Below are 112583 nucleotides of genomic sequence, written 5' to 3' on the forward strand. Positions count from 1 at the left end.
ATCTCCTTCATCGCCACGGTCGCGAACTACGAATACGCCTTCTACTGGCACCTGTTCCTGGACGGGTCCATCGAGTTCCTCGTCAAGGCCACCGGTATCCTCTCCACCGCCGGGCAGCAACCCGGTGAGAAGAGCCCCTACGGTCAGTCCCTGAACAACGACGGACTCTACGCACCGATCCACCAGCACATGTTCAACGTCCGCATGGACTTCGAACTGGACGGGGTCAAGAACGCCGTCTACGAAGTGGACATGGAATACCCCGAGCACAACCCCACCCACACCGCGTTCAAAGCCGTGGACCGTTTGCTCGAAACCGAACAGAAAGCCATCCGGAAAACCGATTCCGCCAAGCACCGCTTCTGGAAGATCGCCAACCACGAGAAAACCAACATCGTCAACGAACCGGTCGCGTACCGGCTGATCCCCACCAACGGCATCCAACTGGCCGCCGGAGACGAGTCCTACGTCTCCAAACGCGCCCAGTTCGCCCGGAACAACCTCTGGGTCACCGCCTACGACCGGACCGAACGCTTCGCCGCGGGCGAATACCCGAACCAAGCCACCGGCGCCGACGACGGACTGCACATCTGGACCCAAAAAGACCGGAACATCGTGGACCAGGACCTCGTGGTCTGGTACACCTTCGGCATGCACCACGTCGTCCGCCTCGAAGACTGGCCCGTGATGCCCCGCCAAAACATCGGCTTCATGCTCGAACCCCACGGCTTCTTCAACCAAAACCCCACCCTGAACCTCCCCTCAGGAACCACCCAAACCACCACCAACGACACCTGCTGCCACACCGGCGAATGACAGCCAATCCGCCAGCTCTAAGCAGTAACTGACTGAACACCGTTTGAACGAGGTCCCGGGGACGCCGCACGGCCCAGCCGCTACGGCTTTCCCCGGGACCTCGGCCTTTCAGCACCGAATTTCAGCGTGCGGGACCTTGAGGACAGTCCGTCCCTATCCCACAACCTTGCCGCGTACTTGGACGTTCCGGGCGGCGCGGTGTATCTCGAACGCGCCGGCGGGGGGCCGGCATCCCAAAAACCGACATCGTTGTCAAAGGAAGATTGTCATGAGCGAAAACCGTATGGATGGAGCCGACCACCTGAAAAGGTCAATCAACTGGAAACAGGGTATGGCTATTGCCTTGGGTGTGCCCTTGTTGATTTTGCCATCATTGGGTTACATGCCGTTGTATCTGTCTGCTGCAGCAATCCTTATCTGGGGGCTGTCTGTCCTCCAAGGTTTTATCCAAAACGCCGCGTACGCCGAAATGGCCACGACTTTCCCAAAGGCCTCGGGCTTACCTGGCTTCGCGCAACACGTATTTCGTTCCGAAAACTACAAAGGCAAGTATGACAAAGGCAAGTTGATTGGTGGCTTCACCGCTTGGAGCTACTGGTTTGGCTGGAGTCCGATCATGGCGATCTTCGCCATCCTGGTAGGAAATTACCTTCACGGGCTTTTCCCGATCCTGGGCGAAACCTTCACCGAATATCAGCTCGCATTGATCTCAGGTGTGGTCATGTTCGCGGGATTGTTTGTGGTGAACTGGTTCGGCCTGAAGGACGGCGCCATCCTGGGCTATATCCTGGCGGCTATTTCGCTGATTCCCCTGCTCATCCTGGCTGTGGCTCCTTTTGCGACCGGTCACGTTGACATGGCCAACATCACCGGCAACTGGTGGCCGGCGGACTGGTCCTGGGACGTGCACCATATCCTGATGCTCTTCGGCATCTTTGGGATTGCGCAGTGGAGTGCCTGCGCCTGGGAAACGGCAGCCATCTACGGCCCTGAATACAAGAACCCGTCCAAGGATGTTCCCAAGGCTCTGCTGGCCTGCGGCATCATCTGCCTGGTTTTGTATCTCTTGCTGCAGTCCGCCGTGATCGGCGTACTGGGCGTTGACGGTGTGATTGCCGAGCGAGTATCGCCCCTGATCCCGGTGGCCAATGCCGTCTTCGGCCAGGCCGGAACCATGATCACCATCATCATGCTGATCGCCGCAATGATTCTGATCATCCAAACCGCTTTCCTGGGTTCTTCCCGTGCCATGCACTCCATGTCCGCGGAAGGCAACCTTCCCAAGGTGCTGGGCCAAACGAACCGCCGCGGAACTCCGTGGGTTGCCATGTTGGTCATTGCGGTCTTCAACGTGGTGCTGATTTCCATGGGAAATGCGGCGGCAATCCTGGCCGCCTCGGCTATTGGCTACACGCTGGCCCACGGAATCAGTCTCTTCGCTTATGTTAAATCCAAGAATGATCCGCAATTCAGTGGATTGACAAGGCCTTTCAAAGCGCCCAAGGGATGGAAGAACGTAGCCCTGACTTTCGGATTGTTCAATGTGCCTCTTTGCCTGATCGGCGTCGTCTATCTGAACAGCCTTGAAGTCGGTTGGGCCTCCACCTGGGTGGGCTTCATCGTGCTGGCGTTGTATTTGCCCATCTGGTTGTTCACCCAGCACGAATTGAAGCGCCAGAACAACAAAGCCACGGCTGTCAGCCTTACTGAAAATGATGCAGAAAGTGACGCTGCGGCACTGGTTTCAATCTCCAACGATTGAGGCTGAGGGGTGGGCGGTCGGCATTTAGCCTGGCTACCGGCCGCCCCTTCCGCCAGCAATATTTCCACAGCAGTTCCTACCCCCATTCCTGACCCCAGTAGCGAGAGAGTGATCCACGTGTTCAACATCCCCGCCATAACCTGGACCCTCACCGTGGTACTGCTCCTGAGCGGAACCTGGCACCTCCTGCAGGCCCTCCGCCCCGGCCGCCGCACCACGGACCGCATCAACCAAGGCCTCCACGCACTCATGCACACCCTCATGGCCGCCATGCTCTGGAACGCCGCCCCCGGAACCACCCTGATCCAAATCCTCCTCCTGGCCGGCGCCACCTTCTGGTTCATCATCCAAGCCGTCGCCCGCCCCCACTACAAAACCTTCTGCGCCGGCACCAACGGCCGCCTCAAATGCACCTACCACGCCCTCACCATGGCCGCCGCAGCCCTCATGATCACCATGATGACCACCCCCACCACCACAAACCCCACCCCAACCACCACCGGCGCAGCCCACACCCACAACCACCACACCACCACCGCCGCCACGGGAACAGCCTTCGACAACACCCCCACCCTGGCCATCACCCTCACCATCATCTTCGGCACAGCCGCAGCACTCTTCCTCCTCCAACTCCTCCGCCGCCGCAAACCCACCACCAACCACCACACCACCAACCACCACACCACCAACCGCACCGAACACGGACTCGAAGCCACAGGCGCAACCATCATGGCCCTCATGTTCGCCACCATGACCGCCTAAAACCCCACCCCAACCCAAGAAAGAGTTACACCATGCACATCGGATTAATCGGTCTCGGAAAAATGGGATTCAACATGCGCCAACGGCTGCGCAACGGCGGGGTGGAGGTCACCGGCTACGACGCGAACCCGAAGGTCGCGGATGTGGCATCGGTGGACGAACTCCTTTCGGAGGTGCCGTCGCCCCGGATCATCTGGGTGATGGTTCCCGCCGGCGCAGTGACCGAAGCCGTTATTGCTGAGCTGGGCGAGAAACTCGCGCCCGGCGATTTGGTGATTGACGGCGGCAACTCCCGTTTCACAGAGGACCAGAAACACAGTGAGCTGCTGGCAGCCCGCGGCATTCGCTTTGCGGACTGCGGCGTATCCGGAGGGGTCTGGGGCTTGGAGAACGGCTACGGCCTGATGGTCGGTGGGGACGCGGAGGACATCGAGCGCGCCCTTCCGTTGTTTGACGCGCTGAGGCCGGGCGGTGAACGTGCGGACAGCTTTGTCCACGTCGGTGGAATCGGCGCAGGCCACTACTCCAAGATGGTCCACAACGGCATCGAGTACGGCCTGATGCAGGCATACGCGGAGGGTTACCAGCTCCTCGAGTCGAAGGCCATCATCACCGACCTGCCCGGAACCTTCCGCGCATGGCAAAAGGGCACAGTAGTGCGGTCCTGGCTCCTCGATCTGCTGGTCAAGGCCCTGGAAGAAGACCCGGGCCTGCGCAACATCGGTGACTACGTAGAAGATTCCGGCGAAGGCAGGTGGACTGTGGAGGAGGCCATTGCCAACGCCATACCCGCTCCTGTCATCACAGCGGCGCTCTTTGCCCGCTTCGCGTCACGTGAGGACAGCTCCCCGGCCATGAAGATGGTTTCCGCGCTGCGCCACCAGTTTGGCGGCCACGCCACGAGGCCGGCGGCCTAGCGTTCGCCAACAACAACCCATGCTTTGGTGTAGTTGATCAGCCGCGGGCTGCCTGCACTCCTGAAAACAGAAGAAGCGGGACGACATCGTCGCCCCGCTTCTTTCCGTGCCCCGATCCGGGGAGCTACGACTGCCGCAACCCGTGGCTGTGGGCCAGCGCGATCGCTTCGGTGCGTGATCCGACGTCGAGCTTTTTGAAGAGGTTCCGCACGTGGAACTTGACCGTGTTCTCGCTGATGCCCATGGACGAGGCGATGGTGCGGTTGCGGTGCCCGGAGGAGAGGTGCTGGAGCACTTCCAGCTCCCGGGCGGCAAGGTTCCATCCGGCGACATCCCCCGCCGGGCGCGCAGGCAGGTCCAGCGGAAGGGAAACGAACACGTCCGCACCCCAGCCCGACATGACGTCCATGCGCAACTGTCCGGTGAGGGCTTGGACCCGGCGGTCCAAACGGCTGATGTTCGGGTCCTCGGTTGTGAGCGCCCCGCCGCCGTCGTCGCGGACGTTGATCAGCAGGTTCTCGCCGTCGCAATCCCAGTGCGTGCGGATCCTGGTGACATCGGGCTGTTCCATCATGACCAAAACGAGGCCGCGGACGATGGCCCGTGCCGCGTGCGCAACTTCGCCCGGGAGGGCCCTGCCGTTCAGCGGCGGCTCGATGAACTGGACCTCGATGCCGCTGAAGCTGGTGAGCGGCCGCAGGTCTTCGCGCAGGCGTTCAAAGGCTTTAGCCACCGGTTCCTTCACCAAATCCGTGGTGCGGTCGCTGTGGGTGCGAAGTCCCACCAGTGCCCTGGCGGCGAGGTCGGTGACGGTTGTGCGGGCGGTGGCGGCGTCCAGGGAGGACGAACGCAAGGCGGCCAGGAGGGTTTCCAGGGTGGTGGAATGCAGGTCGGTCAATTCGGCGGTTACGCGGATGCGTTCGGCTGAGGCCGCCCGCGATTCCAGCAAGTACGACGGCGGCGCATCCGCCACCTTCTCCTGGATCCGCTTGGCGGTGATGTCCCACAGGTAGCCCACCAAGTCCAGGTAGGCGTTGTCCGGACCGGTGGAAAGGGGGTCCGTGATCACCAGCAGCGCGTTGCTGGGGGCGTGCTTGAGGGCCAGGGCATGCCGGGGCTCGCCGGCGAGTTCGGCCTCGCCGAACCAGGGGCCGTCGTCCGGAAGGGCAGCGCGGAGCGTGTCCAGTTCAGCGATGGAGACGTGGGAAGTGATGTTTTCCGCGCCGGCTTTTTTCTGCGGACGGCCAGTGCAGTCTTCGGTGAAGATGACCAGCGCGCTGCTTCCCACTGCGGGGAGCGTGGCTTCGCGCAGGCGTTCAGCGATCTGGGACAAGGGGGCATCGGCCAGGGCTGCCACGGAACGCAGCAGCGGCCAAGGAAGGTCTGAAGGGGACATGGCAAATTCCTTGCTGGGCTCATTGGTGGCTGCGCGACAGTGCGAAACCTACCGGGGCGAAAAAGCACCCTGTCCAAAAGTGTAGTCAAAAACTGTCAGAAAACAGTGTTACTCCTACCCTTTTATTTCGGGAATATGGGTACCAACCACAAAGCATGAATGCGGCCGCTCTGGCCGACGACCACATCAAAGGGGATTAATCGTGAATCCAACAGCAAGCACGGTGCTGACTTTCAGTAACGCAGATCCTGAAACCGCAACGCTCGACTGGACGTCCGAGGACCAGCGCGCCGTTGACACGGCCCGCGTGTTGGCTGCTGACGCCGTGGAGAAGGTCGGCAACGGCCACCCTGGTACGGCGATGAGCCTGGCTCCGGCGGCGTACCTGCTGTTCCAGAAGCTGATGCGCCACGACCCGCGGGATCCGGACTGGATCGGCCGTGACCGGTTCATTCTCTCCCCGGGCCACTCTTCCCTGACCCTGTACATCCAGCTGTTCCTCTCCGGCTACGGCCTGGAACAGAAGGACCTTGAGGCCCTCCGCACCTGGGGCTCGCTGACCCCGGGCCACCCCGAGTACAAGCACACCGCCGGTGTGGAAATCACCACCGGCCCGCTGGGCCAGGGCCTGGCGTCCTCGGTAGGTTTCGCCTACTCCCAGCGCCGCCAACGCGGCCTGTTCGACGCCGATGCTCCCGCCGGCGAGTCGCCGTTCGACCACACCATCTGGGTCATCGCTTCCGACGGCGACATCCAGGAAGGCGTGACCTCCGAGGCGTCCTCGCTTGCCGGGCACCAGGAACTGGGCAACCTCGTAGTGGTCTACGACGAGAACCACATCTCCATTGAAGATGACACCGACATCGCTTTCACCGAGAACGTCCTCAAGCGCTACGAAGCCTACGGCTGGCACACCCAGCGCGTGGACTGGACCAAGACCGGCAACTACGTCGAAGACCTCCAGGAACTGTACTCCGCACTGCTCGCGGCCAAGGCAGAGACGACCAAGCCGTCCATCATCTCGCTGCGCACCATCATCGGCTACCCGGCACCGAAGAAGCAGAACACCGGCAAGATCCACGGCTCTGCACTGGGTGCCGAGGAAGTCGCAGCACTGAAGACCGTGCTCGGTTTCGATCCGGCCAAGTCCTTCGACGTTGACGAAGAAGTCCTGGCACATGCCCGCAAGGTTGTTGAGCGGGGCACGGTTGCCCGCGAGCAGTGGGACGCGGCTTTCAGCGCTTGGCAGGATGCCAACCCCGAGGGCGCGGCCTTGCTCGAACGCATCGAGGCCAAGAAGCTTCCGGCCGGACTTGCCGATCTTTTGCCCGTATTCGAAGCGGGCAAGGAAGTATCCACCCGCGCCGCCTCCGGCAAGGTCCTGAACGCCATCGGTCCGGTCCTTCCCGAGCTCTGGGGCGGTTCGGCCGACCTCGCGGAGTCGAACAACACCACCATCGAAGGCTCGCCGTCGTTCATCCCGGCCTCCCGTTCCACCGACACGTGGAAGGGCAACCCGTACGGACGTGTTCTGCACTTCGGTATCCGTGAGCACGCCGCGGCCTCGATCGTGAACGGTATCTCCCTGCATGGACGCACCCGTGCGTTCTCCGGAACGTTCCTGATCTTCTCCGATTACCAGAAGCCGGCCATCCGCCTCGGCGCCCTCATGGGTGTCCCGTCCATCTACGTGTGGTCGCACGACTCCATCGGCCTGGGCGAAGATGGACCCACCCACCAGCCCGTGGAGCAGCTTTCCACCCTGCGTGCCATCCCGGGCCTGGACGTTGTCCGTCCCGGCGATGCGAACGAGGTAGGTATCGCCTGGAAGACCATTCTGGAGAACCACACGAACCCGGCCGGCATTGTCCTGACCCGCCAGAACGTTCCCACGTTCGCCCGCGGCGCAGGCGCAGCATCCGGTGACACCTTCGCTTCCACCGCCGGTGTGGCCAAGGGCGGATATGTCCTGGCCGAAGCCTCCAAGGACGGCCAGACCGTTGACGCGCAGGTCATCCTGATCGCCACCGGCTCCGAGGTCCAGCTCGCCGTGCAGGCCCGCGAAGCCCTCCAGGCCGAAGGTATCGCAGCCCGTGTTGTGTCCATGCCCTGCGTTGAGTGGTTCAACAAGCAGGACGAGGCTTACCGCGAGTCCGTCATCCCGGCCGCCGTGAAGGCCCGCGTTTCCGTTGAAGCCGGACTGGCCCTGGGCTGGCGCGAATTCGTTGGCGACGCAGGCCGCTCCATCTCCCTGGAACACTTCGGCGCCTCGGCCGACTACAAGCGGCTCTTCAACGAATTCGGCATCACCGCCGAAGCCGTAGCCGCCGCGGCCAAGGACTCCCTGGCCGCAGCCAACAACTAACACCCCTGCAGGGGCGGCGGCGCCGCGCTTGTACGCAAGGCGTCCCGCGGCGCCTCCGTCCCTGCCCCGACTTTCGAAGGATGAACACAAGCCATGACCACAACTCCCACCGCGCAGCTTTCCGCCGCAGGCGTTTCCATCTGGTTGGATGACCTTTCCCGCGAACGGCTGTCCAGCGGCAGCCTGCAGAAGCTCATCGACGAAAAGAACGTTGTTGGTGTCACCACGAACCCGTCCATCTTCCAGGCCGCGATCACCTCCGGCAAGGACTACGAGGCAAAGATCGCCGAGCTCGCGGCGAAGGGCGCCAGCGTTGAAGAGACGATCTTCGAGATCACCACCGCGGATGTGGCCGACGCCTGCGATCTCTTCGCTCCGATCGCCGCTGCCACCGACGGCGTTGATGGCCGTGTGTCCATCGAGGTGGACCCCCGCCTGGCGTGGGACACCGAAGGCACCATCGCCGAGGCCAAGCGCCTCTACAAGAAGGTGGACAAGGAGAACGTCCACATCAAGATCCCCGCAACCTTGGAAGGGCTGGCCGCCATTACGGCCACCCTGGCTGAGGGCATCAGCGTCAACGTGACCCTCATCTTCTCCCTGGAACGCTACCGCGCCGTCATCAATGCTTTCCAGACCGGCCTGAAGCTGGCCAGGGACAACGGCCACGACCTCTCCAAGATCCACTCCGTGGCGTCCTTCTTCGTCTCCCGCGTGGATACCGAGATCGACAAGCGACTGACTGCCATGGGCACCGCCGACGCCCTGGCGCTCAAAGGAAAGGCGGGAGTCGCCAACGCCCGTTTGGCCTACCAGGTCTACGAGGAACTGTTCTCCACGGAGCGCTGGTCCGTCCTGGCTGCGGCAGGGGCACGCCCTCAGCGCCCCCTGTGGGCCTCCACTGGCGTCAAGGATCCGGCCTACCCGGACACGCTCTATGTGACCGAGCTTGCCGCTGCCGGAGTGGTCAACACCATGCCGGAAAATACGCTTGACGCCACGTTCGACCACGGCGTTGTCACCGGTGACACGATTTCGGGGACCTACGACGAAGCCAACCAGGTCCTCAATGCGCTCAAGAGCCAGGGCATCTCCTACGCCTTGGTGGTTTCCATCCTTGAGTCCGAGGGCCTGAACAAGTTCGTGGCCAGTTGGAAAGAACTGCTGGCCGACGTCGAAGGCGCCCTCGCCGCTGCCCGGAAAGCTGCCTGAGTCTTCCTCCCCGGCGCCCCTGCACAGTGCACCTCTCGCGAACAGCACTGTGTACCGGCACCATCGCGTGGAGACCCCCTTGCCGGGGTCTCCACGCCCTTTACTGCAAGCTCTGACCGTTTACCGAAAGGCAGACACCATGTCCGCTTCATCCTTGAAATGCTGTATCAACCCCAGCATCCTCTCGGCCGACTTCGCCAACCTCGAGGTCGAATTGGCCCGCATCAGCAACGCCGATGCCGTGCACGTGGATGTCATGGACAACCACTTCGTGCCGAACCTGACCATCGGCCTGCCTGTGGTGGAACGGTTGCAGAAGGTCAGCCCCGTGCCGCTCGATGCCCACCTGATGATCGCCGACGCCGACCGTTGGGCTCCGCAGTTCGCCGACGCCGGGCTGGCTTCCGTGACTTTCCATGTTGAGGCGGCGATGGCTCCCATCAAACTCGCCAGGGAACTCCGCGCCAGGGGCTCGAAAGCAGGCATGGCATTGCGTCCGGCCACCCCGGTGGAACCGTACCTGGACATGCTGCCGGAACTGGACATGCTGTTGCTGATGACAGTGGAACCGGGTTTCGGCGGCCAGGCCTTCCTGGACGTCGTCCTCCCCAAGATCCGGCGCGCCCGTGAGGCCGTGGAGGGCTCCGGCGTGAACGTTGCCATCCAGGTGGACGGCGGAATCACCGAGGAAACCATCATTCGCGCCGCGGAAGCCGGGGCCAACGTCTTCGTGGCCGGCTCAGCCGTGTACGGCAAGCCGTCGCCTGCGGACGCGATTGAGTCCCTGCGGGCCAACGGGCAGCTGGCCTTCGCCTCGAAATCAACCACCCCTGAACTCCAGAAAGCCTGAAGGACCACTGATGCGCGTTCACATCGCAACCGACCACGCCGGGCTGGAGCTTAGCTCGCACCTCATCAGCGAGCTTGCTGCCAGCGGTTATGAAATGGTGGACCACGGTCCCACCTCCTATGACCCGGAAGACGACTACCCGTCCTTCTGCATCGAGGCCGCGACCGCCGTCGTCAATGACCAGGCCGCAGGCGTGGACGCCTTGGGGATCGTGCTGGGAGGTTCCGGCAACGGAGAGCAAATCGCCGCGAACAAGGTCAAAGGCGTGCGCGCGGCGCTGGCCTGGAACCTGGACACGGCAGTGCTGGCCCGGCAACACAACGACGCGAACGTGGTGGCTGTCGGGGGTCGCCAGCACACGGTGGAGGAGGCAACGGAGCTGATCAGGGCATTCCTGGCCGAGCCGTTCACCAACGCCGAACGCCATGAACGCCGGATCGGCAAAATCGCCGCTTTCGAAACCACCGGCGTCGTCGCCGACTAACTTTGGGCTTCGAGCAAGCCCAGCATAGGAGTCACCATGCCCATTGCAACCCCAGAGATTTACTCCGAGATGATCGATCGTGCGAAGGCTGGCGGTTTCGCTTTCCCCGCGGTCAATGTGACGTCGTCGCAGACTCTGAATGCTGCGATCCGCGGTTTCGCCGAGGCCGAGTCCGATGGCATTATCCAGGTTTCCACCGGTGGGGCAGCCTACTGGTCCGGCGCTTCGGTCAAGGACATGGTGGCCGGTTCGCTCGGGTTCGCCGCGTTCGCCCGTGAAGTTGCCAAGAACTACAACGTCAACATCGCCCTGCACACGGACCACTGCCCGCAGGACAAGCTCGCGGATTTCGTTTTGCCGTTGCTGGCTGCTTCCGAGGAAGCGGTCAAGGCCGGCAAGGATCCGATCTTCAACTCGCACATGTGGGATGGTTCGCACGAGACCCTGTCGGAGAACCTGCGGATCGGCCGTGAACTGCTGGAGCGTGCCGCTGCTGCGAAGATCATCCTCGAGGTTGAAATCGGCACTGTTGGTGGCGAGGAAGACGGTGTGGAGAACGAGATCAACGAGAAGCTTTACACCACCACCGAGGATGCCCTGGCCACGATCGAGGCGCTGGGTGCGGGTGAGCACGGCCGCTACCTGACGGCGCTGACGTTCGGCAACGTGCATGGTGTGTACAAGCCGGGCAACGTGAAGCTCCGCCCGGAACTGCTTAAGCAGATCCAGGCCGAGGTTGGCGCGAAGATCGGCAAGGAAAACCCGTTTGATCTGGTCTTCCATGGTGGTTCGGGTTCCACGGAGCAGGAGATCGCGGACGCTGTTTCCTATGGTGTGATCAAGATGAACATCGACACCGACACGCAGTACGCGTTCACGCGTCCGGTGGCCGGTCACATGCTGGCCAACTACGACGGTGTCCTGAAGATCGACGGCGAGATGGGCAACAAGAAGACCTACGATCCCCGCGTCTGGGGCGCTTCGGCCGAGGCCGGCATGGCCGCGCGCATCGTCGAAGCAGCCCAGCAGCTCGGATCGGTCGGCAAGACCGCGTAACGTCCCATGGGCCGGCCCGCGCGCTAAGTAGTATGTGATGGACCTGAGAACCGGGAAGGAGCACCCATGAAGACGAGTGCTTCTTTCCGGTTGCTCCGCACAGCCGTCATCGCTTCCCTTATTTTCGGCTTGGCTGCCGGCGGCCACCTGGCTGGCGGCGGAGCGCTTCCTGACCCTGCAATTCTCTTGGGACTTTGCGCTTTGACGGTGCTGCCCGTCGCGATCCTCACCAAGTTCCGATTGTCCTTCCCCGCCCTGGCAGGCCTTCTCGGCGCCGGACAGGCGTGGTTGCACTGGGCTTTTCATTCCCTTTCCGCAGCTCCCGCTGGAGCGGCCCCGGTCTCCGGCCACGGCCACCATGCCGCTGGCCCGATGCTGGCCGCCTTTGGGTCGGGAAACCATGTCCAGGCTCCTGCCGATGACTGGCAGATGTTCGCAGCCCACGCACTCGCCACAATTGTTACCGCGGTGGTTCTTGCCCGCGGCGAACGGGCCCTATGGGCGTTGACGGCCTGGCTCAGGCCGTTGATGAAGCTGCCCGAGCCGTGCGTGATCGTCCCGGCCCGCGTGCCTGGGCCGTGCACGCCCCCGATCGTTCTTCCCCGGGACCAGTTGGCCCGGCGGATACCAGCGCGGCGAGGTCCGCCGGCGATGATGGCCGCCGTCTGACCCTGCATCCCACTCAACTGAGGGAGCACCTCACAGGAACAGGATCAGGCGGCACAGCACCGCCGGCCCGGGCCACTGCCCGGCCGGGCTCCCATCACTCGTTCTGTGAAAGGCATCCCTGCCATGAAGACCTCATTTCGCCGTACCCTGAAAACCCTCTCGGTTGCCACCCTGGCTGCCGGAATCCTCGCAGCGGGAGCAGCAGCTGCGTCAGCCCACGTTCATGTGGATCCAGAAGACACCGCCGCCGGTGGTTACACCCACCTGACGTTCAGCGTCCCCAACGAGTCGGCCACGGCAAAGACCAACAAGCTTGAAGTAGCTTTGCCCACTGACACCCCTTTTAACTCCGTGTCCGTGAAGCCCGTGGAAGGCTGGACCGCGCAGGTTGTCACCGCCGATTTGCCCAAGCCCGTCACGGTCAATGGAGCCACGGTGACCAAGGCGCCCGGCTCAGTGGTGTGGACCGCGGACGCCGCGCACCAGATCGGCCAAAACGAATACCAAACCTTCTCGATCTCCGTGGGTGTCCTGCCTGACGCCGGTACCACCATCACCCTCCCCGCGACGCAGAGCTACACGGACGGCACGGTGGTGGCATGGGACCAGAAAGCGGTGGACGGACAGGCTGAGCCGGAGCACCCGGCGCCCTCCTTCGTGACCACGGCAAAGGACGCCGAGGCAGCGGATCACCATGCGGCAACTACTGCTTCAGCGACGCCGGCCCCGGCTTCAGCCACGTCGTCTGCCTCTTCTGACGGAGGTTCGACGGCGGGTTGGTTCGGTCTCGCTGCCGGCTTGGTGGGACTTGCCGCAGGTGTGACTGCCCTGGCTCGCACGCGCCCCGCGAAGCGCGACTAACCCTGCCCCCCGCGCACGCGCTCAAGTCGCGCCGCGCCGTCGTCGGGCCCCCGCGCGCGTGCCCGCCCTTCCCGACTGAGTGGCAGATGAGGCCCTTTGGAGCGCCCAAAACAGCCTTTGCTGCGACCTGGTTGGATCCACAATCTTCCCGAAGGACCATCCCATGACTCTCTTGACCAAGCCCCCGGCCGGGGCACCCGACTCACTCGACCCATCGCCCGCAGCATCGCCGGATCCCCGGGCAACACCGGACCGCGGCTGGTTCCGGGCCTTCCTGCTGCGGATCCATTTCTACGCCGGCATCCTCGCCGGCCCGTTCCTGCTGATCGCCGCCGTCAGCGGGGGCCTGTATGCCATGGCGCCTCAACTGGAACAGGCCATGTATGCCAAGGAACTGCGCGTTCCGGCCGTGGCTGATCCGTTGCCATTGTCGGTGCAGGTCAAGGCCGCGATGGACCAGGCCGGGGGTGCCGTGCCAGTGACGGTGCGGCCTGCTCCCGGACCTGAAGACACCACCAGGGTCCTGTTTGCTGACCCGAGCCTGGGCGAATCGACGTACCGGACACTATTCGTTGACCCCGGAACGGCCCAGATCCGCGGAGATCTCCCCACCTACGGCAGCAGCGGCTCATTGCCTGTCCGGACGTGGATTTCCAACCTGCACCGGTCGCTGAACATGGGCGAAGCAGGGCGTGTGTACAGCGAACTCGCGGCGTCGTGGCTATGGGTCATCTCGCTGGGTGGACTGCTGCTGTGGATCGACCGGATCCGGCGAAAGCGCAGCACCGCCACAGCCGCCGCCAAGCCGCGCCCTGCTGCGGGCCGGGCCCGCACCGTTTGGCTACACGGCACCACCGGCACAGTGATGTTGGTGGCCTTCTTGTTCCTCTCCGCCACGGGCCTGACGTGGTCGGCAAACGCCGGAGCCAACGTCGGCATGCTGCGCACCGCTCTGGACTGGACCACGCCGAGCCTGAAGACCACGCTGACTGGACAGGATGCCGCCCCGGCAGGCGACCATTCGGGCCACGGGGCTCCGGCCGGCACCACCCCGGCGGCCGGCACCGCCCAAGCCGCCGATCCCAAGCAAGCCGCCGCAACAGTGACTCCCTTCGACCCGTCCCTTTTCGACACAGTGACCGGCGCCGCCCGTGCCGACATCGTCACCGCACCCATCGTCGACATCAAGCCGTCCACCAAACCGGGCACCGCATGGTCGGTCACCGAGGCGGGGCGGGAGTGGCCCGCGACAGCCAACGCCGTGGCCGTGGATCCCTCGACTGGCCACATCACGAACCGCCTTGATTTCGATGATTTCAACCTTGCGGCGAAGCTCACCCGCTGGGGAATTGCCGCCCACATGGGGCTGCTCTTTGGCCTGCCGAACCAGTTGGTGCTCTTGGGGGTGGCCCTCGGCCTGGCTGCCATGGTGGTGTGGGGCTACGTGATGTGGTGGAAGCGCCGCCCCACCCGCGGCAGCGCGTGGGCGGTTGGCCGTCCGGCGCCGCGCGGTGCGTTCCTGCGCGGTCACTGGGCTGGTGTCCTGGCGGCGATCGCCATCATGGTGGCCGTCGGCTTCTTCCTGCCCCTGCTGGGCTGGAGCCTGTTGGTGTTCGTGGCCCTGGACGCAATGGTCGGGGAAGCCAAACGACGACGCCGGGCTACCCGCCCAAACGGATAGTGCAAAACAGTCCCGATTGAGGGTTTTAGCATCGCGGATAAGCCAACAAGATGGATATAAGCCGCGGACCTCATCCACCGAGCCGCCGGAACTCCACAGAACCGCCGGGACTGCACCGGCGGGAACAGCAGAAAGGCAGATCCCTATGGCCACAACATTCCAGCCCAAGGAACTCTTCGAGACAGACCTGGAGAAATCCCTCCTGGGTCAGCCCTTCGCTGAGGTGCTGGGTGACGACATCGCCGTGCGCATGGCCGTCCCCTTCGCCAGCGACGATTCGCGCATCCTTTCCGGCGTCTGGGAAGCCGCGCCGGGTCTCTCCCGCTGGGAATTCCTGGAGCGCGGTGAAGTGATCCACGTCCTCGAAGGCCGCATGGTAGTCACCGAAGACGGCAAGGATCCGGTCACCGTAGAAGCCGGAAACGCAGCCTTCTTCCCCATTGGCTGGCAGGGAACCTGGGACATCAAGGAACGCATCCGGAAGTTCTTTGTGATCTTCAATTCCTGAGCATCTTCACTTCGCAACCCTCACACTACGAACGACGGCGGCTGCCCCCGCCGTCGTTCGTGCGTGGTGAGGTTTGCTGGCCTGTCAAAGGAAAAATCGTGCAACTACGCCCCCACCCCGCTTCCTTCGGAATCGACCACTGGCAGAAAGTCTCGGACTGGACGCAGCTCGCCCCCAAGGATGCTGTCACCATCGTCCGGGCCGACGGCACGTCAATCACCGGGTCCATCGATGTGCTCGCCGATGATTGCAGCGTGTTCTGGATCATCCAAGACGAGGGACGCGGCCGGAAGATGATCTGCTGGAACGAAGGCTACTCAGTGGTGGCCATGGATCCCCGCGGCTGACGGCAGCTCACCATTGAACGTGGACGTCGAACTCCTCCGGGGGCCGGCCGGTTGATCGCGCCGCCGCTTCACGGACGGCCTGCGGTGCTTCGCCAAGGCTGGATGCCTGGACCACGAGGTCCGGAAATTGGGTAATTTGCAGCTCGAACCATCTGTCGGCGGCCCTCGTTACCAAGGCTGTCAAGGCAATGACCGGATGGGGCGCGCTGGCTGGGGCGGTCCCGCGACGGTAACCGTCAAGTGTGGGCGCCACAACCGACCTCCAAGACACTGGAGAGTGAGGGCCAACTTCTTGACATACTTGAGGATACAGAAATTGGCATGAGCCATGTCAATATGCCCGGCCCTAATTCTGCCTGACACACGATTCCACCTGACACATGATTCCGCCTGAGCCGGATTCCCGGGTCAGGCCCCGACGTCCGCGGTGACGCGCTCGCCATTGAAGTACTCGAGCTGCCAGCCGTCCGCGGCATCGAAGTGGGCCAGGTTGAGGACGGCGTTCTGGACACTGTCCAAGGTACGGCCGATCGCGCGGTTGAGTGTCAATCGAATCAATGTGCCGTGCGCAACCACCAGGACGCGCTTCCCGGCGAACTCCTCCGCAAGGCCCTCGAGTGCTGCGAGCCCGCGGCTGGCGGCGTCGTCATCGCTTTCGGCACCGCGGAAACCGCCCGGGATACGCAGCGCTTCCAACTCGGGACCGGCCTGAAGCCCCTCGGCGGGCCCGAAGCTGCGTTCGGTGAGCTCGGGAACCAGCCGGGAAACCGTGAGGCCCAACCCGTCCGCGATGATCTCCGCGGTCTCGGCGGCACGGCCCAGCGGCGAGGACACCACTGCGTCCCACTGGTGGTCGGACAGGAAGGCGACCGCGTCGCGAGCCTGGCCGCGGCCGACGTCGTTCAAGGGGATATCTGTGGCCCCTTGCAACCGGCGCTCCGCGTTCCAGTCGGTCTGGCCATGGCGGACGAGGGCGAAAGTTGTGAGGGTCATGCCTTCCATTCTGCCTTGAGCGTCCACAGCTCCGCAGTTCCCTACGTCACGTGAGGAAGCGTTCGACGCCGGTGGCCCGCCGTCGGGCGTTTATCGTTGCCGCGGTTCGTCCACGAGCCCCCGGACGGCATCCGGCTGTTCGACGGCGGCGAAGTGGCCGCACCGCGGGATGGTCACGGTGCGAACATGTGCGCCGAGAGTGGCCAGCCGCTCAAGGTCGGACACGGGCGTGAAGACGTCGTGGTCCCCGCGGATGGCCAGCACCGGGCAGCTGATGTTTTGAAACTGGTTGACGTCGTAAAGCGCTGCGGCTCGGGCAGCCGCACGGAAGCTGGCGGGCCGGGCGTCCTGCGCGAGCCTGTGGATCACGCTCGCCGGTATGGCTGCCGGGTCCGCGAACAGGGGTGACAGCAGCAGGCACATCAGCGGCGTGGTCCCCACCCGGCGGATCAGCGTCATTCCGGCGTGTCCGAAAACTGCCGTGGAACGCATGAGCAGCAGCATGCCCGCAAAGTAGGGGAGCCGGAGCCGCCATGGCTGCCGGATCGCGGCGGAAACGCCAAAGGTAGTCGCCGAAATCGTGGTGACACTGACGGTCTGCTTGGGCCAGGCGGCCGCCACGTGCAAAGCGATGAACCCGCCCATGGAGTGACCTACCATGTTCCACTCGCGGTAACCCAGGGCGGTCAAAACCTCGACGACGGCGCTCGCCATGGCCTCGACACTCGCGTTCCGCAGCCGGGCACCTTGCGTGGAGTCGCCCCAGCCCGGCAGGTCGAGCAGCAGCCGGTCGTTCCCTGGCCCGTCCGCTATCAATGGCAGGAATGTGGTCCACGATCCAGCGGCTCCGTGAAGGTAGACATGCGCCTTTCCGGACTCCGCTCCCATGCCGTCCCGGACCCGTACGGTGCAAGGACCAAGTTCCGTTGGAACGGTAATGCGCCTTAGCGCCGTCACACCTGAGGGTGCTGTTCGCTGCTGTACTTCCGTTGACACCCGCTGCTCCTAACCTCTGGCAGTGATTCGGAGCAGCGGGCGTGACGGATCGGCCGGGCTGCTCAGTCCTTTTCGTAGACCGTGCGGCCTCCCACCACCGTTCGCAGGACCTTGGTTTCCAGGAGCACTCCCGGGTTATCAGTGGCCAGCACGTCGGTGTCCAACACAACGAAATCGGCGTAGAGGCCCGCGGCCAGCCGCCCGATCTCATGCTCAGCGCCGCAGGTCCAGGCTGAATCGCGGGTGGCGTGTTCGATCGAATCAGCGAGGGGCAGTGCGAAGTCCGGCACGTTGGTTCCAGCGGACGCGTCCAAGGCAGAGGCGCGCGTGGTGGCCACATACATGTTGGGCAACGGCGCGTGCGGCGACGTGGGGGAGTCGGTGCCAAAGGCCAGGCAGGCGCCGGCCTCCCGGATCCACGGCCAAGGGAAGCCCCGCTCCACCCGGTCGTCGTCCAGCTTGGCGCGCCAGTTCTCGCTGATGGCGGGGTCGGCGTGGACCGGCTGCATGCTCGCGGTGATACCAAGCGCGGCGAGGCGATCGACGTCGGCCCTGTCCACCAACTCAAGGTGCTCGATCCGGTGACGACGTTCGCGGGGCCCGTTCTTGGCTACGGCGTGTTCCACTGCGCCTATGGCGATCCGCACCGACTCGTCCCCGATGGCGTGCATTGCCACCTTGAGGCCGGCGGCATCGGCGGCGGCCACCACCGGTGCGAGCTCGTCAAGGCTCCAGATCGGTTCGGCATTCGATCCGTCTGCGTACGGCGTCCCCAGCACGGCCGTGCAGCCATCGATGGTGCCGTCAATGATCACCTTGATGCCCACCACCCGCAGGAACGGCGTTTCATGCTCGACGGCGAGCGCGGCCGCCCGCTGGACCTGGGCGATGTTCTCCTCTGCAGAGCCAGTGTTGTTGACGCGCCAATAGGCGATGAGCCTGCTGGTCAGGGTGCCGTCCTTGTCGGCCCGTTTGAAGGCTTCAAGGTCGGTCTCGTTGAAGCCCATGTCGCAGGCGGTGGTCACGCCGGTCTCCCGGTAGGCCTGCTGGACTGCGGCGATGCTCGCAGCGTGCTCGCTGCCGCTCACATGCGAGTCGAGGAAGGGGAGGACCATGTCGTAGAACGCATTCTCGTCGATGTACCCGGTGGCCTGCCCGTCTGCGTCGCGTTTGATGGTCCCGCCGTGCGGGTTCGGGGTGTTGTCCGTGATCCCGAGTTCAGCCAAGGCGGCCGTATTCACCCAGACGGAGTGGAAGTCGTAGGCGAAGGCATAAACGGGCATGCCGGGCACCACAGCGTCCAGCATGGAGGCCTCCGGCACCCCGCCGGGGATGGCTCCGTGCAGCCAGCCGGTGGCCAGGATCCGGTCAGCGTCCGGGCGCTCGGTGTACCGTTCCTTGATCCGCTGCTGAATTTCTTCCACGGACTTGGCGCCCCACAGGCTGACTTGTCCCAGGGCTTCGCCGGTGCCCACCACATGGGCGTGGCCGTCGACGAATCCGGGGACTACCAAACGGCCCTCCAGGTCCGTGACCTCTGCATCCGGGCGCAGGCGCGAGGCTGTGCCGGCGTCGCCCACGTAAAGAAGGCGATCATCCTGGACAAGCATGGCCTCGGCCCAGCGGCGGGTGTCCGAGGTGAAGATGCGGGCATTGGTGTAGAGCTGGGTGGTCACGCGGCGTTTTCCTTGCTTGCTGTTTCGATGGTGTTTGCGTCGTCCAAGGTGTCGTCCGGGGCGTCGTCCAGGGTGCGGCTGACATCGAGGAATAATTGGTTCTGGAGTGCGTGCAGTTCATCGCTTTCCGGTTTCGGCCACGTGGACAGCTTCACGATCACGGTATCGGTGGACGGATCCAGCCACAGGTACTGCCCGTAGATTCCTATGCCCGTCACATTGCCGCGCTCGTTTCCCGTGCACCACCACTGCCTGGTGTAGGAGCCGCTCGGGTGGAGGGCGGTGAACGAGGAATCCATCATGGCCTTCTGGTCACCGCCCGCGAGGATGCTGCGGACCCACCCCTCGGACACCACCCTGCCGCCTGGACCTTTGCCGCCGTCGAGCACTAACCGGCCTACCCGGGCGAGGTCGCGGGCGGTGCAGGAGACCCCGCCGTTCGCGAAACCGAAACCGGCGGAGTCCAAGGTGATGGTGGCGTCCTGGTCGGCGTCGAGTTTGGACCACAGGTATTTCGAGAGGGCCTCGGAGTAGCGCAGCCCGGTGACGCGTTCGATGACCCAGGCGAGGACGTCCGTGTTGGCCGAACAGTATTGGAACTGGCCCACAGTGCCGTTGCCGGTGAGCGCGGCCAGGAACTCGTAGGTGTCCTGGGGGTCGCCGTCGTGGCGGGTGCGCCAGCCGGAGGAGCGGTCATGGGTCTGCACCTCGGACGACGGATCGACGTAGTCCTCGCTGTAGTCGATGTGGATGGCCATGTCGAGCACGTGCTGGACGGTGGGGCCGTCATACACCGATCCGGCGAGTTCGGGTATGTAGTGGACCACGCGGGCAGCTGGATCCACTTCCCCGGAATCGGTGAGGGCTCCGATGACCAAACCGCACATCGATTTGGAGACACTCATGACCAGGTGAAGGTCATCGGGTGCGAAGCCGGGACGGTAGTACTCGGCAATGACCTGGTTGCGGTGCAGGACCAGGAAGGCGTCGGTGTAGCTCTCCTCGAGGCGCTCCACCAGGTCCTGGACCTCCAGGGCGCCCAGGCGATCAGTAGCCACAGCCGGTGCGGCCGGGTAGCGGCGGGTGACTGCCGCCGTCGGGATCAATTCGGCGAGGTGGGCGAAGGACCACCTGTTGTGCGGCCCTTCCTGCCAGGTGTCCAGGCAGGGCTCCCCGGCGGGAGCGCCGGGGTAGCGGGCGGGGTGGGCGCCTGTGGCGGGGGAGGTCATGCGCGGGCTCCTTCGATTGCGGGGGATTTGGTGGGGCGTTGGCTTGCGGGGATGCGGGTCATGGCGATGTACACGCCGGAGGTGACCGCCATGGATACCGGCACGGAGAGGTCCAGTGAGCCCATGGCCGCGGCGATGGGGCCGGTCCAGGCCTCGTTGCTGAGGAAGAGCGACGCGACGGCGGCACCCAGGACCACTGCGAGCAGGCCGGGAATGTGCCAGCCGCCGTTGTACCAGAAGGGGCTGCCGGGCCGTTCGTTGAAGAGGTCCTCTCCCCTGTAGCGGTTTCGTCGGAGGATGACGTCCGTTGCGAAGATCGCCATGGTGGGGCCGGAGATGAGGACCAGCATTTGCAGCATCAGGTTGACGGCGTCCAGCAGGCTGGTGGACATCACAAGGTAGATGGTGAGCGCGGTGCCGATAGCACCGACTACTACAGCTGACGGGATGCGGCGGATGGGGACGCCGACCGACTGGAACGCCATGCTGGCCGTGTAAGTGGTCATGCCGTTCAGGGAAATCGTGTTGATGATGACGCCCACCACGAAGATGGGGCCCAACCAGGCCGGGAGCAGGGCGAGGAGGGCTGATTCGATGCCAAGATCCATGGCCGCGGCGTCAATGCCGGTGGCCAGGAGCGCGCCCACAACGGTGAAGAAGATGCAGGGCAAGGCGCCGCCGAAGGCTGTGGCGGCGATGATGTGGGACGGCTTGGTGGACTGCGGGAGGTAGCGGGCCAGGTCCGGGCTGTTGGTGTAGGACAGGGGAGTGGAGGCGAGGATGGCGAATCCGATGGTCATGGCAGACCACAGCGGTGCACCCTCCAGGGGCGCCGGAGCAGTGTAGCCCCACTGCACGTGGGGAAGGATGAAGGCGGTCACCAGCAGGAAGACGGCCAACAGCACCGAGGCCACCATGGGGTAGCTGCGCAGGATCAGGCTGTGGCCGAAGACTGCCACCAGGACGGTGATTGCGGCGACCACGATCGTGACGAGGACGGGGCCAAGGACGGGATCGGTGAATCCAAGCTGTGCCAGGAGTTCGGCGCCCATGAAGGATGACGCCAGCCAGTTGAGGGCCAGGAAGACGGCTGAGATGAACCATCCAAAGAAGGCGACAACAACCCTGTTGCCGCGGATTCCGTAGATGGCGCGGGTGATGACCGAGCCTGACGTTCCTGCTGCCGGTCCGCTGGTGGCGACGATGCCGGTGAGGATCCAGGGAAGGCTTCCGGCGATGATGACCAGGATGGCCTGCCAGAGTTCCATGCCAAGCAGGATCAGGGAGGCGCCAACCGTGAAGTTCAGGACGCTGACGTTGGGGGCTGCCCAGACCGGAAAGAGGTCGCGGGCGCGTCCGTGCCGTTCGGAGTCTTCGATGAGCTCGATTCCGCGGGTTTCGGGGTGGGCCAGGGGTTCTGGATAGCTGACTGCATCAGTCAAAGGGGGCTGGGACAACGCTGTTCCTCTCGGGCAAGATCCGGGCGCACGACGCTGGGGAACCGGATCATGGGCACTATTGGTCATGCGACCAACGTGCTATTGGTCACTAATCCAATAGACTGAACGGCATGGTGTCAAGCCCCACATCCCAACGCGTTCGAAAATTACCTGACGAGCGCCGTGCCGAGATCCTGTCCGAGGCCGCTTCCATTGCCCTGAGCGAAGGGCTTGAGCGGATCACGCTCCGCGCTGTCGCCGACCGCTTGGGAGTGCGGCCAGGCTTGATCAGCCACTACTACCCCGCGGCCGAAGACTTGGTCATCGCAGCCTTCGTCCGCGCCGTATCGGAGGAACGCGAAGAACTGTTTCCCGACGACGGCACCCCCCTGGCGCGCATGGCTCACCTGATCTCCCGCATCGAGGGGAGGGGCGCCTTCGAACTCACGCGGCTCTGGCTCAATGCCCGCCACCTCTGCCGGTTCACGCCGGCTTTGGCCGAGGCTCTGCTGGCACAGGAATACCTGGACCGGACCCGACTCACTGCCTTGATCGAGGACGGCGTGGCGTCAGGGGACTTCGTAGTGGATGACCCTTTCGCGGCCTGCATCCGGATCTGGGTGGCGATCGACGGTGTGGGCTCCTACGTCAACAACATGGGCTCGTTCGACTATGAGCCCTTCACGCGTTTTGTCACGGACATTTCCGAATGGTCGCTCGGAGTTCCCGACGGGAGGCTGCGGGCGGCTGTGGACCACCAGCGCATGGCCTGAGCCCCGCCGGCTGGCCACGCGTTTCTGTTGCAGCGAAATAGTAAGTATCCTGATAACTGATCTGGTGACACCGGATGATGTTGTTTGGGCTGGGGGTTGCCCAGGCCGCAGTTGGCTGAAGCAGACGGCCGACGCGAAAGTTTGATCGACGGCATTGCTTGGTAACGGCGGACATCGGTTGGGTCCGAAGCATCCAGACGGGCCCGAAGGACGTGACAATTCGTGGGCAACAATGAAGAGGCCGTGGACTTCCACGGCCCCCACTCCATCAGCAGCACGCTTGATGACCGCTACCAACTGGGTCCGGTCTTGGGCAGGGGAGCCATGTCCACTGTGTACAGGGCGACGGACCTGCTGCTCGGCCGCAAGGTAGCCATCAAGATCTTCCTCCCCGGCTCGGGTGATGACTCCTTCAGGGAACGCCAACAAACTGAAATGCGACTCCTCGCCGCGTTTGACCACCCGGGACTCGTCGCGGCGTTTGACGCGGGAGTCGACACCCGGAACGACGAAGAGCGCGCGTACCTGGTCATGGAACTAGCCGAGGGCCGGGACCTGCGCGCCGTGCTGTCCGACGGGCCACTCACCATTCCCGAAACAGCCCGCATTGGGATCCGGATCGCCGGGGCCCTGTCACAAGTTCACGAACACGGCGTCATCCACCGCGACATCAAACCGGCCAACATCCTGGTATCCGACGACTCGGAGCTGGCCGAATCCGTGAAGCTGGCGGACTTTGGCGTCGCACTGGTCATGAGTGAGAACCGACTCACTGCCACGGGGTTCACTGTGGGCACTGCCCAGTACCTCAGCCCGGAGCAGGCGCAGGGACTGCACCTGACTCCGGCCAGTGACATCTATTCTCTGGGGCTCGTGCTCCTCGAATGCCTGACCGGGAAGGCAGAGTACCCGGGAACACCCATCGAGACGGCTTCCGCGCGCCTGCATCGCGGGCCGGAAATTCCGCATGAGCTGCCCGCACCGTTGCGGCGGCTCCTTGAGGCGATGACCCACATGGATCCTGGGAAGCGTCCACAAGCCCAGGACGTCGAACAAATGCTGGCCGAAGAGCGGATCCAGTCGGGACGAAGGACCGCCTTGCTGCCTCCCGTGCCTTCCCGGTCACCGCTCCGTACAGCCACCCGGCGGCAGGCCGCCGTCGCGGGTCTTCGGACCCTCAGCAAACGACGTCCCAAGACCGTCCGTGGCGTCGCAGCAGCGGCCGTGACTGTTCCGCTGGCACTGGTGATTCTGGCTCAGGGCCTCACCCTGTCCGGCACCACCGCGGAGCCGGTCCAGCCCGCCGACACCGGAGTGTCCCAAGCCGAGCCGCAGCCGAGCACGCCCGTTGCTCCGGCTGCTCCCGTTCGAACACTGCCGGCCGAGGCCGTGGCGGAAGTCCCGCCGGCAGAAGCCGTCAACCTTCCGGAGCCCGTGCAGGCGCCCGTGGAGACGCCAGTGCCCGCGCCGGCCCCTGTTGTGGTCCAGGCCCCTGCTTTGGTCCCGGGCAATGCCATCGCAGAGACCAAGAGCGGTGGAAACAGCGGCAAGAAGCCAGATAAGGCCGACAAGGCCAAGGGGCACGGCGGTGGCAAGTAGTCCAAGCCTCGGTGACAAACGCACGACGGCGGGACGTCGCCGTCGTGGGTCAGTGCAGTTTCGGATTACCGGAGGGCCAGCCGGGTCTGGGTTTGGGCTGCGCCGGCATCGGCCTTGAGCCGGCGTAGGAGCAGATCGAGCGCCTTGGTGCTGGGCACAACGACGCGAAGGATGTAGTCGTACGGGCCGGTCACGTGCACCGCGTCCCTTACGGCGTATTCGGTTCCGGCCCATTTCAGGAAGGCAGTGGAATCCGTGTCCGGGGTGAGACGAACGTCGATGAATGCTTCCAGTCCCGCTCCGGGATCAGGCGCTTCGCTGGACAGTATTGCCCGGTAGCCCACAATGACGCCACTCGTCTCGAGGCGTCGGACCCGGGCTGAAGCAGCGTTGGTACTCAACCCAATCCGCCGGCCAAGGTCGCTGAACGTGATCCGCGCTTCGCTCTGGAGAATACCGACAATTCTTTCGTCAATGGGGTCCATGCTGCGATCCTAGCCGTCCGGCCGCGATAATTGTTGTTGCGTCCCGCTCGCGGCTGCACCATGCGTACATGGACTTCATTACAGCACTGGGCGGCGGAATGCTTGCGGGCATCGGCTTGGCGGCACCCCTTGGAGCGATCGGCGTGCTGTTGGTGCGCGAAGGGCTGACGAACGGATTCAAGGAGGCAGCCCCGGCCGCTGCCGCCGTCGCGTTGATCGATGCGAGCTACTGCGCCCTGGCCGTAATGGCTGGTGGATTGGTGGCTCCGACCATCACCTCATGGGGTAACGTCCCAGCCATCACAGGAGGTTTCGTCCTTATCGCCTTGGGTTTCCATGGCATGTATCGAACCAGCACCTCGGTCTCCGCCGGGGAAGGAGCCTCCGCGCCGTCGAAGTGGCGCCGGTTTGGGCTCTTCGCGGGGCTTACCGCGGTCAACCCCGCCACACTTGTGTACTTCGCAGCACTGACGCTGGGGCTCGGGAGTGTCCTCTCGTCGCCTGCTGGGCCGGTGACGTTCATCGCGGGAGTTGCGTTTGCATCGCTGACCTGGCAGCTGGGACTTGTATTTACTGGTTCGTTTTTCCGGGGACATGTCACAGTCAAAGCTCAGCGCTTGCTCTCGATGGCCGGAAACGCCGTCATCGTTGCCCTCGGCTTGGCCGCGATCATCTCAGTTTCGTTCGGTTCCCAGCGGTGAAATTGGTGGTGCTCAGCGGCCCGGAACACACCCTGGTGCCGTGCCACGGCACTTGTAGGATCCACCTGCTTTCAGGTCAATCCCGGCGAACAACTGCGGGAGCGTCACCAGGTAGAAGCCCTTGCCCTTGAGCTGGGTGATGAGCTCATCCTGGCCATCCACTGTGGTGGCATGGACATCGTGTTGAAGGATGATGGAGCCGGGCTTGACCAGGCCCATGATCCGGGGAATGAATACCGACTTGTTCCGGGACTGCCAATCCAGGGAATCAACATCCCACGTGATCAGGGGCAGCCCCACGGACGCGGCAACAGTCTTGTTGCTCGCACCGTACGGCGGCCGCAGATAGGCAGGCACAATCCCTGTTGCCTTTTCGATGGCAGCCTGGGTTCCCTGGACCTCCTGGCCTATCCCGGCAGGCGAAAGCTTGGTCAGGTAGGGGTGGGTCATGGTGTGGTTGGCGATGGGGTGCCCGGCTGCAGCGACAGACCGGGCAACGGCCGGGTTCGCTTTGACGTATCCGCCCTGCTGGAAAAACGTGGCAAACACCCTGTGCTTTTCCAGGATCCCCAGCAGCCGGGAAGTTTGGGCGTTCGGCCCGTCGTCGTAAGTCAGTGCGGCACAGGCTACGAGGTCGCAGTTGACGTGTTCTGCTCCTCCGGGGGCGGGTGCCGGAGGGGCGAACGCAGCCTTGGCCATGACTGCCTGCCGAAGCGCCTGACCCGAAGGCGAGATGATTTCATGGGTTGCTTCCGGGCTGAGTACAACCGTGGCGGGATCAGCCAGCGCGGCGCCCGTGCCTGGAACGTGGCGGAAAGTGATGCTGAGATCCCCTGCGGGGGTCAGTGCGACGGCGGAGAGCAGCTCGGCGTCCGGGATTGGTCCGGCAACGGTGCTGGGATCCGGGGTGCCGGGGACCGGTACCTCCCGGAGCAATTCCCGCAGGGAGTCGATCTCGGCAGGGTTGATCAATGAGGCGCTGGCCGAGACAACACCGGTGCTGAGGTCCTCGTACGTGATCTCATCCGTGAGCCCGGTCAGGACGCCCCCGGCCATTGTTGTCTGGACGAACCTGGAGCCAACCACGTTTCCGGCGGCCAGGACAATTTCGTGGGTGATCGATACCCCGTTGCTCAGCAGCACGGAAGGGGTAGCCGGCAGCGCCGCGGGCTCATGGTGCCCTCCCGCCCTTGCATCGAAAATGCTGATCAAACGGGCATCGAGCTTGTTGTTGAAAGCCTCTGCTCCGCTGATGTATTGCCACGTCGCTGCCGTGGGGGATGACCCTTCCGTGCGTGTTGTCATGTCCACCAGCGAGCGGGATCCCAAGGCAATCTTCGGTGGAGCCGTGGCAAGGATGGCGTTGACCGGCGGCCGGGGCGTCACCGGTTCCACCGGTTCCGGAACGCAAGACGCCACAGCGAAACCCGCCACAAGCGTCAGCGAAGCCGCGAGCGGCAGGCGCGAAGACTTGGACGGCTTCACGTGTCCCCCCAACAAAAATGCGAAAGGGTCATGCCTCGAATCATGGCAGCCACAGCACTCAGCCGGTTGGCGACACCCCGCAGCGTGCCGTCGTCGTCCGTGCCGCGTGTTGGCATTTAATGGCAATGTTGCTGGCAATTACTGTCATTAAATGTCAGCTCGCGGGGCCTACAGACCTGCCGGGAAGCTGACCGCGACCGTTGTTCCGCCGCCGGACGTTTCCTTGAGGGTGAGCTCGCCGCCGTGAGCTTTGGCGATGCTGCTGCAGGTTGCCAGACCGAGTCCGGAACCCGGACCGTCGCCTTCCCGCCGCAGGCGCACCAAGGGTTCCAGGCACTTGGCGCGGTCTTCGGGGTTGATGCCCTTGCCGTTGTCCGCGACGTAGACGGTTGAACCGTGATAGTTGGAAATGCCGCTGACACGGACGCGGAGGGAGCGTTCCGGGCTGCGATAGTTCATGGCGTTGGACACGAGATTCTGCAGCAGGGTACGGAGTTGCCCGCGATCCGCGTGGACCGTCAGGTCCTGCACCTCCACGATGTCGTGGTCCTCAATGCCGAGGTCCCGGGCCACTTCTTCGGCCACATCACGCAGGGACAAGGGTGCCGGCTGGATGCCGCCACCCACGCGGGAGTAGCTCAGGACATCTTCCAGCATTCCGAGCATCCGGCGGCCGCTGGAGCCGATCCGGTCAAGGTATTGGGCGGCCGTACTGTTCGGCTCCACGTCGGGATCGTCTTCCACGAGCTCCACATAGCCCAGGATGGTGGTCAGCGGGATGCGGAGATCGTGGCTGACCCGGCCGGCGAATCCGGCAAGCTTGGCGTTGCTGTCCTTGAGCTCGGCGTAGGTGCGGTCCAGCTGAACTGTCCGGTGCTGCAATTCCAGCAACTCCACCACCTGCTTGGCCAGTACTTCCAGCATGCTGACCTGTTCCGGGCGCAGCTCCTTGGTGTTGTCCGAGAAGACGCACAAGGTTCCGGGAACGAAACCCGATTCCGTCTGCAACGGGACCGAAGCGTAGAAGCGGACGTTGCCGATTTCCCCTGTGACGAAGGGGTTGTCCGCGAAACGTGGGTCCAGGGACGCATCTGCCACGACGGTCCGCTCGCGGGAGAGGAACACCTTGGCGCACATGGAATCCTCGCGCGAGCACACACCGGGTTCCACGCCCCAGGCGCCGATCTGGTGCTGGTATTCGGCGCTGACGATGTTGACCACGCCAAAGGGGGCGCCGCAAAGCTCAGTGGCCAGCCGCACCAGGTTCTGCAAGGCGCTCATGACTGAAGCGTTGGGCAGGAGGGTGGAATCCGCTCCCGGGTCCAGGCCGTACTCCAGCAATTCCTGATCCCGGCTAACGTCGTCGGTGAAGGACAGCTGCCCCCGAACTTCCGTCATTGAAAACATTCCCCCAAGCGTCTTTAGGATTCCCTGCCGATCCTACCGGGAGGTTGGCAGGGTGGCTTGTCATCGGGATTTGGGTGGCTGTGAGCCGTATCCGAGCCAGTGCCTTCTCAGTACACTGGGACGCATGACCGAGCAGGGACCGGCCTCGGCTGCGGCTTCCGAAGACATCGATCTGTCCGTGCGCACTCCCGCCCAGCGATCCCGCACGTTCACGGGAATCCTGGTGAATACCGCACTCGCCAACATCACCACCAGCTACCTATGGTTCGCCCTGACCTTCTGGGTGTACTTGGAGACCCGGAACGTCATTGCCACGGGTGTCATCGGTGGTGCGTACATGCTCTTGATCGCCCTTTCCAGCATCAGCTTCGGGACCTTCGTGGACCGCTACCGCAAGCTGGCCGTGATGCGTTTCGCCGCCGGCTTTACGTTGGTGATGTTCATCCTGGCGGGGGTCATGTTCCTGCTGACACCGGTGGACGCGTTGCTGGACCTGGGCCAGCCGTGGTTCTGGATCTTCACAGTGATCATCCTGGTGGGAGCGGTGGTGGAGAACATGCGCAACATCGCCCTGGCCACCACCGTAACCATCCTCATTGAGCCGGACCGGCGCGCCAACGCCAACGGGCTGGTGGGCATGGTGCAGGGACTCATGTTCATCGTTACTTCCGTGCTGTCCGGATTGTCCGTGGGTTTATTGGGCATGGGCTGGACAATTGCGGTGGCTTTGGTGCTCACTATGCTGGCATTCGCCCACCTGCTCACGCTGCGCCTGCCCGAGGAAGTGCGGGCCGCCGCCACTGATGCGCATGGAGGGTTCGACTTGCGCGGCTCACTCGCTGCGGTGCTTGCCATTTCCGGGCTCTTCGCGCTGATCCTGTTCTCTACGTTCAACAACTTCATCGGTGGCGTCTACATGGCGTTGATGGATCCTTACGGCCTGGAGATGTTCTCCGTGGAGCTCTGGGGGATTTACACCGCAGTGGGCGCCACCGGAATCATTGTGGGCGGGGCGCTGATCGGCAAGTTCGGGCTCGGGGCCAACCCGCTGAGGACCATGCTGATCGCGGTGGCACTGATGGGTGTCCTCGGTGCTGTGTTCACCGTAAGGGAGTGGGCATGGTTATATATCGCCGGCATCTGGCTGTACTTGGCCTTGGTGCCTGTGGTGGAAGCGGCGGAGCAGACAGTGATCCAGCGGGTGGTCCCCTTGGAACGGCAGGGCCGGGTGTTCGGATTCGCCATGGCCTTTGAGTCCGCGGCGGCACCCATCACCGCCTTCCTCATTGCACCGCTCGCGCAGTTCTGGATCATTCCCTACGCCCGGTCCACGGAGGGCGCCGCACAATTGGCGCCACTCCTGGGAGAAGGAACTTCCAGGGGCATCGCGCTGGTGTTCCTCATTGCCGGAATCACTATGATCGCGGCGGCGCTGCTGGCCTTCCTGACTCCCGTCTACCGCCGGGTCTCGGCATCGTACGCGCAGACGGCAGCAGAAGAGCCGGAAAGCGACAACGCATCGGACGCCGCCTCCGGGCGTGGGAGGTAGACCGTGGACGCTGCAGGAAAAGCGCCGCAGAGCCGCTTGGACACCGAGTCCGAGGCACTCGTCGCGGCGTCGGCAGCCGCCGTTGTCGCGGGACTGGCTGCGCTGCTGATCTTCATCGGCCGCAACCCGCCGTTATGGGGAGGTGTCTCCATCGGCCTCGTGTCCACGGTTTCAGTGCTGGTCTTGGGGCTGGCCTCGGGATACACGGGCTATTGGCGTTCACGCAATCTTCCCGGGCAGCAGTGGCGGGCTCAGCTTCCATCCTGGAAGTTCATCGTGGACGCATCAACGGTGGCGCTCGTCCACGCCCTGATCGCTGCTATAGCGGCCATAGCAACGTTCGTGCTGCTGCAGCGAAGTTTCCAAGGCCTCACCCTGGACGCCTTCGCCGCCACCGTGGCAATGGCTGTGTCCTCCGCGCTTGCGGTGTACTGGATCTACCTTTCCGTGTCAGACATAAGAACCCACAAGTTGTCGGCGCTGCTGGTGCTGTTCATGGCCACAAGCATGGTGGCGAGCATGGCGACGGCCCAGGACCCGCAATGGTGGGAGTACCACTTCAGCCAACTCGGAACGTTGGGTGGAGCGTCAAGCAGCCTGTTTAATTTGTCGTTGATGGTCGCGGGCGTCTTCATCACCACTTTCGCCCTGTACCTCAACCGCGACCTCCGGTCGCTCATTGAGCGCGGCGTGCTTGTCAACCAGTGGAGCGCTGGTCTTTGCTCGGGCGCCTTCGTGGCCATGGGATTGTTGCTCGCAGGGGTAGGCGCAGTTCCAGTGGATGTCAGTTTCCTGCTCCACACACTGTGCGCTTCCGGAATGGCACTGATCTTTATCGGGCTGCTGGTTGCGTCGCCCCTTGTCCTTCGTGGTCTGCCGCGCCGCTTCTTTTGGTTGTGCGGGGGCTTCCTGGCCGCCCTCATCGTGTCGCTGGTCCTCTATTTCCCGGTGGGCTATTTCAACCTCACGGCTTTTGAGCTGGTCGCCTTTGTCATCATCTACGGTTGGATCGCCGTCTTCATCCGCCTGCTCGACGCCCTGGCCACCCCCACGCAACCCGTGCCGGCCGCTGCCGCCTAGCCTTCTTCGAGTGAGAACTGCACCACCCCCTACCCCCGTGGACGGGCCTGTGGAATCATCGGCAAATGGACCAATATCTGTGGGTTTTGAAGGATGACCAGCTTGATCTGATTCGCGAATTGGAGCCCGCGCGCATCGCGCTGCTCGATGAGGACGGCCTGCTTTCGTTGCACAAACGAGTCCGGCGCGCCCGCAATAAATACACCACCAACTATCGACGCAAGGCGGCCGGCGAAGTATCCGAAGCCGGTGGGCGGGGGACTGCCGCCAGCAAGTCAGACAAGGCGCGGGCCCGGGCGTACGTGTTTGAGGAAGCCCTTTCGATCGTCAGCACAGAACTAGCCCGGGTGGCCCATGACGCCGCCGAAGCCCTCAAGGATGAGCGCCTGGAACGGGCACGCGCCGGGAAGTCTGCCGGCCCGGAATCCTCCGGATCGGCAAACACCTCCATTGCCGGTGCGGGCCGGGTCTTGTCGCACCAGAAGACCACCGGCGGCATCAAACGCGACGCCTCCAGCAGTTGGCAAGGCGCGCAGCGCCAGGCCAAAAAGGACGGGCGCTGAACAGCCCGGCACAGGCGACAAACGCACGACGGCGACCTCCCGCCGTCGTGCGTTTCTTTGGTTCGCTGGTGGTTGCCGCTTGCTCGTCTATGCTCGGTTCATGACTAAGGGGCTGAGCCGGAAGCGGCCGGGCGTGGTGACGTTTGCAGTTGTGCTGATGTACATCGGAGGCATCGCACAGATAGGCCTCGGGATCCTGACCATTTTCCTGAGGTACACGCCCGAAGCCCAATCCGGGGGGATAGCGCTGCCCATCACGTTGTTGGGCGCGGGGATGATCCTGTTCGGTCTCTTGGTGATCGGCCTTGCCTCGGGAGTGGCGCGAGGAAGCGACGCCGCCCGCCGCGGAACCACGGCCGTGATGCTGCTCAGCCTGGCATTCGCGGTGGTGGACCTTATTGTCGCCGCGGACGGAGACTGGTCCGGCGTGATAGTTCAATCAATCGCCGCCGCAGCGGTGCTTGTACCGTTGTGGACCGGCCCCGGTCGGCGCTATTTCGCAGCCCGCTGACGCAACGCCTCCTCTGCGTCGCGGTGGGCCACGCGGCGGTGGACAAAGCGGACAATCTCGATCAGGGCGATGCATGCGAGGGACGTTGCCAGGACCAGGAGTGCCGTGGGCAGGGTGGGATCGGTGAATTGCAGGAAATCGCGCACAATCGGCACTGAATAGACCACCACCAGGCCCACCATCATTGCCCCGATAACCAACCCTTTGAACCGTGTCACAGGTCGGGAAAGCACCACCAGGATCCAGATGCCCACAATGGCCAGGATCAGTGTTGACCCGGTCCTGATCTCGGCCTCCGGGATGCTCATGTTCGCGGCAAGACGGGCATAGGCGGCCAGGCCCAAGGTCACGGACACCCCCGCCGGCACTGCGAAGGTGAGGGAGCGCCGCAGGAAGCCGGGGATATAGCGCTGCGCGTTGGGCAGCAAGGCCAGGAAGAACGCCGGTATGCCGATGGTCAGACCGTCCGTCACCGAGAGTTGCCGGGGGAGGAACGGGAACGGGAGCAGCAGGATGCCGAACGTGATCGCGAGGAAAGTTGCGTAGGCGGTCTTCGTGAGGAACAGCATGGAGACGCGTTCGATATTGGCGATCACCTGCCGGCCCTCGGCCACGACGCTCGGCAAATGTGAGAACTTTCCATCAAGGAGGACCAGGCGCGCCACGGCTTTTGTGGCCGCCGCGCCCGAGTTCATGGCCACGCCGATATCGGCTTCCTTGATGGCCAGGGCATCGTTGACCCCGTCGCCGGTCATGGCTACCGTGTGGCCGGCGGACTTCAGCGCCACCACGATCCGCTTCTTCTGGTCCGGTGTGACGCGACCAAAAACCACGTTGCTGTTGATGGCCTCCAGGAGTTCCTGGTTCCCCTCCGGCAGCTCGCGCGCGTCGAACCCGTGCGGTGCGTCCAGGCCCACCTCCCTCGCGATAGCGGCCACCGTCTGGGGATTGTCACCGGAGATGATCCGGACATCGACTCCCTGCGCGGCGAAGTAGGAAAGCGTCTCGGCGGCGTCCGGCCGGATGTTCTCCTTGAAGGTCAGGAGCACTACAGGGACGGCGTCCGCAGGCACGGTTTCATCCGTTGTCGGGGTTCCGTGCGCAAGGACCAAGGTACGGCGGCCGGTAGTGGCCAGGTCTGCCGCCTGGGCAGCCAGTTGCCGGAGCAGGGGGTCCTCGGAGTGGCGTGCCGGGAACACCATTTCCGGCCCACCGAGAATCCACATATCGTCCTCGAACACCACGGCACTCCACTTGCGGGCCGATGAGAACGGGACGCGGTCCGCGGGGTGCCCGGCGGGCGGCTCGGTGAATTGTCCGGAGAGACTGCGCGCCGTAGCGTTGGCGTCCTTCTGCACTCCGTACCAGGCAAGGACAGACTCCCAACCGGAGCGGGGCGTCAGGGGGTGGGCGGCATCGAACACGATGTCGCCCTGGGTCAGCGTGCCGGTCTTGTCGAGGCAAATGATGTCCACCCTGGCAAGGCCTTCCACGGCAGGCAGTTCCTGGACCAGCACCTGTTGGCGTGCCAGCTTCACCGCCCCCACAGCGAAGGTAATGCTGGTCATGAGCACCAGCCCCAGGGGAACCATGGCCACCACCGCGGCGATGGTGGCGGTAGCGGCGTCACGCCATGCCCCACTGGCCGAAGCTTCAGCCCATCCGCCTTGCGCCAGCATTTGGGCGTTCAAAACCAACAACGCCACCGGCCCTACGAACCAGGTCACCCATTTCAGGACCCGGTCGATCGAGGAACGGAGCTCCGATGCCACCAACGAAAACCGCTTGGCTTCGGCCGCGAGCGAGTTCGCGAAAGAATCAGCGCCCACCCGGTCCACCACTGCAGTGCCTTCTCCTGCCACCACTACAGAGCCGGACAGGACGCGATCGCCGTCGGACTTCTCAACAGCATCGGATTCGCCCGTGAGCATCGATTCGTCGATTTGGAGCCCCCGCGAACCGGCCACAATGGCATCCGCCGGGACCTGATCACCCGCCCTCAGGACCAGGGTATCGTCAAGGACAACGTCATCCAGGGAAATTTCCGCCTCGGAGCCGTCCCTGAGCACCCGGGCATGGGGCGCGTTCAACAAAGCCAACCGGTCCAGGGCCCGCTTGGCCCGGTACTCCTGGACGCTGCCGATGACGGCGTTCGCCACGGCACTGAATCCGAAGAGCGCATCCTGCCAGCGCCCAATAGCGAAAAGAACAATGAAGCAGGCAAGGATGATGCCGTTGAACAAGGTGAGGACATTGGCCCGCACAATGCTCCACACGCTCCGGCTGGTGTCCTGGACAAAGGCGTTGGTCTGTCCTGACGCGATCCTCTCGGCAACGTCGGAAGAGCTCAAACCCCCAAGCCGTGTGTCGACGTCGCTGTGCGTTGGTTGCACTGCCTTATCCATGACTCAGTGCCCCCTGATGCCGAACCGTTGCTACGCCGTGAAGGCCAAGTCTTCCACTTTCACCCGGAACCGCAACGCTTCACCACGGGACAGCCGCAACGCCTCATCCACGGCGCTCGCAGCCATCCGTTCAAGTTCATTGCCCAGCGACCCGGCAACATGCGGGGTCAGCAGCACGTTCGGGTGGGTGTAGAACCTGGACTCGGCGGGCAGCACCCACGGCGTGGTGACGTCCAGGATCGCGTAAAGATCGCCTCGTTCAACCCGGTTGAGGAGCGCCTCCTGGTCCACCAGTTCGCCGCGGGACGTATTGATGAACGTGGCGCCAGGCCGCATCCGGCGGATCTGTCCGGCATCAATGAGGTTCTTCGTTGAGGGCAACGACGGCGCGTGGAGGCTGACGACGTCGCTGCTCGCCACAAGCTCGTCCAGGGTCACCAGCCCGACGCCAAGGGCCGCAGCCTCGGCGGGGGACAGGTAGGGGTCCGACACAACAACGTCCAGGTCATAGGGAGCAAGCAGGCGAATGACATGCCGGCCGATCTTTGACGCGCCGATGATGCCCACACGCTTGCGGTAGTTTCCCATGTCCGGGAAAAGCTGTTCAGCCAGGACGTCGGTCCGGGTCGTGTGCAGTGCGCGCGCGATTTGGAGGACGCGCTTGTTGGCCAGGACGATCATGGCCACCGTGTACTCCGCCACCGGTATGGCGTTCGCGTCGGCGGCCGAGCTGATCTGGATCCCGCGTTCCCAGCAGGCGTCGCCGATGTGGTGTTTCACGCTGCCGGCAGCGTGCAGGACGTAGCGCAGGTTCGGTGCCGCGTCGAGGACAGCGTCGTCGATGACAGGGCAGCCCCAGCCGGTGATGAGGATGTCCGCTTTCTGCAACAGGGCACGTCCATCAGGCGACTCGAAGTCCTGGATGGGCTCCCGGCCCAGCAACGTCAATGCGGGTTCCAAAGGGTCCAGGCTTCGCGGGGGGAAGACGGCGCGGGCGGTGTGGGCCGGCATGGCCAGGGCGACGTTCAATTTGTCAGTGGTCACTTGACGCTCCCTGCTGTTAGGCCGGATTTCCAGAACCTCTGCAGCATGATGAACGCCAGCAGCAGCGGAATGATTGAGAGCAGGGATCCTGTGATGACCATGGGCGTGAATTCGGGTTGGGGGATGGAGTAGCCCTGCCAGATGGAGATGCCGACGCTGACGGGCAGGAGTTGCTGGTCTTGGAGCATCACCAAGGGGAGCATGAAGTTGTTCCAGACGCCTACGAACTGGAACAGGGCGATGGTGACGTAGCCGGGCATCATCATGGGCAGGCCCAGGGAGAAGAAGGACCGGATGGGCCCTGCCCCGTCCACGCGGGCAGCTTCGAGGGTTTCAGCGGGCACGTAGGCGGCCGAGTAGACCCTCGCCAGATATACGCCGAAGGGGTTGCAGAGTACCGGGATGAGGATGGCCCACATGGTGTTGGTGATGCCGAAGACGGAGGCCAGGAGGTACATCGGCAACACCGTGGCCGTGTTGGGAATCAGCACACCCACCAGCACGAAGCCGAAGAACGAGTCCTTGCCGCGGAACTGGAACTTGTCGAACGCGTATCCGGCCATGACGGAGATGAGCCCGCCGAAGATAGCGCCGAACGCGGCATAGAACATGGAGTTGGCCATCCAGCGGAAGAACACTCCGCCGTCCTGGGTCACCACGGCAACCACGTTGTCCAGGAAGGCCGGCTGGCCGAAGGCGTAGGCCCCGGTGGAGTAGAGGTCCGCCGCGTTCTTGGTGGAGGCGAAGAACAGCCACAGCACGGGGAGGACCATGTAGGCGGATCCCAGGATCAGCAGCCCATTCACAGTGAAGGCGCTGGCGAAGCCGCCGCTGCGCACCGTGCGGCGCCGCTTGGAGGGTTCGTCCGGAAGCGGAGTCCTCGGACGGGACATCGTTGAGGTGCTCATGCTTTGTTCATCCTTGAGCTGAAGCGGGTGACGGCCCAGGACAGTACGGCCGCCATGAGCGCGATGATGATGGAGGCGGCAGCGGCCTGGTTGAGGTTGTGGCGGTTGAATGCGGCGTCGTAGGCCCACATGTTGGGCACCCAGGTGCTGGTGACGGATGCGGTCGCCTTGGAAATGATGGACGGTTCGGTGAACAGCTGGAGTGTGCCGATCACCGTGAAGAGCATGATGACGCTCAACGCCGGGAGGATCAGCGGCAGCTTGATGCTGAACGCCGCCCGGATTTCGCCAGCGCCGTCAACGCGCGCCGCTTCCAGCACTTCCCGCGATACGGCTTGCAGGGCCGTGAACAGGATGATCACGTTGTAGCCGGTCCACTCCCACACCGCGATGTTCACAATGGACGGCAGGATCAGGTGGTTGTCCAGGAAGTTCAGCGAAATGCCGCCGGTTTCCAGGACTGACACTATCGGGCTGACTCCAGGCGTGTAGAGGTAGGCCCAGATCAGGGCCGCGATCACGCCGGGCACTGCATGGGGGAGGAAGACCAGGAGTTGGAACAGTTTCCGTGCTCGGGCTACGGCGGCGTCCAAGAGGAGCGCGAACGCCAGGGCACCGCCCACCATGCACGGGATGTAGAGCAGGCAGTACATGGCGAGCCGTCCGATACCGCCTACGAAGCTCTCCGACTGCAGGACCTGGAAGTAGTTCTCCAAGCCAACGAACGAGGTCTTGGCCTCGCCGAATCCCAACCCGGATTTCTGCTGGGCGAAGAAGCTCAGCACGATCGAGTAGGCAACGGGGGCCACCATCGCGAGGGTGAAGACGGCGAAGAAGGGGGTCAGGAACAGTGCGGCGGTGCGCCCGCCGGTTCCGGACATGGCCTGGGTTTTGCGGGCCTTTGACGGGCGGGCCGCTTTAGTGGGGGCGGCTTTGCGGGGTATCTGGGTGACCATGATTAATCTCCTCGCTGGCGGGGCGGCTTCGATGACACGAAACCGCCCCGCCGTGCGGGCCTACTCCTTGACGGAGAGACCGTTCTGCTTGAGTCCGGCCACTGTCGCTGTCTGGGCGGTGTCCACTGCTTCGAGGACCTTGCCGCCGGTGGTCAGCTTGGCGTAGGCGTCTTTGAGCGCGGTGTTGGTGATGTCCCAGTTGGGTCCCCAGTGCCAGCCCGGGGTGATGGAGGAGTAGGCCTTATCGAAGACCGAGTAGATGTCGTTGCCGAAGTAGCTGGCGTCGAACGCTTTCTGCGCCACCGGCGTCAGGCCCGGGAACGCGAGGAAGGCGGAACCGGTGTTGCCGCGCGCCTTGATGGCTTCCTGGTTGGTGGCAAGGAATTCGATGAACTTGGCGGCCGCGGCCGGGTTCTTGCTGCTCTTGGTGATGTTGAAGCTGGAGCCGCCGTAGAACGCGTCCGCAGGAGTACCCCAGTTGGGAACCTCCGCGGCGATCCACTGGCCCTTCTGGCCGCTGGCTTCCGTACGCTTCTGGATGCCGGTTGCGCTCCAGTTCGCGCCAAGGACACCCACGACGGCGCCACTCGCCAGATCGGCGGACCATTCGTCACTGAAGGACTGCTGGACCTTGACGATCTTTTGGTCGATCAGCTTCTGCCAGTAGCTGGCCACCTTCTGCGTGGCTTCATCGTTCACGCCCACCTTCCAGCTGTCGCCTTCGGTGCCGAACCACTTGGCGCCGGCCTGCCAGGACAAGGCTGCGGTGAGGGCGGCTTCGTTGGGGTTGAAGCTGGCGAGGTGGGCTTCCGGAGCAACAGCCTTGAGCTTCTTGCCGGCTTCTTCGAATTCGTCCCAGGTCTTGGGAACCCCGACGCCGGCCTTGTCCAGCATGTCTTTGCGGTACCACATGATCATGGGGGCGGCATCGTAGGGGAGGGCGTAGGTCTTGTCGCCGAACTGAACCAGGGCCTTGGTCTCATCGGTGAGTTTGTCCACGGTTTCGGCCTTGTTGATGAGCCCGTCGAGGGGCTGGACCTGGCCATTGCTGACGAACTGGGGGAGCTGCGGGTATTCGATGGTGGCAACGTCCGGGCCGTTGCCCGCAGTGATGGCCGTGGAGAGTTTGGCATAACCGCCGGCGCCGCCGTTGGGAATGGTCTCGAAGGTGACTTTGATCTTGCTCTGGCTGGCATTGAAAGCCGCAGCAACTTTGTCCATCCCGGCCATGGATGACCAGAAGGTGACCGTACCGCTGGGGTCTTCGGTGGGTGTCGGGGCGGGGTTGGCGGCCGGGGAGCTGCCACAGCCGGTGATGAGGGCAGTGCTGGCCATGAGGCTGACTGCTCCAAGCAGAAGCTGGCGACGCTTCATTCTGTTCTCCTTTGAAGTTCACGATGCGAAGTCGTGGTGTGCTCTGGGGGCACCTTTGGACTACGCACCATGAAATCCACAAAAGTGAACATCATCAACAAAGTGAACAGAAGTAAACAGCCGCTGAGTGCGCCGAGATGACATTTAATGCCAATGGTGCGGCCAAACATTGGCATTAAATGCCACCTCGGCGGGCCCTACACCTGTGTCGAGTCCCTGACCACCAGCGCCGGAGACAAGTTGACCCGCTGAAGCGCGGCGGTGCTTCCGCGCCTGCCCCCGATCCTGTTCAGGCACATGACCAAGGCTTGATGGCCGACGTCGTATTTCGGCGGTGCCACAGCCGTAAGGGGCACTGCGCCCAGGGCGGCGATTTCGTCGTCGTAAGAGATGATCGCGAAGTCCTCCGGTACGCGGATCTGCCGCTCCTGGCAGGCGCTAGCGAACTGGAGGGCGTCCTCGTCGGTGTGGACGATCGCGGCTGTTACCTGCGATTCCTTGCACCACTCCAGCGTCCCGTCCACCAGAACGCGATGGGCCTGCGGATCGTTCTGCGCGCGGGACATGGTGCGGACCATTGAGTCGTCCCGGGCGTGGCCGGCGCGTTGCATTGCCACGTGGAAACCATCCATCAGTTGCGACGCCGTGGGGCTGTTCTCCCGCAGGCACAGGGCAATCTTCCGGTGGCCCAGGGCCAGCAGGTGGTTGACGGCGATCTCCGAACCGCGGACGTGGTCGCTCCGCACTGACTCGAGCCTGCCGTGGTCGAGGGCGTCGTCGATGGACCGCTCCACCACCACCACCGGAACCTCCGCTTGGGCCAGCAGCTCCAGCGTCTCGGTGCCGGCCAGTGACTGCTCGCTCGGTGTCACGAGGATTCCGTCAACCCCATGGTCGTAAAGCCGGCGCAATTGCCGCCGCTCCTCCGGGCCTGAGTAGTTGGAGACGCCCAGAACCAGCCGCACGCCAGCCTCCTGCGCTGCGGCTTCGGCCCCGCGGATCACTCCGGGAAAGTAGTACGACGCCGACGGTACGATCATGCCGATCGTCGCCAACGGGCGCTTCCCGCCGGGACGCCACGACGTTGACTGCTGTGCATGGGGACTGGCCGCCACCCGGCCTGGCATGGACACCGCGCCACCGTGCACCCGTTCCACCAAGCCCTGCTCGGCGAGTATCGCAAGATCACGCCTGACGGTCATCCCGGAGATCCCCAACTTGGCGGCAAAGTCGCTGGCGTTGAGGGAACCATGGAGGGCGAGTTCCCTCAGGATGAGCTGTTGACGATCTTCGGACAGCATGCGGTCTCCGCCTATCAAGTTCACTTGTGTTCAGTTTGTTCATTATGAACCAGAACAGGGCGGACACGGTCAGTATGTCCTAGGTGCCGATCTTCACCACCGAGACGTCGACGGCGGCGGCCCGGGGAAGGAGGTAGCTCCGGACTGCGTCGGCTACTTCGCGGCACGCCGCGGGTGCCGGGCGGGACGTGCCCACCCCGATCCGGACTTTGACTGCCAAGGTATCCCCGTCGTCTACGCCAACCAGAGGGATCGGGTCACCGGTGACGGCGGACAAGGCGGCGCCGGCGATGGACTGCCACATCGGTTGGGCCGGAAATACGGAGGTCACTCCGTCCACGGCAAGGACGACTCCGAGCAGCTCTTCGGCCAATGCGCCCGGCTGAAGGACGCCTGGCTCCAAGGACTCTGTCATGGCTGCTCCTCAGTGATGGACGGGGATATGGGCCGGGGTGGCTCCAGAACGTCAGTGACTGTGATGTTGATGGCTTCAATGGTCATTTCAGTCTGAACCGCCAGGGTCTTCGCCAGTTCCTGTCGCAGGGTGGCGGCGCGTTCTTCCAGGGAGTGCCCGTAGACCACTGCCAATTCCACCTCCACGGTCACCCCGGCCATAGGCGTGGTGATGTCGCCGAGCAATCGGCATTTACCGGCTGCAGTACCCGGCAGGGAATCGGCGACGGAGCGGATCAGGGCGGAGACGGCGCCTTCTGTTTCCCACAGTGTGTCGTGGGGGTTGTTGGACAGCAGGGGGATGCTCCGGCCCGGCCGTAGCTCGAGGCGCAGATTGTCCAGGATGGTCTGCATCCAGTCGTCGTTCCCGGAGCCGGCCTCTGCCACGTCCGATTGGAGCAAGTCATTGCCCAACTCGGAGAGCCTGCGCAGGGAAGCAAGGCCCGCCTGGCATTCAGGGCAGGCTTGGAGGTGGCCGGGATCATCGAACTGCCCGGTGTCCAGGTAGGCGCTGAGTTCGGCCAGGCTGTGCCCGCAGTCCAGGGTGTCGCTGGGTCTGGTCATCGCCATTCCTCCATTGTGCGTGCAAGGGTGATCCTTGCCCGGGCCAGCCGCCCGCGGACGCTGGCCGGGCTGATATTCAACGTCAGTGCGATCTCCTCGTAGCTTTGGTCACCGAATTCCTTGAGCACCCAACAGCGGCGTTGTTCCTCCGGGAGTCCGGCCAGCGCTGCTTTGAGTGCATCCATGCGCGAGGTGTTGAGGGCCTGACCCTCGGGGTCTTTCGATCGCGGGACGGGGTTGTGGTCCGCGGCGTTCTCCACAGCCTCGAGGTCCGCATGGTTGCGGCGCCTACGGAGGTGGTCGATGCTCCGGGTGCCGACAATCCGGAGCAACCAGCCCTTGACCGCTGCAGGGTCACGGAGGGTGTCCAGTTGCTTCCATGCCTGCACCAGGGTTTCCTGGAGGACGTCGTCGGCGTCCACCAACGAGCCTGTGAGCCGACGGGCCGTGGCCCGCATCAGCGGGCCATGGCGCCGGGCGAGCGCTTCGAAGGCCGCGGTATCGCCATCGGCGGCCCGGCCGGCCAGCAGGGCATCCGGCACAAGGTCGAGTTGATGGGGTGCCCGGGGCGAACCAGTCACGTTTCCTGCCTTCCAGGTGCCCTGTTCAGGACCGCCTTGCCACTCTTAGCGGGCACGCCGCGATCCGGACATCCGGGTTCGGGTGCCGCTGGTGATTCGGACCAGTACGGGCAGTGGATGGCCCAACCAGGCGTCGATTTCCTGGATGAGTTTGTCGGCGGTGGCCGTGAGTTCCCGGGGCGAGGCGCCTTTGCGGGCCTCTATGCGAAGCCGGAGGGCGGTTCCGCGCCGGGATTCCCATGCTGAGACCGAGGTTGCCAGTACCTCGCTGTTTCCGCTCAGGGCCTCCTGGAGCGCGGCCGCGATCAGTCCGACATCCACCACGGTTTGTCCGCGGTTTCCGTCGGCTTCCTGTGCCAGGCGCGGCGTGCGGCCTCCGCCTTGGGACGCCATCCACGCCACACACAGTCCGGCGGCCAGCAGCAATGCGGCGATTCCGGCCACTGCCCACCAACTCCGGACCGGGTCAGGCAGGGGCGCGGTGCCCAGGAGGTTCCGGGCCCGATCTGCCAGGGAGGTACCCGTGGCTGCCCAGGTCGCCGCCGCCCCGGGCATTGTTCCGGCAGCGGCAACGGCGGCTCCGGCGCCCAGGAAGGCGATGCCCAGGATGGTGAGCAGGACACGGTTGAGTGCCCGGTTGGTCCTTCTCATTGCCCCACCACTCCTTGGTTCGTTACCCGGACGCTGGACGTCAACCGGCGGTTGGGCGCATAGGCGGCCAGTTCGCCGTCGACCGCTGTTGTGATTGTTTCAAGCTCAAGCGGAACGCCCGACGTCGGACGGACGTGGACGCGTACGGACCGTCCGCCGACAGTGGTGGTCACCTGCCCGGGGGCCAGGTTCGCGGCCAGCCGGGAGGTGCTGGACACCGCCGCGGCAATGACGTCGTCGTCAACGACGACTGCGCTGCGGTCACTCGCCAAGGCGCGACGTGAGCGGCGCCCGGCGCCCACGCCCGAACCGAGCAGCAGCAGGCCCACTATCCCGAGGCCTATGCCGGCGGCAGTCAATCCGGCCGGAACTGTGGTGGCGGGAAGGTCCTTGAGCCAGCCAAGCATCTGGGCGGGACCGGCCAACAGTGGCTTGTCCTTGAGCAGCCAGAGGGTTGACTCCAGGGCCAGCCACAGGAATACGACCGTCAGGACAGCCGCTGCCACGGTGGCCGGAAGAGCCCGTGAGGAGTGGGTTTCCCTGCGGATAAGACGCTTGGTTGTCCGGTCCTCTTTCACGCCACCCTCCTCTGCTGTAACTGATCCTGCTTGGCTCCGGTGAGCCTGATGTCCACCCGTCCCAGCTCCATGCCGGTGAGTTTCAAGCCTTGCTCCACGATTTCCGTTCGCGCGGCCTGTGCCCGCTCGAAGACCGTGCCGGTGACCTGCCTGGGTCCCAGGAGCGGCGGGATGGCCAACTGAACGGAAACCCGTACCCCCAGCTTGCCGGAGTCGTCGTCCAACTCGGCCGCTACGTTGACGGCGGGGACCTTGAAGGCCTGCGCGGTGATGGTTTCCACGGTCCTCCGCAGCGCTGTCCGGGTGATCCGGGTATGCCCGGACCGGGGCACGGTTGTGCGGGTCTCGGTTCCGGGGGTCATGGTTGCGGGGTTCATGAGGAGGAGCGCTTGCCCCGCAGGGCATCCAGCACCCCGCCCAGGTCAAGCTTGCCTTCTGACGTCCTGCCCAACACCGCCCCGATTCCCATGAACAGGGCGGTGAGCAGAAGACCCCAGAATCCGAAGGCCAACGCCATTACGGCCAGCACGGCTCCTGCGGCCATGCCGGTGACTGTGGGGCTCATGCCACCCTCGGCTCACGCCCGGCGTCGTCATTGTTGTCGTCCTCGGACGGAACGTGGATGTCCGTGATGGTGATGTTGACCTCGGTGACTTCCATTCCCACCAGGTCTTCGATTGCCGTGTAGACGGCATCCCGGGCGTTGTCCGCGACTTCCTGGAGCGGGTGCGGGTACTCCACCACCAAGGTGACATCCACGGCAACCTGGGTTTGGCCGACCTCTACGCTGACGCCCTGCGTCAGGTCCTTTTGGCCCACCTTTTCGCGAAGATTTCCCAAGGCGCGGGCCGCGCCGCCGCCCAGTGCGTGGACTCCGGCGATTTCCTGGATGGCGATGCCGGCAATCTTGGCCACGACGCCGTCGGCCACTGTGGTGGCTCCGCGGCCATCCTTGCCCTTGTCCTGTGCGGGAGCCGGGGAGGTGGCGGCCGAGGTGTTCTTTGCGGGGACGTCTGCGGGGGTGTGGGTCTGGATCGTCATGGCAATCACTCCTGTCCGTTGGGTGCGGCGCTCTCTTTTGCGCCGTCATGAATAGGACGTGCCCGGGAGCGAATTCCTCACGGTCCAATTTATGTGAGCTGCATCACGATGGTGGTCGGTTTGGCTTGAGCTACATTCACCTCGGATCCGGTTGGTTCCTATGTCCGGGGCTCCAGAAGGAGCTCTCGGTAATCAGGCAGGTCGATGCCATTGATGGTCCGGAGTGTCTTTCGCATCATTAGCGACTTGCCGGGAAGGTGCGGCAGTGCGCGGAACATTTGCTGCTGCAGCCAGATCGTAAAATGGCTTTGCGGTATGAGGTGTTTGGCGTTGTCTGCACCCATCTTTTGCGTTGCCGTTACGTAGTCCCTCATCCTGGTCTCGTACCGGGCGAACGCTGTGGCGTGGTTGCCGTCTGCTCGGGTCAGTTCTCCTGCGAGGATGTAAGCGCCGACTATGGCCAAGGTCGTGCCTTGTCCTGAGGTTGGTGAGGGGCAGAACGCAGCGTCACCGAGGAGCGCAATCCTGCCAGCTGACCAGGTGGGCATGTGTACCTGGCTGCAGGAGTCAAAGTAGAAGTCATCCGCGCCATCCATCTGGTCAAGGAGCCACGGTACTTCCCATGCCATGTGGCCAGTTTGCTTGCGAAGGAGCGCCTTCTGCGATGCGACGTCGCGGTGGTCGTAGTCGGAACGGTCACCGCGAATGCTAATTGCCGCCATCGCTTCGTGGTTGTTCCTAATGCTACGGATCCCGGCTGAACAGTTTGGCTCGACGTAGCCGAGCATCCAACTGTCCAGCTTGAGGTGGTTCGGCACGGTGAACAGTCCGGTCAGGAAGCCAAGATCATGCACGTATCGCTGCTCTGGACCAAAGACAAGCGACCGCACACCGGAGTGCAGCCCATCGGCTCCAATCACGATGTCGAATGAGTCCCTTCGCCCGCTTGAAAATAGGACCACGGCCTTGTCTTGTGTCTGCTCGATGCTCACGATTTGATCGTCAAAAAGGTAATCGGCCCGGTCCTTCGTGGCCTCGTACAGGACAGAGGCGAGGTCACCGCGGAGGATTTCGATCTCGGCGATCGGGCCATCGCCGTCGAACATGTCGGCCCGGAGCTGTGCGCGTTCCTTGTTGTCCTTATCCACCAAGGACATCCCCTGGGTCTGCGTGCGTGATGCCCGCACTTGGGTGTCGAGGTCGATTCTGCGCAAGACCTCTTTTCCGGGGCCGCGAATATCAACGGCCTGCCCACCAGGGCGTAACTGCGGCGCCTTTTCAACAACGGTCACGGCGTATCCGTAGCTGAGAAGGCAGTGTGCCAGCACCGGCCCGGCGATGCTTGCCCCTGAAATCAACACGTGCGTGGTCACTCTGATCTCCCATCTGAACAATGGACTTGGAGGCGCCCCGGCGGGAGGTCACTTGGGAAGCGTGGCTCGCGGACTATATGCGGTCCCTTCGGCACACGTTGCTTCGCCACAGGGACGGCGCGGGCGTGTTTGCAGGAACCTACGTAAACCATCCGGCGATGGCGCGGTCCTCGGAATTGATCCTGAGGACGAGGCAGGACGCGGGCTTCGCGTTGCACGATGCCGCGAGCGGCGTTTCCGCGCTGACTCATTACGTCTTAAGTTTCTGCATCGAAGAACAATCCCGTGTGGGCGCCGACTACTCCGATGACAACCCGTATCAATCGGGGCGCATCGTTGAGAGGATCGACGCGCAGCGTTACCCGCTCACAGCGCAACTTATGCGGGAAACTGCGAACAGCACGCAAGAACTCGAATTCGAGGACGGTATGCGCGTAATCCTCAACGGCATCCGCGCCGCCTACCAAACCTCGTAAGCAGTGAGTGACCGTAAACAAAAGCCACCGTGCACACGGAGTATGCACGGCGGCCGGCTGGAGGTTGGGTGCAGGGCTTTCAGGAATAGGTGCCCCAGGTAGATCCAATCGTCTGCTGATGATTTGTCGGTGGCAATCCGATTTAGGCAGTGGGCAATCGGCACATCCTCAAAGGGGGGGGCGACAGGTGAGGAACGGAGTGGTTCTCCCACGCTGCAATAACGCCGTGGCGGCTTCCCGGCTTTTCCATGTCAGCCCAGATGTCACGCCCGGCCTCTGGTCCGCGCACGTTCCCGAAGTCCCCGGCTCCGGGCCAAACTTTCCAGGCACTGTTCAACCCCGCCTCTAGTGTGGGGATCTAAGGTGTGAGTGGGTTCTGATTACTTGGTGCGCCTAGAGGAATATTCGCGGCCGTCTTGTTCTACAGGCAGTTCTTGGCCGATGCTCCCAAGCTTGTACTCTTATCCAAGCTGACAGCCGTCAGGACAGCCCTCGAACCTCTTTGGGAAACAAATGAACAAGAACGCTCTGCGCGCTTTCGCCGCGTCCGGTCTCCTGGTTATGGGACTTACTGCGTGTGGCGGCGGAAGTAGTTCCACTGAGACGGTGACTGCTCCGGGCAGCGAGACAGCGACGCCTACCAAAGTAGTCTTCAAGTCATACACAAAAGCAGAGCTTGGTCAGATCGTGGACGAGGTTCGGGACTCCAATGACGTACGCCTTCTGGTGATGCCGGACGATCGTCTTCAGGACACACTCAAGCAAGTGAATGAGGTTATAACCAACAGCACCGTGGAGCCGGCCGCGTGCGCAGAATTCGCAGTGGGAGGCGGCGCCCTGCTGGAAGAAGGAGCAACGATGAGCATCGGCGCGTCGGCCAGTTCGACTGCGCAATCATTGGTCTTGCTGACCTTGGTCTCCGGGGTGCCCGAGGACAAAGTAAAAGCGTTGATGGATGGCAAATCCACCAATGTGGCTTCTTGTGAAACCATGCAGGCAACGATCATGGGACAGAGCGTCGAAGCAAGCACGAAGAGCGTGCCGACTTCTGCCAAGACCGAAGGGGCACTGGCGTATAAGACATCAGCTATTGCTCCGGGAGGCGGTTCGCAGGATCAGCTGATCCTAACTGCCGCTAAAGGCGGCGTAGTCCTGATAAGCCAGTCATCTGGTACGACAGTCCAGGACTCTGATCTTCCCAAACTTGAGTCCATGCTGGACCAAGCCGCTGCGCTCATCAAGTAACGATCAAACGCTGAGATTAAGGAAGAAGTGGGACATCTGAACAAGCCGGTGTTCGTTGCCCTAGTCGCGGCAGTTGCCACGCTCATTGTGGCCTCAGCGTCTTGGCTCACGCTGCTGGTCATGCGCGGAGAAGCACCAAATCCGCTAGTGGTGGGAGCCCTGTCACTTGTGGGGCCACTGGTTGGCGTCTTTGCGGGTTCCAAGTTTTGGGACGATCGGGAGACAATGCGTCAGCGCATTGCCCAGAACGGCAAAAACATTCAGGTAAATTCCGTGGACTAGTGTTTCTGTGGCAGGGGCCGGTTCCGTCCCTGCCACAGTCGCCCGGTGAGGGATCGCGGATTCCAGCGGTCATTGCAACAGGAGATTTTCGATCAGTTCGATCGATTTCTTGAACTCTAGTCTTTTGCGTGGTCGGTCGTTGAGTTCCTGGGCGACCCAGTCGATCTTCGATTTTGGGGAACATATGCTTCGGATGTGCAGAGCGGGAATGTCAATCTTATTTGGGCCCACTCCGCCCTGGGATCACAGCTTTATCGGAGACCACGCGGAGTGCCCTTGGAACATCACCGGACACGGGTACTGATGCGGTCGTTCCCACAACCGTTGGGGGAAACGATGAATAATCACGCTCGCCCTGTTGTTGGCGCCTTCCTGCTCTGCGTAGGGTGGCTGTCCGCTTCTGGCTGCGCGCAGCCGGGTGAGTCAGCTTGTGCGGCACCGTCGCCAGTCCTTACCGGCGCATCTAGACCCGCTACCGAATCTGCACCTCCCCCGACAGCTTCGCCGAGCCCTTCACCTTCTGACACTTGCTTGGATCACACACAAATATCTAGATGACACTCACCTGAATAGCGGCGATAAATGACGGTGTTCTCAGAGCGCTACTTGGCGCATGCCGCAGTCCGCCAGGTTATCGGCTTGCGGGACACCAGGTGCTGCGTCTCGGAGTACGGTCGGTAGATGCGAACAGTACTCATTGATCCGCGGGATCAGACCACACAGGTCGATGATCCGACCTACAGGGTGTACTTCTGGGCTGACGATGGCGGAGCTAAAGAAGAGTGGGAGCTTTCAGGAGCAGACCTTCACGAGGTACTCAAATGGATACCCTCCCAAGCCAAAGGCCGATCGTACAGCCTCTGGGCAACTACGCGATCCCCGGGCGACGTTTGTCTTATCCGCCTGCAAGGTATCGATCTGGACGCGGACGCCGGATCTTGGCCCTCCTGGGCTCAACAAACGTACGGCTAGCGCACGCTGACCCATCCTGTAACGGGCGCTGGACTTCGGCTGCTCAAGAGAGCTATGGGTTCCAGTTGGGTTCGGTATCGGTTGTTCCGTGCAGGGCTTTCAGGAAAAGGTACCCCAGATATATCCAATCGTCTGCTGAGGCTTTGTCGTCGGCAATGCGATTCAGGCAGTGGGCGATCGGCACATCCTCAAAGGCTGGCGACAAGTGAGGAGCGGAGTGGTCCTCCCACGCAGCAACAACGCCGCGGCGGCTTCCCGACTTTTCCATACCAGCCCAGATGTCCGGCCCGGCCTCTGGACCGTGCACGTTCCCGAAATCCCCGGCTCGGGGCCAAGACTTCCAGGCACTGTTCAAAGCCGCCTCTAGTGCGATCCTTTCGCTGGGCAGTCGTACCACGCCGTAGGCCAGGACACCTAGCGCCAAGCCTTCAGCTATCTGTCTGGTCTGTTGACGCTTTGCCACGGGTCCCACACCAGCGACATGCCCCTCTGCCTGCCCCGCCACTTCGGGCAGAGCCACAGTCGGCTCCAGTTGCGGGCGCACCGGCACCCTCCAGCTGGCCGGCTGAGGGAACAGCGGTCTTGTCCACTCCACGTCGCGTTCCGGAGACTCGGCTGTCGAAGTCCCATTCTCGGGCCACGTTCTACTGCCACCCAACTTGCGTTGGATGGCCCTGAGAATCCTTATCGTTTCGTCATCTTGATAGCCGGTGACGATGGACCAGTCCAGCCCAGCACCAACAGTGCTACTAACGAAAACAATCTCTGTGGCCAGCAGGGCCCTGCGCCAATCAGCCTTCGTCAAGGACCGGCCGGCGTGGATGAACGCAGCAATTCGCTCGCCTTCAGCAAACAAATCATCAACGCCGCCAAAGCCCATAGCCAAGGCCATGGCCTCCGTGGGCGCCGCCGGCCCAGCCCATTCCATGAGTCCTCGACGGAGGACCTCACGCTCATCCTCATCGAGGTCGAACTGAACCCGATCATGCGCTTTCACAGCTCACCCTCCATCACCTCGACATACAGGAGCCACAGTAAACCCGCAACAAGTCCCGGCGCGCGTCAGCGGCTGCCCAGAGCCCTCAACCCACAAGGAGACGTCCGGTAAAGGATCCCTTACCGGACGCCTTCGCTTAGCTCACCAGCTTGTGGCCAGTAGCTCGCAGAACGTCCCCTAACCAGACGAGAGCGTAAGAAATGGCTCGTTCGGGATCTGCCGCGACCCTTCTGATGTTGTCCAGGGATTCTGTGATCTGACCAATGGTGAGTTCGGTCGGCTGGTCATAGACGTCGTAGATCGCATCAGGTGGGATCGACCAGAAATAGTCCACACCCACGTCTATGGTCGAGCCATGGCGTTCCTCGACGTGTCGCATCAGGACATCGAACACCTCCCGCAATTCCTGGGTTGTGAAGCTCGTTGGATGGTCGGTCATTGAGGTCCTTCGTTCATCCACAAATCTTCGGCGAGCTGTGGGTCTTTAGATCGAACAAGCATGACACCAATCGTCCTGGACCATGATGTGAGCTCGTATGGCCCGGTGAAGGATCCTTCACCGGGCGGGGACTTCACGGAAATTCCAAGCCACAGGAATACCTCCAACAGGCGGGTTCTCCAGCACTGAGTCCCCGGTTCTGACCAGGCACATCATGCGATGACCAAATAGAGCCGCGTAAGTTGCCTGCCGCGCGAAGATCTCTAGCAGGCGATGGGCTGTAGGCGCATCCTTTTCCTTGAAGGTTTCATACCCGTCGATCACGAGAACTAGCCCCGTGTCCGTTGGGGTCCAGCCATAGGTTTGAACGGCTACGTCTCTGAGGCAATCATCGAGAGCAGCCAGGTTCGAGCCGTCCGCCCAGATAGCTATACGACCTATAGCTGCTTCCCCCTCGGCGGAAGTACCGACCCATTTCCGGTGCTCGTGTATTTCTATTGCATCTTTTCCCACGCCCGTCAGCCTATGCGGGCCGCGGTGGCAGCTGCCGCTACAGGGGGTGCCCGTGAGCAATGTCTCGAAAACCTAAAGGTTCTGGGCGTTCAAAGGATCGGGCCCGCATTGGGCGGAGCTCCATGACTCTGCTATTTCTGAGGATGTCGTTCAGGCGAGTCAGCTTCCCGCAGGAAACAAGTAGACCAAGTTTGATCAGGTTCGCGCATTAACGGAGGTCGCATAGCGTGTGCTGGCGGCCCCAAACAGGCGGTATAGCTCTGACGTGGCGAGGACTCATCGCGGGAGTAAGGCTAGCATGCTGTATAGGGGCGGGCTGCACGAGATGCCAGGCCTGCCATAGGAAGGCGCAATGACAGCGTTCTTTGAGTTCGGAAGGTGGGAGCGTGGTGGATGAGGCCCGTTCAAGGGAGCGGTTGCCTTCCGTGCCGAAACAGATGGCTAAGGATTTTCGCTCCTGGCATGTTTGGAATAGCGATAAGGCGGTGTACCGGGAGATCTATACCCGGACCGTATCTGGCTTGATAATCGCCGTTGTTGCCTATTTCTTTGTGGCACTTGGCACGTCGATGAATCTTGATCCGATCGGCTATTTTGCGTGGGCGGTGTCTGGAGTTTCGGCCCTATTTATTTCCTTTGGCACCTATCGGTTCGTCCGTTCCTCGATCTCGCGAATACAGCAAAAGATAAATGGGGCTAGCGAAATGGAGATTTTGGCTCTCTCCCGGAGGATGCGTAGGGAAGCCGTAGGCATCCGAGTTGCGCTGGCGATGGGCTTAATCACCTACGTCGCAGGAGTCTTCTTGTTGTCGCGTTAAGGGCTTAGGGCAACGAGGTCTTTCGGGCGCTCAATCCGAGTTGGTGGCCTGGGCGCTCGGTGGGGAATACATCGGAGAGCTCCACGAGTCGACCTGACCCAATCCCGATTGCCAGTATTGGTTATCAATGCTCAGGCACCTGTACTTGCAGGCTTGTTGATCCCTACTTCAAGGAGCCCGGCGGTGATGGGCCGTGACTCACGAATGCACGGCACTGGCCGGTGCAAGCTCAGTTGACATACTTGCTAGATGATCGATTGGCCTAACGCTCTCACTGGATTCTGCTTCGGTGTCGTAACAACCCTCATGTTCTGGATCCCGGACCGGATTCGAGCCACACGCCAACGCCACGCAGAACTGTGGGAGTCGTGGAAAGTGGCCATGAAGGAGATCGAGCTGCTGACGTGGAAGCCGGAGACTCGCAACAGGGATATCTACATCGCACGTACCCGGTACCCCATCGATCTGTGGCGAACTCTTCTCAAGGAACGGGAGGGGTTTCATCTTCTTGAACAATTGGAGATGGCGTACTCAACTGTGGAGCACTTCGCTGAGAAGCGGTCCACCAAACCTCCGACGGCAAGTTATCTGGAGTTCGAGCAGGCAGAGACTTTCTGGAACGACTCCCGCATAGCCTTCGCCAATTACTCCCGAGGGGCCCAATCCAAGGGATACTCAGAACTCGTCCAGCGGGAACAGCGCAGACAGTTCAGGCGCGATTTCCTCCGCAACCCCATACGCGCTGTTCGGGAGTCCCGTTCCAGAGCCAAGCAGCTAAAGACTTTCGCCGCCGAGTACCGGTCAGCTGGCATTAGCTGATGGATTCCAGGAGCCATTAAACCCTGAATGAACTTAGGGACGCCGCGGCAGCATCCAATGGGTCTTCGACAAAATCCTCCTGCCGGCACTGCGAAGCCGACCGGTAACCAAGTAGGTTGCGGTCCGCAACTATTTTGGTTGCAGCGGGGCCGGGCGGCCCACCATAAACTCAAACGGCCGAACATGCTAAGAACCGCGGGAACGATGGCCGTTGATCGTGGTGTGCCTGTCTATTGTCGTAGGCCCGTGCCACACTTCCTGTCAGGAAAACCTGACAGGAATGCAAGGCGCGTGGGCTGGACATCTAGCGACATCTTTGAATGGAAGGGCATGATGCAAAACCATATTGAGGACTTGGCCCTGGCGTGGGCCGAGCGGGACCCGCTCGAAAGCTGGATGCTCGCTGCCCCTGACGCGCGACCGATCTCGCAAGAAACGCTGCGCGAAGTCGTGAGTGACTACCTCAGCTCACACGAACCCTTCCCGGACGGTACGCGCGTCGAAGTGCGTCGCGGCGACGACGAGGGCTGGGAGCCGGCCACCATCATCGATCGGCCGGGCACCGACGAATGGACCGTCGAGTACGACGACGGCACACAAGCGTGGCGAGATCACTCCGAGCTACGCCCGAACCCCTAACAGTGGATTCCGCAATTCGAGCCGACCAGGGCTCATGGCTATTCCTCCAAGAGTCCCTGATCGCGGAGTAGTTGGGCTGGCATTTCGTATTCGTGCCGGATCAGGTGCCGGACGAACTTGCCAAGGCCCGTGGCTTCCGCTTCGGTGACGTCGTCATAGTCCTCCGGGTGGGCTCCTTCGTTGCCGAGTTGGTTGAGGTGATCAGCCCAGTCCCACAGTGAGCGATGAAGGTCTCCGTCGTTTTTCATGTGTTTCAGTGCTGACTTGAGGTGTCGTTCATTCTGGGCTTTCTCGCTGCCCTTGTCTTTAACAAATAAGTGAAGTGCAGAGCGGAACATGACTGCCGCTGCGCGGTATGCCCCTACCGTCAACGACCGCATTCCCTCGTCATAGGCGGAAGCAACTCCCTCATTGACTTGAGTGTCGAGAATGCCAGCACCGGGCACAGGCCACCACATTAGTCCTTGACCCAGGTTGTCCGTGACTACGACCGTGCCTTTTTTGCAACCGTGGCATGTTAGGACGGCGACCCTGCAGTCGGCATAAGCCATTTGGGACGTGCGAGCCACGGAGAGGTCCACGCTGGTCGTTACCTCGAAGTTGGAGACCCTTCCGCACCATGGACAAGGGCCTGTCGGGTCGGCACGCGTAGGAAGAGTATCGGGGTTCGCTCGTTTTTCGGCCATGGACAGATTCTTCCAGAGCGATAGAGATTCATGAGTTCGTGCCTGGGCAGCAACGCTCAGGCGCGGGGATCGCATTACGGACGCCGCGCTCATCGCCATTGATCCGGAGACAGTACCGCCGTGGATGACCATCTCGGGATACAGGGAATGTCTTAGAAAAGTAAAGGTTTACGAGTCTCCGATGGTCGCCGTGACGCAATGCCGATTCGGACCGGAAATCTCTGATTCCAAATGTCTCGCTAACTCATCTCATCGCGCTGTGTCTCAGAAGAACCGCGCATAGGTGTTTATGAGCAGAACGGTCGGATGAGGCTACTTGGGAACATAAGGGTCAGCACAGCTGCCCAGGAGGCGCAGTTGTCGCTGGATGCGCTCTTGTCAGTTGGTCTGCAGAAGGACGTCTTCGCGGATGTCACATCCGCTAGCCGGGCCGCAGTGGAGCGGCTTGAGCAGCTAATGCTCACTGAACTGATGGATCGACTACTGAACCATCTGTATCACCGCGCCGATTGCCAAAGCCAAAAAGAAGATGATGACAAGTCCGAACACGATCACTTGCGCAATCCAAGGGGGCTGCCCACCGCCTCCGCCAGGTACGTTCTTATATCGGTGGTGAAATGGCTTATCGACAAAGATCTTGGGGCCAGCGTTCACCGGTGACCGCCCTCTGGGCGAACGCGGAGGCCGAGCGTGGGGAGCATCCATGAGCGGGTCCTGGCCTGTGAGATATTTTAGCTTTTCACGGGCTTTGGTCATCCCAGGATTTAATCGATACGCCGTCCGATAGGCGCTGATAGCTTCCGGTAATTTATTGAGTCGCTCTGCTGCGAGCCCAATGTAAAAGAATGTCAGGGGATCGTCTCTTTTCAGCACCGATGCGTGCTTGAAATAGTTAAGAGATTCACTGAAGCGCTTGAAGCGCAGTTGTATAACCCCGAGAAGAAACCAGACATCAGGGTCCTGAGGGCTAGTTCCAGCAGCATTGCTCAAAGCGTATAGAGCCGCATTCGGATCGGCATCCATCATTTGTCGTATTCTGTCCTTGTTCACCTTGTCCATAATTCAAGCCCTTTCAGATGGACGCCAGGACTTCTAATGGTCTCCTCCGTCTCCGTAGTCACCATCAATCGGTCCAGAAGAGTCGAATGCGCCGTCGCCATCGGAATCAAAGGCGCCAGGCTCATCCGGATCAGGGCCATACCCCTGGCCATCAGGCGGTCCAGAAGAGTCGGGGGTGCCGTCGCCATCGGAATCAAAGGCGCCAGGCTCATCCGGATCTTGGCCATACCCTGGGCCATCGGCCATCGACATCTCTACGTCCAAGGCCGCCTCTGCTTGAGCTAAATCGTGGCTTGCATCGAGAAATTCCTGAACACTATTTTGGCTGGCTTCAAGAGCTGTACTTACATCGGCGATGGCTTGATCAATCTGACTAGCGTAATGGCTAAGATTGTCCTCTTTGGAGTCATAGTATGAATCAATTGCCACATGGGCGCCTGCTAGGGAGGCGGCTGCGACGGCACCCGCTCCGATTGCAGCGGCCATAGGAGAACCCAAAGCAGCGACGACAGCCCCTCCCGCTAGTCCGATTGGTGGCGCGTTCTGCTGTGCAACAGTCGATGCCGCTTGCGTGATGGCCTGGGCGGAAGCAAGTGCGGCCGTAACGGCGGTCAGAACGGCGCTTGCCGCGCCTACCGCTTCAGGGCCGGCCTGTAATAACTGGCTGAGTCCGGAAAGTGCTTCCTGTACTTTGGCCGATGTAGCCGCCACGGCCTGACTAGCCTGCGTATAGTCTCGGCGTTCTCGGCTGTAGGCGTTGTGTGCGGTGGGGTAGTCCGACATCCTGTTGCTCCTCGTCGAAGTCCGGTCTCACAAGGAGCGGCTTCTTTGTCCTAGAACAAGGTGTACACCCTGTTTAGGAAACAAGAAATAGGCTTTTCCAGGGAAGATTCTTGTGGAGGTTGAACACCTTATTGGCATTGTTGTAGATGTTCATGATTGTCTGCTGGAGCGGATTATCCACATCGCAACCAACCCCGGGGAGCTGGTCGTCGATATTTTCGGCGGTAGCGGGACGACGGCGACGACCGCGCACAAGATGCGCCGACGCTGGATCCTGGCGGAGCGAAATACGCAGAACGTGTTGGACTTCATCGCGCCCCGCCTTGATCGCGTGATCTCCGGTTCTGATGCTGGCGGAATCACTTTAGAGATGTCGCGGCAGGGCGGCGGCAGCTACGAGGTAGTCCATGTCTCGCCGCGCTCGGCACACTCACCGCACCGCCCGGGTGCGGTGCAAAGAAGCTCGCCACTCGCGCCGGAGACCACTACGCAGCAGTGGACGAATGGGATGCCTGGCAAGCCACGCTCACCGAGGAAGCCCAACCCGTCCCGCAAAGAATCCTTGACGCGCGGACTGCCTTCTACACACCCACAGTCGCGGCGACCGTGCGGCAGATCGACCAGGGAATACCCACTGCCTGCCAGCAGATCTCCTACGCAGTGGACTACGCCGAACACGGAGTCATAGACCCCTTCCTGCACACCGAATCCCGATCCAGCGCACACACCCAACTCCTCATCATCGACGAAGCCGACCGCCTCAAAGCCACAGGCCTGGAACAAGTGCGGGACTACTACGACCGCCACACCATGGGAGTAATCCTCATCGGCATGCCCGGAATCGAAAAACGGCTTGCCCGTTACCCCCAGCTCTACAGCCGAATCGGGTTCGCCCACGAATTCCGGCCACTGACCACCGACGAGCTCACGGCAGTACTCTCGCAACGGATCCCTTCAGGCCCCCAAAACCCGGATGAAAACCTCGGATACACGGCAGCAGTCGCGACAATCGCCAGAATAACGGGCGGCAATTTCCGACTCGTCGACAGGCTCCTAACCCAAGTACACCGCATCCAAACACTCAACCATGTCGACGCGCTAACCCCCGAGGTCGTCGACGCAGCCAGAGAAACACTCCTGATCGGCCACTAAGCTCGACAAGTTCGAAGCCAAATAGCGCTGCGGTTCACAATCGAGGGATTCCGCCCGGGATGGGGTCTCGTTAAGACGTCTTGCCGTGAACTGTCTCAGCAATGGCGGGGGAGGGGGTTTCCGAGCGGGGCACGCAAGGGGATCCTTTGCCGGACAGCGTCGCGCATGGTTTTCGGGCGTCCTTCTTCGGAGTCGCTCCGAAGTATGGCGGGTCAAGAATCGGTGAGGGCTTGGGAGTGGGCTGATTCGTTCTGGTGGTGTTAGCTGCACGGTCTTGTCTTGCTTTTGAGGGCTGCCCAAGGGGCCTGCGCGGGGGCTCGTCGGGTGTGGGCTTGGTGGGTGTGTGGCTGTGTTCTTGGAACGAAACCTGCGGAATGTGTCATGGTTTCGCAAATGATATTGGTTGTTTCTGTGTGTTGACTGGCAATTTTTTGGCAAAACCCTTAGTGGGGGATATTCTTCACTTCGCTAGTCGTTATTGGGGGTTTCGAGACTGCGTCTACTTCCCTCTGTCGAGTGTCTGTTACTCCAGAAGGAGTCCCTTTAGTGCGTACGTCCTCTGCCCTGCTTCGCCGTGCCTGCGTGCCGGTGCTGAGCCTTGGCTTGTTGACTCTGGGTTTGTTCGTGCCGGTCGCCCACGCGGACACGGAAACCCCTGCGGCCCCGGTTGAAGGAGCGAAGTCTGAGTCTTCGGCTGTGGCTGAGGCTGCCGACACGTCGAAGGATGTTGTGGTCGAGGCCGCTACGACGCCGACGGCGTTGACGGTGGCGCATCCTGATGGCACGTTGACGACGACGATGAGCACGGATCCTGTGCGTATGCAGACCAGCACGGGGTGGGCTGACATTTCGACTGATCTGGTGCGGGCCACGGTGGATGGTGTCAGCGTTCTTAAGCCTGAGAACGTGCCGGTGGATATTACCGTTGGCACGGGCGGTACAGACAAGATCGCCAGCCTGGATGACAAGAACGGCCACTCGTTGACGCAGTCCTGGCCTTTCGGGACGTTGCCGGAACCGGTGGTGGAAGGTAACTCTGCTACGTTCCGGCAGGTCTTGCCGGGTGTGGATTTGATCCAGCTCGTGCACAAGACCGGTATCTCGCAGGTGTTGAAAATCGAAACAGCGGAGGCCGCGAAGGACCCGCGAGTGGCGGAGATGCGGATCTTCCTGGACTCGCAGAACACCGTGGTAGAGCAGAACGCGGACGGGGATCTCACCGCGAAGGGCACCGATTCGGGTGAAGTGGAAATGCGGAACACCGGCGGTCTGTGGTGGGATTCTTCCGCGCAGGGCGCCACGGCCACGGACCCCGGTGGCCAGGGCATCGCCAGGCCGTTCAGCCTGAGCCTCGGGACCGAGTCCGGCAAGCAGTCCCAGATTTTCGGCATGGACGAGATCCTCGATACCGCCGCCCTGAAGTTCCCGGTCTATGTGGATCCGGATTGGACGGCGTCGAGGGCGAACTACGTTTTCGTTGACTCTGCTTACCCGGAGACGTCGTACTGGAACGGGAACCTCACCAACGGACAAGGCCACGTCGGCTATTTGCCGAGCTACTGGGCACCCGATGGCGTGAGCCACCTGGCACGCACGTACTTCCAGTTCAACACCTCCTACCTGGTGGGCCGTGACATTCTCGCTGCCCGGTTGAACACCGTGGAAACGTGGTCTTCTTCCTGCACGCCGGCGAATGTCGCGTCCTGGATCACTGGTGACATCGGCGCCGCGACGCGTTGGAATGTGCAGCCGGGCCTGATCATGCGCACCGACATGGGGGCTGTGGCCAAGGGCTACAACGCTTCGTGCCCGGCCGGGACCGTCGGCTTTGACCTCATGGCCGCGAAGTCCATCCTGCTGAACAGGACCGTGTGGAACGTCATGCTGGCGGCCGGGAATGAGTCTGACCCGCTGGGCTGGAAGAAATTCGAAAACAGCGCCACGCTCACCGTCACCCACAACCTCCCGCCGAACACCCCCGTGATCGGCACCATTACCGGCGGTAAATACGCCTACCCACAAGGCGCGCCTGCGTACTACGTCACGCGCAACCCCAAGCCCATTTTCCGTGTCTCGGACAGCGACCCGGACGGTGCCGTTGGCGGTCCGATCCAGGTTTACATGGAGGTTTACACCTCAACCGGTGCCCTTGTGCGGGGCAGCAGCGGGATTTCCGGTGCAGCTGCAGGGGATCAATTTGACTGGCAGATCGACGTCACTCTCCCTGACGGCAAGTACTACCTCCAATCCCAGTCCAAGGACCTGTGGGGTGCGTATTCGGGGACGATGCGGTTCAACTTCGTCGTTGATTCGACGCCCCCGGCGGCCCCGACCATTACTGAAATTGGCACTACACAAAACCCGGTGAAGCTTACGGTCCCGGATCCGGACGAACCAGACGAATATAGGCATGATGACGGCGTGATTGGTTCAACGATCTACAGCTTCCGTCTGGCTCTGCCAGCTGGTTCGGAGCCGGTCGAAGGTTTCGTTTTCTCCATTACCTCCGGAGCGGCCGAATCTTCCTACCCGCAAAGCATCCGTTGCGGTGATTCACGGATCCAGGCCTACGTGGCGGTGTGCCCGGCTGGTGGGATGAGCGCCGATATATCGATTGCCGCGTTGGATGACACCACCTCGTTGACGGTCTGGGCTTTCGATTCAGCCGGCAACGTGACCGTGCCTCTGCACAATGCAGCAGCCAGCCACATCACCTTCAGCGTCGGTAAGGGCTCTGTCACCCCGAGCACGTTCATGCCGTTGACGTTCAAAGGCAGCCAGGGAGTCCAGTGGGCACCGGTCGGGTCAAGTGGTGCGACTAACAGCTGCACGTCAACACCGAACGGGAACACCGTGTCCACTCCGGAGATGCTCAAGTTCACGAACACCACCTCGTGGGCTGAAACAACCGGCCCGGCTGTTGACCCGGCCAAGAGCTTCAGCGTTTCGGGCTGGTTCTGCCCCACCACATCAACCACCTCCATCCAGGACCTGATCGTGCAATGGGCAGGAACCAACCCTGCAGGGGCGTTGCGGATTAACGAGGTGAAACCCGAACTGGCGGCGTGGGCAACGGACGGCTCCGGCGAGGCCGTCTCCGGAGATACCCTCCTCCCCGTGGGGCAATGGTCCTTCATCTCAGCGGTCTACGACAAGATCAACGCCCAGCTGCGGGTCACCAGAACAAACACCAACACCACCGGTACCTGGATCATTGCTGCTTCCCAGAAGACCCACCGGAGCGCAACAGCATCAACCGATGTCGTGAAACTCGGTTACGGGTTCACCGGCAACATCTTCAAACCGGTCATGACCCAAGGTGTCTTGAAACCAGAGACCTTCACTAACGCCCAAGCAAAATTCACTGACACCACAAAGGGACTTCTGAAATGAGCATCTTCTCCTCCCTGATGCGCTCCAAGCCACGGGCCGCCATCACGGGTGTGGTCTCCGCGGCCGTGATCGCCTCCGGCGCCGGCTTCATCTACATCACCGCCCCGTGGTCCTCCCCGGACGCTGTCAGTGACGTCAAGCCCGTCCCGGTCCAGCAATGGACCCCCGAAGCGGACACCTCGGCCCAGCACCAGATCGTGGAAAACCCCGAGGCCAACGGGACCGGCCGGACCATCGATGGCATCGGCACCGATGCCCTGCCCTCTGTGACCCCCAGTGCACAGGCTGACCCGGCAGCGGTGTCCGGCCCGGCCGGTACACGCTCGGTGCCGATCCAGCCCATCAACGCGGCCCCTGCCTCCGTGCCGATGGCCCCTGTACCGGGCAACGACAAAGGCTCCGGCGACTTCACCGCCCTGCCGGGAACATCGTCCGGTTCCTGGGGCGTCGCAGGCCAAACCGGTGCCTTCACGTGGAGCTACCCGTTCGCCCTGCGCGATGCACCGGCGGGCCCTACCCCGGCCCTGGGCATCTCTTATGACTCCTCCCGTGTTGACGGGCTGACCAGCTCCACGAACAACCAGGCCTCGCCCGTGGGGGATGGGTGGGCTTTGACCGGTGGCGGTCAGGTCCAGCAGAAGTTCGGTTCCTGCATGGATCAGGGCGTGGCGAACTCCTATGACTTGTGCGGGAACCCCGGTGGGCAGCAGTTCACGATCTCCTTCGGCGGCCGATCAGGGCTGGTCATTCGGGACGCGACCACCGGTCTGTACAAGTTGCAGAACGATGACAACACCAAACTCGAATACCTCACCGGGGCCGCCAATGGCACCTTCGATGGCGGGTACTGGAAAATCACTGACACCAGCGGCGTGCAGTACTGGTTCGGTGTGAACCGTATCCCGGGTTGGTCGGCCGGCAAGGACAACTACTCGGCTGACATCGTGCCTGTTTACGGTCTCCCCGGCCAGCCCTGCTATAACAGCGCCGGGTTCGGTAGTTCGTCCTGCATGCAGGCCTATGCCTGGAACCTGGACTACGTCGTGGACCCGAACGGCAACTCCCAAGGGTTCTTCTATACGCAGGACACGAACTTCTACAAGTCTCAGGCCGGGACTGGCACGCTCAAGGCGTACCACCGTGCCAGCCGCCTGGCCCGGGTGGATTACGGCATGCGCGCCGGAACCGAACTGTCCACCCAGGCACCCCTGCATGTGAACTTCGGCTACACCGGCCGCTGCGAAGGCGTCACCGGCTGCCCCACCCCCAACGGGGATGTCCCGGCAGAATTTGCGTGCGCCTCCACCGGGACCTGCACGACGTATTCGCCGACGTTCTTCACCTACTACCGCCTGCAGACCGTCATCAGCCAGTCCCTGTCGGTGAACCCGGCCGGTTACGGCGACACTGACTTCTGGACCTTCGGGCACGCCATGCCTGACCCGGGAGACGGAACAAAACCGGCGCTGTGGCTGGGATCGCTGATCCACCAGGGCTCCAACCAGACCTCATCAACGGGCGGATGGGTCGATGACCCCGCCGTGGTATTCAAGGGCCAAACCCTGCACAACCGGGTCTGGGCCGTGGATGGTCTGGCGCCGTTTGACCGGTACCGCCTCTCGACCATCGAAACAGCCACCGGGGCGTCCATCCAGGTCACCTACAAGGCATCCGATTGTTCACAGACCAGCCTCCCGGCCTCGGCTGAAACGAACACGAAGCGCTGCTTCCCGCAGCGCTGGACCCCCACCACTCCCATCGCTCAACCGGCACGGACCGATCACTTCAATATCTACCCGGTGGAGACCGTCGTCAGTAAGGGCGGGCCCGGCAGCACAGGCAGCCTGGATTCTGTGACCTCCTACGGCTACATCGGCACCCCGGCGTGGAAGTACGCCGCACCGAAGTATGTGTCCGGTACCGCGGGCCAGAACATCACCTGGTCCTCCCTGGCCGGATGGTCACAGGTCAAGACCAAGGTCGGCACCGCAGCGTCGAACCCGACGACGGTCACCACATACTTGCGAGGCCTGAACGGCACCCCGTCCAACACCACCGGCGGTCTCCGAGCGGACATCATCACCCTTTCGGACGGCAGCGCCGTCCCCGATTCGGTCTGGTTCGCTGGTCAGGAAGTGGAGAAGCAAAGCTACGCCGGTGATGGCGGAACACTCCTGGGCACCTCGATCACCGTCCCGTGGGCGTCCGCGCCGACCGCGACTGGAACAGTCGCCACAGGCGCCGCCCAGGCACGTCACACCGGCACAACTTCGGTGACGAAGAAAACGGCGACAAGTAAATCCGCGTCGATGCGTGTTTCGGTGACGTCCATGGCGTACGACGCGTACGGCCGGCCCATCAGGACCTCGTCCACGGGCGAACAAAGCGCTGCGGGGGATGAAAGTTGTGAGGTCACCGGGTACGCCGACAACACGACGAGCAATATTCTGTCGCTTCCCGCCACCGTGGACACCTACGAGGGGGTATGCTCCGGCACGGGTCCGAACGGTAATCTCTTGAAGGCTACGCGCAACCTGTACGATGCCTCCACGTCCGCGATCCCCGGATCAGCCGGTTACACCGCCCCGATCAAGGGCAACCTGGCACGCTCGGACAACGCCACGGCCGTCTCCGGGACGACCGTGACCACCTGGGCGCAGGGCCCGACGGTCACTTTCGACGCGCTGGGCCGTGAAAGCAACTCACGCGATAACAGCACCGGCACGGCACGGGACACCACCACCGCCTACACGCCGGCCACGGGCCTGCCAACGAAAGTCACCCAAACCAACCCTATGGGCTGGATCTCGACGATCGCGCTCGATTCGATGCGTGGGCAGCCGCTCACCAAGACTGACCCTAACGGGAAAATCACGTCCTACCGCTATGACAACGCGGGAAGAGTCACCGGGGAGTGGGACCCAATGCGCCCGGCCGCGTCCAACCCGACCCCGACCGTTGAAACCAGTTACTCGATCTCTAAGACCAACCCGTCATGGGTCAAGACCGTCACCATCGCAGGGGACGGGACCCCCATGTCGTCGTACGTCCTGTACGACGGGCTCGGACGGGAACGGCAAACCCAGAAAATGTCACCCGGCGGCGGAACGATTGTCACCGACACCTGGTATGACTCCCGCGGGGCGAAGAGCACTGTTAATAACAACTACTTCATCTCCAACGCCCCTGACGGTGTCCTGAGGGTCCCCGCCCTGGCGGTGCCTTCCTCGACGATCTACGAATATGACGCAGCACGCCGGCCCACCAAGATCCGGACGATGACCAACGAAAACCAGGAGCTGTGGGCCACCCAGATCGCCTATACGGGCATGGACACCACCACGGTGACCGGGCCCGGGACTGAGTCTGCCGTGAAAACCATCGTGAATCTGGATGGAAACATCGAAAGCCGTTCGCTGTTCCACGGAACCGCCCCGAGCGGCGCCGCTGACACGTCAACCTACATCTACGATGCACAAGGGCAGCTGACCCGCATGGGCGACGGGGCAAACCTGTGGACCTGGACCTACGACGCCGCAGGACGCGAAACCAGTGCCGTCGACCCTGACGCCGGAACCCGGAGCACCACCTACGACGCCGCAGGTCGCACAGCGACCACGACTGACGCCATGGGCACTGTCACCAGCTACGTCTACGACAAGCTGGACCGGACCACAGCGAAGAACGTCTCAGTCGGCGGCGCCACAGCGAAGACCCTGGAATCACACGTTTACGACCTGGAGATGAAAGGCCTGCCCAGCAGCAGCACCAGGAACAACGGTGCCGGGATCGATCAGCCGGTCACCACGGCATTTAGCGGCTACAACGACGCGTACCAGCCGTCCACGACAACCATCACCCTGCCGTCGACACTCACCGGATTGAGCGGTTCGTACACGACGACTCGGTCCTACTCCACCTCCGGGCAGGTCACCGGCGCGGTGACCCCCGCTATCGGTGGTCTGCCGGCAGAGACGGTCAAATACGGTTATGACGGGTTCGAGAATCCGTCCTCGACGTGGAACACTGCCGGTGACCAGTTCGCCGGCGCCGCGCAGTACGATCACCTCGGGTTCCTCACCCAGTACACCCAATACGACGTCGCTACCCTGACCGAAAGCCCCGGGAACATGACCGGGACCAACAAAACGTACTTCAGCTGGAGCGCCTCAACCGGCAGGCTGAACGAGCAATGGACCACGAACACCACCCGCGGCGCCGTCGCGGACTTGGGCAAAACCCGGTACACCTACAACGAAGCCGGGAAGCTCAGCTCACGGGAGTTGGCCTTCAGCAGCCGCCCGGGCGTCGCTTCGGACTACCAGTGCTACGACTACGACTACGCCTCACGGCTCGAAGCCGTCTGGACCCCGTTGGCCAAGACCTGCACCACCGTCCCGGCACCGGCCTCCCCTAGCGTCACCGGCCTCGGCGGCCCGGCACCATACGCGCAAACCTACACGTACACCGCAGCCGGAGACCGTTCCGAAGTCAGGCGCTTCGACGCCAGCGGAGCATTGACAGCAAAGGAACAGTACAGCTACGCCGCGCCCGGTACAGCCGGACCGCACCAGGTTGACACGATTACCTCCACCGCGGCCGGCGCAACGCCCTGGAACTTTACCTGGGACGCTGCCGGGCGAATGACCGGACGGGCCGGCCAGACCATGACCTACACCCCGGATGGGTTGCTGGCCACCACCACCGGAACCAGCGCCGTACCGGCGAACCCCAACCCGGGCGCCGGGGCAGGCACACCGCCCGCCCCAACCACCGGTGCCGGCAGCCTCAGCACCCGCTACTACGACGCAGCAGGCAACCTCGTCGGGCTCACCGATGGTTCCGGGACAACAGTCACCCTCGGCTCTGTCACCGCGCACGCCACCAAAGCCGCAACTCCGGTGAAGACAGCGACCTGCACCTACACCTTCGCAGGCAAGACGGTCGCCCAACGCACAGCCGCCGCCGGCGTCGTGAAACTCTCCCTGATCGTGGGCGACTCCGTGAACACGGCACAAACCATGACACAGCCCACCGTCGGCGCAGGGGCAATCACCGCCGTTCAGCGGTACACCGACCCCTACGGACTCGCACGCGGAGCGAACCTCACCGGCACCGGCAACGGCACCTACACCGCGGCCACCGCAACCACCGCAGGGGTAGGCTCCAACGCCGCCAACGGGACAGGATTCAGCGCAGCCAACGGCTTCATTGGCGGCCTGGACGACACCATCAGCTCACTCACGCACCTCGGGGCCCGCGAACTCGACCCCGTCACCGGTGCCTTCACCACCGCCGACCCCGTCCTTCACACCGACAAGAGCGAAGGGTTCACCCCCTACTCCTACGCGTGGGGAGACCCCATCAACCGCGCAGACCCCTCCGGCCTGGACTGGTTCGGCGACATCGGCAACTTCTTCAAAGACCACGGATCTGAAATCGTCGGTGCCGTCACAGGTGCCGTCGTGGGAGCCATCATCACCGTCGGTATCGTGGGTCTGGCCACAGGATGTGCTGCCACGATTGTGTGCGGTCTCATCGCGGCGGGCGCCCTGATCGGAGGTGCTGTGGCAGGAGCGATCGCTACCTCCGGGGCCACCGCCATGGCCGACATGGCACAAGGCAAACCCGCACCCTCCGCCCAGGACTACTACGGCGGCATGGGCGAGAATATCGGATGGGGCCTCGTAGGAGCCCCGGCCGGAGCCTTCGGCGGCAAGGTCCTCAGTAAAGTAGCCCCCTACGTAGGCTCCTTCGTCAGAGGACTCGCCGGCAACGGCGGAGGGGCGGCAGCCAGTGCAGCCTCCGCCAGGGTAGCTTCCCAAAACCTCGCGAAGCAGTCATATCAAGCAGCCCAACAACAAACCAAGACCCTCGGCAACCAGGCTGCGGCAAAGGCTGCAACAGCACCAGCGGCTTCCGGTTCAGGGTCCGGCTCTCTTTACCACTACACGGATGAAGCCGGTATGAAAGGTATTCTCGGCAGCAAACAGTTGAGACCCTCGTTGTCCAGCGTAAATCCCAAAGATGCTCGCTATGGAAATGGTCAATATCTGTCGGACATCGGCCCGGGAACAAAAACGTGTGCGCAACTGTCAAGATGCTTCCTAGGCATGCCTTTCCAACCGCAAAGGTTCAGTAATTTCGTGGAGGTTGATGTGGCAGGGTTGAACGTTGTGAAGGGGCGCGATGCAGTCTTTGTTGTTCCTGGCGAGACAGACCTGGACCTCACAGGAAGAATCCTCTCGTGGGGGGCGAACGAAGCAAAATGAAGACTTTCATCAGGGTTTATTGGCACCATGACTTCGAAGATGAACCTGTCATTTTGGTTAGTGAGATCGTAGACAGGGTGGAAACTCGGAAAGTTGAGGTCTACCGAAACGGCCGAATGGACTACTCGGATGGAAGTCTTGCGACAGGAACCACGAGGCTATCGGAGGTGCTGATGCCGTCAGTTGCTGAGATTGCAGACCATCCAGAGTTCAGCCCTGAGGTGATCGACGCCAAGGGATTCGAAGATATTTGGAACCAGGCCCTTCAGCAAAAATGAGTTTCTAGGCGCTGCCGTCTGAACCGCAGCCCCTATGGCCCTAAAACCCCATGGCGGGCATTTCATAGAAAGATCTAACGATGAAAAAGTCTCTGTTTGTATTCCTATTTGTAGTTGCACTTGTCGTTGTTGCTGTGCCCGCAACTTGGATAGCGTTCTTGGCCCTTGGAATAGGAAGCCCGAGTCCGGTAGTGCTGGCGGTAAGCGCCCTTATAGGAGCCGGGGGAGGTACTCTCATGGGCGCTCGGTTCTGGGAAGATCGGCAGGTACTACGACAACGTGCGACTCAAGAAATTCAAGACAGGGAGTTAGGAGCGCATAAACGAGTCGCGGGGTGATCCTTGGATCCATCGTCGCCCGTGGCTCAGGAGGGCTTCCGCCCATGACCGTATTGATTCGACGAAGAAGCCCTCAGGAAGTTGTCATTGGATCTCGGATTAGAGTGAGCGTTGCTTACTTGACCTCGTCTGCCCGCCACTCTGGAGCCACACAAACCATCTGGCCTGTGACTAGTGCAGTTCACCCGTAGGGAATCCTTCACCAGGCGGGACCACTCAGGCCCTTTGGGGCGCTGTACCATCAGGTCAGCGGCCTTAGCGCATGACAGCCGGGTCCTGAGACCACTCGCCGTGCTCAGGGGAAACGCACGGTGAGCGGAAATGACCGTGTCATACCCAAGTCCGACGAGCGCTGGACAACCGCCGCAAGACGAGCGGAAGCATTTCAGACCTGGGCCTCGCCGGGGCTCTGAGGCTTATTACACGCACTACTTCGCGGCCGGGCTGATCATCCATGTCGCGGTGGCTGTGACAGATTGGGCTTCCCACTAAAGAACAGGGAAAAGACAACCTCATGGCCCTGAACAGAGCCGGAGTGTGCGAGGACTGTCAGCTGCGAACCATCGCGCAGTTCAACAGTCCACAGCTCGGGTTCCATTGCAAGCTCCAGAGCGTTGTGAACAACACGAACACCAGGCGCTAAGTTTTCGAAATTCACTTCACGCCCAGATGTTCCATCAAGGCTGTTCTCTTGGGAACCTGGCATCGTCGATTCCTCCTCCCCACGAAGCTTCGAATGTGCCACTCTCCGCCGACTTCTAAACGGTCAGCCAGCGTCCAGGTGGCAACTTCGCCATCTCACCAAGCGTCGGGTCAAGCCGTGTGAGGTGAGTGGTGTGTGCAGCAACTGCTCCACCAGAGGTGTTCGGATCACCCACTCCATCAGCAAAGCCCCACCCATTGTCTGGGTCATGAAGAACTTGAAGAACAGGTCGCTCACCAGAAAGAACGGACTTCATGACCAGGGCACCTAGACCTTCGGGAAAGCGGTCATCCGGAAACGGCCACGGCATCTGTCGGTGCATCTCAGCATTTTGCGACATGGAGATATTGTCCCCGATCACCAGAGGCACGGACGTCCCAACTGTCTGCCCGTAAGCCGGTCCGTCACCGTGCAAGTGAAACCATCATTCAGGATTCCTCCTCTGGGGGCCATGACATGTAGGTAGGAGCCGCACGATGAAATGCACGATGACCGGGAGTTCTGCAACTTTTCGGCGCCCCGCGGGTATCTCATCAATGGATCCTTTGATGGGAAACGCGGACGTGGCTGGGGAGGACGATTCGACTTCGCGGATTTCCGACACCTCGCCTGTCCAAACAAAGTGTCTCACTGCCGTATTCTCGGAATCAGCAATATTTGTCCTTTGATAAGACGGAGAAGTGATGGCACGCCTCGGATACGCCCGCGTCAGCTTGGCTGATCAGAAGACCGATCTGCAGATCCGTGAACTGGAAGCAGCCGGGTGTGAGCGGATCTATAAGGACCAGGGGATCAGCGGGACCCGGGTCAGTCGTCCCGAGCTGGATCGGATGTTAGATCGCCTCGGTCCAGGGGATGAAGTCGTGGTGTGGAAGTTGGACCGGTTAGGACGGAACACCCGTCACCTGCTCGAGTTGTTGGATGACTTCAAATCCCTAGGTATCAGGTTCCGTTCCTTACGGGATGGGATCGCCACCGACCCGGCAAGTGAGGTCGGGGGAGCGATGGCCCAGGCGATGGTCACCATCATTTCTGCTTTCGCCCAGCTCGAGCGAGACCAACTCTCCGAGCGGACCAAGGCCGGCATGGCGGCAGCAGCTGCAAACGGAAGGAAAGCAGGCCGCCGGGACATCACGACAGGCCACGAGAAGGTCAAGAGAGCACATGAACTGAAAGCCCGAGGCCTCAAGCCATCAGACATCGGAAAGATCATCGGAGCCAGCCGCGCGACTGTCTACCGATATTTAGGCATGGACTCCTATAGCCACAGAGCTGACAACAAGCCGACAAGTTAGCGAGCATTGCCAGAGGGGAAAGACGCCCGAGGAACGACTCGCCCCGTCAGGAATCGATCGCGTACCACGCCAGTTCTTGTCCGCGTTCATCCGCAAAGTAAGCATATGTCCCTGAGGCAAGGTCCTTGAGCCGTTTCCTGGCCGCTGGATCGTTCCGCGAGTTGAAGGCGGTCAGGAACGAGCAATGTTTGGGATCTATGGACTGCTGTGTTGCCCACGAGAGTAGGTTAGCCCTACGCGTTTCGTTGATTTCACCGTCTGTGTTTACAGCTTCAATGAACCAGAATTGGACCTTTTCAGGGAGAACGTCCGCTATGAGAGCGTCAGGCAACAAGCTCGATACGTTGATTGTGACGTTCAGGAAACTGAGTAATTTGGCATCGGCTGTGAAGACTTTGTCCCCTGGCTCGCTGATTGTAACCACGAACGGGTTTTGCAGCCGGGCCGGGGCCCAATTCTCGATGACGTTTTTAAGGATCTGTGAAGCACGCCCCGCTTCCAGCAGTCTCGTTCCTGCGTTCCCGGGAAGGGTTACCGAAATCGCGTGGGATGTTTGAAGGCCTTGGGCGGCAAACTGGACCCGTAGTTTAGCGGCCGGTGTAACCAGCGTATCCGCCCATGAACTGCACTCACGAATACCACTCCGCGAGGTCTCAGATCCACAGAGTCCCCTTAATCCCTTTAGGTGTTGAATCTGATGCCAGCGGAACCCGCCGCAACGTCGCAGTCACCGTGCCGGCGGCAGGCTTGTGGTCGGCGCCAAAAGTCGTTTCGGATCACCAATGGAGTTTCGGCGCCAATCGTTTCCGTTGATTCCGTATATCACTTCGGTGGTGAATCGCGTCGTGTAATGACCGCTGAGGTCCCCTTCTTGGACAGGTATGTCCTGAACCTGGATCAACTCGCTGAGCTCCTCTCCGGGCTGGAGGTAGTGTTCAGATGGCAGTGGACGTTTGGGCTTCAGCCGATCATCGAGGTTAACGGCGTGCACGGTGACGCCGTACTTGGAGTGGTTCTTAATTCTGAGACGGAAGCTTGTCATCATTTGATTTGGCGGAGAACCGTTGGCAGTACCCCCTGAGAGGGATATGGACACCTTTCTGGCCTGCTTCATTTCGGCCTCTTCTCGAGCGATCTGCTCAGCGTTGTCCTTCTCACGTTCGGCCTGGCGGCCTTTCTCCCGCTCTGCTTGGTCCGATCGAAAACTGCGTACCGCCCATAAAAGCGTCAGAACTGTTGCCACGGCGCCAAACCAGGTACCGGTCGCTTCAATCCAATCTGGTGTCCAGCTGTTTACGATCAACAAGGCCAGACACGCGCCCAAGGTGAGCCCGGCGATTCCCCAAATAAGAGGAACGAGAATTCGAGACGACATGGCACCACAGTAGTCACAACACAACCCAACCCCCGTCCCAAGTGCAGCACAGCAGGGTCCCCGCGTGCAACGCCTGCGCGTCAGGATACGCATAGCACTAACGCTCCTGAGCCGGCGGGAACTGTTCTTCGAACGCCATCGCTTCCAACGGGTGCAGGGCTGGGCGCCGGGAAGTTGCCACTGACCCTGTGAAGGTCATGAGAGCACATGAGCTGAAGGACCTGGCGGGCCGATGGCTCACGGAAGGCCTAGGCCAGACGTGCGCCGGGATCTGACACCGGTACCGGCCCATAGTGCGCAATTCGTTGGATGCGAAGGTGTTTGACGAGTGGTTGTCTGAGACTTGGCCAGCCAGCGTTCTGACACAAAGGGTGGCTTCTTCGAATTGGCTCTCACTCCGTCTGATCCGGTTGATGCGTATGCGGCGGCCCGGGCTGCGCTATCAGGGACCGCGGAGGGCCAACCCAAGACGCGCAACGGGAAGATTGAAGCGATCCGTGCGCTTCGGGTAGCCCGCAACGGCGCCGTAAAAGCCCGCACCCAAGCCACAAACCAGCTCAAAGCCCTGCTGATCACCGCTCCGGCGCAGCTACGAGAGCAGCTACGCCATCTGAGTACGACGGTACTGATCAAGACCTGTGCCAAAATGCGGCCAACCGGTCATCTCGGCGAACCAGAGCACGCTACCAAGACCGCGTTGCGTCGTCTGGCACGTAGTCACCAAAACCTCACAGAAGAGACCGCAGAGGCCGACATTGAGCTAACGGAGCTCGCCACCGTAGCCGCACCACACCTGCTTGCCCTTCCTGGTGTCGGCACCGAAGTCGCCGGACAACTACTCGTCACCGCCGGGGACAACCCCGACCGGCTACAATCCGAGGCCGCGTTCGCGCACCTTTGCGGAGCCGCTCCCATCCCGGCTAGCAGCGGCAGAACTCACCGTCACCGACTCAATCGAGGCGGTGATCGCGCCGCCAACAACGCTCTCTACATCGTCGTTCTCGGACGCCTGTGCTACGACGCACGAACCCGCGCCTACGCTGACCGGCGAACTCAGCAAGGCCTGTCCAAACCCGAAATCATCCGTTGCCTCAAACGCTACGTCGCACGAGAAATCTACGCCGCCCTGCAACCTGCCAACACCACAGAGGAACTCGCCAAAGCCGCTTGACGATCCATAGGAGCATCGCTCCTCAACCGGTCGCGGTCCCGACCCACTTAGCACGCGTCAGAACTCCCGTCATTCCGCGGAACCAGAATTCCCATATGACCCGCCCGCAAGTCTGCCCGGTGAAGGTACCCTAAACGCCGCACTTTGGCGCCATGCCTATCGGCTACGCCCGTGTCTCCACCAAAACTCAAGACCTGACGGCCCTGCGCGGACGCTCTCTCGGTGCCTGCGTGGATCCCGACACCCTCAACGTCGATTCACGGACTCACCGGAACCCTGCGCGAACGGCCCGGTCCTGGCAAAGCCCTGGCCGCCTGCCGGAACGGGGACGCCACCGTTGTGACTATGCTCGATTGGCTCGCCCGCTCACCACCGGACGCCTGGGACGTAGCGGACAAGCTCACACGCAAGTGCAGACGGCTTCTGAAACGACAGCAGGGTTCAGTTTTGTTCATCTCAGCCCATGCAGGGATCGGGACATCTACGGTGGTGGGGCTAGAACCCATCGCCCAGCAGGAGACCCATGGCAACCGGCTTCACCATGCCCGCCCCGGACTTTGACCTCAGCCCGATCACCGGGTGGACGCGGGAGCACTGGCTGGCCTTTGCAGACCAGCAGCTGTTCGCGGTGCGCCCGTACTTCTCCCCGCGGAAGGCGTTGGTCCGGCTGGGCGGCAGGCCGTCGTCGTCGGGGGTTTTGTCCGACGGTATGGAGGGATTCGCCCGGACCTTCCTGCTGGCAGCCTTTCGTGTGGCGGGGGAGGGTGGTGGCGATCCCCATGGACACCTGCCTCCCTACCGTGACGGGCTCCTGGAAGGGACACGGATTGGCGGCCCGGAAGCGTGGCTGCCCATCACCGACCGATCCCAGCCCATGGTGGAAGCGGCATCCATCGTCCTGGGCCTGCAGCTGACCAAGCCGTGGCTGTGGGACACGTTGACCGGTGACGAACAAGCGCAGGTAGCCGCGTGGCTGCAGGGTTCCTCGCGCAGCGTGTGCGTGGACAACAACTGGGTCCTCTTCCAAGTGATGATCGCCGAATTCCTTGCCGGTGCCGGATTCGAGCACAACGCGGACCAGATCGAGCACGGCCTGGACCGGCTTGAGGACTGGTACGTCGGCGGCGGGTGGTACCGGGACGGGGACAACCATGGCACCGGCGATTTCTTCGACTACTACTGCGGGTGGGCCATGCACCTGTACCCGATCCTGTGGGCCGAGTTCGCCGCCGACCGCCACCCCGAAGCCGATGCCCGCCTCGATACCTGCCGGACCCGGCTCGCTGCCTTCCTCGAGGACCACGCCACGTTCTTCGGCTCCAACGGTGCCCCGGTTTTCCAAGGCCGCTCCCTGATCTACCGCTACGCTGCGGTGGCGCCCCTTTTCATGGGCGAGGCGATCTGCGCGACGTCCCTGAACCCCGGCCAGACCCGCCGGATGGCCAGCGGTGCCGCCAAGTACTTCCTCGACGGCGGCGCTTACCACCGCGGCCTGCCGACCCTTGGGTGGCTTGGCGCGTTTGAACCGATGACCCAGGAATACTCCGGCCCCGCATCGCCGTACTGGACCTCCAAGGCGTTTGTTGGCCTCCTCCTGCCCGCAGATCATCCCGTGTGGACGGCCGTGGAAGAGCCGTCACCAGTGGAAGCGGCGGACATCCTGAAGTATGCGGAGGGACCCAACTACCTCCTCCATTCCACGGCCGCCGATGGCATCGCCCGCCTGCTCAACCACGGCAGCGACAAGTACTACTCGCCCGGACCGGACGATCCCCTGTACCGCCGCCTCGCTTACTCCAGCCACACCACGCCCCTGTTCACTGATGACCCCGTGGACAACCACTTCGCCGTCCTTGATGGCGCCGGCGCACCCAGCCGCCGCGCGAGGATCCACCGCCTCAACGCCGGACGCGGGCAAGCTGCCAGCTGGCACGCTCCCGTCTGGAACGACGCCGACCACCCCTCGGAGTCACGCTGGCGCGTGGCAACCGCAACCACGGCGGCCGGCGGTTACGAGCTGCGCGTGCACGTCGTTGAAGGCCAGGCGGGCTCAGGGCTCACTGTCCGGGATGGCGGCTACGCGCTCGCCGGAGTGCACCCGGCTGAGGCACGCACGGGCGTTATCAGCGCCGGGGGACTTCATGCCGGAATCTGGCCGCTCCACGGTTACACGGGCGGGGGCATCTTCCATGCTGAAGGCGTTTCTCCCCTGGAGAAGCATGCGGCGTGCGGCTACGTTGAGGGCCGGTTGTCCGGCACCCGCAGGTGCTTTGCCTCGCTGGTGTATCTCGGCGGCGAGCCGCCCGCGCTGGTTCCTGCCGGCGTCGTGCCTTTCGCGGACTTCGAGATTCACGACGACGGGCGCCGCGTCAGGGCGTGCGTCACCGTGGTTTCTGGACAGGTGCTTGAGGTGTCGTTCGCGTTCTGAAACACCCCGATTGAATCTTGAGTCAATCTTGAGATGACCCGGCGCCGTTCTTGAGGGCCCCGTCCGATGGTTGAAACATCAGCCAATTGGGCTGGTGGGAACTTCCAGGAAGGACGACCGAAATGACTGACCAGATCTCCGCCAAGTCCTTGAATACCGGCGCTGCCTACGTGAGGTCGGATGCCCTTGCCGGCACCGCGGAGGCTGTCCGGCACGCTGGCGAAGTTCTCGGCCAGACCCGTGCCGTGGTGGCCGTCCGCGAGCAGTTCAACCCGTTGGGTGTAGGCCTCCGGAGCATTTGGCCGCAGTCGGTCTGCGGTTTCTAGGAACGCTGACTTCGATGCGGGCAGGCACTGAGGTGCCTGCCCGCCGTCGTTGGTGGCACCATGGTGAACAAGCAGGAAATAAGGAGGCTTGTCATCAAAGAGGAGATCCGGAAGGCCGCTGACGTGGCCGAGGAAGCAGCGAACTCTCGCACCCTTGCCGTTGTTGCCCGGGCTGGATATGCCGTCAGCGGGCTGTTGCACATCCTGATCGGAGTGATCGCACTTCAGCTCGCCGTGGGGCGCGGCGGCGAGGCCGACGTCACCGGTGCGGTGACCCAACTGGCCAGCCAACCCGCAGGCCCCTTCCTCCTCTGGGCCTGCTTTGCCGCCTGTGCGGCGCTGGCGTTGTGGCAATTGGGAAACGCCATCCTTGGCAATAGGAACCAGCAGGACAACAAGCTCAGCAAACGGCTCTCCGCCGTGGGGCAGGCCCTGGTCTTCGCCGCCTTGGCCGCGACCATCCTTTCCTTTATTGCCGGCAAAGGTCAGAGCAGCCGGGAATCCAGCAGTGACTGGACAGGCACGCTCATGAAGGCGCCGTTCGGCATGTTCCTGCTGATCGCCGTGGGCGCAGGCATCATGATCACCGGTGTCGTGTTCGCCGTGAGGGGTTTCATGCGGACGTTCAAGAAGGACCTGTCCTTGTCCTCCCGGGAGGCCGCCCGCAAATTCCAGATCGGTGTTGGGGTGGTGGGCTACATCGCCAAAGGAATAGCCCTGTTGCTGGTAGGCCTTCTGGTGGTCATCGCCACCGTGCGTGCCCAGCCCGAGCAATCAACCGGCTTGGACGGGAGCTTGAAGGCCCTCAGGGAACAGCCGTACGGGCCCTATCTGCTGGCCGCAGTTGCCGTAGGACTCGTGGCGTACGGGCTGTTCCTGATGGTGAAGGCCAGGACCCTGCGTACCTAGGGTTGTATGGCGTCAGTCCGATTCGACCCTTTCGACGGGGATCCACAGCTGGCCGCGGCCGTGGGTGCCGCTTTCGCCCACTTGGACACTGAGGAGTTCAGGTCCGGGCGCCCAGCGATAAGGGTTGGCTGGAAACCATTCCGTGGCGGCGTCCGCCCACATGCTCTGCAGGACTTCAGGGAACTTTCCTTCGGCATCGAAAACCACCCATAGGCTGGCCGAAACCTCAAGGGAATCGAAGCCGTCCGCTGCCCGTTTGGTTGAGGCGACGGCGTGCCAGTAGTCCAGTTCGCTCCCCTCGGTGCGCTGCTCGTCGATGTTGTCCGTGACAGACAGCGGTCCGGACGGTTCTGAGTCTGCGAACCCGAGTAGCCGTTGCGTGACAGCGGGATCCAGGCTCCTCTGGAAGTCAATGATGGCCTGGTTGGGTCCTTCGTGGACAAGTGGGACGCGTGCTTTGAGGCCAATCAGGCGGAAGGCCGCCTTGTCGACTATGCGGTGCTTCATGTCGGTATTCCCTTCGACTCGGAGGTGGAACCTCAGCTGAGGTTGGGAATGGAGAACGGCACCTGGTTGGCGTGCCTCAGAGGGCGTTAGTCCGTGCATGGCTTTGAAGGCGCGAGTGAATGCTTCGGCTGATCCGTAGCCGAAGCGGACAGCAACGTCCAGCACAGTCCCGCCTTCAAGGATTTCAGCCGTCGCAGCGGTCAAGCGTCGTCGGCGGATGTACTCCGAGATCGGGATACCGGCCAACGAGGAAAACATCCGCCTGAAGTGATATTCCGATGTCAAGGCGGCCCGCGCCAAGGTACTGACCGCCACTTGCGCCGTCAGATCACGCTCCACGAGCTCGATCGCTCGGTTCCATTCCTGCACCCTTGCCTCCATTCCTGCCATTGACGGTACGCCGTGACATGCGTCGTTGCCCCGACAATCCATGCCCGAAAAGATCAGCCTCCAGCTTTGTATCGGGGCCGTTTAACCCGAAGAACCCCGGAGCCTGCCGAGGCAGGTTCCGGGGTTCTTCGCCCATGAAGCAGGGCATTAGTTCGAGCTACGGGCGGGTTGACCCCGAGGCTTCGTCATCCGGTTCGGAAGAGAACGGCCGCTTGTCGTCGGTCTCTTCCGTGTTGTCGGCGTCGAGTTCGGCGTCAGCCGAAGGGACCGTCTTTTCGGCGTAGTCGCCCTCGGTGTAGTCCCCGCCGGCGTCGTCCTTCAACGTTTCCGGGGACGAGCCGGCGTCGCCGTAGTCACCCTCAACGTACTGGCCGTCGAGTTCTTCGCCGTTCTGGTCCTTAGCCATGTGAGGCCTTGCGCCCGGTCACCAGGCCGTAAACCAGCAGCACAATAATCGATCCGCCGATGGCCAGGAGCCACGTGGAGAGCGAGAAGAATTCCTGCAGGCCCGTACCGAAGATGAGGCCGCCGATCCAGCCACCCAGCAGGGCGCCGACGACGCCCAGCAAGAGGGTCACGAACCAGCCGCCACCCTGGCGTCCGGGAAGAATAAGCTTTGCGATAGCGCCAGCCAAAAGGCCGAGCAGAAGAAAACCAAAGAAACCCATTTTTGGTCCTACTTTCTTGTTGTTGGAAATTCCGTGAACATTATTAAGAGGTTCAGTTCATCGGGTGCCTGTTCCAAGGTGTAGGCACCGTAAAGGGGCCCCTGGAGGCCCTATGGAATATGGGGAGTGGAACGTTTACGCAACCCCGATGAATTTGTTCAATACAGCCAATAAAGCACTCCTGCCGATTGGGTCGGACTCGGTACTACAGAAGCAACGCTAGCCGTTTCGAGGACTGGTAGCAAGTAACCTGTCTATTTGCTGGCCCTTGGCCTGACGCGGGGTTGCGCAGATTAATGCGTGGTTGCCACCCGGAGAGCCGTTGACGCCCTTGGTGGCTTCACTGCTGTTTCTCCCGGCCCATGGTCATTGCGCCCGGGGTTGGGATGCGTTTACTGCCAGCGGATATCCGCTGTTTGCCATAACGGTTTGCCCGTATGTTTTATTTCTGAAAATACTCATTGACTTTGCCGTCCACGATGTTCACGTGACAGGGCGTGTCCAGCGGGACTAGTGTCGAAGAACAACACCTCGGAAGGAGTGATTGCTGTGAAAGGGAAAGCATTGTTCGCCGTTGGCGTGGCCGTCGGTTACGTGTGGGGGTCGAAGTCCTGGTCGGAGGTGTACCGGCGCGTCCGCGGAGGCGCCCAAAAGGTCTGGAAGAACCCCGAGGTCCAAGACAACGTCCATCAGGCCAGTGAAGCCGTCCAGGAGTCCGTTCCTGACATCCTGGATAACTTGTATGAAGCCGGCAAGAAGCTCATGGAGCGGGCCGAAACGATGTTCCCGGGCATCACAACGCCCAAGACCGGACAACGTTCGGACTCCACAGCGAGGACCGTGCCCACCATCAAGTCGGACGTAGTTTCCGATCCTGCGCTGGATGACACCACGGGCAGCGACTGGACAGGTGAGGGTGGCGCAGCGCCGGAGGGCCCGGCGACCAACACGCCGCCGCGCACCGACTGACGCTCGCTTCCCGGCGTCGAACGTTACTCGTTGCGCCGGACAGCTGTCAGGATGGCTTCGCCCAGTTCCTTGGGCTTGGTGAACTGCGGCCAGTGACCTGTGGGCAGGTCGATGTAGTGGACGTCCCTGATCCGGGCGAGTTCTGCCGTGAACGGGTGCCCGGCGTCGATCCATTCCTTGAGGAGCGACGACGGGAACTGGCACGCGATGATGGTGGCCGGCACGTCGTAGCGCCGGACATCGTGAAGGTGCTGCTGTTCGACAGCGACGCCCTTGGGCTCTGGAATGGCCCGCGCCCGGAAGGCTTCCTTCAGAGGGTCGGTGAGGTCTATGAGATCCTCATCTTCGAAGGCCTCCCACGGCGGCAGCGGTATCTCATCGCCGTCGTCGGGCAGTTCATCATTGATAACGCCGCCCTCGCCGAGGGGTCCGCTGTCCACGTAAATGGTGTGCGCAACGCGGTCGGGGCGGGAATCGGCCACGCCGTGGATGATGGCGCCGCCGCCCGAATGGCCTACCAGAATGACCTTTCCTTCAAGCGAGTCCACCTTCTGCGCCACGGCGTCAATGTGCGTGCGAAGGCCGATGCCGGCCCTGTCTGAATCCACGGACTCCAGTCCCGGCAGTGTGAGCGGATGAACCGCATGCCCAGCTGCCACCAGGGGCGGGGTCACCTCCTCCCACGACGACGCGTCCAACCAGAAACCGGGTACAAGGATGATGTCCATGCGGGTACCCTACGGGAGCCCACCGACAAGATGTAAGGGTTCCTAGTTCCGGCGGGCCAACTTGTCCAAAGCCTTCGCCAGGGCCTTGCTGCGCGATTCCGGGGTGCGTGGCTTGAGCACTTGAAGGATCACGAGGTAGCGGTCGGTTTTGCCCAGGCGTTCAAAGGCTTGCTTGGCGGCTGCATCGTTGGCCAGTGCCGCTGCCAGGTCTTCCGGGATCTCGGCGTTGGCTTGCGAGACATAAGCCGCTTCCCAACGGCCGTCCTTCTTCGCAGCCTCGATTTCCGCAAACCCGGACGGCTGCATGCGTCCGGCCTGGATCAGGGCCTCCACTTTGCCCACGTTGACTTGCGACCATGTACTCCGGGTCCGGCGGCGCGAATACCGCTGCAGGAAGGTTTTCTCGTCGAAGCCCCTGCGTTGGCCGTCGATCCAGCCGAAACACAGGGCGCCGTCCAACGCGTCCTGGATGCTGATCAACCCGGCGCCGGAGTTCTTCTTGCCGATCAGCAGCCAGGCTTCGGGCTGGTCTTCATGGTTTTCGGAGAGCCACGCCTCCCAGTCTGTTCCGCTGGCAAACCTCAGCAACTCCGGTTCACTCTGTTCCGTCACGCCCGTCCCCTCCCATTCCAACTACCCCGCAATAGTGGTTGTTTTGACGGCTCATAACAACCACTATTGCCAGTCAGATGGGGGTTGACGTGGATCACGTTCCCGGGCCATAGTTATCGTATACGATTTCGTACTTGATGCAGCTCGAGAAGAGGAGGCGCCGTGACACTGGAGTTCCGGACCCAGGAAGTCAGCCAGGACATGCTGGCCCGGACGCGCAAAGTCATTGCCGTCCACATCAACTACCCCAGCCGTGCCGCGCAGCGCGGACGCACCCCCGAACAGCCGTCGTACTTCCTGAAGCCTTCCTCATCCTTGGCTCTCGGCTCCGCTGACGCTCCCGGAACCGTTGAGCGTCCCGCCGGTTGCGAACTGCTGGGCTACGAAGGCGAAATCGCGCTTATTATCGGCAAGTCCGCCCGCCGCGTCGGCCTCGAGGACGCATGGAGCCACGTCGAATGGGTCACCGCTTCAAATGACCTCGGTGTCTACGACCTCCGCTACGCGGACAAGGGCTCCAACGTCCGGTCCAAGGGCGGCGACGGCTTCACTCCTGTTGGCCCGGCATTGATCCCGGCCGACGCCGTTGACCCCACCGGGCTGCGGATCCGCACCTGGCACAACGGCGAGCTGGTCCAGGACGACACCACCGAGGATCTGCTTTTCCCGTTCGCACAGCTCGTTGCCGACCTTTCCCAGCTGCTCACGCTCGAAGAGGGCGACATCGTCCTCACCGGCACCCCCGCCGGCGCCTCCGTAGCCTCGCCGGGTGACGTCGTCGAAATTGAGGTCACCGGCGGTGATTTCAGCAGTGGCCGCCTGGCCACCAAAGTAACGGAAGGTACGACGCCGTTCGCGGACTTTGGTGCCCGGCCCAAGACTGATGACACCCAGCGGGAAGAGGCCTACGGATCACGCGAAGCCGCCGGACTGGCGCCTGCCGTTTCCGTGCTGACTCCGGCGCTGAAGGCGAAGCTGGAGTCCGTCGCGACTGCCACCCTTTCCTCCCAGCTGCGCAAGCGTGGACTGAACAACGTGAGCATCGACGGCCTGCAGGCCACCCGCCCGGACCGTAAGGTGGTGGGCCTGGCCCGGACCCTTCGCTACGTACCCAACCGCGAGGATCTGTTCAAGACCCACGGCGGCGGCTTCAACGCCCAGAAGCGCGCCATCGATTCCGTGAATGAGGGCGAGATCCTGGTCATGGAAGCCCGCGGCGAGAAGGGCACCGGAACCGTGGGGGACATCCTCGCGCTGCGTGCCCAGGTCCGCGGCGCCGCTGCGATCATCACCGATGGCGGCGTCCGTGACTACTCGGCCGTGGCTGACCTGGAAATGCCGACGTACTTCGCGAATCCGCACCCTGCCGTGTTGGGCCGGCGCCACATTCCGTGGGACACGGATATCACCATTGCCTGTGGTGGAGCGACCGTGCAGCCGGGCGACATCATCGTGGCTGACTCCGACGGCATCCTGGTGATCCCGCCCGCCATCGCCGAGGAACTGGTGGACGACTGCATCGTCCAGGAAAAGGAAGAGACGTTTATCTTCCAGATGGTCCAGCAAGGCAACAGCGTTGATGGGCTGTACCCGATGAACAAGGAATGGCAGGCACGCTTCCAGGAGTGGCAGAGCCGGCAAGGAGCCCAAGGTGACTGAAACCGCCGTCGAAAGCAAGTCCCAGCAGGCGTATGCCGCGGTGAAGGCGCGGATCGTGGAAGGCACCTACACCCCGGGGTACCGGCTGGTGCTCGCCAAGATCGCCGAGGACCTCGGCTTCAGCGTGGTCCCTGTGCGTGAGGCGATTCGCCGGCTGGAAGCCGAAGGGCTGGTGAAGTTCGAGCGGAACGTGGGCGCCACGGTCTCCGGAATCGACCCCACTGAGTACCTCTACACGATGCAGACCCTGAGCATCGTGGAGGGTGCCGCCACCGCGTTGTCCGCTCCGCTGATCGACTCTGTGGCAATAGCCCGGGCCCGTGCGGTCAACGAGGAGATGCGTGAGTGCCTGGAGCACTTCGACCCCGTCCGGTTTACCGCGTTGAACCAGGACTTCCACAGTGTCCTGTTTGAGCATTGCCCCAACCCGCACATTCTGGACCTCGTCCACCGGGGCTGGAACAGGCTGGCCTCGCTTCGCTCGTCAACCTTCAGGTTTGTCCCCGGCCGCGCGCAGGAATCGGTACGCGAGCACGAGGCACTGCTGCAGCTCATTGAGGGCGCGGCAGACGCCGACACCATCGAAAAAGCAGCCCGCCAACACCGCGCCGCCACCCTGGACGCCTACTTGGCCCAAGCAAAACCGTAAACCTCAGCGCACAGACCAACCACTGATCACTAGTTAGGACTTCAACGATGACGACCTCAGTAGAGACCGCCAAACATTACATCCCCGAGAACCTCCCCACCCACATCCAGCACTTCATCAACGGCGAGTTTGTTGACTCCCTGTCCGGCAAGACCTTCGACGTCCTGGATCCGGTATCCAACGGCAACTACGCCACGGCTGCGGCCGGCCAGAAGGAAGACATCGACCTCGCCGTCGCCGCCGCCCGCGAAGCGTTCGTCAACGGCCCTTGGCCGAAGATGAAGCCGCGCGAACGTGCCCGCGTGCTCAACAAGATCGCCGACGCAGTGGAGGCCCAGGAAGCCCGGCTCGCCGAACTCGAAACCTTCGATACCGGCCTGCCGATCACCCAGGCCAAGGGCCAGGCACTGCGCGCTGCCGAGAACTTCCGCTTCTTCGCGGACCTGATCGTGGCCCAGTTCGACGACGCCATGAAGGTCCCCGGCTCGCAGATCAACTACGTGAACCGCAAGCCGATCGGTGTCGCAGGCCTGATCACACCGTGGAACACCCCCTTCATGCTCGAGTCCTGGAAGCTCGCTCCGGCGCTGGCCACCGGCAACACCGTGGTCCTGAAGCCCGCCGAGTTCACGCCGCTCTCCGCGTCTCTCTGGGCGCAGATCTTCAAGGACGCCGGCCTCCCCGACGGAGTCTTCAACCTGGTCAACGGTCTGGGCGAAGAAGCCGGCGATGCACTGGTGAAGCACCCGGACGTGCCGCTGATCTCCTTCACCGGCGAGACCACCACGGGCCAGACCATCTTCCGCAACGCCGCAGCCAACCTCAAAGGCCTGTCCATGGAACTCGGCGGCAAGTCCCCGTGCGTCGTGTTCGCCGATGCGGACCTGGACGCCGCGATTGATTCGGCACTGTTCGGTGTGTTCTCCCTCAACGGCGAACGCTGCACCGCCGGCTCCCGCATCCTGGTCGAGCGGGCCATCTACGACGAATTCTGCGAAAAGTACGCCGCCCGGGCCAAGAACATCGTGGTGGGCGATCCCCACGATCCCAAGACCCAGGTCGGCGCACTCGTCCACCCGGAGCACTACGCCAAGGTGGCATCGTACGTGGAGATCGGCAAGTCCGAAGGCCGGCTCCTGGCCGGCGGCGGCCGACCCGAGCACCTGCCCGAAGGCAACTACATCGCACCCACGGTGTTTGCCGACGTCGCGCCTGACGCGCGGATCTTCCAGGAGGAAATCTTCGGTCCCGTCGTGGCCATCACGCCCTTCGAGAACGACGACGAAGCCCTCGCCTTGGCCAACAACACCAAGTACGGCCTGGCGGCCTACATCTGGACCCAGAACCTGACCCGGGCCCACAACTTCTCCCAGAACGTCGAAGCCGGCATGGTGTGGCTCAACAGCCACAACGTCCGCGACCTCCGCACCCCCTTTGGCGGCGTCAAGGCCTCCGGGCTGGGCCACGAAGGCGGCTACCGCTCCATCGACTTCTACACCGACCAGCAGGCCGTGCACATCACGCTCGGCTCAGTCCACACGCCCAAATTCGGCGCCTAAGCTCCCCACCTACCCCTTTCAACGAAGAGAGACCATCATGAGCAACCCGTTCACCGGCCCCATCCTCACTCCAACAGTTCCCGCCCCGGACATCGTCCGCTGCGCCTACCTGGAACTCGTGGTCACGGACCTGGAGAAATCCCGTGCCTTCTACGTGGACCTCCTGGGCCTGCACGTCACCGAAGAGGACGAGAACACCATCTACCTGCGCTCCTTCGAGGAGTTCATCCACCACAACCTGGTGCTCCGCAAGGGCCCGGTTGCCGCAGCTGCCGCCTTCGCCTACCGCGTGAAGTCCCCGGCCGAGGTGGACGCCGCCGAGGCGTACTACCGCGAGCTGGGCTGCCGGGTTGAGCGCCGCAAGGAAGGCTTCACCAAGGGCGTTGGCGACTCCGTCCGTGTGGAGGACCCGCTGGGTTTCCCGTACGAGTTCTTCTACGACGTTGAGCACGTGGAACGCCTCACCCAGCGCTACGACCTCTACTCCGCCGGTGAACTGGTCCGCCTGGACCACTTCAACCAGGTCACCCCGAACGTCCCGCGCGGCCGCAAGTACCTGGAGGACCTCGGCTTCCGCGTCTCCGAGGACATCAAGGATTCCGACGGCGTCACCTACGCCGCGTGGATGCACCGCAAGCAGACCGTGCACGACACCGCCCTGACCGGCGGCAACGGCCCGCGCCTGCACCACATCGCCTTCTCCACGCACGAGAAGCACAACATCATCCAGATCTGCGACAAGATGGGCGCCCTGCGCATCTCCGACCGGATCGAACGTGGCCCGGGCCGGCACGGCGTGTCCAATGCGTTCTACCTTTACATCCTTGACCCGGACGGCCACCGCGTGGAGATCTACACCCAGGACTACTACACCGGCGATCCCGACAACCCCACCGTCACCTGGGACGTCCACGACAACCAGCGCCGCGACTGGTGGGGCAACCCCGTGGTCCCCTCCTGGTACACGGAGGCCTCCCTCGTCCTGGACCTCGACGGCAACCCGCAGCCGGTCATCGAGCGGACCGATGCCTCCGAAATGGCCGTCACCGTAGGCGCCGACGGCTTCTCCTACACCCGTCCGGATGGTGCGTCCGGCGAAGCTGCCGAAGGCTTCAAGCTGGGAGCGCAGGTCTAGGAGATGCTGGACGCAAAGACGATCGAAGCCATTGCCGACGAGCTCCTCGAAGCCGGCCGGAACCGCAAGCCGGTGCCGCGCCTCACCGCCCGCTACCCCGACATGACGGTGGAGGATTCCTACGCCGTTCAGCAGTTGTGGCGGCGGCGGAACGAGGAAGCCGGGCGCACGTTGGTGGGGCGGAAGATCGGCCTCACGTCCAAGGCCATGCAGGCCGCCACGGGCATTACGGAACCGGACTACGGTGCGATTTTCGATGACATGGTCCTCGAAACCGGGTGCTCCGTGGAGTGGGACAAGTACACCCATCCCCGAGTGGAGGTGGAGTTGGCTTTCGTGCTGAAGTCCGCCTTGAAAGGCCCGGGCTGCACCATCTTCGACGTCCTCAACGCAACTGACTACGTGGTTCCGGCCCTCGAAATCCTGGACTCCAGGATTGAAATGGAGGGCCGGACCATCGTGGACACCATCTCGGACAACGCCGCTATGGGCGCCATGGTGGTGGGCGGCCGCCCGGTGCGGCCGGACGCCGTCGACCTCCGCTGGGTGTCCGCAATCCTGTACAAGAACCAGACTGTGGAGGAAACCGGAGTCGCCGCCGGAGTCCTCGACCATCCGGCCAACGGCGTGCACTGGCTGGCCAACAAGATCGCCGCGCACGGGGACTCCATGAAGGCAGGAGACATCATCCTTGCGGGCTCCTTTACCCGGCCCCTGTGGGTGTACAAAGGGGATACCGTGCACGCTGACTACGGACCGTTGGGAGTCGTGACATGCCACTTCGACTAAGCCCCACCTTCTACTCGGCCCTCTCAGGGTCGGACCGGCCGCTCGCCGGCATGTGGGTCTGCTCCGGCAGCCCGCTGGTGGCCGAAATCTGCGCCGGATCAGGCCTGGACTGGCTCCTGATCGACGCCGAACACAGCCCCAACGGACTCGAATCCATCCTGGCCCAGCTCCATGCCGTCAGTGGCTACCCCGTGCAGGCCATGGTCCGGCCTCCGGTCAACGACACCGTCATCATCAAGCAGTACCTGGACCTCGGCGTGCAGAACCTGATGATCCCCATGGTGAACTCGGCCGTTGACGCAGCGTCCGCCGTGGCCGCCGTCCGCTACCCGCCGCACGGTGTTCGCGGCGTCGGATCCGCATTGGCCCGTTCCGCACGCTGGAACCGCGTCCCGGACTACTTGGCTTCCGCCTCGGAGACCATCAGCCTCACGGTCCAGATCGAATCCGAGGCTGCGGCCTCGGCCGTCGAGGAGATCCTGGGCGTCGACGGCGTGGACGGCATCTTCCTCGGCCCCTCGGACCTCGCAGCATCCATGGGCCTGCTGGGACAGCAGGAAAATCCGTTGGTGAGGGCCGTCGTCGAGCATTGCCTTGAAGCCGCGAAAGCGGCAGGGAAACCGGCCGGCGTGAACGCCTTCAACGAGGCCACCGCCCGTGCCTATCTCGACGCCGGTGCCTCCTTTGTGCTGGTCGGCGCCGATGTTGCCGTGCTGGCCCGCGCGTCCGAAGGGTTCGCCTCGACGTTCATCCCGGTCCCTGATGCGGCGGAGCGTGACAGCTACTGAGCTGCCGGGGTGGGCTAGGCTCGACGAAACGAGAGCCTGAGGGGGCAGAGCCATGAATCGTCGTGCTTTAGCGGCAGTTGCCGTAGTTGCCGTGCTTGGACTGGCTGGTTGTTCGTCGCCGGCGGGCCCGGAGGTCCTGGCGAGGGAAGCGACGGCGGAGGACCAGCTTCCGGAGCCCGTGAGCCTTACCGGTGTGGATACGGACATCAAGGCCGGGTCAGCGCGACTGCTGACAACCTACGAGGATGTTAAGTACTTCGGGGCCAAGAGTTCCACGGGCGGATCCGCCTGCCTGATTGTGGTGCCCGTGGGACTCCCGGAGCGGTGGGTGGCGGGTTGCTCAGCGGCCGCGACGGGTGAAGAGATCCTCACGCTCACCAGCGTGGACGGTTCCATGACGAAGCTCATCAACGACGGCGTCGACACCAGCCAGCCGAAATACAAGGGCTGGACCCAGATCCACGAGAATGTGCTGATCGGCTCCCGCTGACCGATGGCGACTACTTGCGGGCCATGTACCACTCCGTGAATTCGCGGGCCCGGCCGTCCTCGGCGAAGCGGATGACCCACAGGTTGTCGTAGGTTGGCTCGCCATTGAGGTACGTGGTCACGCCCTGGACGAAGGCAGTGTCGCCGTCCTGTCCCAAGAGCGTCCACTCGAAGGTCCAGTCCTCGGGCTTGTCGCCCGCGTCCGCCCACGCATTGACGATCTCTTCGTGGCCATTCCATGGCTTTTCGGTGTTGGGTTTGTCGTAGTAGACGGCGTCCTCGGTGAAGAGAGCCCGGATGTCGTCGGGCTCGTTCGAGGTCCACGCGCGTTCGTACAGGTCCATCCAGGAGTTCACGTCGCTCATGCCTCCGTTCTACCCTCCGGGGCACTTGGGTTCAACGGGGGTCTCAGGCCGGGCGTGGGATTCCCCGAGTTGTCCGGCGAATATGGTCCGGGGTGAGACCCGTGAGTGAAGCGAGCTCGAGGTCGTCACAGACCTGGTTCCGGAGTGCCATCACGATCAAGGCCTCGCGGCGTTCGGTGATCTGGTCGCGATGCCTTTCGGCTGCCTTCAGCTCGTCACTCTTCTGCCTGAGAGCCGCTACATGGGCACTTCGGGGGAGGCCGCTCGGGTGGAGGTCGTCGTAAGCCAAACCGATGGTGCGGACCGCCCGCAGGTTCTCCCCGGTGACAGCCGAAACCGTGGTCAAGGTCAGCCCATCCTCCAGGGCTTGGGCGATCAGCTCGTTCCGGGCGGCGGCCAATGTCCGGATCGCGCTGGCTGCATGGGACAGGAGTTGGCGGTGCGCGGCCAGGGCATGTGTGAGTTTGGTGTGCTCGGCTTCCGGGGCCTGCGGTCGCGGTGCCTTGGCCCGGTAGGTGTACCGTCCAGTGGCTGAGCGGGCCTGGGCGGTAACCAATTTGGTGGGCACGGGCTTCCTTCCGGCATGCTGCAAACGCTTCTGACCCTTTCGAATCTAGGCAGCGTTTACCGAACCGGGGAAATACCAATACCAAGTGAACCCATAAGCAAAGTGCATGGAACATGCCTCCTCAGGCTCAAGAACCGCGCAATCCGCGCACTGGCCTCCCAACAGGGGCAGCTGTCATAAGACCCCCTTATAGATCCACGCACATTAGGTCTTATCCAGAGCGCTCCCGGATCCCTAGTCTCGAAAAAGGGGATACGCGAATCCGCGCGTCCTGAGTTCCACATTCCTGGAGGAGACATGTCCGACTACGTGCCGGCGTCGAGGGTCACCCGCATCAAGTCCTCAGCGAGCGTCGCCGCGGCCGCCCGCGTCCGCGAACTGAAAGCTGAAGGCATCCCGATCATCGACCTGACCGTCGGCGAGCCTGACTTCGACACCCCGGACCACATCAAGGCCGCCGCCATCGAGGCGATCAACAACGGCGAGACCAAATACACCTCGGTGACCGGTACGCCGGAGCTGCAGACCGCGATCCTGCGCAAGATCGAGGGCCATACCGGCCACCACTATGAGCGCAACCAGCTGACCATCGGCGGCGGAGCCAAGCAGGTCCTCTACGTAGCGCTGATGGCCTCCCTCAACGAGGGCGACGAAGTGATTGTCCCCGCGCCATACTGGGTTTCCTACCCGGACATGGTGCTTGCCAACGATGGTACCCCGGTGATCGTCGCTTGCGGCGAGGACAAGGGTTTCAAGCTCACTCCGGATGCCCTGGCAGCGGCCATTACCCCCAAGACCAAATGGCTCATCCTCAACGCGCCGTCCAACCCGACCGGCGCCGTGTACACCCGCGAGGAACTGCAGGCACTCGGCGCGGTCCTTGAGGAGCACCCGCACGTCTTCATCCTCACCGACGAGATCTACGATGAAATCCACTTCGGCGACGGCCGCGTGACCAGCCTGGTGACCGCCGCACCGGCGCTCAAGGACCGCATCCTGCTGGTGAACGGCGTCTCCAAGGCTTATGCCATGACCGGTTGGCGCCTCGGCTACGGCGTGGGACCCTCGCCCTTGATTGCGGCGATGAACAAGCTGCAGTCCCAGACGTCGTCGTGCCCGTCCTCCATCAGCCAAGCCGCAGCAGCAGCGGCGCTGAACGGCGACCAGTCTTTCGTCCGCGACAGCGTGGAGGTGTACCGCAAGCGCCGGGACGCCGCCGTCGAGGGCATCAATGCCATCAACGGCCTGTCCGTCGCGCCGGCGGAAGGCGCCTTTTACGCCTACGTGAACTGCACTGGCGTGATCGGCAAGACCGCCCCCGACGGCAAGGTCATCGAGAACGACCAGGACTTCACGCTTTACCTGTTGGACGCTGCCCGCGTGGCCGTCATCCAGGGTTCGGCCTACGGACTGGGCCCCTACTTCCGGATCTCCTTCGCCACCTCGCTGGAGACCATCAACGCCGGCGTGGACTCGATCCGCGACGCCGTCAACGCCCTCAACTAGAAGGAACCCGAAATGATCCACGTCAAGACCAAGTTCGAGCGCCCCGATGCCGACGTCGTCAGCCGCCTCGCCGCCTTTTCCTCGGCCACGATCCACGAAGCACAGGGCCGCCGCGGCGCGTTGAGCTCCAAGATCAAGCCAATCGACCGTTCCATGTCCTTCTGCGGCCCGGCCGTTACGGTCGCTTGCGCTCCGCAGGACAACCTCATGCTCCAGGTGGCCATCCACTACGCGCAGGCTGGCGACGTGGTCCTGGTCGGAGCGCAGGAAATGGCGGAAGCCGGCACGTTCGGCGACGTCCTGGGCAACGCCATGAAGGCCAAGGGCATCGCGGCCATGGTCACCGATTCCGGTGTACGCGACACCCAGGACCTGATTGAACTCGGCCTGCCCGTCTTCTCCGGCAGCGTCAGCATCAAGGGCACCGTTAAGGAAACGCTCGGCCCGATCAACCACCCGATCGTCTTCGGCGACGAAATCATCTACCCCGGCGACATCCTCCGCGGCGATGCTGATGGCGTGGTGGTGGTCCGCCGCGAGGAGGCCGAGGAAGTCATCGCGCTGTCTCAGGCCCGCGACGACCACGAGCGCGAACTCATCAAGCTCTACCACGACGGCGGCAACACCATCGAGCTCTGCGGACTGACGGAGAAGCTCAAGGAAAAGGGCCTCCTGGTGGAGGACTAGGCTCTTCCGTCAGGGCCGGCCCTGCGTCTTTGAAGGCGCGGGCCGGCCCTTTCGGCGTGCCCTCCCAAGGTGTCGTTGGCATGAAAAAGGCGCCTTGCCGGTGGCAGGGCGCCTTAGGGGGCTGCAGCTCGCGGTGACGCACGACGGCGGATGGCCGGGTTGGGTGGTCCGCCCGGCCAGGTGCTGGCTTAGTCGAGTCCGGAGTGTCCTGGGCGGGTATCCACGAGGTGCCATTCGATGCTGTTGCCTGCGTGCGTGGGCATCAGGCTGCCTTCAAAGACGAACAGCGGCTCGCCGATCCCGCCGAGCGGACGCCAAAAACCATTCCGGGGGCAATGGAATCCGGTCCGTGCGCTGACCGTTCCACGGGTTGGATTTGATACCCATCCGGCTGTGCTGATCCTTTTCACCGTTGTTTCCTTTGAACTTGCCCGCGGAATCCGTGAGCCGGTTTCGAATTATCTGCTAATTCGATATTAGGAAATTAAAACGGTCTTGAATAAGACCAAAGCTGTCTGTCCGGATAAGGCTTTGTTATGGATGGGCGGGGAGTCGCACGGGGTCTGTCCCGTACTTCGATATCAACTGCTGGTGCAGCATCTCCTTGACCACCAGCAGCACGGCGGAGGCAGCCTCGGAGAGTGGCTCGTGGTCGGGGGTGCAGAGGGCGATCTTGCTCTGCAGTCCAGGTTCCACGATCCGCAGCACCTTGAAGTCCTGGTCAGGGAAGAGTGCGTCCGCTGCCGACTTCGGCAGCACGGTGCCGCCGAGGTTGGCGCGGATGAGCCGGGTGAGGGAGGGGACGGATTCCACTTCGCCCACCAGGCGGAGCGGCAAGTCCTGATCGGCCAGGCCCTTTTCGATCAGCTGGCGGAGGGTGTGGTTTTTCTCCGGAAGGAAGAGTCCCACAGTGCTCGCTTCGGCAAGAGTGATGGTGTCCTTGCCATGCTCGATGTCGACATCCGGGTGGACCACCAAGTGGAGATCCTCAACGATCATGGTGGTGAACTGTACTCCGCGGATCTTTCCGGGCTCGTAGATCAGGGCCATATCCAAGCGGCCGTTCTTGATGGCTTCGCTCAACACGCCGCCGAAGATCTCCGTCAGGTGGACCACGATGTCCGGATAGCGCCGGCCGACTTCGCTGATGATCTGGGGCGTCAGGCTTGAGGCCATGCTGTAGGGCGCGATCGCGATGGAGACCCTGCCTGAGGGGGCGGCGCCAGAGCTGGCGACGTCCTGCCGGGCCTGCTCGACCAGTCGGAGGATCGATTGGGCATGGCGGTAGAGCGTGTGCCCGGCAGCAGTGGGTTCAACACCTTGCTTGCTGCGGATCAGCAGCCGCTGCTTGAGGTCGTTTTCCAGTGCTGACACCTGCTGGCTCAGGGCGGGCTGGGCCACGTGGAGCGCGGCAGCAGCCTTGGTGATGCTGCCTGAGTCAACGATCTGCACGAAGTATGCAAGCTTGCGCGTATCCATCGGTCTGCCTTCCTGGAGGGCCACGTCCCCGGGTGGCATGCCATGGGGAAATTCTATCCGGGCAGCTCTGGGACCCATGCCACAGTACAGGGTGGTGCAGGTCATAACGGAGAGCTATCACGGGATAGCTATTAGGTCTTTGTGCAACGTGGTTGACCGGTGCGAGACTTTTGGAAAGAACATCAGGCGACGCTTTGGGATTCTACAAGCATCCGCCATTTTCCTGGAATTCAATTCCACTGCAAAACCACGGAAAGAGAACCACGTGAACCCGACAATTGATCTTGTAGCGGATCTTGGAGAGGGATTTGGCGCCTACACCATTGGCGACGATTCCGAACTCCTGGAGATCGTAACAAGTGCCAATATCGCATGCGGGTTCCACGCCGGTGACCCGGACATTATGGCCGCCACGGTTGCTGAATGTGTTCGCCGCGGCGTTGGTATTGGGGCTCATCCGAGCTTCCCGGACCTGCGCGGCTTTGGCCGTCGCGACATGGGCCTCTCAGCAAACGAGGTTCAGAACGATGTGCTGTACCAACTGGGCGCCCTGAACGGATTCGCAGCCTTCCACGACACCAAGGTCACCCACCTCGCACCCCACGGCCGCCTAGGCAACCTCGTGGCTGTTCGCGCCGACTACGCGAAGGCTGTTGCCCAAGCCGCAGCCCGCGTGGACAACGAACTCATCGTGGTGGCCCAGGACGGCGAACTTGCCACCGCCGCCCGGGAAGCCGGGCTGGACGTAGCAATCGTCGGCATCGTGGACCGTGCGTACCAGGAAGACGGCACCTTGGTTCCCCGCAGCCAGCCGGGTGCCGTGCTCCACGATCCCGCAGAGATCGTGGACCGCACCCTGCGCATGGTGGTTGACGGCAAGATCCGCTGCGCCAACGGCGTGGACATGGACATCGACGTCGACACCGTCCTCCTTCACGGGGACAACCCGGGCGCCGTCAAACTGGCCCGCCTGATCCGCTCGGAGCTTGTCTCCGCCGGCGTCCACATCGCCCCGCTCGCCGAGGTCATGGACGCCAAGAGGAAGGCGGCCTAAGATGCCCGTCCTGACAGTGGCTTCCACCGAGATCTACGAGTCCGGAGACTCCGCCCTGCGCGTCGTAGCGATTTCGGAAGCCAGCGAAGACAACTGGCTCACCGTTCACCGCCTGGCGGACTGGCTGGAAAGCTGCGGTGCCGAGGGCCTCCACGGCGCCGTCCCCACGTATGATTCCGTGCTGGTGGAGTTCGATCCCATCCTGGTTTCCGCCCGCCAAGTGCGTGCCTTCGTCAAACTCGGACTCCTTGAACTCAACCATGCCGGCGAATCCGCGAAGGCTCCCCGTGAGTTCGACGTCCCCGTGGTTTACGGCGGCGACTACGGCCCGGACCTGGAGAAGGTTGCCGAGCACCAGGGCATCACCACCGAGGAAGTCATCCGCCTCCACACCGAAAAGACCTACACCGTTCGTTGCCTGGGTGCGCCGGCGGGTTCGCCCATGATGGACGGTCCCGCGTTCCCCAAGCCCGTGCCCCGCCTGAAGGATCCGCGGCTCAGCGTGCCCGCCGGTGCGGTGGCAGTTGCCGGACGCCAGGCTGTCATCGCACCGGCCTCGGCTCCAGGTGGCTGGTGCGTCATTGGCCAGACCCCGCTATCCGTCCTGAACATCCGTCGCGAACCGCTGGTGCCCTACAAGCCGGGCGACATCCTGAGGTTCCGGCAGATCCGCTCCGAGGACTTCGGCGACTTCGCCGGCATGGACTTGGTGCCACTGGAATTGGACCCCATCGCATCGGAACCCCGGCCATGAGCGGCGAGATCCTGATCCAGCAGCCCGGCAACTCGGTTGTCACGGACCTTGGCAGGACCCGCGGCCCCCGCTACGGGCTTCCGGTCAACGGCGCCCTGGACCAGTACTCGGCCCGGGCCGCCAACATCCTCGCCGGAAACCTGGACAACGATCCGCTGGTGGAAATCACCGCCCTCGACTTTCGGATGACGGCAAACACCGACGTCCTGATCGCCGTCACCGGTGCGCCGGTCACCCTTACGGTTGCCGGGCGCCCGTGCAGTCAGTGGGAGCCCGTGTCCGTGAGGGCAGGTGAGTCAGTATCCATCCGCGGTATCCACCGCGGACTCCGTGCCTACCTGGCCGTCCACGGCTCCATCGAAGCTGAGACGTTGCTCGGAAGTGCAGCTCCGGACACCGTGGTGGGCTTCGGACTTCAGCTTCGGGAAGGAACCACGCTCGTCACCCGTCGGAGCGTGGGCCCTGTACGCCAGCCGTACTTCGACCTTCCCCTCTTCCGGCTCGGTCTTGAACGGCCCAGCATCGGAACAGATCTGTTGGTCGATGTGACCGACGGGCCGGACGTCGCCGAGTTCGGCGAATCCGGCGAGCTGCTCTTCACCTCGGAGTACGCCGTCAGCGGCCGCAGCAACCACATAGGCCTGCGGCTCGGCGGAGAACTTCCGGAAAGAACCTCCAGCGGTGAGGTCCTTTCCCGCGGCGTGCCAGTGGGCGCCGTCGAGGTTCCCTCAAGGGAAGAGCTGCTGGTACTGCACCGGGGACGCGGCGTCACCGCCGGGTATACCGTACTCGCAGTAGTCACCAGCACCGGACTGGATGTCCTGGCCCAAGCAAGGCCAGGGGACAAAGTCCGTTTTCGGAAAACCACAGTGGCAGAAGCAACTGCCGCCCATAGGCGCTCGCGGGCCCAGCTTGAGACCCTCCGCGAATCCGTCAACACCGTCTTCGGACTCCTCGGCATCGGATGCCGTCCCCAATGGCAGGACCTACCAGTTGCGGCATGCAGCTAAAAACCCTGTCGTCATACCAGTAGGCGTTGCTACGCTCATCTCAGTAAGGAAAAGTCATGACCGCAAGCACCAACGCTGCGCCAGTGCAGCATGAGCGGCTCACGGGCCGCCAAACCCGCAAGGTTGTCACAGCAGGCTGTGTTGGCATCTTCGTGGAACTGTACGACAACGGTATTTTCGCCTTCATGGCGGGAACGCTGGCGCTCGTCTTCCTCGCGCCAGGCAACCCGGACAACGCACTGCTCTTCGTGTTCGCGGGTTACGCGGTCTCGTTCTTCGTCCGCCCGCTCGGCGCCGTTGTCTGTGGCTACCTCGGGGACCGGATCGGCAGGCAGAAACTACTGGTCTTTGTCATCCTCCTGATCAGCGTCGCCACAGCCGGTATCGGTCTGCTGCCTTCCTATGCGGCCATCGGCATCGCGGCTCCGATTCTCCTGGTCCTCCTGCGACTCCTGCAGGGCTTCTCCGTCGGCGGTGAAGCTGCCGGCGCCATGACCTTCCTCGCCGAGCACGCCCCCGAAGGCAAGCGCGGCATCATCACCTCCTACGCCCAGATCGCCTCCTTCGCAGCACTGCTCACCGGTACTTTGGTGGCTTACTCCATGTCGCCGTGGCTCACCCAGGCAGCGATCGACGGCGGCGGCTTCGGTGCGTTCGCATGGCGCATCCCGTTCCTGGTTGCCATCCCCATGGGCATCATCGGTTGGTACATCCGCAAGGCCATCAGCGACACCCCCAACTTCGAAAGGCTGAAGGAAGAGGGCGGCCTCTCCAAGAACCCGCTCAAGGAAGCCTTCCAGTCCAAGGAACACCGCCGTGCCATGCTCCTGGCCCTCTTCATCCCGCTGATGAACGGCTCCGGCTACTACGTCCTGTTCTCCTACATGCCCACGTTCCTCAAGGGCAAGCAACTGAACTTCACCATTGGCGAAGCCCTCCTGGTCACTGCGTGCAGCCTGGTTGTCATCTGCATCGCCATCCCGTTCATGGGCGCCCTGTCAGACCGTGTCGGCCGCAAGAAAGTCATCGCAGGCTCCGCAATCGCGATGGCTGTCCTCGGTATCCCGTCCTACGCCTTAATCGCCACCGGTGAAATGGGCCTGGCCATCCTCGGCGCCTGCATCATGGCCATCGTCTTCGCCGGCCACACCGCAGTGATCCACATCCTGATCGTCGAACTCTTCCCCACCCGCGTCCGTTACTCCGCTTACGGCCTTGGCTACAACATCTCCTCGGCCCTCTTCGGCGGCACGGCACCGCTGTTGATGACCTGGCTGATCGGCAGCACCGGCAACATCTACATGCCGGCCTTCTACGCAGTCATCACCGCGCTCGGCACCCTGATCGCCGTCAGCACAGTCAAGGACCGTGCACACGAACCGCTGCGCGACGCCTAGCCAGAACTACCTGCGGCCCACTACCTGCGGCCAGTGTGCCGGGCTTCCGGGCCCGGCGCACTGCGGCCCCACCGACTCCCACCTTTTGGAGGATCCAATGTCTTTTTCCGACTACACCACCGCCCTCGTCACCGGAGCATCAACCGGGATGGGAGCAGCCATCGCCGAGCGCCTGGCCAAGCGTGGGCTGACCGTCCACGCCGTCGCCCGCAACGAGGAACGCCTCGCCGAGCTGGCCGACCGCACCGGAGCCATCCCGCACGTGGTGGACCTGACCGACACCGCCGCGCTGGCCGCCGTCGTCAATGACCTCAAGGTGGACGTCCTCGTCAACTGCGCCGGGGTTTCCCGGCCCGGCAACATCCTGGATTCCTCCGAAGAGGACATTGACGAACTGGTGGACGTGAACCTCCGTGGCCTCCTGCAGCTCACACGGCTGGTGCTGCCGGGCATGGTGGAGCGCGACCTCGGCCACGTCATCAACATCAGCTCCATCGCCGGTGTGTACAACTTCTACGGCCACACGGTCTATCACGCCACCAAGGCCGCCGTGCACCAGATTTCCCGCCAGCTCCGCAACGACACTGTGGGCAAGCGCATCCGCGTCACCGAGATCTGCCCGGGCCGTGTGGAGACCGAGATCTTCGGACGCAACCTGGGCGGTACGCCGGAGGCCATGGAAGAAGCCTGGCAGACCTACTACGAGGGCTACGAGTCGCTGACCACGGACGACATCGTCAACGCCCTGGACTACGCCATCGAAACGCCCCGCCACGTGAACGTGGGCATGCTCGAGCTCATGCCGACGTTCCAGGTGCCCGGCGGCCTGACGTTCGACCGGCGCTAACGCGCCCCACAGATTCCGGTGACACGCACTCCCGTCACCGGATATATAAGCTGGCGGCCGCGTTCTCGCGGCCGCCAGCACCCGTATTAACCGCTGTTTACGATCGAAAGCCACCGCCGATGAGAAGGGCATTGTGCCTCGCCGACCGGAGAGACTGGGACGCCGAGGACTTCGATAATCTCGACGAATACCGGCAGGAACCACGGCGGCAGCAGCTCGTCTGCCTGGCCTGCGGAGGCAAAGCGATGTTTCGCACCGCGGGCACCGGCCGGAAGGCGACGTTCAGCGCCCGGCATACCGCCGATTGCTGCTTGAACGCCCGGACGTGGACGGTGTTCCGATACCTGCAGTAGCGGCCAGCGCCCGACGGCGGGTGGTTCAGTCCTCGTCGAGAGTGTTCGTCAGGTGATGCGTGGGGATGCGGTCGCGGTCGTAGGTGATTTCCGTGTAGCCGTGTGGCTGGGGACGTCCGTCGGCGCCCAGGTTCACGAACACGATTTCCTCGATGGTCAGGATGCTTTGCCGGGTGATCATGTTGCGGACCTCGGCACGCATGGTCAGGGACGTGCGGCCAAAGCGTTTGGCCGTCAGACCCATTTCGATCAGGTCGCCCTGTACCGCTGAACTCACGAAGTTGATCTCCGAGATGTACTTGGTCACTGCGCGGCCGTTTCCCAGTTGGAGGATGGCGTAGATCGCTGCCTCTTCGTCGATCCACTTCAGCAGGCTCCCACCGAAGAGTGTGCCGTTGGCGTTAAGGTCCTCGGGCCGCACCCATTTGCGGGTGCGGAAGGTGATGTCTGCTTTTTCCATAATCCGAGATTATCGAACTGGGGCAACCTCCGCTTGATGTTGCGCCGCTGCTCAACCGCCGTTAGGCCATTGCCGTATGCGAGGCACTGTGCGAATCAAGCCGCTTGGAGTAGCAATACGACTCCTCGACGCCGATGTACGGGCCGAAGTTGGGCACTGCAGCGAAGCCTGCACTCTCGTAGAAACTTCGGCCGTCCGACTGGGCTGAACCTGCTTCCGCGGCGATCACACTAAACCCGTGCGAGTGGGCCTGGGCTTCGAGCGCGGCGAGGATTGAGCTTGCCACGCCCGATCCCCGTGCGTAGGGGACTACGTAGAGGCGCTTGATCTCGGCCGTGTTCTCGTCCAACATCCTCAGACCGCCGCAGCCCAAGGGCTGTCCTGAGCACTTTTCGTAAGCCACCACAAAGACGGCCGTGTCCGCTTCCGACGGAGCAGGACCGGGTTCGTGGTCCGTGGTTCCAAACCGGGTATCGAGTTCAGCCTGCTGGGCGGCACGGAGGTCAGCGCCCACAGGGTTGGCCCACGTGACCTGCCGGATGTTGAGCCGTGGGTTGGTCTGCATTGGTGCCTCAATTCGCCGGGTTCGTCAGAGGTGTCTATGCGTCTCAAGCCTAGGCAGCTGTGGTTACCGTGGTGTTTCCTGCGCGTAAGGTTCGGGAGAAATGATGGCATTTCCTGCGTTGTGGGGCCCGCACTGCGTTCCCTCCGCCAGGGTTGGGGCGCAGAGCGTGCCCCACAACGTGTGTCCTAGAACGCTTCGCCCGTGGGGTCCTCTGCCGTTTGGTCCGCCAGGGCCATGCCGCCCACGGGGATCTGATCCCAGTGCAGCACCTTCCAGCCAGTAGTGGGGTCGCCTTCGAGGGCTACGATTCCAGTGTTCGGGAGCTGGTGAGTTTCCGCGAAGAGGGTGTCAATATCGGTGGCCCTCCTGCCGGCCCAGCAGCGGATCGCGGCACCGTGGCTGACGATCGCGGCCGTCGAGTGTCCTGCGGATGCAACTTTCTCCACCGAAGCGTCGAAGCGGGCAAAGAAGTCGTGTCCGTTGAAGGCCCCCGGCATGCGAACGTCGAGGTCGCCGTCCGTCCATGCGAACACGGTCTTCATGTACCGCATGTGCGATTCGTGGTCCGTCTTCTTTTCCAGCGCACCGGCTTCGATTTCGTGGACGCCGTCCAGGATTTCCGGCTTCAAGCCAGTGGCCTTCGCCAAGGGGGCAACCGTCCGCTGGGTGCGGAGCAAAGTCGAGGTGTAGAGGGCCTCAATGGCCTCAGCTGCCAACGCCCCAGGCAAAGCCGCTGCTTGGCGCTCACCGAGATCAGTCAGCCCCGGCCCTGGAAACGCGGTGTCCAACTGCCCCGCCACATTGCCGGGGGTTTGTCCGTGCCTGATCAACAGGAGCTTCATGGGTGCTCCGCTCCTCACGTTGTAGCTGTTGGGTTGGACGCGCTGCGCTCCGGCCCGGTTACCTCCACCCAATCAGCCGCGGGAGCCTCGGAACAGCCAGACACGCCGTGTTTCGAGGGTCAAGCGCGATGCTGCGATCAGCAACTGGGAAGGAACGCACTTCCGCTTACCAGCTTAGGTGTCGGCAGCCGGGGGTGACACCGACGCCGGCTTGGGCGGCTACGGACGGGTTGATTCCCGCGGACCGGCATAGGCGCCGACGGCGGGTTGGGCGCCGCGGACCGGCAAGGCGCCGACGGCTGGTTGGGCGCGACGGCCCTGGCGTCGACGTCGGGTTAACGCAGACGGCGGACCAAGGCACCCACCTAGCCCCGGTCCGCCGTCGTTGGCCGTTCCTGTACTACTGCAGGTGGTCTACCAGTTTGTCGGCGATGCCGGTGTACTTGCCCGGGGTCAAAGCGAGCAGGCGTGCCTCGGCGTCCGCGGAGAGGCCCAGGCCCTGGACGAACTCCTGCATGCGGGCACCGTCCACGCGCTGGCCGCGGGTGAGGTCCTTGAGGCGCTCGTACGGGTTCTCCATGCCGTCGACGCCCGCAATGGCCTCAGCGCGCATGACCATCTGGATGGCTTCGCCCAGGACTTCCCAGTTGGTATCGAGGTCGCCTGCGAGGACTTCCTCGGCGACGTCCAGGGCCTTGAGGCCCTTGGCGACGTTGGAGATCGCCAAAAGCGAGTGGCCGAAAGCGACGCCGATGTTGCGCTGCGAGGAGGAGTCGGTGAGGTCGCGCTGCCAGCGGGAGGTGACCAGTGTGGCGGCGAGAGTGTCCAGGAGGCCGTTCGAGATTTCGAGGTTGGCCTCGGCATTCTCGAAGCGGATCGGGTTCACCTTGTGCGGCATGGTGGACGAACCCGTGGCGCCTGCAACCGGGATCTGGCGGAAGTAACCGATGGAGATGTAGCTCCAGATATCCGTGCAGACATTGTGCAGGATGCGGTTGAAGCGCGCGATGTCGGCGTAGAGCTCTGCCTGCCAGTCGTGGCTCTCGATCTGGGTGGTCAGCGGGTTCCAGCTAAGGCCGAGACCCTCGACGAACGTCTTGGCGACCGCTTCCCAGTCAGCGCTCGGAACCGACGCGACGTGTGCCGCGTAGGTGCCGGTGGCGCCGTTGATCTTGCCGAGGTATTCGGTTTTGGCGATGCGTGCCAACTGGCGGTTCAGGCGGTGGGCGATCACTGCCAGTTCCTTGCCCAGCGTGGTGGGCGTTGCGGGCTGGCCGTGCGTGCGGGACAGCATGGGGACCGAGCGGTTCTCTCCCGCCATGGCTTCGATCTGCTTGACCAGGGCCGCGGCGTTCGGCAGCCAGACGTCCTCCACAGCACCCTTGATGCCCACCGCGTAGGAGAGGTTGTTGATGTCTTCTGACGTGCAGCCGAAGTGGACCATCGCGGTGAGGTTCTCGATGCCGATGGCGGGCAGGCGACGCCCGATGTAGTACTCCACGGCCTTGACGTCGTGGACGGTGACGGCTTCGATTTCGGCAAGTTCGTTGACCGATGAGGCGTCAAATTCGGTGACTATTGCGCGCAGTTTGGCGATCTGCTCGTCCGTCAGCGGTCCGGCGCCGGGCAGCACGGACTGGCTGGTCAGGTGGATGAGCCACTCAACTTCCACGTGAACGCGATCGCGGTTCAGCGCGGCCTCGGACAGGTAGTCAACCAGCGGCGCGACGGCGGCGCGGTAGCGGCCGTCGAGGGCGCCAAGGGCAAGGGGTTCGGAAGCAAGGGACACGCGAGGGGATTCAGCCATGGTGCCTATTCTTTCATGCTTGGCGAACGCGCCGGGAGTTGGTGACGGCGCTATGTGGACGGCCCGTCGGGTTATCCACATACGCGACGGCGGCGCTTCCGTCCGGTTCTGGCGCTCCGTAGCGTCGTAGCTACTGATCATCAGAACAACCAATGGAGTAAACGGACATGAGCGTCGGCTTGATGCCTCCAGCCAACCCGCCCACTTTCGACCCCCTGGAATGTGCCTCACGAAGCCACGATCTCCAGAGGCTCGCCTGGCGTCTCAAGGTTTGCGTTGACCAGGTAGACACCGTGCTGGCATCTCTGCGGCGGACGCAACTGGAGGATTGGCTTTCTCCTGCAGGTCGCGCCTATAGGACCACCATTGCCTTGCACGCTTCGGCGCTGATGCGTGCCCGGGAGTCACTGGATGGCGCAGCCGCGCTGGTGCTGCGCCATTCCCGGAATGTCTCCGTCTCAGCCGAGCGGGGTCCTTGATGTCTGACTCAGCTCCTGTGGGTGCAGGCGCGGCGCCCAAACCCTCACCTCCGGCTCCCGACGGGAGCCTGGCCATCAGGGGCGGGGTAGGCGGGATCTCATTCCAGCTCGAGGAACTCCTCAGGGGCGCCGGCCAGCTTGATGAAATGGTCCAACAGCTCCTCGGCGTCGAAGAAGAGGCTCGTCGGGTCCAAGACGAGTTGGGGCCATATATCTACGGCTCCTATGACACTGGCTGCGATGCCATCAACGCGGTGGCGGAGAGCCGGAAGGAACTGGGGCGGGTGTGCCAGGAATTGGTGGCAGTCAGCGCATCCGTTCGGGCCAGCCACCGGGACTACGTGGAGGCTGAGGCCAGGAACAGCATTCCCCGGGTCTTGGGCCTCGAGGAGTTGAGATTGTCCGGTTCGATCTGGCCCTTCGGGCGGGAGCTAACGCACAATCTGGCCACGCTGGCTTTTCCCTTCTGGGCAGGGTCGCATGACGTTGTGCGTGGCGTCCTGGAGTCACCTCTTCTTCCCGACATGCGGCCGAGGCCGGTGACTGTCGAAAGAATGAACGAATCGATTGAGGTCATTGAGCCCTCCATGGCTGAAAGCCTTCGGCGTCTCCAGAAGCTACATGCCCGGAACGACGGCGAGATTGAGGTCATTCGATTTGATAACAAGGGTTCGGCGTCATGGATGGTCCTCATTCCGGGAACCCAACCCGATTCGCCCGCAACAAATCCCTTCGACGTCCAAGGAATCGGCGAAGCGCTGGGGTACGACTCCGAAGAGGTGGTCCCGGCCGTTGGCCAAGCCCTCCGTGAGGCGGGTGCCGCGGCCGGGGATCCAGTGGTGGCAGTCGGTCACAGCCAAGGAGGTGTTCACGCCATGAACCTCGGTAAGAACCAGGCATTCCTCAGCGAATTCGACCTCAAGTATGTGCTGACGGCCGGAGCTCCTGTTGGCGGCATCACCACCGAAACCGGCATCAGTTCACTTCATCTGGAACACGTTCAGGACTGGGTCCCGGCAGCAGATGGCCGGATGAACCCCGACACAAAGGACAGGGTGACTGTGACCCTGACCGACGAAGTCAGGACAACCGACGGGGAAGACCCTGGCATAGGGCCGGGACATGACCAGGAGAACTACGCGGCAGGAGCAGAGCTGGTGGCCGCCAGCCATGACGAGTCACTGCTGGCTTCAAGTGCTGTGTTTGCGGGTGTTGTGGGTACAGGCGGGGTGGCCAAGGTGACGCGGTTCAAACTGGAAAGGGCGCCAGGCCGGTCGTCGGCGGTACAACCTGCTTCGCCCCCGACGGTCCGGGACACGAAGACGGACGCCGGGACTCGCTAAGGCTGCACCTGCGGAGGACGTCTTCCTGCCGCTAGCGCCTGCGGGCGCCCGGGATCAGACCGGCCACCATCGAAATGATGCTGATGATGATCGAGGCCAGGATGGCTGTCCAGAAGAAGGAGTCGAGGGTGAGGTGTACCGGCGTAAAGCTGCTCAACCAAGCCGTCAAGTACAACATGGCCGCATTGATGACGACAGTGAACAGGCCCAAGGTCAGAATGGTCACCGGGAGCGACAACAGTCGCACCAAGGGCCGGACAAAGGCATTCACCAGGCCGAATATCAGGCCAATGAACAGATATGCCAGGACAATGCCCACTGTGCCGGCACCCTCGGTAAGGCCGGCGTTGGAGGCGGCTGTCTCGGTGGCTCTCGTGGAGATATCCATTCCATCCAGCAGCCAGGTGGCAACCCAAAGAGCAAGCCCGTTGATGAGGACACGAATGATGATTGAACCCATGGGGCTATGGTTTCATATCTGCCTGATAATCGGCCGGACAAACGGCACAACGTCGGCCGTGGACTGGCAAGTAGGCTTGAAGCCATGACTACTACTGACAACGTACCGGAGGGCGTCATCCCTCGCCCGGTCGTGGACAGGCTCCCGAAGTACGCGGCGGGAAAACCCCCCGCAGCGATTGAGGGCCTTACCAGCTACAAATTGTCGTCCAACGAGAACCCACTGCCTCCGATTCCTGCAGTGTTGCAGGCCATCGCCGACCAGTCCGATATCAACCGCTACCCGGATCCCCTTGCTACCAAACTGCGCAACAGTCTGGCCGCCTTCCTGGAAGTACCCGCTGACGACGTCGTCACCGGTGCCGGCAGCCTCGGGGCGTTGAACCAGATCCTTGCAACGTTCGCTGGTCAGAACGACGACGGCAAGCCCGACGAAGTCATCTATGCCTGGCGTTCTTTCGAGGCCTACCCCATCTGTGTTGGTCTCGCAGGCGCGGCAAGCGTGCAGATTCCCCTGCTAGCGGACGGCCGGCACGACCTCGAGACAATGGCTGCCGCGGTGACGGTACGTACCAAGGTGATTCTCCTGTGCACGCCCAACAACCCCACCGGTCCTATCCTCACCGCAGAGGAAACGGAACACTTCATCCAGTCCGTACCGGCCAATGTGGTGGTTGTGATTGACGAGGCGTACCAGGAATTCGTTCGCGACCCTGAAGCAGTGGACGGCATCAAGCTCTACCGCGAGTACCCGAACGTGGTGGTGCTGAGGACTTTCTCCAAGGCTCACGGCCTTGCCGGTCTGCGCGTTGGCTACAGCGTTTCAGGACCACTGCTGACCCAGCACCTTCGCGTCACGGCTACTCCGTTCGCTGTTTCCCAAATTGCGGAACGCGCCGCAGTGACCTCCATCGAGAATTTCGATCAGGTTGTGGAAAGGGTACAAAGCCTGGTGGAGGAGCGGGACCGAGTGACGGCCGGTTTGCGGGACCTTGGTTGGTTCGTTCCCGAGGCTCAAGGCAACTTTGTTTGGTTGAATTTGGGGGCGAACAGCGGCGAATTTGCTGCCTTGGCGGCTGAGCAGGCCCTGTCCGTCCGAGCGTTCGGAAACGAGGGGGTCCGCGTCAGCATCGGCGAAGCTGAAGCGAACACCCGATTCCTGAAACTATGTGCAGGTTATACAAAGGCTCCGCAAGGTTCCTAGTGGTTAACAAATGCGCCAACGCTACTTACTGCCGATAAAGTAAAGGGCGAAAGCCAAAATATATGCCCATTCCGGAATGCATTCCGGAATGGGCATATATCCCAGCGACAGACATTGCCAGGCCTTCCGCCGTGGCAAGCAAGGAGACGGAATGGGCTCGACACAACTGCCCCCCGGGACGGACGAAACTCTCGCGGCAACCTCCGCGGCAGCAGCCGCGCCAGGCGAACCTGTGGAAATGGTTCAGTTGCTCGGGCCTGACGGGAAGCTGGGTACCGATCCTGTCTTCTCGGACTACGCCAAGCGGATCGACCCCGAGAAGCTCCGTGTTTTCTACACCGACATGGCCCGGATCCGTCGCTTCGACCAAGAGGCCACCGCGCTGCAGCGCCAAGGTGAGCTTGCCTTGTGGGTGCCGCTGACCGGCCAGGAGGCCGCACAGATCGGTTCGGGCCACGCCAGCCAGGCACAGGACTATATTTTCCCCACGTACCGCGAGCACGGCGTCGCGCTTGTCCGCAACGTGGACCTTGCCGAGCTGCTCAAGCAGTTCCGCGGAGTCTCCAACGGTGGTTGGGATCCGCGCGAGAACAACTTCCACCTCTACACCCTGGTCCTCGCTGCGCAGACACTGCATGCCGTGGGCTATGCCATGGGCATCCAGCGGGACCAGAGGACCGCGGCAGCCTCGGACTCCACCGATCCCAAGGCCGCCGTCATTGCGTACTTTGGCGATGGCGCCAGTTCCGAAGGCGACGTCCACGAGTCCATGGTCTTCGCAGCCTCCTACGACGCCCCGGTGGTGTTCTTCTGCCAAAACAACCACTGGGCCATTTCCGTGCCCACGGAAGTCCAGACCAAGGTTCCGCTGGCCAACCGCGCCAAGGGTTACGGCTTCCCCGGAATCCGCGTTGACGGCAACGATGTCATCGCCGTGCACGCCGTCACGGAGTGGGCCCTCGAGCACGCCCGCGAGGGCCGTGGCCCCGTGCTGATCGAGGCCTACACCTACCGAGTTGGTGCCCACACCACTGCGGACGATCCCACCAAGTACAGGGAATCCGCCGAGGAAGCTGCTTGGCGGGAGAAGGATCCCCTGGACCGCCTGGAGAAGTACTTGCGCGCCGAGGGCCTTGCTGACGAGGCGTTCTTCGATCAGGTCAAGGCCGACGGCGACGAGCTGGCGAAGTACGTCCGGAGCACCACTCATGGGCTTGAAGTCCCGGACATTCGGGGCGCTTTTGCCAGCGTTTATGCCGAACAGCACCCGTTGATTGCAGAGGAACTGGCTTGGTTCGAGGAATACTCGGCCGGCTTTGAGAGCGACCAGGAGGCAGCTAACTGATGGCGACCATGACCATTGCGAAGGCCATCAATGAGGGCCTTCGTGCAACGCTGACGAGCAACCCCAAGTCACTCCTGATGGGCGAGGACATCGGACACTTGGGTGGTGTCTACCGCGTGACCGACGGCCTCATCAAGGAATTCGGCGACGACCGTGTCCTGGATACCCCGCTGGCCGAGTCCGGCATTGTTGGAACCGCCATCGGCCTGGCCCTTCGTGGTTACTTCCCTGTGTGCGAGATCCAGTTCGATGGCTTCGTCTACCCGGCGTTCAACCAGATCACCACGCAGCTGGCCAAGATCCACTCGCGCAGCCTCGGCAAACTGACCGTTCCCGTGGTCATCCGCATCCCGTACGGCGGCGGCATCGGCTCGATCGAGCACCACTCGGAATCGCCGGAAGCCCTGTTTGCGCACACGGCAGGCCTGCGCATCATTTCGCCATCCAATGCCCACGACGCCTACTGGATGATCCAGAAGGCCATCGAGTGCCAGGATCCCGTGATCTTCTTCGAACCCAAGCGCCGTTACTGGCTCAAGGGCGAGGTGGACGTCGAGAATCCCGGCCTCTCCGAAGACCCATTCAAGGCCCACGTGGTCCGTGAAGGCACCGACGCCACCATTGTGGCTTACGGACCTTTGGTACCGGTCGCGCTGGCTGCGGCAAACGCGGCCACGGAAGACGGCCGGAGCGTCGAAGTCATCGACCTCCGCTCCATCTCCCCGTTGGACTTCGACACCGTGGAAGCATCCGTCAAGAAGACCGGCCGTCTGATCGTTGCCCACGAGGCACCGACGTTCGGCGGCATCGGCGGCGAGATCGCAGCGCGCATCAGCGAGCGGGCCTTCCTGCACCTGGAAGCGCCTGTCATCCGCGTGGGCGGCTTCCACATGCCCTATCCCGTTGCCAAGGTGGAAGAGGACTACTTGCCGGACATCGACAAGATCCTCGAAGCGCTCGACCGCTCCCTGGCCTACTAAACCGCCCTGATCCAGCCCGGCCCACTGCCGGGCGCACGGAAATCGAGGACCACTGTGACTGTAAAGAAATTCAACCTGCCGGACGTCGGCGAGGGCTTGACCGAGGCAGAGGTTGTGGCCTGGAAGGTCAAGCCCGGCGACATCGTTGCCATCAATGATGTCCTGTGTGAGATCGAGACCGCCAAGTCACTTGTTGAGTTGCCGTCGCCATTCGCCGGGACCGTCACGGAGTTGTTGGTCGCAGAAGGCATCACAGTGGAGGTCGGAACGGCCATCATTGCCGTTGCGGAGGGTCAGTACGGGGACGCCGAACCAGCCGCGCAGGCTCCTTCTGCCGCGCCGGCCGGGGATGACGTTTTCACGCCGGTCTACGGGAAGCTCCCTGACGAAGCAGGGGAGCAGCCTGCCGGTGGTCCCTTGGTGGGTTCCGGACCCAAAGCCGACGCCGTCAAGCGCCGCGCCCGCAAACGCCCGGTTGGAGCTTCTGCCGAGGCAGTTACGGTCGCCGAGAACGCCGAAGGAACAGTCCAGGACCACCAAGCGGTGCTGGAAGCCAAAGCAGCCGAAACTCCGGTTCCTCACCGCACGACGCCGGCCCCCGCCGTCGTCGCGCCCGCCACCGCAGCGCAGCAGACTGCCACGCCGCAGCAGCCCACCACGCCGCAGCAGGCCACCTCGCCGCAGCAGACTGTGGCCTCCCGCAGCGCGGCCATCAGCGGCACCATCAGTGGTTTGGTGAGCAAGGTTCTGGCCAAGCCGCCGGTTCGCAAGTTCGCCCGCGATCTCGGCATTGACCTCGCTGACGTCGTGGCCACCGGACAGCGCGGCGAGGTGACCCGCGAGGACCTGGTGAGCTACCAGGCGCAGCGTGACGCCGAGCTGGACAAGGCTGACTCGTTCTGGGGTGCGTCCAGGAAACCGCAGGACCAGAGAATTGAGCGCGTTCCGGTGAAGGGCGTACGCAAGGCCACAGCGAAAGCGATGGTGGATTCTGCGTTCTCGGCTCCGCACGTCAGCATTTTTGTGGACGTTGACGCCAGCCGCACCATGGAGTTCGTCAAGCGGCTCAAGGTTTCCCGCGACTTCGAGGGCATCAAGGTATCGCCCCTGCTCATCCTCGCCAAGGCCGTCATTTGGGCCGCCGCACGCAACCCCAGCGTTAACGCCACCTGGGTGGACAACGCCGACGGCAACGGTGGAGCCGAGATCCAGGTCAAGCACTACATGAACCTGGGTATTGCCGCCGCAACCCCGCGTGGTCTCATGGTGCCCAACATCAAGGATGCCCAGGATCTCTCACTCAAGGAACTGGCTCTTGCCCTCGGAGAGTTGGCCACCAAAGCCCGTGCAGGCAAGACGCAGCCCGCTGAGATGCAGGGTGGAACCCTGACCGTTACCAACATCGGCGCCCTCGGGATCGATACCGGAACCCCCATCATCAACCCGGGCGAAGTCGCCATCATTGCGTTTGGAACCATCAAGCAGAAGCCGTGGGTCCTGGACGGTGAGGTTATTCCGCGCTGGATCACCACGCTTGGCGGTTCGTTCGACCACCGGGTGGTGGACGGCGACCTGTCGGCGCGGTTCATGGCCGACGTCGCATCCATCCTCGAAGAACCGGCACTGTTGCTTGATTGACCGCAAAACGGCCACGAACCGTGCCGCAGTGCAGAACGACGGCGTGACGGCTGGCGAATCCGCACGTGTGTCCGCCCAACTGTTGACGGGACCATGGCGCACCGTTGCCCGTGTGCTGACGGAAGTCTTTCAGCCGCCCATAGTGGTGACGGTCCTGCTGTTGATCAGTCCGGCGATCGAGCCCGGGTTCCCCGGGACTGTGGGGTTCGGCCTGCTGGGAGCCTTCTTTGTGTCGGTCCTGCCGCTGGCCTACGTTCTGGTGCTGGTCAGGCTTGGCAAGATCACGGATCATCACGTCAGCGACAGGCGGCAACGCCCGGCGTTGCTTCTGATGGCCTTGGTATCAGTGGTGATCGGCCTGGTGGTGCTGCAGCTGCTGAACGGCCCGGTGAGCGTCTCGGTGATGATCATCGCCCTCATCGGTGGCATCGCGGTCTTGGCGGTGGTGAGTGCCTTCTGGAAGATGAGCGGGCACGCATCAGCCCTGGCAGCGGCCGTGGTCATCGTCGTATTGATGTTTGGCCCCGCCTGGCTGCCGTTGTTTCTTTTGGTGCCCGCCGTGGGTTGGTCACGCGTGGTGCTCCGCGCCCACACCCTGGGTCAGGTCATCGCGGGTTCGTTGTTTGGCGGGGTAGTGATTGCCGGCCTGTGGTGGCTGTTGCGGGAATGGATGCTTTAGTTCCGGGCACACGCGCCGCAGGCTTTGGCGAAACGGCCACACGGACAGCAGAGGCTACAACGAGATGTGCTGCCCGTCCCGGATGACCCTCAGAGGACCGGGGCGGTTGACCACCAACTCAGGAATCGAGTTCGCGGTGAATTCGAGCCGGTCCTTGGAACTGGCGCCGGAGAAGCTGCGCACTGCCGCCGAACCCACGAGCTCCGCACCGGCAGTGGTTGCGATCCCGAAACAGCGCTCAAGGTCCGCGTCGGTCAGGGCGCCTGTCCGGTAGCCCAAAAGATGCATGCGGTCCACCATGCTGCCGGTACCGAAGGGTGACCACGCGTCCCTGACGCCGTCCGATCCCAAGGCAACTTTGACGCCATGGCGGGCCAGGAGCTGCAGGTCCGGTACCGGATCCGCGCCCAAGGCACAGGTTGCCATCCACATGCCTGCCTCTCCCATGGCATCCAAGGTGGCCGGTAGTTCCGGTTCCTGGGGATCGCAGACTGCAAATGCGTGCCCGATCGTGACGCGTCCCTGCATTCCTTCCGCCACGGTGCGCTGCGCCAACAGCCGCAACTGCCGTAGACCCTCGCTGCCTGTGTCGTGAAGATGGATGTCAACGTCGCGGCCGTGCTTGTTCGCCAGTCCGAACACGGCATCCACATGGCCGTGCAAGTCTCCGTCCACGGATGCCGGATCGATGCCGCCCACCAGGTCTGCTCCCTCCGCCAAGGACGCCTCCATGAGGTCGAACGTGCCGGGGTTGCTCAGCAGGCCGAACTGCGGAAAAGCAACAATCTGGACCTCCAGAAAGGGCGCCAGGCGGTCCGCGGCTGCCCGGACGCCATGGATGTTGTTGAGTCCCAGCTGCGTGGCGACGTCAACATGTGCCCGCATGGACATGGTCCCGTTGAGGACGGCCTGTTTCATCAACGCGTAGGCACGGCTCTCGACGTCGTCGTCAAAGGCAAGCTGGGCGTGGAGGTCATTGGCGATGAGGTCACTCAGCAGCGGCGATGGCGAACGGGACAGCCAGCCGGAACCCCAGGAGGTCTTGTCCGGATGTATGTGTGCATCCACAAAGCCAGGTGTGACCAGGAGCGGCGGTACGCCGGGGGGCGTTCCTTGGATTTCCGCAAGCAAAGAGTAAGTAGTCATCTCGGATCCTGTCGCCAATCGTTTGAGTAGATGGTATACCAGAAATGTGAACACGAGTAGGGGTGGCCGAAAATGGCGCACCATTACGGCAAGTCCCATCGAAAATACTCGCCGTCAGAAGTTTTGGGATACCAAAGCTAGTCAGATGTGCCTGCGCCCCCTTACTCTAATGAATACCGTTCATTTATGTGATGTGGATCGCTTCGAGGAGACCTGCCATGTACACCACCCCAACCTCCGCGTCGGACATCCGTCCGGCGGGGCCCACGCTCAAGCGCGTCCTTGGGCTGCCTTCGCTGATCGCCTTCGGCCTGACGTCCATGGGCATCCTGTCCGTAGTGGCTGTCTATGGCGCCGGCACTGAAATCAGCGATGGACACCTACCCGCGGCCTATCTTGCCGCCCTGGTTGCCATGTTGTTCACGGCCCACAGCTACGGCCAGATGGCGCGCCACGTCCCGGTTACAGGAGGCGCCTACGCCTATGCTTCGCACGCCTTCGGCAAGCCGGTGGGTTTCCTGGTGGGTTGGGCCATGATGCTGGACTACCTGTTCCTGCCCATGGTCAACTTCCTGCTTTTCGGCCTCTACCTCAATAGCCTGCTGCCCGGTATACCACCGCAGCTGGCGGTGCTGGCTTGCCTGGTGCTGGTAGGTGTCTTCAGCGTGATCGGCGTGGCCTGGATCAAGAAGATGAACTTTGTGGTGGTGACGGCCTCGGCCTTGGTCATTCTCGTTTTCCTGGTGCTGGCCGTCATCAATGCCCCGGCCCTGAACCTGGAGAATGTCGTTCGGCCCCTGTCGTTGGGTGACGGTGGAGTGGCGCCTGTCATGGCCGCCGCGGCAATCGTAGCCTTCGCGTTCTTGGGATTCGACGGCGTCGCCACCCTGTCCGAAGAGACCCGTCATCCAAAGAGGGACGTGCCGCGCGGAATCATGCTGTCTACGCTCTTCGCGGGTCTGGGCTACACCCTGTTTTCCGTTGCGGGCAGTCTCATCGCTCCGGAGTGGAGGTCACTGGAGAACCTCGACGCCGCGGGAACCGAGTTGATGCAGCGCGCCGGAGGAGGTGTGCTCATGGTGGTGTTCGTGCTGGTGAACCTCGGCGGCCTGGTCCTCTGCGGGACCGCGGCCCAGATGAGTGTCAGCCGGGTTATCTATGCCATGGGGCGGGACGGGATCCTGCCGGGCGCAGTGGCGAAACTGCAGCCCCGCTTCCGGACTCCGTTCGTGGCCGCACTGCTTGTCTCTGCGGTGTCCCTGGTTGCCCTGTTCATCACGCTGGAGCAGGCCGTGTACATGATCAACTTCGGCGCATTGATCGCCTTCGCCGTGGTGAACCTTGCCACGATCAAGGTGTTGTTCTTCGACATGCGCCAGCGGGGAGCCGTGGGGGCTCTGCGAAACCTGATCATGCCGGTTCTCGGATTCGGCTTCATTGCGTGGCTGTGGACGTCGCTCGCTTGGTTCACGTACCTGCTGGGAGCTGCCTGGCTGGCGGTCGGGGTGGTGATCCTGGTGCTGCGGCGCAGGAGAGGCAAGCTGGCACTCGATTTCCGTGAAAGCATGCCCGGTGCTGAGGTGGCTGAGCCGGAACGGCAGCGCGAAACCGCTAAAACGCCGGGTAGTTGACCAGCAGGGCCTGGAGCTCGGTGGTGGACATGTGGTTGGCCATCTCCACGCTGATTCCCATAGCCACGGCTGCCACGGTGACCATGGCAATGCAGGCCACGGACAGGAAACGCCAGTCTTTGCGGAAGACGCTGCCGATGGTCTCCGGCATATCAATGCTCGGGGAGATCATGTTGGGGGCGCTGTCCCAGGAGCCGTCGTCGAGCATCGCGACGATGCGGTCGTTGGCGCGGTCGTAGCGCATCGTGCTGATGTGGTTGCCGTGGCGGGCAAGCAGGATGTCGTGTCCGACGCGCTGGCGCGGCTGCAAAGTAAGCAAAGAAGGATCCCCTGAAGTCAGATGAAATGGAGGTGGCTCTCGCCATTGGGGGCATTTCGATTTTATAACGGTGACTTCAGGGGCGAGGCCCAAAATACGCCAAATGCCGGGTGAGCCTCCCCACCCGGCGGCGTGATTCAGCTCGCTTTACGGCTGGTCGGTCTTCGCGATGTAGACGTCGCAGGGAGCTGTGTGGGCCACGGTGTTGGCTACGCTTCCCAAGACCCGCCCCAGCCCCTGCATGCGTCGGTTACCCACCACGATCAGTCGGGCATCCTGTACTTCGGCTTCCTTCACCAGGGCTTCACCCGGCTTGCCGCGGGCGGCAGAGTAGGTCACCTCCAGGCCGTCGTGAGCCAGGCGCTCGGCCACAGTGCGGGCTACGGTTTCCGCTTCGGCGGCGTCGGACACGATCCACTTGTCGGTGCCGATTTCCACCACCTCGGTCCGGTTGCTGTCGAAAGCGCTGACGACCCGCAGGCTTGCTCCCAAGCCGATGGCCAACTGCTGGGCGGCCTGCGCCGCACGCATTGCCGTCTCGCTGCCGTCTACTCCGACAATCACAACTCCGGTCATTGTGCTGCTCCTTCAGTGGTGGCTTCGATGGCTTCTGCCAGGACGGGCGCCAAGCGGCGGACGCCTTCGGTAATCGTATCCGGGGGTACGGCGCTGAAGGCGAGGCGGAGCTTGTTGGAGGGTCCGTCTGCCGGAGTGAAGGCTGCCCCGGGAATGAAGACAACCCCGGCATCGATGGCCTTGGCCAGCAGCGGATACGTGTCCACGCCCTCTGGCAGGGTGACCCAGACGAAGAAGCCGCCATCGGGCCGGGTCCAGCTCAGGCCCGCCGGCATGTAGGTGCCAAGGGCGGACAGCAGTGCCTCGCAGCGTTCCGAATAGAGGGTGCGGTAGGTGTCGATCTGTCCCTTCCAGTCGTACTCGCGAAGATATGCCGAGACGAGCATCTGATTCAGGGGCGGCGGACACAGTGTCACGGCCTCGGAGGCCAAGTAGAAGCGCCGCTGCAGGTGGGCGGGAACAAGCGCCCAGCCAATGCGTAGCCCAGGAGCGAAGATCTTGGAGAACGATCCCAGGTAGATCACGTCGTCGGGATTGGCCGCGCGCATTGGAGAGATCGGGTGGCCATCGAACCGCAGCAGCCCGTAGGGGTTGTCCTCCAGGACAATGATATTCGCTTCGCGGCATATATCGACGATCCGCTGCCTGCGGTCCGAGGCCAAGGTGATGCCCGAAGGGTTGTTGAAGTTGGGGATGGTGTAGAGGAACTTGATGTTCTTGCCTTCGGCTTGGAGCGCCGCGATCCTGGCTTCGAGCACCTCAGGTACCAGGCCGTCGTCGTCCATGTCGATCGGCTCCACCTCCACCTGGTAGGCCTCGAACGTATTCAAAGCACCTACGTAAGTGGGGTTTTCCACCAGGACAACATCCCCAGGGTTGCAGAAGACCTTTGTGGCTACGTCCTGCGCCGACTGGGAGCCGGCAGTGATGACTACGTTTTCCGGGAGGGCATCGGTGATTCCCTCTGCGGCCATGATCTCGCAGATCTGGGTTCGGAGTTCTTCGGTGCCCTGGCCGCCCCCGTACTGCAGTGCGGTCATGCCTTCTTCGGCGATGATGCGGGCTGCAGTTTGGCCCAGCTTCTCGAGGGGGAGCGACTGCAGGTAGGGGTTGCCTCCGGCGAGGGAGACAAGGCCTGGCCGCATGGAGATGTCGAAGACATCCCGTACAGCAGACTGCTTGATGTTGGCAGCCCGCGCGGAGAACAATTCCTCGTGCGGGTGGGCGGCCGTGGCGGCCCGCTCAATGGCGTCGATGGCTTCAGCGGGCAGCGTTGTGCCGGCATCCAATGTTTCGTGGGTCACACTGACAGGATACTCCCTGATGTTGCCAATTAGGCAACAGTTGTTTCTAAACATGGCGATGAGTTTCCCGCCCGG

At 62.7% G+C, this 112583-nt stretch carries 111 protein-coding genes and 3 pseudogenes; 62 read left to right on the forward strand and 52 right to left on the reverse strand.

Going from position 1 to position 112583, the window contains the following annotated elements; genetic code table 11:
• The 4 genes and pseudogenes from ACFRJ9_RS06785 to gnd form a co-directional block, all read left to right on the forward strand.
• Positions 1-816 (forward strand): annotated as a pseudogene (locus ACFRJ9_RS06785) (tyramine oxidase); the annotation flags it as partial.
• 268 nt (positions 817-1084) lie between these two features.
• Positions 1085-2578 (forward strand): APC family permease, encoded by a 1494-nt coding sequence (locus ACFRJ9_RS06790; protein WP_377665757.1) that lies wholly within the window; start codon positions 1085-1087, stop codon positions 2576-2578.
• 117 nt (positions 2579-2695) lie between these two features.
• Positions 2696-3340: a DUF5134 domain-containing protein gene (locus ACFRJ9_RS06795; RefSeq protein WP_377665759.1), complete on the forward strand. Its 645-nt coding sequence runs from the start codon at positions 2696-2698 to the stop codon at positions 3338-3340.
• 32 nt (positions 3341-3372) lie between these two features.
• Positions 3373-4257: a phosphogluconate dehydrogenase (NAD(+)-dependent, decarboxylating) gene (gene gnd / locus ACFRJ9_RS06800; protein WP_377665761.1), complete on the forward strand. Its 885-nt coding sequence runs from the start codon at positions 3373-3375 to the stop codon at positions 4255-4257.
• A 124-nt stretch (positions 4258-4381) separates the two neighbouring features.
• On the opposite strand, the gene ACFRJ9_RS06805 is transcribed toward gnd, so the two are convergent.
• Positions 4382-5653 (reverse strand): LuxR C-terminal-related transcriptional regulator, encoded by a 1272-nt coding sequence (locus tag ACFRJ9_RS06805; protein WP_377665763.1) that lies wholly within the window; start codon positions 5651-5653, stop codon positions 4382-4384.
• A gap of 202 nt (positions 5654-5855) precedes the next feature.
• Here ACFRJ9_RS06805 and tkt point away from each other — a divergent pair, with 202 nt between their 5' ends.
• From tkt to ACFRJ9_RS06855, 10 genes are all read left to right on the forward strand, one after another.
• Complete coding sequence (gene tkt / locus ACFRJ9_RS06810) at positions 5856-8018, forward strand: transketolase (protein ID WP_377665765.1); 2163 nt, start codon at positions 5856-5858, stop codon at positions 8016-8018.
• Between the two features lie 93 nt (positions 8019-8111).
• Entirely contained in the window at positions 8112-9230 is a 1119-nt protein-coding gene (gene tal / locus ACFRJ9_RS06815) for a transaldolase (RefSeq protein ID WP_377665767.1), read from the forward strand.
• Between the two features lie 139 nt (positions 9231-9369).
• Entirely contained in the window at positions 9370-10080 is a 711-nt protein-coding gene (gene rpe, locus ACFRJ9_RS06820) for a ribulose-phosphate 3-epimerase (protein ID WP_377665769.1), read from the forward strand.
• 10 nt (positions 10081-10090) lie between these two features.
• Positions 10091-10564, forward strand: a complete 474-nt coding sequence (locus tag ACFRJ9_RS06825) for a ribose-5-phosphate isomerase (protein WP_377665771.1) — start codon at positions 10091-10093, stop codon at positions 10562-10564.
• Positions 10565-10600: 36 nt separating this feature from the next.
• Positions 10601-11620 (forward strand): class II fructose-bisphosphate aldolase, encoded by a 1020-nt coding sequence (fbaA, locus tag ACFRJ9_RS06830; RefSeq protein ID WP_377665773.1) that lies wholly within the window; start codon positions 10601-10603, stop codon positions 11618-11620.
• 66 nt (positions 11621-11686) lie between these two features.
• Entirely contained in the window at positions 11687-12289 is a 603-nt protein-coding gene (locus tag ACFRJ9_RS06835) for a hypothetical protein (protein ID WP_377665775.1), read from the forward strand.
• 123 nt (positions 12290-12412) lie between these two features.
• Positions 12413-13150 (forward strand): YcnI family protein, encoded by a 738-nt coding sequence (locus ACFRJ9_RS06840; RefSeq protein ID WP_377665777.1) that lies wholly within the window; start codon positions 12413-12415, stop codon positions 13148-13150.
• 163 nt (positions 13151-13313) lie between these two features.
• Positions 13314-14831, forward strand: a complete 1518-nt coding sequence (locus tag ACFRJ9_RS06845; protein WP_377665779.1) for a PepSY-associated TM helix domain-containing protein — start codon at positions 13314-13316, stop codon at positions 14829-14831.
• 145 nt (positions 14832-14976) lie between these two features.
• Entirely contained in the window at positions 14977-15339 is a 363-nt protein-coding gene (locus ACFRJ9_RS06850; RefSeq protein ID WP_377665781.1) for a cupin domain-containing protein, read from the forward strand.
• Between the two features lie 98 nt (positions 15340-15437).
• Entirely contained in the window at positions 15438-15686 is a 249-nt protein-coding gene (locus ACFRJ9_RS06855; protein ID WP_377665783.1) for a hypothetical protein, read from the forward strand.
• 7 nt (positions 15687-15693) lie between these two features.
• On the opposite strand, the gene ACFRJ9_RS06860 is transcribed toward ACFRJ9_RS06855, so the two are convergent.
• The 6 genes from ACFRJ9_RS06860 to ACFRJ9_RS06885 form a co-directional block, all read right to left on the reverse strand.
• On the reverse strand, positions 15694-15939 hold the full coding sequence (locus ACFRJ9_RS06860; protein ID WP_377665785.1) for a hypothetical protein: 246 nt from the start codon (positions 15937-15939) through the stop codon (positions 15694-15696).
• A gap of 155 nt (positions 15940-16094) precedes the next feature.
• Positions 16095-16688, reverse strand: coding sequence for a histidine phosphatase family protein (locus ACFRJ9_RS06865; protein WP_377665786.1), 594 nt, complete (start codon positions 16686-16688; stop codon positions 16095-16097).
• Positions 16689-16769: 81 nt separating this feature from the next.
• Entirely contained in the window at positions 16770-17675 is a 906-nt protein-coding gene (locus ACFRJ9_RS06870) for an alpha/beta fold hydrolase (RefSeq protein ID WP_377665788.1), read from the reverse strand.
• Between the two features lie 62 nt (positions 17676-17737).
• Positions 17738-19351: an amidohydrolase gene (locus ACFRJ9_RS06875; RefSeq protein WP_377665790.1), complete on the reverse strand. Its 1614-nt coding sequence runs from the start codon at positions 19349-19351 to the stop codon at positions 17738-17740.
• Entirely contained in the window at positions 19348-20580 is a 1233-nt protein-coding gene (locus ACFRJ9_RS06880; protein WP_377665792.1) for a serine hydrolase domain-containing protein, read from the reverse strand. The genes ACFRJ9_RS06875 and ACFRJ9_RS06880 overlap by 4 nt, the downstream gene beginning before the upstream one ends.
• Positions 20577-22037 carry a purine-cytosine permease family protein gene (locus ACFRJ9_RS06885; RefSeq protein ID WP_377665794.1) on the reverse strand — a complete coding sequence of 487 codons (1461 nt, stop codon included), beginning with the start codon at positions 22035-22037 and terminating at the stop codon, positions 20577-20579. Before ACFRJ9_RS06885 ends, ACFRJ9_RS06880 begins: the two co-directional genes overlap by 4 nt.
• Positions 22038-22150: 113 nt before the next feature.
• On the opposite strand from ACFRJ9_RS06885, the gene ACFRJ9_RS06890 reads away from it, so the two are divergent.
• Together ACFRJ9_RS06890 and ACFRJ9_RS06895 are read left to right on the forward strand one after the other, a co-directional pair.
• A complete protein-coding gene (locus ACFRJ9_RS06890) occupies positions 22151-22792 on the forward strand; it encodes a TetR/AcrR family transcriptional regulator (RefSeq protein ID WP_377665799.1) in 642 nt (213 codons plus the stop codon).
• A 222-nt stretch (positions 22793-23014) separates the two neighbouring features.
• Complete coding sequence (locus ACFRJ9_RS06895; protein ID WP_377665801.1) at positions 23015-24391, forward strand: protein kinase; 1377 nt, start codon at positions 23015-23017, stop codon at positions 24389-24391.
• Positions 24392-24456: 65 nt separating this feature from the next.
• Here the strand turns inward: ACFRJ9_RS06895 and ACFRJ9_RS06900 are convergent, their stop codons facing one another.
• On the reverse strand, positions 24457-24876 hold the full coding sequence (locus ACFRJ9_RS06900) for an Lrp/AsnC family transcriptional regulator (RefSeq protein WP_377665803.1): 420 nt from the start codon (positions 24874-24876) through the stop codon (positions 24457-24459).
• A gap of 68 nt (positions 24877-24944) precedes the next feature.
• Here ACFRJ9_RS06900 and ACFRJ9_RS06905 point away from each other — a divergent pair, with 68 nt between their 5' ends.
• The gene (locus ACFRJ9_RS06905; RefSeq protein ID WP_377665805.1) at positions 24945-25577 is read left to right on the forward strand and encodes a LysE family transporter; all 633 of its coding nucleotides are present in this window, start codon (positions 24945-24947) and stop codon (positions 25575-25577) included.
• Between the two features lie 12 nt (positions 25578-25589).
• Here ACFRJ9_RS06905 and ACFRJ9_RS06910 read toward each other — a convergent pair whose 3' ends face one another.
• Both ACFRJ9_RS06910 and ACFRJ9_RS06915 read right to left on the reverse strand, forming a co-directional pair.
• Positions 25590-27062 carry a polysaccharide deacetylase family protein gene (locus tag ACFRJ9_RS06910; RefSeq protein WP_377665807.1) on the reverse strand — a complete coding sequence of 491 codons (1473 nt, stop codon included), beginning with the start codon at positions 27060-27062 and terminating at the stop codon, positions 25590-25592.
• A 168-nt stretch (positions 27063-27230) separates the two neighbouring features.
• On the reverse strand, positions 27231-28460 hold the full coding sequence (locus tag ACFRJ9_RS06915; RefSeq protein WP_377665809.1) for an ATP-binding protein: 1230 nt from the start codon (positions 28458-28460) through the stop codon (positions 27231-27233).
• 133 nt (positions 28461-28593) lie between these two features.
• Here ACFRJ9_RS06915 and ACFRJ9_RS06920 point away from each other — a divergent pair, with 133 nt between their 5' ends.
• The 4 genes from ACFRJ9_RS06920 to ACFRJ9_RS06935 all read left to right on the forward strand — a co-directional run bounded on the left by ACFRJ9_RS06920 (position 28594) and on the right by ACFRJ9_RS06935 (position 32172).
• On the forward strand, positions 28594-30018 hold the full coding sequence (locus ACFRJ9_RS06920; RefSeq protein ID WP_377665811.1) for an MFS transporter: 1425 nt from the start codon (positions 28594-28596) through the stop codon (positions 30016-30018).
• Positions 30019-30021: 3 nt separating this feature from the next.
• Complete coding sequence (locus ACFRJ9_RS06925; protein ID WP_377665813.1) at positions 30022-31098, forward strand: DUF998 domain-containing protein; 1077 nt, start codon at positions 30022-30024, stop codon at positions 31096-31098.
• Between the two features lie 65 nt (positions 31099-31163).
• Positions 31164-31661 (forward strand): hypothetical protein, encoded by a 498-nt coding sequence (locus tag ACFRJ9_RS06930; protein WP_377665815.1) that lies wholly within the window; start codon positions 31164-31166, stop codon positions 31659-31661.
• Positions 31662-31761: 100 nt separating this feature from the next.
• Positions 31762-32172 (forward strand): hypothetical protein, encoded by a 411-nt coding sequence (locus ACFRJ9_RS06935; protein WP_377665817.1) that lies wholly within the window; start codon positions 31762-31764, stop codon positions 32170-32172.
• On the opposite strand, the gene ACFRJ9_RS06940 is transcribed toward ACFRJ9_RS06935, so the two are convergent.
• From ACFRJ9_RS06940 to ACFRJ9_RS07010, 15 genes are all read right to left on the reverse strand, one after another.
• Positions 32154-34577: an HAD-IC family P-type ATPase gene (locus ACFRJ9_RS06940; protein WP_377665819.1), complete on the reverse strand. Its 2424-nt coding sequence runs from the start codon at positions 34575-34577 to the stop codon at positions 32154-32156. The two genes, ACFRJ9_RS06935 and ACFRJ9_RS06940, sit on opposite strands and share 19 nt — an antisense overlap.
• Before the next feature lie 30 nt (positions 34578-34607).
• Positions 34608-35621, reverse strand: coding sequence for a hydroxyacid dehydrogenase (locus ACFRJ9_RS06945; RefSeq protein WP_377665821.1), 1014 nt, complete (start codon positions 35619-35621; stop codon positions 34608-34610).
• Positions 35618-36529, reverse strand: a complete 912-nt coding sequence (locus ACFRJ9_RS06950; protein ID WP_377665823.1) for a carbohydrate ABC transporter permease — start codon at positions 36527-36529, stop codon at positions 35618-35620. Before ACFRJ9_RS06950 ends, ACFRJ9_RS06945 begins: the two co-directional genes overlap by 4 nt.
• Positions 36526-37485 (reverse strand): carbohydrate ABC transporter permease, encoded by a 960-nt coding sequence (locus ACFRJ9_RS06955; RefSeq protein ID WP_377665825.1) that lies wholly within the window; start codon positions 37483-37485, stop codon positions 36526-36528. Before ACFRJ9_RS06955 ends, ACFRJ9_RS06950 begins: the two co-directional genes overlap by 4 nt.
• 60 nt (positions 37486-37545) lie before the next feature.
• Positions 37546-38859: an ABC transporter substrate-binding protein gene (locus ACFRJ9_RS06960; RefSeq protein WP_377665827.1), complete on the reverse strand. Its 1314-nt coding sequence runs from the start codon at positions 38857-38859 to the stop codon at positions 37546-37548.
• A gap of 197 nt (positions 38860-39056) precedes the next feature.
• Positions 39057-40160, reverse strand: coding sequence for a substrate-binding domain-containing protein (locus ACFRJ9_RS06965; protein WP_377665829.1), 1104 nt, complete (start codon positions 40158-40160; stop codon positions 39057-39059).
• A 79-nt stretch (positions 40161-40239) separates the two neighbouring features.
• The gene (locus ACFRJ9_RS06970; RefSeq protein WP_377665831.1) at positions 40240-40575 is read right to left on the reverse strand and encodes a hypothetical protein; all 336 of its coding nucleotides are present in this window, start codon (positions 40573-40575) and stop codon (positions 40240-40242) included.
• Positions 40572-41177 carry an Asp23/Gls24 family envelope stress response protein gene (locus ACFRJ9_RS06975; RefSeq protein ID WP_377665833.1) on the reverse strand — a complete coding sequence of 202 codons (606 nt, stop codon included), beginning with the start codon at positions 41175-41177 and terminating at the stop codon, positions 40572-40574. The genes ACFRJ9_RS06970 and ACFRJ9_RS06975 overlap by 4 nt, the downstream gene beginning before the upstream one ends.
• Positions 41174-41758, reverse strand: a complete 585-nt coding sequence (locus ACFRJ9_RS06980) for an RNA polymerase sigma factor (protein ID WP_377665835.1) — start codon at positions 41756-41758, stop codon at positions 41174-41176. Before ACFRJ9_RS06980 ends, ACFRJ9_RS06975 begins: the two co-directional genes overlap by 4 nt.
• 45 nt (positions 41759-41803) lie before the next feature.
• On the reverse strand, positions 41804-42409 hold the full coding sequence (locus ACFRJ9_RS06985; RefSeq protein ID WP_377665837.1) for a hypothetical protein: 606 nt from the start codon (positions 42407-42409) through the stop codon (positions 41804-41806).
• Positions 42406-42987 (reverse strand): hypothetical protein, encoded by a 582-nt coding sequence (locus tag ACFRJ9_RS06990; protein ID WP_377665839.1) that lies wholly within the window; start codon positions 42985-42987, stop codon positions 42406-42408. The genes ACFRJ9_RS06985 and ACFRJ9_RS06990 overlap by 4 nt, the downstream gene beginning before the upstream one ends.
• The gene (locus ACFRJ9_RS06995; protein WP_377665841.1) at positions 42984-43349 is read right to left on the reverse strand and encodes a hypothetical protein; all 366 of its coding nucleotides are present in this window, start codon (positions 43347-43349) and stop codon (positions 42984-42986) included. Before ACFRJ9_RS06995 ends, ACFRJ9_RS06990 begins: the two co-directional genes overlap by 4 nt.
• An 11-nt stretch (positions 43350-43360) precedes the next feature.
• Entirely contained in the window at positions 43361-43552 is a 192-nt protein-coding gene (locus ACFRJ9_RS07000) for a DUF2273 domain-containing protein (protein ID WP_377665843.1), read from the reverse strand.
• Positions 43549-44028, reverse strand: coding sequence for an Asp23/Gls24 family envelope stress response protein (locus tag ACFRJ9_RS07005; RefSeq protein WP_377665845.1), 480 nt, complete (start codon positions 44026-44028; stop codon positions 43549-43551). Before ACFRJ9_RS07005 ends, ACFRJ9_RS07000 begins: the two co-directional genes overlap by 4 nt.
• 158 nt (positions 44029-44186) lie before the next feature.
• A complete protein-coding gene (locus ACFRJ9_RS07010; protein ID WP_377665847.1) occupies positions 44187-45401 on the reverse strand; it encodes an FAD-dependent monooxygenase in 1215 nt (404 codons plus the stop codon).
• Positions 45402-45421: 20 nt separating this feature from the next.
• Here ACFRJ9_RS07010 and ACFRJ9_RS07015 point away from each other — a divergent pair, with 20 nt between their 5' ends.
• The 3 genes from ACFRJ9_RS07015 to ACFRJ9_RS07025 all read left to right on the forward strand — a co-directional run bounded on the left by ACFRJ9_RS07015 (position 45422) and on the right by ACFRJ9_RS07025 (position 47404).
• On the forward strand, positions 45422-45877 hold the full coding sequence (locus ACFRJ9_RS07015) for a TetR/AcrR family transcriptional regulator C-terminal domain-containing protein (RefSeq protein ID WP_377665849.1): 456 nt from the start codon (positions 45422-45424) through the stop codon (positions 45875-45877).
• Positions 45878-46483: 606 nt separating this feature from the next.
• Positions 46484-47122 carry a hypothetical protein gene (locus tag ACFRJ9_RS07020; protein WP_377665851.1) on the forward strand — a complete coding sequence of 213 codons (639 nt, stop codon included), beginning with the start codon at positions 46484-46486 and terminating at the stop codon, positions 47120-47122.
• Positions 47123-47149: 27 nt separating this feature from the next.
• Positions 47150-47404 carry a hypothetical protein gene (locus ACFRJ9_RS07025; protein ID WP_377665853.1) on the forward strand — a complete coding sequence of 85 codons (255 nt, stop codon included), beginning with the start codon at positions 47150-47152 and terminating at the stop codon, positions 47402-47404.
• Positions 47405-48428: 1024 nt separating this feature from the next.
• On the opposite strand, the gene ACFRJ9_RS07030 is transcribed toward ACFRJ9_RS07025, so the two are convergent.
• The 3 genes from ACFRJ9_RS07030 to ACFRJ9_RS07040 all read right to left on the reverse strand — a co-directional run bounded on the left by ACFRJ9_RS07030 (position 48429) and on the right by ACFRJ9_RS07040 (position 50325).
• Complete coding sequence (locus tag ACFRJ9_RS07030; protein ID WP_377665855.1) at positions 48429-49373, reverse strand: hypothetical protein; 945 nt, start codon at positions 49371-49373, stop codon at positions 48429-48431.
• A 136-nt stretch (positions 49374-49509) separates the two neighbouring features.
• The gene (locus tag ACFRJ9_RS07035; RefSeq protein WP_377665857.1) at positions 49510-49812 is read right to left on the reverse strand and encodes a hypothetical protein; all 303 of its coding nucleotides are present in this window, start codon (positions 49810-49812) and stop codon (positions 49510-49512) included.
• A gap of 117 nt (positions 49813-49929) precedes the next feature.
• Positions 49930-50325, reverse strand: coding sequence for a barstar family protein (locus ACFRJ9_RS07040; protein ID WP_377665859.1), 396 nt, complete (start codon positions 50323-50325; stop codon positions 49930-49932).
• Between the two features lie 386 nt (positions 50326-50711).
• On the opposite strand from ACFRJ9_RS07040, the gene ACFRJ9_RS07045 reads away from it, so the two are divergent.
• From ACFRJ9_RS07045 to ACFRJ9_RS07055, 3 genes are all read left to right on the forward strand, one after another.
• Positions 50712-51143, forward strand: coding sequence for a hypothetical protein (locus ACFRJ9_RS07045; protein ID WP_377665861.1), 432 nt, complete (start codon positions 50712-50714; stop codon positions 51141-51143).
• A gap of 249 nt (positions 51144-51392) precedes the next feature.
• Positions 51393-51962: a hypothetical protein gene (locus ACFRJ9_RS07050; protein WP_377665863.1), complete on the forward strand. Its 570-nt coding sequence runs from the start codon at positions 51393-51395 to the stop codon at positions 51960-51962.
• A 333-nt stretch (positions 51963-52295) separates the two neighbouring features.
• Positions 52296-52601: a tudor domain-containing protein gene (locus ACFRJ9_RS07055; RefSeq protein ID WP_377665865.1), complete on the forward strand. Its 306-nt coding sequence runs from the start codon at positions 52296-52298 to the stop codon at positions 52599-52601.
• 38 nt (positions 52602-52639) lie between these two features.
• Here ACFRJ9_RS07055 and ACFRJ9_RS07060 read toward each other — a convergent pair whose 3' ends face one another.
• From ACFRJ9_RS07060 to ACFRJ9_RS07070, 3 genes are all read right to left on the reverse strand, one after another.
• The gene (locus ACFRJ9_RS07060) at positions 52640-53419 is read right to left on the reverse strand and encodes a DUF4145 domain-containing protein (protein WP_377665867.1); all 780 of its coding nucleotides are present in this window, start codon (positions 53417-53419) and stop codon (positions 52640-52642) included.
• Between the two features lie 348 nt (positions 53420-53767).
• A complete protein-coding gene (locus tag ACFRJ9_RS07065) occupies positions 53768-54346 on the reverse strand; it encodes a tetratricopeptide repeat protein (protein ID WP_377665869.1) in 579 nt (192 codons plus the stop codon).
• A 33-nt stretch (positions 54347-54379) separates the two neighbouring features.
• The gene (locus ACFRJ9_RS07070) at positions 54380-55129 is read right to left on the reverse strand and encodes a hypothetical protein (RefSeq protein WP_377665871.1); all 750 of its coding nucleotides are present in this window, start codon (positions 55127-55129) and stop codon (positions 54380-54382) included.
• 112 nt (positions 55130-55241) lie between these two features.
• On the opposite strand from ACFRJ9_RS07070, the pseudogene ACFRJ9_RS07075 reads away from it, so the two are divergent.
• The 5 genes and pseudogenes from ACFRJ9_RS07075 to ACFRJ9_RS07095 all read left to right on the forward strand — a co-directional run.
• Positions 55242-55412, forward strand: a pseudogene (locus tag ACFRJ9_RS07075) (DNA methyltransferase); the annotation flags it as partial.
• A gap of 146 nt (positions 55413-55558) precedes the next feature.
• Positions 55559-56281: pseudogene (locus ACFRJ9_RS07080) on the forward strand (AAA family ATPase); the annotation flags it as partial.
• Between the two features lie 546 nt (positions 56282-56827).
• Positions 56828-59674, forward strand: coding sequence for a hypothetical protein (locus ACFRJ9_RS07085; RefSeq protein WP_377665873.1), 2847 nt, complete (start codon positions 56828-56830; stop codon positions 59672-59674).
• On the forward strand, positions 59671-65946 hold the full coding sequence (locus tag ACFRJ9_RS07090; protein WP_377665875.1) for an HYD1 signature containing ADP-ribosyltransferase family protein: 6276 nt from the start codon (positions 59671-59673) through the stop codon (positions 65944-65946). Before ACFRJ9_RS07085 ends, ACFRJ9_RS07090 begins: the two co-directional genes overlap by 4 nt.
• Positions 65943-66224 carry a DUF6881 domain-containing protein gene (locus ACFRJ9_RS07095; protein WP_377665877.1) on the forward strand — a complete coding sequence of 94 codons (282 nt, stop codon included), beginning with the start codon at positions 65943-65945 and terminating at the stop codon, positions 66222-66224. The genes ACFRJ9_RS07090 and ACFRJ9_RS07095 overlap by 4 nt, the downstream gene beginning before the upstream one ends.
• 1096 nt (positions 66225-67320) lie before the next feature.
• On the opposite strand, the gene ACFRJ9_RS07100 is transcribed toward ACFRJ9_RS07095, so the two are convergent.
• Positions 67321-67605 (reverse strand): hypothetical protein, encoded by a 285-nt coding sequence (locus tag ACFRJ9_RS07100; RefSeq protein ID WP_377665879.1) that lies wholly within the window; start codon positions 67603-67605, stop codon positions 67321-67323.
• 343 nt (positions 67606-67948) lie between these two features.
• Between ACFRJ9_RS07100 and ACFRJ9_RS07105 the strand changes: the two genes are divergently transcribed.
• On the forward strand, positions 67949-68560 hold the full coding sequence (locus tag ACFRJ9_RS07105; RefSeq protein ID WP_377666244.1) for a recombinase family protein: 612 nt from the start codon (positions 67949-67951) through the stop codon (positions 68558-68560).
• Positions 68561-68606: 46 nt separating this feature from the next.
• Here the strand turns inward: ACFRJ9_RS07105 and ACFRJ9_RS07110 are convergent, their stop codons facing one another.
• Together ACFRJ9_RS07110 and ACFRJ9_RS07115 are read right to left on the reverse strand one after the other, a co-directional pair.
• Complete coding sequence (locus ACFRJ9_RS07110; RefSeq protein ID WP_377666246.1) at positions 68607-69287, reverse strand: BsuBI/PstI family type II restriction endonuclease; 681 nt, start codon at positions 69285-69287, stop codon at positions 68607-68609.
• Positions 69288-69935: a hypothetical protein gene (locus ACFRJ9_RS07115; RefSeq protein ID WP_377665881.1), complete on the reverse strand. Its 648-nt coding sequence runs from the start codon at positions 69933-69935 to the stop codon at positions 69288-69290.
• Positions 69936-70320: 385 nt separating this feature from the next.
• Here ACFRJ9_RS07115 and ACFRJ9_RS07120 point away from each other — a divergent pair, with 385 nt between their 5' ends.
• The 5 genes from ACFRJ9_RS07120 (at position 70321) to ACFRJ9_RS07140 (ending at position 74769) form a co-directional block, all read left to right on the forward strand.
• Entirely contained in the window at positions 70321-71106 is a 786-nt protein-coding gene (locus ACFRJ9_RS07120; protein WP_377665883.1) for a transposase, read from the forward strand.
• A 222-nt stretch (positions 71107-71328) separates the two neighbouring features.
• The gene (locus ACFRJ9_RS07125; protein ID WP_377665885.1) at positions 71329-71667 is read left to right on the forward strand and encodes a recombinase family protein; all 339 of its coding nucleotides are present in this window, start codon (positions 71329-71331) and stop codon (positions 71665-71667) included.
• Complete coding sequence (locus tag ACFRJ9_RS07130) at positions 71630-73534, forward strand: DUF2264 domain-containing protein (protein ID WP_377665887.1); 1905 nt, start codon at positions 71630-71632, stop codon at positions 73532-73534. The genes ACFRJ9_RS07125 and ACFRJ9_RS07130 overlap by 38 nt, the downstream gene beginning before the upstream one ends.
• 122 nt (positions 73535-73656) lie before the next feature.
• On the forward strand, positions 73657-73860 hold the full coding sequence (locus ACFRJ9_RS07135) for a hypothetical protein (RefSeq protein WP_377665889.1): 204 nt from the start codon (positions 73657-73659) through the stop codon (positions 73858-73860).
• A 60-nt stretch (positions 73861-73920) separates the two neighbouring features.
• A complete protein-coding gene (locus tag ACFRJ9_RS07140; RefSeq protein WP_377665891.1) occupies positions 73921-74769 on the forward strand; it encodes a DUF1206 domain-containing protein in 849 nt (282 codons plus the stop codon).
• Between the two features lie 12 nt (positions 74770-74781).
• Here the strand turns inward: ACFRJ9_RS07140 and ACFRJ9_RS07145 are convergent, their stop codons facing one another.
• From ACFRJ9_RS07145 to ACFRJ9_RS07155, 3 genes are all read right to left on the reverse strand, one after another.
• A complete protein-coding gene (locus ACFRJ9_RS07145) occupies positions 74782-75645 on the reverse strand; it encodes a helix-turn-helix domain-containing protein (protein ID WP_377665893.1) in 864 nt (287 codons plus the stop codon).
• Positions 75646-75823: 178 nt separating this feature from the next.
• The gene (locus ACFRJ9_RS07150; RefSeq protein WP_377665895.1) at positions 75824-76072 is read right to left on the reverse strand and encodes a hypothetical protein; all 249 of its coding nucleotides are present in this window, start codon (positions 76070-76072) and stop codon (positions 75824-75826) included.
• Positions 76065-76334, reverse strand: coding sequence for a GlsB/YeaQ/YmgE family stress response membrane protein (locus ACFRJ9_RS07155; protein ID WP_377665897.1), 270 nt, complete (start codon positions 76332-76334; stop codon positions 76065-76067). Before ACFRJ9_RS07155 ends, ACFRJ9_RS07150 begins: the two co-directional genes overlap by 8 nt.
• A 549-nt stretch (positions 76335-76883) precedes the next feature.
• On the opposite strand from ACFRJ9_RS07155, the gene ACFRJ9_RS07160 reads away from it, so the two are divergent.
• The gene (locus tag ACFRJ9_RS07160; protein ID WP_377665899.1) at positions 76884-77303 is read left to right on the forward strand and encodes a hypothetical protein; all 420 of its coding nucleotides are present in this window, start codon (positions 76884-76886) and stop codon (positions 77301-77303) included.
• A 23-nt stretch (positions 77304-77326) separates the two neighbouring features.
• Here the strand turns inward: ACFRJ9_RS07160 and ACFRJ9_RS07165 are convergent, their stop codons facing one another.
• Positions 77327-78031, reverse strand: a complete 705-nt coding sequence (locus ACFRJ9_RS07165; RefSeq protein ID WP_377665901.1) for an alpha/beta fold hydrolase — start codon at positions 78029-78031, stop codon at positions 77327-77329.
• 42 nt (positions 78032-78073) lie between these two features.
• Positions 78074-78643, reverse strand: coding sequence for a YdeI family protein (locus ACFRJ9_RS07170; RefSeq protein ID WP_377665903.1), 570 nt, complete (start codon positions 78641-78643; stop codon positions 78074-78076).
• A gap of 162 nt (positions 78644-78805) precedes the next feature.
• Between ACFRJ9_RS07170 and ACFRJ9_RS07175 the strand changes: the two genes are divergently transcribed.
• Genes ACFRJ9_RS07175 through ACFRJ9_RS07205 form a run of 7 tightly spaced genes read left to right on the forward strand, consistent with a single transcriptional unit; the run spans position 78806 to position 85712 of the window.
• Positions 78806-80302 (forward strand): fumarylacetoacetate hydrolase family protein, encoded by a 1497-nt coding sequence (locus ACFRJ9_RS07175; protein WP_377665905.1) that lies wholly within the window; start codon positions 78806-78808, stop codon positions 80300-80302.
• Complete coding sequence (locus ACFRJ9_RS07180) at positions 80295-80951, forward strand: GntR family transcriptional regulator (protein ID WP_377665907.1); 657 nt, start codon at positions 80295-80297, stop codon at positions 80949-80951. The genes ACFRJ9_RS07175 and ACFRJ9_RS07180 overlap by 8 nt, the downstream gene beginning before the upstream one ends.
• A gap of 47 nt (positions 80952-80998) precedes the next feature.
• Complete coding sequence (gene hpaE / locus ACFRJ9_RS07185) at positions 80999-82510, forward strand: 5-carboxymethyl-2-hydroxymuconate semialdehyde dehydrogenase (RefSeq protein WP_377665909.1); 1512 nt, start codon at positions 80999-81001, stop codon at positions 82508-82510.
• 37 nt (positions 82511-82547) lie between these two features.
• Positions 82548-83645: a 3,4-dihydroxyphenylacetate 2,3-dioxygenase gene (gene hpaD, locus ACFRJ9_RS07190; protein ID WP_377665911.1), complete on the forward strand. Its 1098-nt coding sequence runs from the start codon at positions 82548-82550 to the stop codon at positions 83643-83645.
• Between the two features lie 3 nt (positions 83646-83648).
• Positions 83649-84434, forward strand: coding sequence for a 2-oxo-hept-4-ene-1,7-dioate hydratase (gene hpaH, locus ACFRJ9_RS07195; RefSeq protein WP_377665913.1), 786 nt, complete (start codon positions 83649-83651; stop codon positions 84432-84434).
• Positions 84419-85222: an aldolase/citrate lyase family protein gene (locus ACFRJ9_RS07200; protein ID WP_377665915.1), complete on the forward strand. Its 804-nt coding sequence runs from the start codon at positions 84419-84421 to the stop codon at positions 85220-85222. Before hpaH ends, ACFRJ9_RS07200 begins: the two co-directional genes overlap by 16 nt.
• Before the next feature lie 52 nt (positions 85223-85274).
• Positions 85275-85712, forward strand: a complete 438-nt coding sequence (locus tag ACFRJ9_RS07205) for a hypothetical protein (RefSeq protein WP_377665917.1) — start codon at positions 85275-85277, stop codon at positions 85710-85712.
• Between the two features lie 10 nt (positions 85713-85722).
• Here ACFRJ9_RS07205 and ACFRJ9_RS07210 read toward each other — a convergent pair whose 3' ends face one another.
• Positions 85723-86076 (reverse strand): nuclear transport factor 2 family protein, encoded by a 354-nt coding sequence (locus tag ACFRJ9_RS07210; protein ID WP_377665919.1) that lies wholly within the window; start codon positions 86074-86076, stop codon positions 85723-85725.
• A 43-nt stretch (positions 86077-86119) separates the two neighbouring features.
• A complete protein-coding gene (locus ACFRJ9_RS07215; protein ID WP_377665921.1) occupies positions 86120-86644 on the reverse strand; it encodes a hypothetical protein in 525 nt (174 codons plus the stop codon).
• Positions 86645-86941: 297 nt separating this feature from the next.
• Between ACFRJ9_RS07215 and ACFRJ9_RS07220 the strand changes: the two genes are divergently transcribed.
• Positions 86942-88150, forward strand: coding sequence for an aspartate transaminase (locus ACFRJ9_RS07220; RefSeq protein ID WP_377665923.1), 1209 nt, complete (start codon positions 86942-86944; stop codon positions 88148-88150).
• A 12-nt stretch (positions 88151-88162) separates the two neighbouring features.
• Positions 88163-88837, forward strand: coding sequence for a 4-carboxy-4-hydroxy-2-oxoadipate aldolase/oxaloacetate decarboxylase (locus tag ACFRJ9_RS07225; RefSeq protein WP_026548509.1), 675 nt, complete (start codon positions 88163-88165; stop codon positions 88835-88837).
• Positions 88838-89025: 188 nt separating this feature from the next.
• Here the strand turns inward: ACFRJ9_RS07225 and ACFRJ9_RS07230 are convergent, their stop codons facing one another.
• Both ACFRJ9_RS07230 and ACFRJ9_RS07235 read right to left on the reverse strand, forming a co-directional pair.
• Entirely contained in the window at positions 89026-89247 is a 222-nt protein-coding gene (locus ACFRJ9_RS07230; protein ID WP_377665925.1) for a hypothetical protein, read from the reverse strand.
• Positions 89248-89371: 124 nt separating this feature from the next.
• Positions 89372-90316: a LysR substrate-binding domain-containing protein gene (locus ACFRJ9_RS07235; RefSeq protein ID WP_377665927.1), complete on the reverse strand. Its 945-nt coding sequence runs from the start codon at positions 90314-90316 to the stop codon at positions 89372-89374.
• Positions 90317-90581: 265 nt separating this feature from the next.
• Between ACFRJ9_RS07235 and ACFRJ9_RS07240 the strand changes: the two genes are divergently transcribed.
• The 6 genes from ACFRJ9_RS07240 (at position 90582) to ACFRJ9_RS07265 (ending at position 95731) form a co-directional block, all read left to right on the forward strand.
• Entirely contained in the window at positions 90582-91370 is a 789-nt protein-coding gene (locus tag ACFRJ9_RS07240) for a LamB/YcsF family protein (protein ID WP_377665929.1), read from the forward strand.
• A gap of 1 nt (position 91371) precedes the next feature.
• The gene (locus ACFRJ9_RS07245) at positions 91372-92124 is read left to right on the forward strand and encodes an allophanate hydrolase subunit 1 (protein ID WP_377665931.1); all 753 of its coding nucleotides are present in this window, start codon (positions 91372-91374) and stop codon (positions 92122-92124) included.
• Positions 92121-93134 carry a biotin-dependent carboxyltransferase family protein gene (locus tag ACFRJ9_RS07250; RefSeq protein WP_377665933.1) on the forward strand — a complete coding sequence of 338 codons (1014 nt, stop codon included), beginning with the start codon at positions 92121-92123 and terminating at the stop codon, positions 93132-93134. The genes ACFRJ9_RS07245 and ACFRJ9_RS07250 overlap by 4 nt, the downstream gene beginning before the upstream one ends.
• Positions 93135-93190: 56 nt before the next feature.
• Positions 93191-94531, forward strand: a complete 1341-nt coding sequence (locus ACFRJ9_RS07255; protein ID WP_377665935.1) for an MFS transporter — start codon at positions 93191-93193, stop codon at positions 94529-94531.
• A 97-nt stretch (positions 94532-94628) separates the two neighbouring features.
• Positions 94629-95378, forward strand: coding sequence for an SDR family oxidoreductase (locus ACFRJ9_RS07260; protein WP_159732412.1), 750 nt, complete (start codon positions 94629-94631; stop codon positions 95376-95378).
• A gap of 119 nt (positions 95379-95497) precedes the next feature.
• Positions 95498-95731 (forward strand): hypothetical protein, encoded by a 234-nt coding sequence (locus ACFRJ9_RS07265; RefSeq protein ID WP_377665937.1) that lies wholly within the window; start codon positions 95498-95500, stop codon positions 95729-95731.
• A gap of 25 nt (positions 95732-95756) precedes the next feature.
• On the opposite strand, the gene ACFRJ9_RS07270 is transcribed toward ACFRJ9_RS07265, so the two are convergent.
• From ACFRJ9_RS07270 to purB, 4 genes are all read right to left on the reverse strand, one after another.
• On the reverse strand, positions 95757-96191 hold the full coding sequence (locus ACFRJ9_RS07270; protein ID WP_377665939.1) for an acyl-CoA thioesterase: 435 nt from the start codon (positions 96189-96191) through the stop codon (positions 95757-95759).
• 61 nt (positions 96192-96252) lie between these two features.
• Positions 96253-96756 carry a GNAT family N-acetyltransferase gene (locus ACFRJ9_RS07275; RefSeq protein WP_377665941.1) on the reverse strand — a complete coding sequence of 168 codons (504 nt, stop codon included), beginning with the start codon at positions 96754-96756 and terminating at the stop codon, positions 96253-96255.
• Positions 96757-96941: 185 nt separating this feature from the next.
• The gene (locus ACFRJ9_RS07280; RefSeq protein WP_377665943.1) at positions 96942-97598 is read right to left on the reverse strand and encodes a histidine phosphatase family protein; all 657 of its coding nucleotides are present in this window, start codon (positions 97596-97598) and stop codon (positions 96942-96944) included.
• 400 nt (positions 97599-97998) lie between these two features.
• On the reverse strand, positions 97999-99405 hold the full coding sequence (gene purB, locus ACFRJ9_RS07285) for an adenylosuccinate lyase (RefSeq protein ID WP_377665945.1): 1407 nt from the start codon (positions 99403-99405) through the stop codon (positions 97999-98001).
• Positions 99406-99572: 167 nt separating this feature from the next.
• Between purB and ACFRJ9_RS07290 the strand changes: the two genes are divergently transcribed.
• Positions 99573-99884, forward strand: coding sequence for a hypothetical protein (locus ACFRJ9_RS07290; protein ID WP_377665947.1), 312 nt, complete (start codon positions 99573-99575; stop codon positions 99882-99884).
• The gene (locus tag ACFRJ9_RS07295) at positions 99884-101227 is read left to right on the forward strand and encodes a hypothetical protein (protein ID WP_377665949.1); all 1344 of its coding nucleotides are present in this window, start codon (positions 99884-99886) and stop codon (positions 101225-101227) included. The genes ACFRJ9_RS07290 and ACFRJ9_RS07295 overlap by 1 nt, the downstream gene beginning before the upstream one ends.
• A gap of 31 nt (positions 101228-101258) precedes the next feature.
• Here ACFRJ9_RS07295 and ACFRJ9_RS07300 read toward each other — a convergent pair whose 3' ends face one another.
• Complete coding sequence (locus tag ACFRJ9_RS07300) at positions 101259-101687, reverse strand: phage holin family protein (RefSeq protein ID WP_377665951.1); 429 nt, start codon at positions 101685-101687, stop codon at positions 101259-101261.
• 84 nt (positions 101688-101771) lie between these two features.
• Here ACFRJ9_RS07300 and ACFRJ9_RS07305 point away from each other — a divergent pair, with 84 nt between their 5' ends.
• The 5 genes from ACFRJ9_RS07305 to ACFRJ9_RS07325 all read left to right on the forward strand — a co-directional run bounded on the left by ACFRJ9_RS07305 (position 101772) and on the right by ACFRJ9_RS07325 (position 107532).
• On the forward strand, positions 101772-102890 hold the full coding sequence (locus ACFRJ9_RS07305) for a histidinol-phosphate transaminase (RefSeq protein WP_377665953.1): 1119 nt from the start codon (positions 101772-101774) through the stop codon (positions 102888-102890).
• Positions 102891-103041: 151 nt separating this feature from the next.
• Entirely contained in the window at positions 103042-104235 is a 1194-nt protein-coding gene (gene pdhA, locus ACFRJ9_RS07310) for a pyruvate dehydrogenase (acetyl-transferring) E1 component subunit alpha (RefSeq protein ID WP_377665955.1), read from the forward strand.
• Positions 104235-105215 (forward strand): alpha-ketoacid dehydrogenase subunit beta, encoded by a 981-nt coding sequence (locus tag ACFRJ9_RS07315; RefSeq protein WP_377665957.1) that lies wholly within the window; start codon positions 104235-104237, stop codon positions 105213-105215. The genes pdhA and ACFRJ9_RS07315 overlap by 1 nt, the downstream gene beginning before the upstream one ends.
• Positions 105216-105269: 54 nt before the next feature.
• A complete protein-coding gene (locus ACFRJ9_RS07320) occupies positions 105270-106853 on the forward strand; it encodes a 2-oxo acid dehydrogenase subunit E2 (RefSeq protein WP_377665959.1) in 1584 nt (527 codons plus the stop codon).
• A gap of 82 nt (positions 106854-106935) precedes the next feature.
• On the forward strand, positions 106936-107532 hold the full coding sequence (locus ACFRJ9_RS07325) for a phosphatase PAP2 family protein (protein ID WP_377666248.1): 597 nt from the start codon (positions 106936-106938) through the stop codon (positions 107530-107532).
• Between the two features lie 54 nt (positions 107533-107586).
• Here ACFRJ9_RS07325 and ACFRJ9_RS07330 read toward each other — a convergent pair whose 3' ends face one another.
• Positions 107587-108678, reverse strand: a complete 1092-nt coding sequence (locus ACFRJ9_RS07330; RefSeq protein ID WP_377665961.1) for an amidohydrolase family protein — start codon at positions 108676-108678, stop codon at positions 107587-107589.
• 218 nt (positions 108679-108896) lie between these two features.
• Here ACFRJ9_RS07330 and ACFRJ9_RS07335 point away from each other — a divergent pair, with 218 nt between their 5' ends.
• A complete protein-coding gene (locus tag ACFRJ9_RS07335; RefSeq protein WP_377665963.1) occupies positions 108897-110309 on the forward strand; it encodes an APC family permease in 1413 nt (470 codons plus the stop codon).
• On the opposite strand, the gene ACFRJ9_RS07340 is transcribed toward ACFRJ9_RS07335, so the two are convergent.
• The 3 genes from ACFRJ9_RS07340 to ACFRJ9_RS07350 all read right to left on the reverse strand — a co-directional run bounded on the left by ACFRJ9_RS07340 (position 110290) and on the right by ACFRJ9_RS07350 (position 112508).
• On the reverse strand, positions 110290-110628 hold the full coding sequence (locus ACFRJ9_RS07340) for a hypothetical protein (RefSeq protein ID WP_377665965.1): 339 nt from the start codon (positions 110626-110628) through the stop codon (positions 110290-110292). The two genes, ACFRJ9_RS07335 and ACFRJ9_RS07340, sit on opposite strands and share 20 nt — an antisense overlap.
• 147 nt (positions 110629-110775) lie before the next feature.
• Complete coding sequence (locus ACFRJ9_RS07345) at positions 110776-111204, reverse strand: universal stress protein (protein ID WP_377665967.1); 429 nt, start codon at positions 111202-111204, stop codon at positions 110776-110778.
• Positions 111201-112508 (reverse strand): PLP-dependent aminotransferase family protein, encoded by a 1308-nt coding sequence (locus tag ACFRJ9_RS07350; protein WP_377665969.1) that lies wholly within the window; start codon positions 112506-112508, stop codon positions 111201-111203. The genes ACFRJ9_RS07345 and ACFRJ9_RS07350 overlap by 4 nt, the downstream gene beginning before the upstream one ends.
• Positions 112509-112583: the final 75 nt, after the last annotated feature.

This window comes from Paenarthrobacter sp. NPDC056912 (assembly GCF_042786555.1).
In the GTDB taxonomy this organism is placed as follows: Bacteria; Actinomycetota; Actinomycetes; order Actinomycetales; family Micrococcaceae; genus Arthrobacter.

Bases quoted from the DNA above. Each gene is read 5' to 3' on its own strand.
- ACFRJ9_RS06790 (WP_377665757.1), top strand. From the start codon at position 1,085: ATGAGCGAAAACCGTATGGATGGAGCCGACCACCTGAAAAGGTCAATC.
- gnd (WP_377665761.1), top strand. From the start codon at position 3,373: ATGCACATCGGATTAATCGGTCTCGGAAAAATGGGATTCAACATGCGC.
- ACFRJ9_RS06805 (WP_377665763.1), bottom strand. From the start codon at position 5,653: ATGTCCCCTTCAGACCTTCCTTGGCCGCTGCTGCGTTCCGTGGCAGCC.
- tal (WP_377665767.1), top strand. From the start codon at position 8,112: ATGACCACAACTCCCACCGCGCAGCTTTCCGCCGCAGGCGTTTCCATC.
- rpe (WP_377665769.1), top strand. From the start codon at position 9,370: ATGTCCGCTTCATCCTTGAAATGCTGTATCAACCCCAGCATCCTCTCG.
- ACFRJ9_RS06825 (WP_377665771.1), top strand. From the start codon at position 10,091: ATGCGCGTTCACATCGCAACCGACCACGCCGGGCTGGAGCTTAGCTCG.
- fbaA (WP_377665773.1), top strand. From the start codon at position 10,601: ATGCCCATTGCAACCCCAGAGATTTACTCCGAGATGATCGATCGTGCG.
- ACFRJ9_RS06835 (WP_377665775.1), top strand. From the start codon at position 11,687: ATGAAGACGAGTGCTTCTTTCCGGTTGCTCCGCACAGCCGTCATCGCT.
- ACFRJ9_RS06840 (WP_377665777.1), top strand. From the start codon at position 12,413: ATGAAGACCTCATTTCGCCGTACCCTGAAAACCCTCTCGGTTGCCACC.
- ACFRJ9_RS06845 (WP_377665779.1), top strand. From the start codon at position 13,314: ATGACTCTCTTGACCAAGCCCCCGGCCGGGGCACCCGACTCACTCGAC.
- ACFRJ9_RS06850 (WP_377665781.1), top strand. From the start codon at position 14,977: ATGGCCACAACATTCCAGCCCAAGGAACTCTTCGAGACAGACCTGGAG.
- ACFRJ9_RS06865 (WP_377665786.1), bottom strand. From the start codon at position 16,688: ATGGAAGGCATGACCCTCACAACTTTCGCCCTCGTCCGCCATGGCCAG.
- ACFRJ9_RS06880 (WP_377665792.1), bottom strand. From the start codon at position 20,580: ATGACCTCCCCCGCCACAGGCGCCCACCCCGCCCGCTACCCCGGCGCT.
- ACFRJ9_RS06890 (WP_377665799.1), top strand. From the start codon at position 22,151: ATGGTGTCAAGCCCCACATCCCAACGCGTTCGAAAATTACCTGACGAG.
- ACFRJ9_RS06900 (WP_377665803.1), bottom strand. From the start codon at position 24,876: ATGGACCCCATTGACGAAAGAATTGTCGGTATTCTCCAGAGCGAAGCG.
- ACFRJ9_RS06905 (WP_377665805.1), top strand. From the start codon at position 24,945: ATGGACTTCATTACAGCACTGGGCGGCGGAATGCTTGCGGGCATCGGC.
- ACFRJ9_RS06915 (WP_377665809.1), bottom strand. From the start codon at position 28,460: ATGACGGAAGTTCGGGGGCAGCTGTCCTTCACCGACGACGTTAGCCGG.
- ACFRJ9_RS06920 (WP_377665811.1), top strand. From the start codon at position 28,594: ATGACCGAGCAGGGACCGGCCTCGGCTGCGGCTTCCGAAGACATCGAT.
- ACFRJ9_RS06930 (WP_377665815.1), top strand. From the start codon at position 31,164: ATGGACCAATATCTGTGGGTTTTGAAGGATGACCAGCTTGATCTGATT.
- ACFRJ9_RS06935 (WP_377665817.1), top strand. From the start codon at position 31,762: ATGACTAAGGGGCTGAGCCGGAAGCGGCCGGGCGTGGTGACGTTTGCA.
- ACFRJ9_RS06940 (WP_377665819.1), bottom strand. From the start codon at position 34,577: ATGGATAAGGCAGTGCAACCAACGCACAGCGACGTCGACACACGGCTT.
- ACFRJ9_RS06950 (WP_377665823.1), bottom strand. From the start codon at position 36,529: ATGAGCACCTCAACGATGTCCCGTCCGAGGACTCCGCTTCCGGACGAA.
- ACFRJ9_RS06955 (WP_377665825.1), bottom strand. From the start codon at position 37,485: ATGGTCACCCAGATACCCCGCAAAGCCGCCCCCACTAAAGCGGCCCGC.
- ACFRJ9_RS06960 (WP_377665827.1), bottom strand. From the start codon at position 38,859: ATGAAGCGTCGCCAGCTTCTGCTTGGAGCAGTCAGCCTCATGGCCAGC.
- ACFRJ9_RS06965 (WP_377665829.1), bottom strand. From the start codon at position 40,160: ATGCTGTCCGAAGATCGTCAACAGCTCATCCTGAGGGAACTCGCCCTC.
- ACFRJ9_RS06970 (WP_377665831.1), bottom strand. From the start codon at position 40,575: ATGACAGAGTCCTTGGAGCCAGGCGTCCTTCAGCCGGGCGCATTGGCC.
- ACFRJ9_RS06975 (WP_377665833.1), bottom strand. From the start codon at position 41,177: ATGACCAGACCCAGCGACACCCTGGACTGCGGGCACAGCCTGGCCGAA.
- ACFRJ9_RS06985 (WP_377665837.1), bottom strand. From the start codon at position 42,409: ATGAGAAGGACCAACCGGGCACTCAACCGTGTCCTGCTCACCATCCTG.
- ACFRJ9_RS06995 (WP_377665841.1), bottom strand. From the start codon at position 43,349: ATGACCCCCGGAACCGAGACCCGCACAACCGTGCCCCGGTCCGGGCAT.
- ACFRJ9_RS07000 (WP_377665843.1), bottom strand. From the start codon at position 43,552: ATGAGCCCCACAGTCACCGGCATGGCCGCAGGAGCCGTGCTGGCCGTA.
- ACFRJ9_RS07005 (WP_377665845.1), bottom strand. From the start codon at position 44,028: ATGACGATCCAGACCCACACCCCCGCAGACGTCCCCGCAAAGAACACC.
- ACFRJ9_RS07015 (WP_377665849.1), top strand. From the start codon at position 45,422: ATGGACTTGGAGGCGCCCCGGCGGGAGGTCACTTGGGAAGCGTGGCTC.
- ACFRJ9_RS07035 (WP_377665857.1), bottom strand. From the start codon at position 49,812: ATGACCGACCATCCAACGAGCTTCACAACCCAGGAATTGCGGGAGGTG.
- ACFRJ9_RS07050 (WP_377665863.1), top strand. From the start codon at position 51,393: ATGATCGATTGGCCTAACGCTCTCACTGGATTCTGCTTCGGTGTCGTA.
- ACFRJ9_RS07055 (WP_377665865.1), top strand. From the start codon at position 52,296: ATGCAAAACCATATTGAGGACTTGGCCCTGGCGTGGGCCGAGCGGGAC.
- ACFRJ9_RS07060 (WP_377665867.1), bottom strand. From the start codon at position 53,419: ATGGTCATCCACGGCGGTACTGTCTCCGGATCAATGGCGATGAGCGCG.
- ACFRJ9_RS07065 (WP_377665869.1), bottom strand. From the start codon at position 54,346: ATGGACAAGGTGAACAAGGACAGAATACGACAAATGATGGATGCCGAT.
- ACFRJ9_RS07070 (WP_377665871.1), bottom strand. From the start codon at position 55,129: ATGTCGGACTACCCCACCGCACACAACGCCTACAGCCGAGAACGCCGA.
- ACFRJ9_RS07090 (WP_377665875.1), top strand. From the start codon at position 59,671: ATGAGCATCTTCTCCTCCCTGATGCGCTCCAAGCCACGGGCCGCCATC.
- ACFRJ9_RS07095 (WP_377665877.1), top strand. From the start codon at position 65,943: ATGAAGACTTTCATCAGGGTTTATTGGCACCATGACTTCGAAGATGAA.
- ACFRJ9_RS07100 (WP_377665879.1), bottom strand. From the start codon at position 67,605: ATGTCGCAAAATGCTGAGATGCACCGACAGATGCCGTGGCCGTTTCCG.
- ACFRJ9_RS07105 (WP_377666244.1), top strand. From the start codon at position 67,949: ATGGCACGCCTCGGATACGCCCGCGTCAGCTTGGCTGATCAGAAGACC.
- ACFRJ9_RS07115 (WP_377665881.1), bottom strand. From the start codon at position 69,935: ATGTCGTCTCGAATTCTCGTTCCTCTTATTTGGGGAATCGCCGGGCTC.
- ACFRJ9_RS07130 (WP_377665887.1), top strand. From the start codon at position 71,630: ATGGCAACCGGCTTCACCATGCCCGCCCCGGACTTTGACCTCAGCCCG.
- ACFRJ9_RS07135 (WP_377665889.1), top strand. From the start codon at position 73,657: ATGACTGACCAGATCTCCGCCAAGTCCTTGAATACCGGCGCTGCCTAC.
- ACFRJ9_RS07140 (WP_377665891.1), top strand. From the start codon at position 73,921: ATGGTGAACAAGCAGGAAATAAGGAGGCTTGTCATCAAAGAGGAGATC.
- ACFRJ9_RS07150 (WP_377665895.1), bottom strand. From the start codon at position 76,072: ATGGCTAAGGACCAGAACGGCGAAGAACTCGACGGCCAGTACGTTGAG.
- ACFRJ9_RS07155 (WP_377665897.1), bottom strand. From the start codon at position 76,334: ATGGGTTTCTTTGGTTTTCTTCTGCTCGGCCTTTTGGCTGGCGCTATC.
- ACFRJ9_RS07165 (WP_377665901.1), bottom strand. From the start codon at position 78,031: ATGGACATCATCCTTGTACCCGGTTTCTGGTTGGACGCGTCGTCGTGG.
- hpaE (WP_377665909.1), top strand. From the start codon at position 80,999: ATGACGACCTCAGTAGAGACCGCCAAACATTACATCCCCGAGAACCTC.
- hpaD (WP_377665911.1), top strand. From the start codon at position 82,548: ATGAGCAACCCGTTCACCGGCCCCATCCTCACTCCAACAGTTCCCGCC.
- hpaH (WP_377665913.1), top strand. From the start codon at position 83,649: ATGCTGGACGCAAAGACGATCGAAGCCATTGCCGACGAGCTCCTCGAA.
- ACFRJ9_RS07200 (WP_377665915.1), top strand. From the start codon at position 84,419: ATGCCACTTCGACTAAGCCCCACCTTCTACTCGGCCCTCTCAGGGTCG.
- ACFRJ9_RS07205 (WP_377665917.1), top strand. From the start codon at position 85,275: ATGAATCGTCGTGCTTTAGCGGCAGTTGCCGTAGTTGCCGTGCTTGGA.
- ACFRJ9_RS07210 (WP_377665919.1), bottom strand. From the start codon at position 86,076: ATGAGCGACGTGAACTCCTGGATGGACCTGTACGAACGCGCGTGGACC.
- ACFRJ9_RS07220 (WP_377665923.1), top strand. From the start codon at position 86,942: ATGTCCGACTACGTGCCGGCGTCGAGGGTCACCCGCATCAAGTCCTCA.
- ACFRJ9_RS07225 (WP_026548509.1), top strand. From the start codon at position 88,163: ATGATCCACGTCAAGACCAAGTTCGAGCGCCCCGATGCCGACGTCGTC.
- ACFRJ9_RS07235 (WP_377665927.1), bottom strand. From the start codon at position 90,316: ATGGATACGCGCAAGCTTGCATACTTCGTGCAGATCGTTGACTCAGGC.
- ACFRJ9_RS07245 (WP_377665931.1), top strand. From the start codon at position 91,372: ATGCCCGTCCTGACAGTGGCTTCCACCGAGATCTACGAGTCCGGAGAC.
- ACFRJ9_RS07250 (WP_377665933.1), top strand. From the start codon at position 92,121: ATGAGCGGCGAGATCCTGATCCAGCAGCCCGGCAACTCGGTTGTCACG.
- ACFRJ9_RS07255 (WP_377665935.1), top strand. From the start codon at position 93,191: ATGACCGCAAGCACCAACGCTGCGCCAGTGCAGCATGAGCGGCTCACG.
- ACFRJ9_RS07260 (WP_159732412.1), top strand. From the start codon at position 94,629: ATGTCTTTTTCCGACTACACCACCGCCCTCGTCACCGGAGCATCAACC.
- ACFRJ9_RS07265 (WP_377665937.1), top strand. From the start codon at position 95,498: ATGAGAAGGGCATTGTGCCTCGCCGACCGGAGAGACTGGGACGCCGAG.
- ACFRJ9_RS07270 (WP_377665939.1), bottom strand. From the start codon at position 96,191: ATGGAAAAAGCAGACATCACCTTCCGCACCCGCAAATGGGTGCGGCCC.
- ACFRJ9_RS07275 (WP_377665941.1), bottom strand. From the start codon at position 96,756: ATGCAGACCAACCCACGGCTCAACATCCGGCAGGTCACGTGGGCCAAC.
- ACFRJ9_RS07280 (WP_377665943.1), bottom strand. From the start codon at position 97,598: ATGAAGCTCCTGTTGATCAGGCACGGACAAACCCCCGGCAATGTGGCG.
- purB (WP_377665945.1), bottom strand. From the start codon at position 99,405: ATGGCTGAATCCCCTCGCGTGTCCCTTGCTTCCGAACCCCTTGCCCTT.
- ACFRJ9_RS07290 (WP_377665947.1), top strand. From the start codon at position 99,573: ATGAGCGTCGGCTTGATGCCTCCAGCCAACCCGCCCACTTTCGACCCC.
- ACFRJ9_RS07295 (WP_377665949.1), top strand. From the start codon at position 99,884: ATGTCTGACTCAGCTCCTGTGGGTGCAGGCGCGGCGCCCAAACCCTCA.
- ACFRJ9_RS07300 (WP_377665951.1), bottom strand. From the start codon at position 101,687: ATGGGTTCAATCATCATTCGTGTCCTCATCAACGGGCTTGCTCTTTGG.
- ACFRJ9_RS07305 (WP_377665953.1), top strand. From the start codon at position 101,772: ATGACTACTACTGACAACGTACCGGAGGGCGTCATCCCTCGCCCGGTC.
- pdhA (WP_377665955.1), top strand. From the start codon at position 103,042: ATGGGCTCGACACAACTGCCCCCCGGGACGGACGAAACTCTCGCGGCA.
- ACFRJ9_RS07315 (WP_377665957.1), top strand. From the start codon at position 104,235: ATGGCGACCATGACCATTGCGAAGGCCATCAATGAGGGCCTTCGTGCA.
- ACFRJ9_RS07330 (WP_377665961.1), bottom strand. From the start codon at position 108,678: ATGACTACTTACTCTTTGCTTGCGGAAATCCAAGGAACGCCCCCCGGC.
- ACFRJ9_RS07335 (WP_377665963.1), top strand. From the start codon at position 108,897: ATGTACACCACCCCAACCTCCGCGTCGGACATCCGTCCGGCGGGGCCC.
- ACFRJ9_RS07345 (WP_377665967.1), bottom strand. From the start codon at position 111,204: ATGACCGGAGTTGTGATTGTCGGAGTAGACGGCAGCGAGACGGCAATG.